97 protein-coding genes, 1 tRNA gene, 1 pseudogene and 2 riboswitches (2 of these 101 only partly in view) are annotated in these 114,503 nt (G+C 70.5%); of the genes and pseudogenes, 46 read left to right on the top strand and 53 right to left on the bottom strand.

Features of this window, described 5'->3' with window-relative positions; translation table 11 throughout:
* Window positions 1-400 carry the 5' portion of a methyltransferase domain-containing protein gene (locus ACFY9I_RS18075; RefSeq protein WP_391002647.1) on the bottom strand. The gene continues 365 nt to the left of window position 1, outside the view, so the window shows 400 of its 765 coding nt (coding positions 1-400); the start codon lies at window positions 398-400; the stop codon falls past the left edge of the window.
* The gene (locus tag ACFY9I_RS18070) at window positions 394-1,854 is read right to left on the bottom strand and encodes a glycosyltransferase (protein ID WP_391002645.1); all 1,461 of its coding nucleotides are present in this window, start codon (window positions 1,852-1,854) and stop codon (window positions 394-396) included. The genes ACFY9I_RS18075 and ACFY9I_RS18070 overlap by 7 nt, the downstream gene beginning before the upstream one ends.
* A 217-nt stretch (window positions 1,855-2,071) precedes the next feature.
* Between ACFY9I_RS18070 and ACFY9I_RS18065 the strand changes: the two genes are divergently transcribed.
* Complete coding sequence (locus ACFY9I_RS18065; protein WP_391002643.1) at window positions 2,072-2,803, top strand: TetR family transcriptional regulator; 732 nt, start codon at window positions 2,072-2,074, stop codon at window positions 2,801-2,803.
* A 20-nt stretch (window positions 2,804-2,823) separates the two neighbouring features.
* Window positions 2,824-2,998: riboswitch (TPP riboswitch) on the bottom strand.
* 144 nt (window positions 2,999-3,142) lie between these two features.
* On the opposite strand, the gene ACFY9I_RS18060 is transcribed toward ACFY9I_RS18065, so the two are convergent.
* Window positions 3,143-3,307 (bottom strand): hypothetical protein, encoded by a 165-nt coding sequence (locus tag ACFY9I_RS18060; protein WP_391002641.1) that lies wholly within the window; start codon window positions 3,305-3,307, stop codon window positions 3,143-3,145.
* Between the two features lie 559 nt (window positions 3,308-3,866).
* On the opposite strand from ACFY9I_RS18060, the gene ACFY9I_RS18055 reads away from it, so the two are divergent.
* Complete coding sequence (locus ACFY9I_RS18055) at window positions 3,867-7,307, top strand: NACHT domain-containing protein (protein ID WP_391002640.1); 3,441 nt, start codon at window positions 3,867-3,869, stop codon at window positions 7,305-7,307.
* A 4-nt stretch (window positions 7,308-7,311) separates the two neighbouring features.
* Here ACFY9I_RS18055 and ACFY9I_RS18050 read toward each other — a convergent pair whose 3' ends face one another.
* On the bottom strand, window positions 7,312-7,545 hold the full coding sequence (locus tag ACFY9I_RS18050) for a 4Fe-4S domain-containing protein (RefSeq protein ID WP_391002638.1): 234 nt from the start codon (window positions 7,543-7,545) through the stop codon (window positions 7,312-7,314).
* Window positions 7,545-9,041 (bottom strand): aldehyde dehydrogenase family protein, encoded by a 1,497-nt coding sequence (locus ACFY9I_RS18045; RefSeq protein ID WP_391002636.1) that lies wholly within the window; start codon window positions 9,039-9,041, stop codon window positions 7,545-7,547. Before ACFY9I_RS18045 ends, ACFY9I_RS18050 begins: the two co-directional genes overlap by 1 nt.
* Before the next feature lie 194 nt (window positions 9,042-9,235).
* On the opposite strand from ACFY9I_RS18045, the gene ACFY9I_RS18040 reads away from it, so the two are divergent.
* The 3 genes from ACFY9I_RS18040 to ACFY9I_RS18030 all read left to right on the top strand — a co-directional run bounded on the left by ACFY9I_RS18040 (window position 9,236) and on the right by ACFY9I_RS18030 (window position 11,199).
* Window positions 9,236-9,565, top strand: a complete 330-nt coding sequence (locus tag ACFY9I_RS18040; RefSeq protein ID WP_391002634.1) for a hypothetical protein — start codon at window positions 9,236-9,238, stop codon at window positions 9,563-9,565.
* Complete coding sequence (locus ACFY9I_RS18035) at window positions 9,553-10,059, top strand: hypothetical protein (protein ID WP_391002632.1); 507 nt, start codon at window positions 9,553-9,555, stop codon at window positions 10,057-10,059. Before ACFY9I_RS18040 ends, ACFY9I_RS18035 begins: the two co-directional genes overlap by 13 nt.
* A 111-nt stretch (window positions 10,060-10,170) precedes the next feature.
* A complete protein-coding gene (locus ACFY9I_RS18030) occupies window positions 10,171-11,199 on the top strand; it encodes an MBL fold metallo-hydrolase (RefSeq protein ID WP_391002630.1) in 1,029 nt (342 codons plus the stop codon).
* A gap of 6 nt (window positions 11,200-11,205) precedes the next feature.
* Here the strand turns inward: ACFY9I_RS18030 and ACFY9I_RS18025 are convergent, their stop codons facing one another.
* Window positions 11,206-12,357, bottom strand: a complete 1,152-nt coding sequence (locus ACFY9I_RS18025) for a phosphotransferase (RefSeq protein ID WP_391002628.1) — start codon at window positions 12,355-12,357, stop codon at window positions 11,206-11,208.
* 49 nt (window positions 12,358-12,406) lie between these two features.
* Window positions 12,407-12,541, top strand: a riboswitch (cobalamin riboswitch).
* Between the two features lie 115 nt (window positions 12,542-12,656).
* Here ACFY9I_RS18025 and ACFY9I_RS18020 point away from each other — a divergent pair.
* The 11 genes from ACFY9I_RS18020 (at window position 12,657) to ACFY9I_RS17970 (ending at window position 25,351) form a co-directional block, all read left to right on the top strand.
* On the top strand, window positions 12,657-14,024 hold the full coding sequence (locus ACFY9I_RS18020) for a prenyltransferase/squalene oxidase repeat-containing protein (RefSeq protein WP_391002627.1): 1,368 nt from the start codon (window positions 12,657-12,659) through the stop codon (window positions 14,022-14,024).
* Window positions 14,021-14,722 (top strand): SCO2322 family protein, encoded by a 702-nt coding sequence (locus tag ACFY9I_RS18015; RefSeq protein ID WP_391002625.1) that lies wholly within the window; start codon window positions 14,021-14,023, stop codon window positions 14,720-14,722. Before ACFY9I_RS18020 ends, ACFY9I_RS18015 begins: the two co-directional genes overlap by 4 nt.
* Window positions 14,715-15,953, top strand: a complete 1,239-nt coding sequence (locus ACFY9I_RS18010) for a CbiQ family ECF transporter T component (protein WP_391002624.1) — start codon at window positions 14,715-14,717, stop codon at window positions 15,951-15,953. Before ACFY9I_RS18015 ends, ACFY9I_RS18010 begins: the two co-directional genes overlap by 8 nt.
* Window positions 15,950-17,860, top strand: a complete 1,911-nt coding sequence (locus ACFY9I_RS18005; RefSeq protein ID WP_391002622.1) for an ATP-binding cassette domain-containing protein — start codon at window positions 15,950-15,952, stop codon at window positions 17,858-17,860. Before ACFY9I_RS18010 ends, ACFY9I_RS18005 begins: the two co-directional genes overlap by 4 nt.
* A complete protein-coding gene (locus ACFY9I_RS18000) occupies window positions 17,857-18,717 on the top strand; it encodes an ECF transporter S component (protein WP_391002621.1) in 861 nt (286 codons plus the stop codon). Before ACFY9I_RS18005 ends, ACFY9I_RS18000 begins: the two co-directional genes overlap by 4 nt.
* Window positions 18,718-18,992: 275 nt before the next feature.
* On the top strand, window positions 18,993-19,442 hold the full coding sequence (locus tag ACFY9I_RS17995) for a lytic transglycosylase domain-containing protein (RefSeq protein WP_391002619.1): 450 nt from the start codon (window positions 18,993-18,995) through the stop codon (window positions 19,440-19,442).
* Between the two features lie 170 nt (window positions 19,443-19,612).
* Window positions 19,613-21,511, top strand: coding sequence for a S8 family serine peptidase (locus ACFY9I_RS17990; protein ID WP_391002617.1), 1,899 nt, complete (start codon window positions 19,613-19,615; stop codon window positions 21,509-21,511).
* Complete coding sequence (locus ACFY9I_RS17985; protein ID WP_391002615.1) at window positions 21,508-22,722, top strand: ComEC/Rec2 family competence protein; 1,215 nt, start codon at window positions 21,508-21,510, stop codon at window positions 22,720-22,722. Before ACFY9I_RS17990 ends, ACFY9I_RS17985 begins: the two co-directional genes overlap by 4 nt.
* Entirely contained in the window at window positions 22,719-24,053 is a 1,335-nt protein-coding gene (locus tag ACFY9I_RS17980; protein WP_391002613.1) for a patatin-like phospholipase family protein, read from the top strand. The genes ACFY9I_RS17985 and ACFY9I_RS17980 overlap by 4 nt, the downstream gene beginning before the upstream one ends.
* Before the next feature lie 199 nt (window positions 24,054-24,252).
* Window positions 24,253-25,101, top strand: a complete 849-nt coding sequence (locus tag ACFY9I_RS17975) for a Scr1 family TA system antitoxin-like transcriptional regulator (protein WP_391002611.1) — start codon at window positions 24,253-24,255, stop codon at window positions 25,099-25,101.
* Window positions 25,061-25,351 carry a DUF397 domain-containing protein gene (locus ACFY9I_RS17970; RefSeq protein ID WP_391002609.1) on the top strand — a complete coding sequence of 97 codons (291 nt, stop codon included), beginning with the start codon at window positions 25,061-25,063 and terminating at the stop codon, window positions 25,349-25,351. Before ACFY9I_RS17975 ends, ACFY9I_RS17970 begins: the two co-directional genes overlap by 41 nt.
* On the opposite strand, the gene ACFY9I_RS17965 is transcribed toward ACFY9I_RS17970, so the two are convergent.
* Both ACFY9I_RS17965 and ACFY9I_RS17960 read right to left on the bottom strand, forming a co-directional pair.
* Window positions 25,334-29,215: a helix-turn-helix domain-containing protein gene (locus tag ACFY9I_RS17965; protein WP_391002723.1), complete on the bottom strand. Its 3,882-nt coding sequence runs from the start codon at window positions 29,213-29,215 to the stop codon at window positions 25,334-25,336. The genes ACFY9I_RS17970 and ACFY9I_RS17965 overlap by 18 nt on opposite strands.
* A gap of 456 nt (window positions 29,216-29,671) precedes the next feature.
* Complete coding sequence (locus ACFY9I_RS17960; protein WP_391002607.1) at window positions 29,672-30,841, bottom strand: steroid 3-ketoacyl-CoA thiolase; 1,170 nt, start codon at window positions 30,839-30,841, stop codon at window positions 29,672-29,674.
* A 224-nt stretch (window positions 30,842-31,065) separates the two neighbouring features.
* On the opposite strand from ACFY9I_RS17960, the gene ACFY9I_RS17955 reads away from it, so the two are divergent.
* Window positions 31,066-32,301, top strand: coding sequence for a cytochrome P450 (locus ACFY9I_RS17955; protein ID WP_391002605.1), 1,236 nt, complete (start codon window positions 31,066-31,068; stop codon window positions 32,299-32,301).
* A gap of 72 nt (window positions 32,302-32,373) precedes the next feature.
* Here ACFY9I_RS17955 and ACFY9I_RS17950 read toward each other — a convergent pair whose 3' ends face one another.
* The gene (locus ACFY9I_RS17950; RefSeq protein ID WP_391002603.1) at window positions 32,374-34,431 is read right to left on the bottom strand and encodes a phosphatase PAP2 family protein; all 2,058 of its coding nucleotides are present in this window, start codon (window positions 34,429-34,431) and stop codon (window positions 32,374-32,376) included.
* 308 nt (window positions 34,432-34,739) lie between these two features.
* Here ACFY9I_RS17950 and ACFY9I_RS17945 point away from each other — a divergent pair, with 308 nt between their 5' ends.
* Complete coding sequence (locus tag ACFY9I_RS17945) at window positions 34,740-36,218, top strand: DUF2330 domain-containing protein (protein ID WP_391002601.1); 1,479 nt, start codon at window positions 34,740-34,742, stop codon at window positions 36,216-36,218.
* Window positions 36,219-36,368: 150 nt separating this feature from the next.
* Here the strand turns inward: ACFY9I_RS17945 and ACFY9I_RS17940 are convergent, their stop codons facing one another.
* Complete coding sequence (locus tag ACFY9I_RS17940; protein ID WP_391002599.1) at window positions 36,369-37,565, bottom strand: RNA-guided endonuclease TnpB family protein; 1,197 nt, start codon at window positions 37,563-37,565, stop codon at window positions 36,369-36,371.
* A 159-nt stretch (window positions 37,566-37,724) separates the two neighbouring features.
* Here ACFY9I_RS17940 and ACFY9I_RS17935 point away from each other — a divergent pair, with 159 nt between their 5' ends.
* Window positions 37,725-38,396: a class I SAM-dependent methyltransferase gene (locus tag ACFY9I_RS17935; RefSeq protein ID WP_391002597.1), complete on the top strand. Its 672-nt coding sequence runs from the start codon at window positions 37,725-37,727 to the stop codon at window positions 38,394-38,396.
* 26 nt (window positions 38,397-38,422) lie between these two features.
* On the opposite strand, the gene ACFY9I_RS17930 is transcribed toward ACFY9I_RS17935, so the two are convergent.
* The gene (locus ACFY9I_RS17930) at window positions 38,423-38,818 is read right to left on the bottom strand and encodes a hypothetical protein (RefSeq protein WP_391002595.1); all 396 of its coding nucleotides are present in this window, start codon (window positions 38,816-38,818) and stop codon (window positions 38,423-38,425) included.
* A 117-nt stretch (window positions 38,819-38,935) separates the two neighbouring features.
* Between ACFY9I_RS17930 and ACFY9I_RS17925 the strand changes: the two genes are divergently transcribed.
* Entirely contained in the window at window positions 38,936-39,337 is a 402-nt protein-coding gene (locus tag ACFY9I_RS17925; RefSeq protein WP_391002593.1) for a DnaJ family domain-containing protein, read from the top strand.
* Between the two features lie 227 nt (window positions 39,338-39,564).
* Here ACFY9I_RS17925 and ACFY9I_RS17920 read toward each other — a convergent pair whose 3' ends face one another.
* The gene (locus tag ACFY9I_RS17920) at window positions 39,565-40,218 is read right to left on the bottom strand and encodes a hypothetical protein (protein ID WP_391002591.1); all 654 of its coding nucleotides are present in this window, start codon (window positions 40,216-40,218) and stop codon (window positions 39,565-39,567) included.
* Window positions 40,219-40,223: 5 nt separating this feature from the next.
* Complete coding sequence (locus tag ACFY9I_RS17915) at window positions 40,224-40,982, bottom strand: hypothetical protein (protein WP_391002589.1); 759 nt, start codon at window positions 40,980-40,982, stop codon at window positions 40,224-40,226.
* Window positions 40,983-41,164: 182 nt separating this feature from the next.
* Here ACFY9I_RS17915 and ACFY9I_RS17910 point away from each other — a divergent pair, with 182 nt between their 5' ends.
* Window positions 41,165-41,755 carry a GNAT family N-acetyltransferase gene (locus ACFY9I_RS17910; RefSeq protein ID WP_391002587.1) on the top strand — a complete coding sequence of 197 codons (591 nt, stop codon included), beginning with the start codon at window positions 41,165-41,167 and terminating at the stop codon, window positions 41,753-41,755.
* Here ACFY9I_RS17910 and ACFY9I_RS17905 read toward each other — a convergent pair.
* Both ACFY9I_RS17905 and ACFY9I_RS17900 read right to left on the bottom strand, forming a co-directional pair.
* Entirely contained in the window at window positions 41,736-44,000 is a 2,265-nt protein-coding gene (locus ACFY9I_RS17905) for a DHA2 family efflux MFS transporter permease subunit (protein ID WP_391002585.1), read from the bottom strand. The two genes, ACFY9I_RS17910 and ACFY9I_RS17905, sit on opposite strands and share 20 nt — an antisense overlap.
* A gap of 550 nt (window positions 44,001-44,550) precedes the next feature.
* Window positions 44,551-45,420: a hypothetical protein gene (locus ACFY9I_RS17900; protein ID WP_391002583.1), complete on the bottom strand. Its 870-nt coding sequence runs from the start codon at window positions 45,418-45,420 to the stop codon at window positions 44,551-44,553.
* On the opposite strand from ACFY9I_RS17900, the gene ACFY9I_RS17895 reads away from it, so the two are divergent.
* From ACFY9I_RS17895 to ACFY9I_RS17885, 3 genes are all read left to right on the top strand, one after another.
* On the top strand, window positions 45,410-45,646 hold the full coding sequence (locus ACFY9I_RS17895) for a peptidoglycan-binding protein (protein WP_391002581.1): 237 nt from the start codon (window positions 45,410-45,412) through the stop codon (window positions 45,644-45,646). The two genes, ACFY9I_RS17900 and ACFY9I_RS17895, sit on opposite strands and share 11 nt — an antisense overlap.
* A gap of 167 nt (window positions 45,647-45,813) precedes the next feature.
* Entirely contained in the window at window positions 45,814-46,530 is a 717-nt protein-coding gene (locus ACFY9I_RS17890) for an MOSC domain-containing protein (protein WP_391002580.1), read from the top strand.
* A gap of 427 nt (window positions 46,531-46,957) precedes the next feature.
* Window positions 46,958-47,284: an antibiotic biosynthesis monooxygenase gene (locus tag ACFY9I_RS17885; protein ID WP_391002578.1), complete on the top strand. Its 327-nt coding sequence runs from the start codon at window positions 46,958-46,960 to the stop codon at window positions 47,282-47,284.
* Between the two features lie 340 nt (window positions 47,285-47,624).
* On the opposite strand, the pseudogene ACFY9I_RS17880 reads toward ACFY9I_RS17885, so the two are convergent.
* Window positions 47,625-47,957, bottom strand: a pseudogene (locus tag ACFY9I_RS17880) (winged helix-turn-helix transcriptional regulator); the annotation flags it as partial.
* Between the two features lie 66 nt (window positions 47,958-48,023).
* Between ACFY9I_RS17880 and ACFY9I_RS17875 the strand changes: the two are divergent.
* The gene (locus ACFY9I_RS17875) at window positions 48,024-48,950 is read left to right on the top strand and encodes an NAD(P)-binding domain-containing protein (RefSeq protein WP_391002576.1); all 927 of its coding nucleotides are present in this window, start codon (window positions 48,024-48,026) and stop codon (window positions 48,948-48,950) included.
* A 145-nt stretch (window positions 48,951-49,095) separates the two neighbouring features.
* Here ACFY9I_RS17875 and ACFY9I_RS17870 read toward each other — a convergent pair whose 3' ends face one another.
* Both ACFY9I_RS17870 and ACFY9I_RS17865 read right to left on the bottom strand, forming a co-directional pair.
* Window positions 49,096-49,761, bottom strand: coding sequence for an HAD-IA family hydrolase (locus ACFY9I_RS17870; RefSeq protein ID WP_391002575.1), 666 nt, complete (start codon window positions 49,759-49,761; stop codon window positions 49,096-49,098).
* A 244-nt stretch (window positions 49,762-50,005) separates the two neighbouring features.
* A complete protein-coding gene (locus tag ACFY9I_RS17865) occupies window positions 50,006-50,593 on the bottom strand; it encodes a TMEM165/GDT1 family protein (protein WP_391002573.1) in 588 nt (195 codons plus the stop codon).
* A 637-nt stretch (window positions 50,594-51,230) separates the two neighbouring features.
* Here ACFY9I_RS17865 and ACFY9I_RS17860 point away from each other — a divergent pair.
* The 5 genes from ACFY9I_RS17860 to ACFY9I_RS17840 all read left to right on the top strand — a co-directional run bounded on the left by ACFY9I_RS17860 (window position 51,231) and on the right by ACFY9I_RS17840 (window position 57,501).
* Window positions 51,231-51,875: a DUF1524 domain-containing protein gene (locus ACFY9I_RS17860; RefSeq protein ID WP_391002571.1), complete on the top strand. Its 645-nt coding sequence runs from the start codon at window positions 51,231-51,233 to the stop codon at window positions 51,873-51,875.
* A gap of 145 nt (window positions 51,876-52,020) precedes the next feature.
* Window positions 52,021-53,712, top strand: coding sequence for an alkaline phosphatase D family protein (locus ACFY9I_RS17855; RefSeq protein ID WP_391002569.1), 1,692 nt, complete (start codon window positions 52,021-52,023; stop codon window positions 53,710-53,712).
* Between the two features lie 197 nt (window positions 53,713-53,909).
* Window positions 53,910-56,054, top strand: coding sequence for an FAD/NAD(P)-binding protein (locus ACFY9I_RS17850; protein ID WP_391002567.1), 2,145 nt, complete (start codon window positions 53,910-53,912; stop codon window positions 56,052-56,054).
* An 84-nt stretch (window positions 56,055-56,138) separates the two neighbouring features.
* The gene (locus ACFY9I_RS17845; protein ID WP_391002565.1) at window positions 56,139-56,594 is read left to right on the top strand and encodes a DoxX family membrane protein; all 456 of its coding nucleotides are present in this window, start codon (window positions 56,139-56,141) and stop codon (window positions 56,592-56,594) included.
* A 283-nt stretch (window positions 56,595-56,877) separates the two neighbouring features.
* The gene (locus tag ACFY9I_RS17840; protein WP_391002563.1) at window positions 56,878-57,501 is read left to right on the top strand and encodes a VTT domain-containing protein; all 624 of its coding nucleotides are present in this window, start codon (window positions 56,878-56,880) and stop codon (window positions 57,499-57,501) included.
* Between the two features lie 66 nt (window positions 57,502-57,567).
* Here ACFY9I_RS17840 and ACFY9I_RS17835 read toward each other — a convergent pair whose 3' ends face one another.
* Entirely contained in the window at window positions 57,568-57,801 is a 234-nt protein-coding gene (locus ACFY9I_RS17835; protein WP_391002562.1) for a DUF2277 family protein, read from the bottom strand.
* A gap of 97 nt (window positions 57,802-57,898) precedes the next feature.
* Between ACFY9I_RS17835 and ACFY9I_RS17830 the strand changes: the two genes are divergently transcribed.
* A complete protein-coding gene (locus tag ACFY9I_RS17830) occupies window positions 57,899-58,225 on the top strand; it encodes a hypothetical protein (RefSeq protein ID WP_391002560.1) in 327 nt (108 codons plus the stop codon).
* 57 nt (window positions 58,226-58,282) lie between these two features.
* Here ACFY9I_RS17830 and ACFY9I_RS17825 read toward each other — a convergent pair.
* Window positions 58,283-58,354: transfer RNA gene (locus ACFY9I_RS17825), tRNA-Val, on the bottom strand.
* A gap of 200 nt (window positions 58,355-58,554) precedes the next feature.
* Here ACFY9I_RS17825 and ACFY9I_RS17820 point away from each other — a divergent pair.
* The 3 genes from ACFY9I_RS17820 to ACFY9I_RS17810 all read left to right on the top strand — a co-directional run bounded on the left by ACFY9I_RS17820 (window position 58,555) and on the right by ACFY9I_RS17810 (window position 61,698).
* A complete protein-coding gene (locus ACFY9I_RS17820) occupies window positions 58,555-59,382 on the top strand; it encodes a DUF4097 family beta strand repeat-containing protein (protein WP_391002558.1) in 828 nt (275 codons plus the stop codon).
* Between the two features lie 100 nt (window positions 59,383-59,482).
* A complete protein-coding gene (locus ACFY9I_RS17815) occupies window positions 59,483-60,964 on the top strand; it encodes a hypothetical protein (RefSeq protein WP_391002556.1) in 1,482 nt (493 codons plus the stop codon).
* 98 nt (window positions 60,965-61,062) lie between these two features.
* The gene (locus tag ACFY9I_RS17810; RefSeq protein WP_391002555.1) at window positions 61,063-61,698 is read left to right on the top strand and encodes a DUF4383 domain-containing protein; all 636 of its coding nucleotides are present in this window, start codon (window positions 61,063-61,065) and stop codon (window positions 61,696-61,698) included.
* A 45-nt stretch (window positions 61,699-61,743) separates the two neighbouring features.
* On the opposite strand, the gene ACFY9I_RS17805 is transcribed toward ACFY9I_RS17810, so the two are convergent.
* The 3 genes from ACFY9I_RS17805 to ACFY9I_RS17795 all read right to left on the bottom strand — a co-directional run bounded on the left by ACFY9I_RS17805 (window position 61,744) and on the right by ACFY9I_RS17795 (window position 66,456).
* A complete protein-coding gene (locus ACFY9I_RS17805) occupies window positions 61,744-62,883 on the bottom strand; it encodes an amidase domain-containing protein (RefSeq protein WP_391002553.1) in 1,140 nt (379 codons plus the stop codon).
* 115 nt (window positions 62,884-62,998) lie between these two features.
* Complete coding sequence (locus ACFY9I_RS17800) at window positions 62,999-64,282, bottom strand: hypothetical protein (RefSeq protein WP_391002551.1); 1,284 nt, start codon at window positions 64,280-64,282, stop codon at window positions 62,999-63,001.
* A 47-nt stretch (window positions 64,283-64,329) separates the two neighbouring features.
* Entirely contained in the window at window positions 64,330-66,456 is a 2,127-nt protein-coding gene (locus ACFY9I_RS17795; protein WP_391002721.1) for a transglycosylase domain-containing protein, read from the bottom strand.
* Window positions 66,457-66,947: 491 nt separating this feature from the next.
* Between ACFY9I_RS17795 and ACFY9I_RS17790 the strand changes: the two genes are divergently transcribed.
* Together ACFY9I_RS17790 and ACFY9I_RS17785 are read left to right on the top strand one after the other, a co-directional pair.
* On the top strand, window positions 66,948-67,169 hold the full coding sequence (locus tag ACFY9I_RS17790) for an FmdB family zinc ribbon protein (protein ID WP_391002549.1): 222 nt from the start codon (window positions 66,948-66,950) through the stop codon (window positions 67,167-67,169).
* A 124-nt stretch (window positions 67,170-67,293) separates the two neighbouring features.
* Window positions 67,294-68,013, top strand: a complete 720-nt coding sequence (locus tag ACFY9I_RS17785; protein ID WP_391002719.1) for a VTT domain-containing protein — start codon at window positions 67,294-67,296, stop codon at window positions 68,011-68,013.
* An 18-nt stretch (window positions 68,014-68,031) separates the two neighbouring features.
* Here ACFY9I_RS17785 and ACFY9I_RS17780 read toward each other — a convergent pair whose 3' ends face one another.
* From ACFY9I_RS17780 to ACFY9I_RS17770, 3 genes are read right to left on the bottom strand one after another with little or no spacing between them, the layout of a single operon-like run.
* Window positions 68,032-68,850: an HAD family hydrolase gene (locus ACFY9I_RS17780; RefSeq protein ID WP_391002547.1), complete on the bottom strand. Its 819-nt coding sequence runs from the start codon at window positions 68,848-68,850 to the stop codon at window positions 68,032-68,034.
* Window positions 68,850-71,420: a phosphoribosyltransferase domain-containing protein gene (locus ACFY9I_RS17775; RefSeq protein ID WP_391002546.1), complete on the bottom strand. Its 2,571-nt coding sequence runs from the start codon at window positions 71,418-71,420 to the stop codon at window positions 68,850-68,852. The genes ACFY9I_RS17780 and ACFY9I_RS17775 overlap by 1 nt, the downstream gene beginning before the upstream one ends.
* Window positions 71,421-71,478: 58 nt before the next feature.
* Window positions 71,479-72,642: an HpcH/HpaI aldolase/citrate lyase family protein gene (locus ACFY9I_RS17770; RefSeq protein ID WP_391002544.1), complete on the bottom strand. Its 1,164-nt coding sequence runs from the start codon at window positions 72,640-72,642 to the stop codon at window positions 71,479-71,481.
* A 191-nt stretch (window positions 72,643-72,833) separates the two neighbouring features.
* Between ACFY9I_RS17770 and ACFY9I_RS17765 the strand changes: the two genes are divergently transcribed.
* Entirely contained in the window at window positions 72,834-73,658 is an 825-nt protein-coding gene (locus ACFY9I_RS17765) for a TerD family protein (protein WP_391002542.1), read from the top strand.
* A 12-nt stretch (window positions 73,659-73,670) separates the two neighbouring features.
* On the opposite strand, the gene ACFY9I_RS17760 is transcribed toward ACFY9I_RS17765, so the two are convergent.
* The 6 genes from ACFY9I_RS17760 to ACFY9I_RS17735 form a co-directional block, all read right to left on the bottom strand.
* On the bottom strand, window positions 73,671-74,408 hold the full coding sequence (locus ACFY9I_RS17760; protein WP_391002540.1) for a Tellurium resistance: 738 nt from the start codon (window positions 74,406-74,408) through the stop codon (window positions 73,671-73,673).
* 149 nt (window positions 74,409-74,557) lie between these two features.
* Entirely contained in the window at window positions 74,558-75,700 is a 1,143-nt protein-coding gene (locus ACFY9I_RS17755; protein WP_391002538.1) for a DUF475 domain-containing protein, read from the bottom strand.
* 125 nt (window positions 75,701-75,825) lie between these two features.
* The gene (locus ACFY9I_RS17750; RefSeq protein WP_391002536.1) at window positions 75,826-76,401 is read right to left on the bottom strand and encodes a TerD family protein; all 576 of its coding nucleotides are present in this window, start codon (window positions 76,399-76,401) and stop codon (window positions 75,826-75,828) included.
* 179 nt (window positions 76,402-76,580) lie between these two features.
* Entirely contained in the window at window positions 76,581-77,156 is a 576-nt protein-coding gene (locus tag ACFY9I_RS17745) for a calcium homeostasis/redox stress adaptation protein (protein WP_005478762.1), read from the bottom strand.
* Between the two features lie 112 nt (window positions 77,157-77,268).
* Window positions 77,269-77,727 carry a redoxin domain-containing protein gene (locus ACFY9I_RS17740; RefSeq protein ID WP_391002533.1) on the bottom strand — a complete coding sequence of 153 codons (459 nt, stop codon included), beginning with the start codon at window positions 77,725-77,727 and terminating at the stop codon, window positions 77,269-77,271.
* A gap of 203 nt (window positions 77,728-77,930) precedes the next feature.
* Window positions 77,931-78,371 carry a DUF3052 domain-containing protein gene (locus ACFY9I_RS17735; protein WP_033527287.1) on the bottom strand — a complete coding sequence of 147 codons (441 nt, stop codon included), beginning with the start codon at window positions 78,369-78,371 and terminating at the stop codon, window positions 77,931-77,933.
* Window positions 78,372-78,774: 403 nt separating this feature from the next.
* Here ACFY9I_RS17735 and aceE point away from each other — a divergent pair, with 403 nt between their 5' ends.
* Window positions 78,775-81,522, top strand: a complete 2,748-nt coding sequence (aceE, locus tag ACFY9I_RS17730; protein WP_391002531.1) for a pyruvate dehydrogenase (acetyl-transferring), homodimeric type — start codon at window positions 78,775-78,777, stop codon at window positions 81,520-81,522.
* A 151-nt stretch (window positions 81,523-81,673) separates the two neighbouring features.
* Here the strand turns inward: aceE and ACFY9I_RS17725 are convergent, their stop codons facing one another.
* Window positions 81,674-81,979, bottom strand: coding sequence for a small hydrophobic protein (locus ACFY9I_RS17725; protein ID WP_391002529.1), 306 nt, complete (start codon window positions 81,977-81,979; stop codon window positions 81,674-81,676).
* Window positions 81,980-82,263: 284 nt separating this feature from the next.
* Window positions 82,264-83,889, bottom strand: coding sequence for a DHA2 family efflux MFS transporter permease subunit (locus ACFY9I_RS17720; protein ID WP_391002527.1), 1,626 nt, complete (start codon window positions 83,887-83,889; stop codon window positions 82,264-82,266).
* A 99-nt stretch (window positions 83,890-83,988) separates the two neighbouring features.
* On the opposite strand from ACFY9I_RS17720, the gene ACFY9I_RS17715 reads away from it, so the two are divergent.
* The 3 genes from ACFY9I_RS17715 to ACFY9I_RS17705 all read left to right on the top strand — a co-directional run bounded on the left by ACFY9I_RS17715 (window position 83,989) and on the right by ACFY9I_RS17705 (window position 86,914).
* Window positions 83,989-84,654, top strand: coding sequence for a TetR family transcriptional regulator (locus ACFY9I_RS17715; protein ID WP_391002525.1), 666 nt, complete (start codon window positions 83,989-83,991; stop codon window positions 84,652-84,654).
* 124 nt (window positions 84,655-84,778) lie between these two features.
* A complete protein-coding gene (locus tag ACFY9I_RS17710; protein WP_391002523.1) occupies window positions 84,779-85,987 on the top strand; it encodes an alpha/beta hydrolase in 1,209 nt (402 codons plus the stop codon).
* 75 nt (window positions 85,988-86,062) lie between these two features.
* Window positions 86,063-86,914, top strand: a complete 852-nt coding sequence (locus ACFY9I_RS17705; protein WP_391002521.1) for a DUF4429 domain-containing protein — start codon at window positions 86,063-86,065, stop codon at window positions 86,912-86,914.
* 89 nt (window positions 86,915-87,003) lie between these two features.
* Here the strand turns inward: ACFY9I_RS17705 and ACFY9I_RS17700 are convergent, their stop codons facing one another.
* From ACFY9I_RS17700 to sigJ, 3 genes are all read right to left on the bottom strand, one after another.
* Entirely contained in the window at window positions 87,004-88,017 is a 1,014-nt protein-coding gene (locus ACFY9I_RS17700; RefSeq protein WP_391002519.1) for an aldo/keto reductase, read from the bottom strand.
* Window positions 88,014-88,481 carry a MerR family transcriptional regulator gene (locus tag ACFY9I_RS17695; RefSeq protein ID WP_391002517.1) on the bottom strand — a complete coding sequence of 156 codons (468 nt, stop codon included), beginning with the start codon at window positions 88,479-88,481 and terminating at the stop codon, window positions 88,014-88,016. The genes ACFY9I_RS17700 and ACFY9I_RS17695 overlap by 4 nt, the downstream gene beginning before the upstream one ends.
* Before the next feature lie 74 nt (window positions 88,482-88,555).
* Window positions 88,556-89,509, bottom strand: coding sequence for an RNA polymerase sigma factor SigJ (gene sigJ / locus ACFY9I_RS17690; RefSeq protein WP_391002515.1), 954 nt, complete (start codon window positions 89,507-89,509; stop codon window positions 88,556-88,558).
* 188 nt (window positions 89,510-89,697) lie between these two features.
* Between sigJ and ACFY9I_RS17685 the strand changes: the two genes are divergently transcribed.
* From ACFY9I_RS17685 to ACFY9I_RS17675, 3 genes are all read left to right on the top strand, one after another.
* Window positions 89,698-90,237, top strand: coding sequence for a YceI family protein (locus ACFY9I_RS17685; RefSeq protein WP_391002513.1), 540 nt, complete (start codon window positions 89,698-89,700; stop codon window positions 90,235-90,237).
* A 112-nt stretch (window positions 90,238-90,349) separates the two neighbouring features.
* A complete protein-coding gene (wrbA, locus tag ACFY9I_RS17680) occupies window positions 90,350-90,961 on the top strand; it encodes an NAD(P)H:quinone oxidoreductase (protein WP_391002511.1) in 612 nt (203 codons plus the stop codon).
* 956 nt (window positions 90,962-91,917) lie between these two features.
* Window positions 91,918-93,927 (top strand): BTAD domain-containing putative transcriptional regulator, encoded by a 2,010-nt coding sequence (locus ACFY9I_RS17675; protein WP_391002509.1) that lies wholly within the window; start codon window positions 91,918-91,920, stop codon window positions 93,925-93,927.
* A 9-nt stretch (window positions 93,928-93,936) separates the two neighbouring features.
* On the opposite strand, the gene ACFY9I_RS17670 is transcribed toward ACFY9I_RS17675, so the two are convergent.
* The 16 genes from ACFY9I_RS17670 to ACFY9I_RS17595 all read right to left on the bottom strand — a co-directional run bounded on the left by ACFY9I_RS17670 (window position 93,937) and on the right by ACFY9I_RS17595 (window position 111,626).
* The gene (locus ACFY9I_RS17670; RefSeq protein ID WP_391002507.1) at window positions 93,937-95,025 is read right to left on the bottom strand and encodes a polyprenyl synthetase family protein; all 1,089 of its coding nucleotides are present in this window, start codon (window positions 95,023-95,025) and stop codon (window positions 93,937-93,939) included.
* Window positions 95,026-95,058: 33 nt separating this feature from the next.
* The gene (locus tag ACFY9I_RS17665) at window positions 95,059-95,982 is read right to left on the bottom strand and encodes an aromatic prenyltransferase (protein WP_391002505.1); all 924 of its coding nucleotides are present in this window, start codon (window positions 95,980-95,982) and stop codon (window positions 95,059-95,061) included.
* Between the two features lie 152 nt (window positions 95,983-96,134).
* The gene (locus ACFY9I_RS17660; RefSeq protein WP_391002503.1) at window positions 96,135-97,310 is read right to left on the bottom strand and encodes a hydroxymethylglutaryl-CoA synthase; all 1,176 of its coding nucleotides are present in this window, start codon (window positions 97,308-97,310) and stop codon (window positions 96,135-96,137) included.
* Between the two features lie 3 nt (window positions 97,311-97,313).
* A complete protein-coding gene (locus ACFY9I_RS17655; RefSeq protein ID WP_391002501.1) occupies window positions 97,314-98,375 on the bottom strand; it encodes a hydroxymethylglutaryl-CoA reductase in 1,062 nt (353 codons plus the stop codon).
* Entirely contained in the window at window positions 98,372-99,463 is a 1,092-nt protein-coding gene (gene fni, locus ACFY9I_RS17650) for a type 2 isopentenyl-diphosphate Delta-isomerase (protein ID WP_391002499.1), read from the bottom strand. The genes ACFY9I_RS17655 and fni overlap by 4 nt, the downstream gene beginning before the upstream one ends.
* Complete coding sequence (locus ACFY9I_RS17645) at window positions 99,460-100,710, bottom strand: phosphomevalonate kinase (RefSeq protein WP_391002497.1); 1,251 nt, start codon at window positions 100,708-100,710, stop codon at window positions 99,460-99,462. Before ACFY9I_RS17645 ends, fni begins: the two co-directional genes overlap by 4 nt.
* A complete protein-coding gene (mvaD, locus tag ACFY9I_RS17640) occupies window positions 100,707-101,762 on the bottom strand; it encodes a diphosphomevalonate decarboxylase (protein ID WP_391002495.1) in 1,056 nt (351 codons plus the stop codon). Before mvaD ends, ACFY9I_RS17645 begins: the two co-directional genes overlap by 4 nt.
* A complete protein-coding gene (mvk, locus tag ACFY9I_RS17635; RefSeq protein ID WP_391002493.1) occupies window positions 101,752-102,756 on the bottom strand; it encodes a mevalonate kinase in 1,005 nt (334 codons plus the stop codon). The genes mvaD and mvk overlap by 11 nt, the downstream gene beginning before the upstream one ends.
* 140 nt (window positions 102,757-102,896) lie before the next feature.
* Window positions 102,897-103,967 (bottom strand): methyltransferase, encoded by a 1,071-nt coding sequence (locus tag ACFY9I_RS17630; protein ID WP_391002492.1) that lies wholly within the window; start codon window positions 103,965-103,967, stop codon window positions 102,897-102,899.
* 192 nt (window positions 103,968-104,159) lie between these two features.
* Window positions 104,160-105,746, bottom strand: coding sequence for an AMP-binding protein (locus ACFY9I_RS17625; protein WP_391002490.1), 1,587 nt, complete (start codon window positions 105,744-105,746; stop codon window positions 104,160-104,162).
* Window positions 105,747-105,859: 113 nt separating this feature from the next.
* Window positions 105,860-106,234: a DoxX family protein gene (locus ACFY9I_RS17620; protein ID WP_391002488.1), complete on the bottom strand. Its 375-nt coding sequence runs from the start codon at window positions 106,232-106,234 to the stop codon at window positions 105,860-105,862.
* 192 nt (window positions 106,235-106,426) lie between these two features.
* Window positions 106,427-107,422 carry a methyltransferase gene (locus ACFY9I_RS17615; protein WP_391002486.1) on the bottom strand — a complete coding sequence of 332 codons (996 nt, stop codon included), beginning with the start codon at window positions 107,420-107,422 and terminating at the stop codon, window positions 106,427-106,429.
* Complete coding sequence (locus ACFY9I_RS17610; RefSeq protein WP_391002484.1) at window positions 107,419-108,576, bottom strand: aminotransferase class I/II-fold pyridoxal phosphate-dependent enzyme; 1,158 nt, start codon at window positions 108,574-108,576, stop codon at window positions 107,419-107,421. The genes ACFY9I_RS17615 and ACFY9I_RS17610 overlap by 4 nt, the downstream gene beginning before the upstream one ends.
* Before the next feature lie 15 nt (window positions 108,577-108,591).
* A complete protein-coding gene (locus ACFY9I_RS17605) occupies window positions 108,592-109,149 on the bottom strand; it encodes a cupin domain-containing protein (RefSeq protein ID WP_391002482.1) in 558 nt (185 codons plus the stop codon).
* A 64-nt stretch (window positions 109,150-109,213) separates the two neighbouring features.
* Entirely contained in the window at window positions 109,214-110,281 is a 1,068-nt protein-coding gene (locus tag ACFY9I_RS17600) for a 3-oxoacyl-[acyl-carrier-protein] synthase III C-terminal domain-containing protein (RefSeq protein WP_391002480.1), read from the bottom strand.
* Window positions 110,282-110,552: 271 nt separating this feature from the next.
* Window positions 110,553-111,626: a methyltransferase gene (locus ACFY9I_RS17595; protein WP_391002478.1), complete on the bottom strand. Its 1,074-nt coding sequence runs from the start codon at window positions 111,624-111,626 to the stop codon at window positions 110,553-110,555.
* Window positions 111,627-111,993: 367 nt separating this feature from the next.
* Between ACFY9I_RS17595 and ACFY9I_RS17590 the strand changes: the two genes are divergently transcribed.
* Both ACFY9I_RS17590 and ACFY9I_RS17585 read left to right on the top strand, forming a co-directional pair.
* A complete protein-coding gene (locus ACFY9I_RS17590) occupies window positions 111,994-112,815 on the top strand; it encodes a serine hydrolase (RefSeq protein ID WP_391002477.1) in 822 nt (273 codons plus the stop codon).
* Window positions 112,816-112,907: 92 nt separating this feature from the next.
* Window positions 112,908-114,503: the 5' portion of a protein kinase gene (locus tag ACFY9I_RS17585; RefSeq protein ID WP_391002475.1), read on the top strand. The gene runs 195 nt beyond the window's last position; only the first 1,596 of its 1,791 coding nucleotides appear in the window; the start codon lies at window positions 112,908-112,910; its stop codon lies off the right edge, out of view.

The raw sequence follows: 114,503 nt of genomic DNA, 5'->3' as shown, positions 1-114,503 counted from the left end.
TCCAGCAGACCTTCTCGGGGCCGTAGCGGGGCACCGTGATGGCTATGCGTCCACCGGGCCTCAACACCCGAACCATTTCCGCCAGTACGCCCTTGTCATCGGGGATGTGCTCCATCACCTCGGAGATGATGACGACGTCGAAGGACTCGTCGGGGAAGGGCAGTGCGAGGGCGTCGCCCTCCATGGCCGTCGCGGTGGCGCCCTCGGGGGCCTCGCCCGCCTCCTTCATCGCCGCGAACCACTTGGCGACCTCGCGGATCTCCTCGCCGTTCTGGTCGAGGGCCACGACCTGGGCGCCGCGCCGGTAGCACTCGAAGGCGTGCCGGCCCGCTCCACAGCCGAGATCCAGGACACGGTCCCCCGGGGCGAGCGGGAACCGGGAGAAGTCGACGGTCAGCACGTGGCCCTGCTTTCGCGGTTGGCGCTTTCGCGGTTGGCTTCAACTACTTCGTTGGCTTCAACTACTTCTTCGGCGGCTGCTGCGGCGGCGGCTTCGACGGGCCGGGCCGCCGCCGGTACGGCGTGCGCGGCGGCTCCCGCCGGGCGCTCCTGCGCACGGGCGATCGCCTCGCGGTAGTGGGCCACCGTGCCCTCGGCGGCCTTGGCCCAGGTGAACCGCTGGAGGACGCGTTCACGTCCCGCCTGGCCGAGACGCTGCCGCAGCTCCGGGTCGCCGAGGAGCCGACCGAGCCCGACGGCCAGGGCGCCCGAGTCGCCCGGGGGAACCGCGAGGCAGGTCTCACCGTCGGGACCGGCGACCTCCGGTATGGCCCCGCCGGTGGTCGCGACCAGCGGCGTACCGGTGGCCATGGCCTCGGCGGCGGGCAGCGAGAACCCCTCGTACAGCGAGGGGACGCAGGCGACGTCGGCGGAGCGGACCAGGTCGACCAGTTCGGCGTCGGAGATGCCCTTGACGAACTCGACGGCGCCTTCGAGGCCGTACCGCTCCATCGCCTGGGCGACCGGGCCGTCCGTGGGGCGCTTGCCGACGACGACCAGATGGGCGGCGGGGTGCTCGGTGCGCACCTTCGCGAGCGCCTCGACGAGGTAGACGAGCCCCTTGAGCGGCACGTCCGCGCTGGAGGTGGTGACGATGCGGCCGGGCACACGGGCCACGGCCGGATTCGGCGAGAAGAGGTCGGTGTCGGCGCCGATGTGGACGACGTGGACCCGGTCGTCGCGTACGCCGAGGTGGTCGACGATCTCCTGGCGGGAGGTGCCGGAGACGGTGAGGACGGAGGGCAGCCGTCGTGCGACCCGCTTCTGCATGCGTGTGAAGGCGTACCAACGGCGCACGGACGCCCGCCGCCCCCATCCTTCGGCCGCGTCCAGTTCCAACTGCCGGTCGACGGTGATGGGGTGGTGGATGGTGGTGACCAGGGGCGCGCCCACGTCCCCCAACAGTCCGTAGCCGAGGGTCTGGTTGTCGTGGACGACGTCGAACTCGCCGCGCCGGGCGCGTAGATGGCGGCGGGCGCGCAGCGAGAAGGTCAGGGGCTCGGGGAAGCCGCCGGTCCACATCGTCGCCACTTCGAGGGCGTCGATCCAGTCGCGGTACTCGTCGCGCTTGGGGGTGCGGAAGGGGTCGGGCTGCCGGTAGAGGTCGAGGCTGGGCAGCTCGGTGAGGGAGAGCAGGCCGTCATGGCCCTCGTCGAGCACCGGGTACGGCTGGGAGCCGATCACCTCGACGCGGTGGCCGAGGCGGGCCAGCTCGCGGGATAGGTGCCGTACGTAGACGCCCTGGCCCCCGCAGAACGGGTTCCCTTTATAGGTGAGGAGCGCGATGGTGAGCGGTCGCCCGCCGTCGGCAGCTAGGTCATGCCGTGACCCCGCCTGACTGGCCTCAGCGGTCACTCCTGACCCCCTTCTCACTGCGATTTCCCGTGAGATTACGACGAGACGGTAATCTAGAACAAGTTTCAGAGTTGATCGTTCAAGAGGCTTTGAATCTACCGGCTGGTAGAACCGCCGTGAGAGCCGGATCGGGTGATTCACGCCACGGCACCCGCCCTGGCATGCTGTCTGATCGCACACCCTCACCGACCGTCACGACCGTCACGGAACGAGAACCATGTCTGCGGAAGTCAAGGTGGACGCCAGGAGCGCGAGCGGCGCACGACAGGACTCACAGCCGGACTCGGGGCCGGACTCACGGCAGGCCTCACGACAGGCCTCACGGCCGGACTCCCGACCGGACTCTCCGCCCCTCACGGAGCGGCAGGAGGCCCGCCGTCGCCGCATCCTGCACGCGAGCGCCCAGCTTGCCAGCCGGGGCGGTTTCGACGCCGTGCAGATGCGCGAGGTCGCCGAGTCCTCCCAGGTCGCCCTCGGCACGCTCTACCGTTACTTCCCCTCCAAGATCCATCTCCTGGTCGCCACCATGCAGGACCAGCTCGAGCACATGCACGGCACGCTCCGGAAGAAGCCCCCGAGCGGCGAGACGGCGGCGGAGCGCGTCGCCGAGACCCTGATGCGCGCCTTCCGCGCCCTCCAGCGCGAGCCGCACCTCGCCGACGCGATGGTCCGCGCGCTCACCTTCGCCGACCGCAGCGTCAGCCCCGAGGTCGACCAGGTCTCCCACCAGACCACGGCGATCATCCTCGACGCGATAGGGCTGGAGACCCCGACCCCGGAGCAGCTCTCGGCGGTCCGCGTCATCGAGCACACCTGGCACTCGGCGCTCATCACCTGGCTCTCCGGCCGCGCGTCGATCGCCCAGGTCAAGATCGACATCGAGACGGTGTGCCGGTTGATCGACCTGACGGCGCCGGACCAGCGACAGAGCGGTGCCCCGGCACGCTGAGCACGCCGGGGCACACAGAACGACCTACGAGACGGGTTCCCTGCGCCGGTATGACCCGGATCAGGTGCTGGGGGTCGTCATCAGGCCCTACTGCTGCCTTCTGACCTCTCAGCCCTACCGTCGACGTCGGCATCAGCGGAGATCCTGCCTCTCGCCACTGTCGGCTACTCCGGTCGGGCTCCCTCACTCGCCCCGTAGGCCTGTTTCCAGAATAGAACACCTGAATGCTGACGCAACCCCCCAAAGCGGATTTTTTATCCACGAGGCAAGGGGAGGGAGGCGTGGCGAACGGGTGCACTCGCAGCGGGCGGATCGAGAGCCGGCGGGCGGACCGAGAGCCTAACGGCCCCGCCGACGGCGCAGGGCCGTGAGCAGTTGGGTGAGGACTCGGAGCGCCGCGTTCCTGCGGGCCGGCTTGCGTGACCACACCGCGGGCAGGACGACGCCCGCGTAGACGGCGGTGAAGACGAGGGCGGCGAGCAGGACGGGCGGCTGGATGCTCATGTCGGTTTCCTCCGGGGCGACGATGGCCTGTGCGTAACCGACGTTCGTGCCTCCGGGCCGCGCCACCGGGGGTTCCCGATCTCCCCCGAACCCCCGGCGGAAGACGCAGGTCAGACCGTACGCTTCGGGGACGTTCACCGAACTTCGCCGAAGGAGGCAGGAGTTGTCCGTGCCATCTGGGGGTCCTGTCGCGGACTTCTGCGCGGAGCTGGGGCGTCTGGTGCGGGTGTGCCGCGTGAGTCAGGTGGAGATCGCCACAGCGCTCGACAGGAGTCCCGCGGCGGTGTCGGAGCTGCTGAGCGGACGGCGCCGAAGGCCTCCTGAGTGGGACGTCGTACGGTCCATCGTTCGGTTGTGTGCCGAGCGGAACGGGCCGGGGGTGGCGCCGCCCCCGGGGATGCGGCTCGACGTGGAGTGGTGGCGGGGGCGGTACGGGGAGTTGGAGCGGGCCGTCGAGACAGCGCGCACGCGGGCTCGCCGGGCGACGTCTGCCGAAGGAGGGCCGGCCGCAGAGGCGCCTGCCGCAGGGGCGGCTGCCCCAGGAGCGCCTCCCGAGGGCATGCCCGTCGACGGGGTGACCCCGTCATGCGATCAAGGGCTCGTCCTCACCGCGCATGACGTCGTCGGGATGAGCGTCGACGAGGCAGTCGTCCTGCTGGCGGCAGGGCGCGCGCGCCTCGCGAACGCCATGGACGGGCTCATCGGGCCCCTCTACGGGGAGCAGGGTTCGCCCGGCGTGCTGGAGGCCCTGCTGGAGGGTTTCCCGGAGCGGGTGCGGGCGGCGCACGGTGTGCAGCGTTGCGCGCTGCTGCAGGCGGCTCGGATTGCTCTGGTGGCGGCGACGATGGCCGAGTACCCGGCACTGGACGGGACCGTCAACAGCCGGTACTCGGCGTCCGCCCTGATCCAGGAAGTGGTCAACGGCACGACGCGAGCCGGTGGGCTGACGGCGGAGGATCCTCACCTCGCCGATCAACGGCTGCTGGAGGGCATTGGGAACACCCTCCCCCCGCACTCGCGGGAAGTGCTCCTCGACGAGTACCTCTCGCGGGCGTCGCCCCTCGCCGCCGCCTGCCCCGAGTTCGCACTGACGGCAGGTCTGTCCCCTGTCACCGAAGGCGACGCCGTCGACAGCAGGCCCGGAAGCGGGTTGTCCGGCCTGGGAGCGATGCTCGCGGGCTTCGCGGGCCGGGACGAACGCCCCGCTGCGGCTCGAACCCAGCTCAGCAGCCCCATCTCGTCGCTCGAACCGCGCGGCCCCCGGCTGCCGAGCCTGGCGGAGGGATACGTCAATCCCCGCTTCCGGTTGAACGAGGCGTACACGGTCGCCGGCACCGAGCATCACGTCGCCTCGGACAAGTGGTGGGCGGAGCAACCGCTGTACGACAGCGTCGAGGAGTTCTTCGCCGCCCATCTCCTCAGCGCCTCAGCCCTGCTGGCCCCGCTCGTCGTACTCGGCCACCCGGGCGCCGGCAAGTCGCTGCTCACCAGACTGCTGGCCGCGAGACTTCCGGCCGACGAGTTCCGTCCCCTACGGGTGGAGCTGCGGCACACTCCGGCGGAGGCCGACCTGGAGGAGCAACTGGAGCACGGGCTGCGGCAGGCCACGGGCCGGAAGCGGAGTTGGCCGGAGTGGTACGAGTCGCAGCCCGGGGCGATCCCGGTCGTGCTTCTGGACGGCTTCGACGAACTGCTCCAAGCGGGTGCCCAACGACTCGGCTCCCACCGTCAGTGGACGTATCTGAGTGACGTGGAGAGCTTCCAGCGCCGTGAGGCGGAGCAGGGCCGCCCGCTGGTCGTGGTGGTGACGAGCCGCACGGTGGTCGCCGACCGCGCCGCGATCCCCACGGAGAGCCAGGTCCTGCGTCTGGAGCCGTTCGCGGAGCCGGAGATCGACCGGTGGCTCTCGATCTGGAACAGGACGAACGGGACCTACCTGAAACAGCGCGGTCTCCGCCCACTGACCGCCGGACTGGTGACCCGACATCACCGGGAACTCTCGGCCCAGCCACTGCTGCTGCTCATGCTCGCGCTCCACGACGCGGTCGACAACGCGCTGCACCGGCTCGACGACGAGGACATCAGCCGCACTCAGCTCTACGACCGCCTGCTCACGGAGTTCGTCCAGCGCCAAGTCGTCAAGGACGGCCCCTGTCCTCCGTCCGAGCAGCGCGCCTCGGTCGATCGGGAGCTCCACCGCCTCTCGGTGATCGCCGTGGGCATGTTCCACCGCGGGGCACAGGCCATCAGCGGGGAGGAGGCGGACCGCGATCTGGCGGCCCTGAGAAACACAGAGGCGCACGGGTTGCGGGACCAGAAACCGCAGGAACCGCAGAAGCCACAGGACCGGCCCCGGGAGACCGGTCCTTCCCAGACGCTCTTCGGGCGGTTCTTCTTCATGCACGAGGCACAGGCTGTCGTCACCGAAGAACGGCTGCGCAGCTACGAGTTCATCCACGCGACGTTCGGCGAGCACCTCACCGCGCGGTTGATCGCACGAGCGCTGGACCGGCTGGTGAAGTCGTCCGGCTCGGGACAAGATCCCGTCGACGACGGTGAGTTGTATGCCCTGCTGTCCTTCGCGCCGCTCACTGACCGGGCGCAGCTCGTGCAGAACCTCCGGGAGATGCTGGCGGCCTGGCCGGAACCGGTGGCGCGGGACGACCTGCCGGACCTGCTGGCCGAGTTGTTCGAGGACGCCGCGTGGGAGACCCCGCACCGCACCGACCTCGGACACGTGCCGACACGCCTGACGAGGACGTACCGCGACACGGTCTACCACATCAACCTGCTGCTCATCGCGGTGTTGGCGGCCGGTGAAGTGCACGCCTCCGAGTTCCTGAGAACCGATGATGTGGCCGACACCTGGCGACGTCACAGCAAGCTGTGGCAGTCGCAGCTTTCCGCGAGCTCCTGGGAGCTGTTGTCGTCCACCCTCGGCCCGCACCGTCGGTGGCGGCCCGGGCCGTCGGACGAAGACGACCACCTGCCCGAGCTGGTGATCCGCGCCCACGGCGAGCCGCTCGGTCGGCATGAACTGAGCTGGCCCCTCGGTTACTACGTGTCGGCACCGAATGACCCGGCAGGGGCCGCGAGTCGCTACTGGTCCTCCGGCAAGCAGGATGCCCTGGACATGGTGTGGCAAGTGATGTTCACGGGAGACCGCGACGCCGAACTCCTCCTGCACCTGGCCGATCCGCTGATCGACAGTCTTCCCAGCACGCTGGGGACACTCCTGAGCGACGGCGACGGACATGTGCACTCGGCGGCACAGTCGCTCATCGCCCTGATGACCGCGAAGCGGAACCATGGCGAGAAACTGCACCCGCTCTACCTCAGGTGCTTGGATTTCGTCCATCAACTGTCAGACCGCGAGATGTCCCCGGTCCTGGAGCTCATCTGCCGTCAACTGGTTCAGGACGTCCCGCTGTTGTCCGACGCGGCGCTCGCCGCTGTACTACGTCGGCTCATCACACACCAATGGGCCCGCCGCAGCGCCTTGGTCCGGCAGTCCCTGCGCGCATGCATAAGTGGAGCCCTGGGGCGGGACGAAGCACTGGACGCCGTCCTCAGCAGGGTGTGCAGTGAGTTCGACCTCCACTCGTGGAGCTCGTCCGAGCCGGACGACCTGCTCAGGTTGGCGTGGACAGGCTCTTCCAGCAGTACGTGGAAGTGGTCCTCCCAGGCATTCCACCATGTCGCGGAGCGTGACTTCAACGAGATTCTCGCAGCACACGACCCCGGGGAAGCCGCTGCGAGCCGCCCCTCAGCCGTCATCGACCTCCTCCGTCTCGCCGCCGACCTCGGCCTCGACGACTGGCTGACAACCCACGCCCAGTCGTTCCTCCGCGCCCTCCCGCCCAACGCCTTCGGTCTCCTCCGCCCCTCGGACCTCATCCACCTCCGCAAGGCGCTGCCACCCGGCACCTACGCTGCCGAGTTCGCGGAGGTGGAGCGGATCTGGCGCGGGGACGGTACGGCGCGCGACGGCAGGGCATAAGCCCCTACTCCTCCGGTGGGAACACCGGCTCCCCCCTCCCGAGCAGGGTGATCGAGATCGCCTCCACGGGGCAGCCCTCCGCCGCCTTCAGGACGCGTTCGTGGGCGTCGGTCTGCGGTTCGGTGGGGTGGGACTGCATGGCGGAGTCGAGGCGGAAGGCGTCCGGGGCGAGGTGCGTGCACTGGGCGGAGCCGATGCAGAGGCCGCGGTCGACCTCCACGTGCCAGCGGTCGCCCATCACCCGACGCCCTTCCCGGCGGTGACGGTGACCTCGGTGGGCGGCTCGTATCCGGCCGGCAGGTGGATCATCTTGTGTTCCAGGTACTCGCCGTAGCCCTCGGGGCCGAACTCCCGGCCCAGGCCCGAGTTCTTGTAGCCGCCGAAGGGGCCGAGCATGTCGAGGCTGAAGGTGTTGACGGAGTATGTGCCGGTGCGGACCTGGCGGGCGATGTCGATGCCGCGCTCGTCGTCGGCGGTCCAGACGCTGCCGCTGAGGCCGTACTCGGAGTCGTTGGCGATCTTCACGGCCTCCGCCTCGTCGCCGTACGGGAGGAGGCAGATCACCGGGCCGAAGATCTCCTCGCGGGCGATGCGCATGGAGTTGTCGACGTCACCGAAGAGGGTGGGCTCGACGTACCAGCCGCGGTCGAGGCCCGCCGGGCGGCCGCCGCCGGTGAGGATCTTGGCACCCTCCTCCTGACCTATGCGTATGTAGTCCAGGCTGCGGCGCTGCTGGCGCTGGGCGACCAGGGGGCCGAGTTCCGTGGCCGGGTCGAGGGGGTCGCCGACCTTGAGCGCGGAGGCGGCGGCCGCGAAGGCCTCGGCGAACTCGTCGTAGCGGGAGCGGGGCACGAGGATGCGGGTCTGGGCGACGCAGGCCTGGCCGTTGATCATCCAGGCGAAGGGGGCGATGCCGCCCACGGCGGTCTGCGCGTCCGCGTCCGGGAGGATCACGGCCGCCGACTTGCCGCCCAGCTCCAGCGTGACACGGGTGAGGTTGCGGGCGGCGACCTCCATGACCCGCTTGCCTGCGGCGACGGAGCCGGTGAAGGAGACCTTGTCGACGCCCGGGTGTCCGACCAGGTACTCGCTGACCTCGCGGTCGGCGGGAAGGATGGAGAGGACACCCTCGGGGAGTCCGGCCTCGGCCGCGATCTCCGCCAACAGGTAGGCGTCCAGGGGGGTTTCGGGCGACACCTTCAGGATCGTCGGGCAGCCGGCCAGCAGTGCCGGGGCGAGTTTGGCGGCGGCGGTGAACTGCGGGACGTTCCAGGGGACGACCGCCGCGACGACCCCGACGGGCTCGCGCCGGACCAGAATCTTTCCGAGCACACCGTCCCGCCGCTCCTCGTACGTGAAGTCGCGCGCCGTCGTGATCGCGGCGTCCCACGCCATCAGCGAGGCGAGCGCCTGGACCATCACGCTGGAGGTGAACGGGGTGCCGTTCTCTGCGCTGATGAGGCGGGCGAACTCCTCGTGCCGTACGGCGAAGGCGTCCTTGATGCGACTGACGACCTCGATGCGTTCGGCCAGGGTCGTACGGGGCCAGGGGCCGTGGTCGAAGGCGTGGCGCGCGGCGGCCACGGCGCGGTCGACGTCCGCGCGGGAGGCGTGCGGTACGCGCCCGATGACCTCCTCCGTGTGCGGCGAGACCACCTCGATGACGTCTGTGCCCAGGGGGTCGGTCAGCGCCCCGCCGATGAACAGCTGTCCGTGTTCCACGAGTTCGGTCATGGCCGACTGCCTTCCGGTCAGGTGGTCTGCTGGGCATGCTTTCTGACGATGCATCAGGTAGGGATACAGGGAACTGATACCAGTTCCAGGGGGAGGAGTCCACGGTGGGATGGAAGAGGAGTCGTCTTCTCCCAAGGTGACCGCGTGGTGCACTCGCCCCGGGAAAGCACTCGAATTCGGCTACGGTCGGGCGCATGGATCGCCTGTCCGAGATCACGTTCCTCCTGCCCGACGCACCGCAGGCACGAGGTTTCCTCGATGAATTGCGTTCGCTGTTCGCCGAGGTGGCGTACGCCGACTTCACCGGGTCCGCGGGCAAGGCCAACAGGGTGGGTGACCGCCTGACCCTCACCCCGCCGCAGCCCGCCGGCGCTCGTCCCGTGACGACATTCGCGCTGGCCGACGTGCACACGCCCGAGCGCCCGAGGTCGCCCTCGGCGCAGGTCACTCCATCGGTACATGGGGTGGCGCTGACACGCACGAGACGCGGGCCCTGCCGGCGCATGTCGAGATGGCGGACCTGACCCGCCGCATCGCCGGACACGTTCGGCGCGTCGATCACACGGGCGTGAACCTGCCCGCCTGTGCGGCCTCACCCGAGCAGTGGCGCGACCTCACGACCGCACTCGCGTCGACAACCACCATGTACCGCTATCCCACGGGCGAGGACTGGCCGTTCGTCCTCCCATCGACAGCGGACGAGTTCCTCGATGGCATCAGTGACTTCGTCGTCGGCCGCGAGCCCAGATTCGAACTGGTCCACGACCAGTGGCTGACCCGGACCCAGTGGCAGTTCGCGCTCTGGACCGACCTGACCCGCGCAGAACTGGAGGAGATGTTTCCCGAGCCCGAAGGTATGACGTTTCCAGAACTTGCGGAGATCTTCCGCGTCGTACCAATCCTCAGCCCCTGGCCGGGTCTCGAGATCCGATTCGACCTCTGCTACCGGCTCCAGAACGGGCCCGCCGACTGGGAAACCGGCGAATGGCTGGTCACGGAAGGCGGCCGTATCCGCTGACACCGACATGGGCGGTCACCGTGGTGACCGGATCACACACACCCCCGATGAAACTTGTTCTAGTTATAGTGGGCCGAGCGTGGCGACGGCGTGTCGATGACAGGGGAGCCCATGACACACGTGACCGAGCACGGCGGAGGCGTACGGTCCATCGAGGTTCCCATCCCGGACAACCCGCTCGGCCACACCCTCGTGTACGTCGTGGACACCGACCGCGGCCCGGTCCTCGTGGACACCGGCTGGGACGACCCGGCCTCTTGGGACATGCTCGCGGCGGGACTGACGGCGTGCGGTACGTCCGTCGCGGATATCCACGGCGTCGTGATCACCCATCACCACCCCGACCACCACGGTCTCTCGGGCGCGGTACGCGAGGCCTCGGGCGCGTGGATCGCGATGCACGCGGCGGACACGGCGATCATACGGCGCACCCGGGGCACCGCCCCCGACCGCTGGTTCTCGTACATGACGGACAGGCTCACCGCCGCGGGCGCCCCCGAGGAACACCTGGCCGTCCTGCGCGCCCCGCGCCGCCCCCGCGCCCTGCCCGGCTTCTCCCCCGCGCTGCCCGACCGCGAGATCGTCCCCGGTGAACTCCTCGACCTCCCCGGCCGCCGCGTCCGCGCGATCTGGACCCCCGGTCACACCCCCGGCCATGTCTGCCTCCACCTGGAGGAGGCCCATCCGGCCCAACTCCCGGGCCAGGGGCGTCTGTTCTCCGGGGACCATCTCCTCCCCGAGATCAGTCCGCACATCGGCCTGTACGAGGATCCGGACGACGACACGGTCACCGATCCCCTGGGCGACTACCTCGACTCCCTGGAACGCGTCGGCCGCCTCGCCCCGGCCGAGGTCCTGCCCGCCCACCAGTACGCGTTCACGGACACCGCCGCCCGCGTACGGGAGTTGCTCGCACACCACGAGTCCCGCCTCACCGGCCTGCTCACGCTCCTCGCCGAGCCCCTCACTGCCTGGCAGCTCGCCGAACGCATGGAGTGGAACCGCCCCTGGCCCGACATCCCTTTCTCCTCCCGCAACATCGCCGTCTCCGAGGCGGAGGCCCATCTGCGGCGCCTGGTGAAGCTGGGACGAGCGGAGGCGGTACCGGGGAGCGATCCGGTGACGTACGTGGCGGTGTGAGGACCTTCAGTCAGTCGACGAACTCACGTCGCCGAGTGAGCGGACCAACCGCTCCGCGGCTCCGACGAGTTCGCTCTCCCGTGCGCTCATCGTCGCATCAGCCGCCCGGCGTTTCCTCGCTTCCACGAGGCCCTCGTCCGTCAGTGCGGAGGGGCCGTCGGACTGGTGGGTGAGGAGGGAGGCGAGGATGGCGTGGGCCATGTCCGCACGGGGGTCGGCGGTGTCGACGGCGACCTGGGCGAGGATCATCGCGGAGATACCCCAGTCCAGGCCGGGTGGGCCCTCCTCGCTGTTGCTCCAGTCGATGACCCGGGGGCCGTCGGGCGTGAGGATGACGTTCTCCGGGTGCAGGTCCAGGTGGAGGATGCGGGGCGCAGGGGAGCGGTGTGCCGGACCCGGGGGCGGGAGTGAGGCCGCGCGGTGCGTGCGGGGCGGGAGGGCGTGGAGGTCGCGCAGGAGGCGGGCCAGTACTACGCCGGACCGCGCGGGGTCGAGCCGGCCCGTGGCGATGGCCTCCAGCATGGTGGGGCCGGACAGCCGCTCCAGCACCATCTCCGCACGGGTCGCCGACCGTACGCACGGGACCGGGTAACCATGGCCTCGCACGTACTCCATGACCTCGGCCTCGGCAGCCGCGTCCCCCCAACCGTCCCGGTACCGCCGCAACACCCAGACCCCGGATGCGCCGCCGACACCGTCCGGACCGGCGGGTCGCCCGAACTCGTCGGCGCCCTCCCGGCGGACGGGACCGCCGGACCCACGGGACCCGCCGGACGCACGGGACCCGCCGGACGCACCACGGTCAACGGACCTGGCGGACCTGCCGACTTCGTCACGATCGGCCGACCCTGCGGCCCCGCCAGGATCTCCATGACCGGCCGACCCGGCCGACCCCGCCGACCCCGCCGACCCGGCCGGCCCGGCCGGCACGTCGGCGTCTCTACGACCGCCCAAGTCGCCAGGCCTGTCGGCCTCGTCGCGGACGGTAGGCCCGGCCGGTCTGTCGGATTCGTCACGGGCGAGGGGCCCCTCGGGGCCCTCGGGTAGGGCGGCGACGCCCAGGGTGGCGCGCCCGTCCGTTCCGGACTCGGCTTCGTCGTCGTGGAGTTCGTAGACGTCGGCCGTGCGCCCTGACCCCAGCAGTCTTCCCGTACGCATGGCCCGAACCTATCCCGGCGCGCAGACGGGCCCTCGGGCGTTCGGCTACCGGCAGGTAGAGTGGCCGGGTCGTCATCACACCCGTACGGGGGGAAGCCGGTGCAAATCCGGCGCTGACCCGCAACCGTGAGCCGACCCCGGTGAGGGGGCGGCGAGTCGGACTGCCCCGTGCGCATCGTGACCGGCTCGCGTCACCGGCGGCCCGCCGGTGTACGGCACCGTCGAGGAATACGGAGCCGAGCCGCCCGGCGCTTCGCCGTGCCGCCCGGCTCCCGCTCAGGGAGAGGCAGCCGCCGATCATGCATGTCCGCCGCAGTGCCCCGCTGGTCGCCGTACTGGCCGTCGCAGCCGGGCTGGGCACGGGACCCGGTACGGGTTCCGCGCCGGTCGCCTTCGCTGACGACGCGACCTCCGCCGATGACGCAACCTCCGTCGACGACGCGTCCTCCACCGCGCCCTCCGTCTCGCCGTCGCGGGCGATACCCACCGGCCTGTACGGCTCCAACGACCCCACGTACGACGGTGTCTGGCGGCAGTCCCTCGCCCTGCTCGCGCTGGACACGGTCGGGGAGAAGCCCGGTGCCGGGGCCGTGGACTGGCTCGTCGGCCAGCAGTGTGGGAGCGGGGCGTTCGCGGCGTACCGGGCGGACACGACGGCGGAGTGCGACGCCAAGACGGCCCTCGACACGAACAGCACGGCCGCGGCGGCACAGGCGCTCGCCGCCGTCGGCGGGCGTGATGCCGAGGCCGGGCGGGCGGTGCGGTGGTTGAAGGACAACCAGAACAAGGACGGGGGCTGGGGTTACACCCCCGGCGGGCCCAGCGACGCGAATTCGACGGCCGTCGTGATCGGCGCTCTGACGGCCGTGGGCGACGCACCCGAGAAGCAGGAGAAGAGCGGCAAGTCGCCCTACGACGCGCTCCGTGCCCTCGCCATCCCCTGCGGGGACGGCGACGACGACGGCGACGACGACGGGGAGAAGGACGGTGGCGCCTTCGCCTATCAGCCGGACAAGAAGGGCGGCCTCGCCGCGAACGCCGACGCCACGGCCGCGGCCGTGCTCGGCAGCCTGGGCGAGGGATTCGCACCCGACAGCGGGACCAAGACGGACAACGACAGCGGCGCCGACACGGAGTCCCTCGGGAAGTGCGTCGCGGGTGACGCCCCGAAGGACCTCGCCCACAACGGTGCCGTCCATCTCTCCCGCGCCATGACCTCCGACGGATACCTGAAGTCCGCGCTCGCGGGCGCCGAGGATCAGCCCGACCACGGCAACACGGCCGACGCGGTCGTCGCACTCGCCGCCGCCGGGGACACGAACGCGGTCGGGAAGCCGCTCGCCTGGCTGGAGAAGAACTACGGCGTTTGGGCGGCCAAGTCCGGCCCCGCCGCCTACGCCCAGCTCATCTTCGCCACGCACGCCTCCGGCGAGAACCCCCGCGACTTCGGCGGCGCCGACCTGGTCGCCCACCTGAAGGACACCGGCCCCGCACGCGACGTGGACGACTACTCCTCCGTACCGAACGAGGACACGGCCGCCGGAGAGGACAGCGGCGACGGCCTCGACACGGGCGTCTGGTGGGGGATCGGGCTCGGGCTCGTCGCCGTGGCCGTTCTCGTCGGGTTCGAGCTGGTGAGGGCCGTCAGGAAGCGGCGGCAGACATGATCTTCCACCGGAAGCCCTCTCGACCGAGGACCGTGTCGCTCCTGCTGGGCGGCACGCTGCTCGTCCTCGCCTGCGTGCTCGGGAGCGGGGCGCGGGCGGAGGCCGCCGCCTACCGCTACTGGTCGTTCTGGGAGCGGAACGGTTCGGCGTGGGCGTACGCCACCCAAGGGCCCTCCACCGCGCGGCCCTCCGACGGGGACGTACAGGGGTTCCGGTTCGCTGTCAGCCGGGACTCGGCCGATGCGGCGAAGCCGCGTGGGGCAGCCGACTTCGACGTCGTCTGCGGGGGCACGGCCGCGCGGGACGGGGAGAAGCGGGTCGCGCTGGTCATCGACTTCGGCACGGCGGCGGACGCGCCGGCCGGGGAGACACCGCCGGCCCCGCGTACGGCCTGCGCGCGGGTGCCGAACGACGCGACGACGGCCGAGGCGTTGGCGTCCGTCGCGAAGCCGCTGCGGTACGACACGAACGCGCTGCTCTGCGCCATCGCGGACTATCCGGGGAAGGGGTGCGGGGAGGCGGTCGACGCGGACCGGACCGCCGGTGCCGAGCCGACCTCGAACGCGTCGAGCGCGCCGCCCGGGTCCGCCTCGGGCGACGAAGGGGGCCCGTCCGTCGGGTTGTTCGTCGGCGCGGGAGTGGTCGCCGTGCTCGGCGCGGCAGCGGTGTGGCGGGCCCGGCGCCGCGACCATGCCTAGGCACGGACGGTCGACGCCTGGGGACGGGCGGTCGACCACGCCTGAGGACGGGCGGCCGACCACGCCTGAGGACGGGCGGTCCGCGCTGTCCAGGCGCGGGCGGCCGACCACGCCCGGTCGCGGGCGGTCGAACACCCCCGGGTACGGACCTTCGTGCCACCCCCTGGCCTGGTGGCTCTGGGCCCTCGGGTTGGCGACGGCCGCGTCCCGTACCACCAACCCCCTCCTCCTCGCCCTGCTCATCGCGGTGGCCGGATATGTCGTGGCCACCCATCGGACCGACGCCCCCTGGGCCCGGTCCTACACCGCGTTCGTGAAGCTCGGCCTGGCCGTGCTCATCGTCCGGCTGGCCTTCGCCGTCGTGCTGGGCTCGCCCGTCCCCGGAACGCACACGCTGTTCACGCTGCCCGAGGTGCCGCTCCCGGCCTGGGCGCAGGGAGTACGGCTCGGGGGCCGGGTGACGGCGGAGGGTTTTCTGTTCGCGCTGTACGACGGACTGCGGCTGGCGACCCTGCTGATCTGCGTCGGCGCGGCGAACGCGCTGGCCAACCCGGCCCGCCTCCTGAAGTCCCTCCCCGGCGCCCTGTACGAGGCGGGCGTGGCGGTGGTGGTGGCGATGACGTTCGCACCGCATCTGGTCGCGGACGTACAGCGGTTGCGGGCCGCGCGACGGCTGCGCGGACGGCCGGACCGGGGCATCCGGGGGTTGTTGCACGTCGGACTTCCGGTGCTGGAGGGCGCGTTGGAGCGGTCGGTCGCGCTGGCCGCCTCGATGGACGCGCGCGGATACGGCCGTACCGCCGAGGTCCCGGCCCCCGTCCGCCGTACGACCGCCGCGCTCACCCTCGGCGGCCTGCTCGGCGTCTGCGCCGGAACGTACGGCGTACTGACCGCCGAGGGCGGCTCCTACGGCCTCCCCGTACTGTCAACCGGGCTCGCCGCCGCACTGGCGGGTCTGCGGCTGGGCGGCCGGCGCTCGCCGCGCACCCGCTACCGGCCGGACGTGTGGGGCGTACGGGCGTGGCTGGTGGCCGGGTCCGGGGTGGCCGTCGCCATGCTGATGGTCGTCTGTGCTGCCGCGTACGACGCCACCGCCCTGCACCCCACCGTCATCCCCCTCACCGCCCCCGATCTCCCCCTCGGCCCCGCCGCCGCGCTCCTGCTGGGCCTGCTCCCGGCGTTCGCCGTACCGGCGCCGACCACCGCCGCACCTGAGAAGGAAACCCCGTGATCCGCTTCGAGGATGTCTCCGTGACGTACGACGGAGCGGCCGAACCCACCGTCCATGGGGTGGACTTCGAGGTCCCGGAAGGTGAACTGGTGCTCCTGGTCGGCCCGTCGGGTGTTGGCAAGTCCACCCTGCTCGGGGCGGTGAGCGGGCTGGTGCCGCACTTCACCGGGGGCACCCTGCGCGGGCGGGTCACGGTGGCCGGTCGGGACACCCGTACGCACAAGCCGCGCGAACTCGCCGATGTGGTGGGCACGGTGGGGCAGGACCCGCTGGCGCACTTCGTCACTGACACGGTCGAGGACGAACTCGCCTACGGGATGGAGTCGTTGGGGATCGCTCCGGATGTCATGCGGCGCCGGGTGGAGGAGACGCTCGATCTGCTGGGGCTCGCCGGGCTCCGGGACCGTCCGATCGCCACGCTCTCCGGTGGCCAGCGGCAGAGGGTCGCCATCGGGTCCGTCCTCACGCCGCACCCGCGCGTCCTGGTCCTCGACGAGCCGACGTCGGCGCTGGATCCGGCCGCCGCGGAGGAGGTTCTGGCGGTGCTCCAACGACTGGTCCACGACCTGGGCACGACGGTTTTCATGGCCGAACACCGCCTGGAACGCGTCGTCCAGTACGCCGACCGGATCGCCCTCCTCCCGTCCCCCGGCACCCCACCCGTCCTGGGCACCCCGGCCGCCATGATGGCCGTCTCCCCCGTCTACCCCCCGGTCGTCGACCTCGGCCGCCTGGCCGGCTGGTCCCCCCTCCCCCTGACCGTCCGGGACGCCCGCCGCCAAGCAGAACCCCTACGGCAACGCCTCACCACACAAACCTCGGACACCACCCACGCCCTGCGCCCGCACGGGCAGCCCCGGGAACGCTCCACCCCACAAACCCCGGACACCACCCACGCCCTGCGCCCGCACGGGCAGCCCCGGGAACGCTCCACCCCACAGACCCCGGACACCACCCACGCCCTGAAGGGGCGCGGGGAACTGCGCGATCAACCACAAACCACTCGCCCCCCGCAGAGCTCAGACACCCCCGAGCTCTCCTCGGCTCCCACACCCCCACGCCCACTCCTCCCACGTCTCTTCCGCAGACAGCCCGCCCGTGTCGGCCCCTCACCCGCGGCCACCCCAGCGAAGGCCGAGTCCCTCTCCGTCCGTCGAGGCCACGTCCGCGCCCTCCACCACGTCACCCTCACCGTCACCCCCGGCGAGACCATCGCCGTCATGGGCCGCAACGGCGCCGGCAAGTCCACCCTCCTCTCCGCACTGGTCGGCCTGGTGGAGCCGTCGGCCGGTTCCGTGCGCGTAGGCGACGCGGTCCCCCACCGCACGGCCCCCAGGGATCTCGTACGCCGCGTGGGCCTCGTACCGCAGGAGCCCCGCGACCTGCTGTACACGGACACGGTCGCGGCGGAGTGCGCGGCGGCCGACCGGGACGCCGGCGTCGAGCCGGGCACCTGCCGGGCGCTCACCTCCGACCTGCTGCCCGGGATCGCGGACGACACCCACCCCCGTGACCTGTCGGAGGGCCAACGGCTGGCCCTCGCCCTCGCGGTCGTCCTCACGGCCCGCCCGCCCCTGCTCCTCCTCGACGAGCCGACCCGGGGCCTCGACTACGCCGCCAAGTCCCGCCTGGTCACGACCCTGCGCGCCCTCGCCGCCGACGGTCACGCCATCGTCCTGGCCACCCATGACGTCGAACTCGCCGCCGACCTCGCCCACCGCGTCGTCATCCTCGCCGACGGCGAGGTCGTGGCCGACGGTCCGACCCCCGAGATCGTCGTCGGCTCCCCGTCCTTCGCCCCGCAGGTCACGAAGATCCTCGCCCCGCAGAAGTGGCTGACCACGGCCCAGGTACGACGTGCCCTGCGGGCGGCCGGGCCGAACGACGGCCCCGAGGGGCGACCGTGAGCCGCCCGACCCCCGTCCCCCTCCCCCTCCGCACCGTCGCCGCCCTCCTCCTCGTCAGCCTCGTCGGCGCCGCCGCCTTCACCTGGCCCTTCTTCGCGGACCCGGGTTCACAGGTGACCGCGCACGCGCAGGACGCCCCGTGGCTGTTCGCCGGCCTTCTCGTGCTGCTGGTGGGTGTGGTCGGCGCGACGATCTCCGAGGCGGGGCTGGGGGCGAAGGCGGTGGCGATGCTGGGTGTCCTCGCGGCGACCGGCGCGGCACTGCGCCCCATCGGCGCCGGTACCGCCGGGATCGAGCCGATGTTCTTCCTGATGGTGCTGAGCGGACGCGTCCTCGGCCCCGGCTTCGGCTTCACGCTCGGCGCGGTGACGATGTTCTCCTCGGCGCTGCTCACGGGAGGTGTGGGCCCGTGGATGCCGTTCCAGATGCTGTCGATGGGGTGGTTCGCGATGGGCGCGGGACTGCTGCCGGGCGGGCACCGCCTGCGCGGTCGTGCCGAACTCGCCCTGCTCGCCGTCTACGGCTTCGTCGCGGCCTTCGCGTACGGCACGGTCATGAACCTCTACGGCTGGCCCTTCATCGACACCCTCGCCTCGGACATCGCCTTCGACGAGAACGCCGACCCGGCCACGAACCTCGCCCGCTTCGTCGCGTACTGCCTGGCCACATCCCTCGGCTGGGACCTCGGCCGCGCGGTCGTCACCGTCGTGCTGACGTGCACGCTCGGCGCCCCGCTCCTGAAGGCGTTGCGCCGGGCCACCCGCAGGGCGGCCTTCGAGAGCGCGGTCACGTTCAGCCCACCCCCCACCATGAGCGATAGGTCACGACCCACCCACGGCCCGCCACAAGAGCCGTGAACCACCCCACGGGACCCAGGTCACATACGAACCGGGACCGTAGATCGAATCCCCTGGCATGGCCCCGCCATTACGGCCGCCGACCTGGGCTTTGAGAGCCACGTCACAGAAGGGAGCTCGGGCCCGCATACGGCCGCAACTAGCAAAAGGGGTCATTGCGGGCATTCGATACGGCTGTTTCTCTGGATGAGTCGCACGGCGCCGACGAGCCCGCATGGGCCTCGGCGCCGACGCACGCCCCCACCGCACCCCCGCGCACACCACGTGGTGGAGGCATGCCCGCGACGGCCACGTCCCCGAAGAAAAGGCTCCCTGTGACCCTCTCTGTTCTCCGCCGCATCGCCTCCCCGAAGAAGGCCCTCGCCGGTGCCACCCTGGCCGCTGCCGCGACCGGTGCCCTGTTCGCCGCCGCGCCCGCCCAGGCCGCGTCGGAGGCCTCTCAGGCTCAGGCGGTCGCGAAGAAGATGATCGGGAACTCGGCCCAGTACTCGTGCTTCTCCCACATCGTCGACCACGAGAGCGACTGGGACATCAAGGCCACGAACGCGTCCTCCGGCGCCTACGGGCTGGTCCAGGCGCTCCCCGGTTCGAAGATGGCCTCCGCCGGCTCCGACTGGAAGACCAACGCCGCCACACAGATCGAGTGGGGCCTGGACTACATGAAGGACCGTTACGGCAGCCCCTGCGGCGCGTGGAACTTCTGGCAGGCCAACAACTGGTACTGACGCGCCCCACCCGCTGAAGGCGGCGGCCCCCGATCCCCGGGGCCGCCGCCTTCGCCATTTCGGCGATCACCGCCCTGAGCTGACGACCCGTCTCCCAGATGCGGGGCTCCTTACCGGGGCGGAGAATGAAGGAGGCAGACCCTCCCACGCCGCGTGCATCGGGAGCCCTGATGGACCGTGCCGAACTCCTGGCGGTGTTCTACGGGGAGGGGCACGTCCCCGTCCTGTGGGCCACCGACTGCCCGGTGCACTTCGACGTGTGGCTGGCCTTCTCCGAGCCACCGCCACCGCCACCGCCACCGACTCAGCCGCACTCACCGGCTCGGTCCGGCCCGCCGCCCCCACCGCCCCCGTCGTCCCCGCCACCCCGGCCGCCGGTCTCGTCGTACCGGCAGGATCTGATCCTGGCCGTCCGTGAGGAGTACGGCGTCGAGCGGGCCCTCGACCGGTTGCAGCGGCTCGGGCTGACGGAGGCGTGCCGGCCCGTGGCGGCCGGCAGTTTCGTAGTGGTGCAGATGACCCTGGAGGAGCTGGTCACGGCCCTGCTGCCGCTGACCAGTCTCGCCGGGGTCGTCCGGGTCGCCCACGAACTCGCCGTCACCAGCGGCGCAGAGGGCATCGAGGCCGCGCTCGACGGACACGTCCGGGCCCCGGCGACCAGCGAGATCCACGACAACATGCAACGCCGCCAGGAGCGCGGCCGTCAGCTCACCTGGTTCCTGAACCTGCTGCGGCGGGTCATGGCGGACGCCCACCGGCACGACCGGGACATGACCGACGCGACCGACGCGACCGATATGCCCCCGACCGACGTGACCTGCACGACCGACGTGACCGACCGGCTCGTCCGCACTCTCGCCTCCGTCGTCCCCGACACCACCCCCGTACGCAGCGCGCACACCCCCGTCGGCCCCGTTGTCGACCGGCGGCAGAAGTACCCCGTCGTGTCCGTGACCACGAACCGCCGGGCGACCCGCGCGGTCGTACGGTCACGGCGGACGATCAAGGCGGACGCCGCCGAGCAGGTGTTCTCGGTGGACAGCGCCTCGATCGGCTGGGCCGTGGTCGACAGCGGCCTCGATGCGCGGCACTCGGCGTTCCACGAGTGGGACACCACCCTCTCGCCGCCGCGCCGGCTGGAGTCGCGTATCGCCCGCTCCTTCGACTTCACCTGCGTACGGGCGAGACTGCCCGACGACGCGCTGGTCAACGGGCTGGTGAACTGGACGGCCGCCCTGCCCTCCGTCGAGAACGGCCCGGCCCCCGCCCCACCCCCTCCCGGACAGCCGGATCCGTACGTACCGCCCGGCGACCAGCACGGCACGCACATCGCCGGGATCATCGGCGGGTGGTGGCCGGAGCTGGAGTTCCGGGGCATCTGCCCGCGCATCCGGCTGTACGACTTCCGGGTCCTCAACGACGAGGGGGAGGGCGACGAGTTCTCCATCGTCACCGCGCTCCAGGCGATCCGGCACATCAACGAGCAGGCCGGCCGGTTCGTGATCGCCGGGGTCAACCTCAGCCTGTCCGTGCCCCACGACGTCGCCACCCACTCCACCGGCTGGACCCCGGTGTGCGTCGAGTGCGACCGGCTGACCCGCTCGGGGGTGGTGGTCGTGACGGCGGCCGGGAACGCCGGGTTCACCGGGGCCGTACGCACCCTGGGCACCGGCTACCACGACATCAGCATCTCCGATCCCGGCAACGCGGAGTCGGTCATCACCGTCGGCTCCACCCACCGCAGCAATCCGCACCGCCACGGCGTCAGTTACTTCTCCAGCCGTGGCCCCACCGGCGACGGCCGGCCCAAGCCCGACCTGGTGGCGCCCGGGGAGGACATCGACGGACCGATCCCCGGCGAGGGCATCGCCGCCATGCACGGCACCAGCCAGGCGGCGGCGCATGTCAGCGGGGCGGCGGCCATGCTGCTGGCCCGCTACCGAGAGTTGCTCGGCCGCCCCGAGCGCGTGAAGCAGATCCTGTGCGCGACGGCGACCGACCTCGCCCGCGAACGGGACTTCCAGGGCCACGGACTCGTCGACGTGCTGCGCGCCATGCAGTCCGTGTGACGACCACCGCCCGGCCCGGTGAGGAGGCCGACATGCTCACCTTCGATTTCCTCGACGCCCGCCACGGCGACTGCTTCCTCGTCCGATGGGAGGCGGACGGAGACGGCCGCGGCGGCGGCAGTCGCGGCGGCGGCAGTCGCGGCGGCGAGCGCGTCATGCTCGTCGACGGCGGCCCCGCCGGCGTCTACAAGGCCTCCCTCCAGGGCCGACTGCGCCAACTGACCGGCCAGGACGGAAGCCGGGACGGAAGCCGGGGAGCAGGCCCCGCCGGCCGGGGAGGAGGCGAGGGCACCCCGCCCCACCTGGACGTCGTGTGCCTTTCCCACGTCGACGACGACCACGCCGGCGGACTCGTACGGCTCTTCAAGGACATGCGGCAGGCCCAGCAGGACGGCGAGGCCCTGCCGTACGCGGTGGACGCCCTGTGGTTCAACTCCGTCGAGGAGCTGGTCGACCAGCGGGCCCCCGGCCTGAGCGCCTCCGTCCACCCGCTCCTCGAACAGGCCGCCGCCACCGACACGGCGGTCACCGCCAGCTACAACCAGGGCCGGGACATCCGCAACGCGGCAGCCGCCCTGCGCCTGGACGGCAACACCCCGTTCGGCAGCCCCCTGGTCGAGGGCGCCGAGGCGACCCTGCACGACCTGGACATCACGGTGGTCGCACCGGACGAGGGCGCGCTGGCCGAGTTGGAGGAGAAGTGGCGCGAGGCGAAGCAGCGCGGCGACCCCGGGGTCATCTCGGCGGCCTACGCGGACGACTCGGTGCAGAACCTCTCCAGCATCGTCCTGCTCCTGCGCCACGAGGACGGCACCGCCCTGCTCACCGGCGACGCCCGGGGCGACCACGTCCTGGCCGGACTGCGCGCCCTCGACCTGCTCGACGACCCCGCCCCGCTCCACCTCGACCTGCTGAAGCTCCCGCACCACGGCAGCGACCGCAACGTGGAACCCGACTTCTTCGAACGGATCCAGGCCGACCACTACGTCATCTCCGCCGACGGTGTCCGCCACCACCACCCCGGCGAGGACACCCTGCGCTGGCTCGTCGAGTCCCGCGACCCCGACGACGAGTACGTCATCCACCTCACCAACCACATCCCCTTCGCCGAGGAGGCACTGGAGGAACTCCGGGCGGACCGTGCCTTCGAGGTCGACGTCCGAGGGCCCACCGACCAGACCCTCGTCATCACGATCGGAGACAGGCCATGACCAAGTCACGCCGTACGACAGACACGTTCACGCGCCCCGAGACCCCCACCGGCCCCTCGGCCCCGGGCGCCCCCGCCGGCCCGGCCACCAGGCCCACGGGCACCCCCACGGCCGGGCCGGCCTGGGCAGTGGACTCCCCCGCCGTCGGCACGGGCCTGACCACCCGCCCCTGCGGCGACCCCCTCCGCCCGGCCGAACCACCGCCTGCCAAGGGCATCCCGGTCGCCCTCGCCCTCTCCGGCGGCGGCTTCCGGGCCACGCTCTCCTCACTGGGCTTCATCCGCCTCCTGGCCGACACCGGAATGCTCCGACACCTGCGCTACTCCTCCTCCGTGTCGGGCGGTTCGATAGCCAACGGCTGCCTGGCCACCGCCTGGCCGAAGCTTCGCGACGGGAACTTCACCCCACAGGCGGTGGACGAACTGGTGATCGCACCAGTCGTCGAGCACGTCTCCTCCCAGTCCCTCAAGCGGACGCTCCTGCGCGACGTCTGGCGCACTCTGGGCCCCACCACCCGCACGGACCTGCTGGCCAGGCACCTCGACGACTGGTTCTTCGACGGGACCGAGCTGGAACACCTGGACCCCGAGGTCCGCTGGATCGTCAACGCCGCCAACCAGACCACGGGCGTCCGCTTCACCTTCGAACGCGACGTGTACGGCGACTACTCCATCGGCCTCGCCCCCACAGCCGGTTCGGGCCTGCGCCTGAGCCGCGCCGTCTCGGCCTCGGCGGCGGTCCCGGGCGCCTTCCCGCCCGTGATCCTCGACGCGTCCCCCTTCCCCTGCGCCACCCACCGCCCCGCCCTCCTCGACGGCGGCACCTACGACAACACCGGCCTGGAAGCCGTGGACAGCGACACCTACCGGCACACATTCCTGTGCGTCCTCAACTCCGGGGGCCTGCTCCGGCCCGGCGTGTACGGCCGTATGCCGGTCGTCCGGGACCTGGCGCGAGCCAACTCGCTCCTCTACCGCCAGAGCACCGCCCTGCGCACCCGCGCCACGGTCGAACGCTTCCAGCGCGGCGCTGCGTCCGGCCCCGTCGGGGAAGTCCCGCCCGGGGCCCGCCGGGGCATCCTGGTCCAGCTCGCCACCGACTTCCCGTACCCGGCCCAGGCGCTACGGGCGTGGCGTTCCGCCTTCCCCGAACACCGCACCCACAACGGCCGCGACCTCGCCCTGGTCCCCACCGTCTTCGACCGCCTCTCCCCCTCCCTGTGCCGGGCCCTCGTCCACCGAGGCTGGTGGCTCGGCGGCGCCGGCCTCGCGGCCTTCCACCCCGAACTGCTCCCGGCCGACCTGACGGCGATCACCCCGCCGGAGCGTTGACCCGCACGCCCCCGGATGTGATGCGCCGAGTGCTCACCCACAGTGAGGCTGATCCGGTACTGGGCGGGCGGAGCGCCCAGGAGGAAAGGGGGAAAGTGTGCGTTCACCCCACAAGGGCGACCCGGTACGGCTACTGTCAGCTACAGATCGGACACAACCTGTTGAAGAGTGGGTTGAAGCTCAGCAGAGGGGACCGCACGTGACCCAGATCCACACCCTCGATCCCGGCGCCTCACCACTGGACTACTACGGCTTCGAGTTGCGGCGCTGCCGCGAGGCCGCGGGCCTGACACAGAAGCAATTGGGGGACATCCTCGGCTATACCGCGTCGCTGGTTGGGCAGATCGAGACGGCGAGAAAGTGCCCGACGCTGGAGTTCAGCGAACGGGTGGATGTGGCCCTGGAAACAGGCGGGTTGCTGTCCCGGCTCGCGGTGCTGGTGATGAGGCATCAACTTCCGGCCTGGTTCCAGCAGGTGGCGGAGTTGGAGGTGCGGGCTGCCGAGATCCGCTCCTTCCAGACGCAGTTGATCCACGGTCTCCTGCAGACCGAGGACTACGTCCGCGCCGTGCTCAGCGCCCTGGACGACTCCGACCTCGACGACCGGACCGCCGTACGACTCGCTCGCCAGCGCATCTTCGACAAGGACGAGCCGCCGGTCCTGTGGGCCGTCATCAGTGAGGCCGCGCTGTACCAGAGGATCGGCGGTGCGAACGTCATGCGGGGCCAATTGCTGAAGCTGTTGGCCTTCGAGAAGAACCCCCGGATCAACATCCAGATCCTGCCGTTCGAGGCCGGGACACACGCAGGATTGACAGGCTCATTCACCCTCTTCCGCTCTCGGCGCGACCCGGACATCGTCTACACGGAGGGCTACGGAAGCGGGCATCCGACCGCCAACCCGGACACCGTCAAGGACTGCTCGCTCCGTTACGATCACCTTCAAGCCGCCGCCCTCTCCCTCCGGGACTCGGCTGAGCTGATCCGACGCGTGATGGAGGAGCGTTATGGAGAGCGACGCGATCCTGACAGGGACCCGGTGGCGTAAGTCGAGCTACAGCAGCGACCAGGGCGGCGAGTGCGTGGAGTGCGCGCCGCTCGGCTCCCTGACCTGGCGCAAGTCGTCGCACAGCGGCGACCAAAGCGGTGATTGCGTAGAGGTCGCCGAACCCCTCTCCCTCTCCTCCCCCACCATCGCCGTCCGAGACTCCAAGAACCCGGCGGGCCCCCACCTCACCCTGGGCCCCGCCGCGTTCAGCGCCTTCCTCGGCTGGGCGGTGTCAGCACACTCGGCCTGACTCCTCGTCCGGGAGGTACACGGCCCGTTCCTGCTGGGTGAGGTCGCGGTGGACGGCGCGGCAGAGGTGGGTGATCGCCTGCGCCGGGAGGGGCAGGGCCGCGTCCCACAGGCTCACGCGGCTCCGGTAGTCCCCGACCGCGAGGGTGCGGCCGTCGGAGCTGAACGCCAGCCTCCTGGCGTCCCGTCCGGGGAAGGTCGCGCGAGCGAATCTCGTGGTGGTGTCCCACAGCCGTACCTTGCCGCCGCCGATCGTGGCGAGGGTGCGGCCGTCCGGGCTGAACGCCAGCTCCACGGGGCCCTCCGTGAGGCTCACGGTGAGCGTGGCGTCGAGGTCTCCCGTGGCGGTGTCCCACAGCCGTACCATGCCGTCGGCGTTGGCGGAGGCGAGGGTGCGGCCGTCCGGGCTGAAGGACAGAGCGTCCACCTGCCGGAACATCATGGGGAATCGGGCGTCGGCCCCCTTGGGCGTGGCGGGGGCGGCGGGTTCGGTGAGCGTTGACCGGACGCGGCCGGTGGTGGCGTCGCGCAGCCGGATCTTCCCCTCCGGGCCTCCGGTGGTGGCGAAGACCTCGCCCGTGGGGCTGAACGCCAGCGCCGAACCCGACTCGTCCTCGGGGAACTTGACTCGGGGACGTACGGTCGCGGCGTCCCACAGCACAAGGCCGTCGCCCACCGTCACCAGCGTCCGGCCGTCGGGGCTGAACACCATCCCGTTGACGAACCGGCTGGCGAGAGTGGTCCGCAACCGGCGGGTGGCGACGTCCCAGAGCTGTGCCCCGGGCGCGTCGACGACGGCCAGGGTCTTGCCGTCGGGGCTGAACAGGACCGGCGCTCCGCCGCTCATCCTGCCGAGCTTCCCGTCGTCGAGGGTGCCTCTCGGACGGCGGGTGGTGGTGTCCCACAGCCGGACCACACCGGTGGTGGTCCAGTCCTTGTGGTTCGTCCGGACGCTGCTGGTGGCGATGGTGTCGCCGTCGGGGCTGAAGGCCATCGACTGCAGGTCTCCGCCGGGGATGCCCAGCGTGGCGCGGGGGCGGTTCGCGGTCACGTTCCACAGCCGGACACTGACGTCGCCGCCCCCGAAGGCGTCGGCCTCGTTGCTGGTCGCCAGGTCCTTCCCGTCGGGGCTGAACGCCACCGTCATCACGGGGTGGTTGTGTCCGGTGAGGGTGGTGTCGGCACGTCCGGTGGCGAGGTCCCAGAGCCGTACCGTGCCGTCGTAGCTGCCGGCGGCCATGGTCTTGCCGTTCGGGGCGAACGCCATGGCCTCGACCCGGCTGCTGGCGCTGGTGAAGGTGGTCCGCTGCTTGCCGTCGGCCACGTTCCACAGATGTACGGTGCCGTCCTCGGTGCCCGTGGCCAGGGTCTTCCCGTCGGCGGCGAAGGCCAGTGAACTGACCACGCCGGTACCGCTCTTGAGGGTGGACAGCACGCGGCCGGTGTCCAGGTCCCACAGCTGAGCGGTGTGGTCCCGGGTACTGGTGGCGAGGGTGCGACCGTCGGGGCTGAACGCCACGGCCATCTCCAGGCCCGTGGGGCCCTTGAGCGTGGTCACCTCGCGTCCGGTGGCCACGTCCAGCAACTGCCCGCCCTCGGCGACGGCCAGCGCCCGGCCGTCGCGGTCGAAGCCCACCGCGGCCATGTTGTCGTCGTCGGGATCGCGGAGGGCGACCGTGGCCGTTACGCGTCCGGTGTCCAGGTCCCACAGCCGTGCGTCGTCGCCGTGGCTGGTGGCGAGGGTCCTGCCGTCCGGACTGAAGGCCACGGTGCGCACGAGGTCGGGGTCGTCCTTGTCCTTACGGCCGCTGAGCACCTTCCGGGTACGGCCGGTCGCCGTGTCCCACAGCCGTACCGTGCCGTCGAAGCTGCCGGTGGCGAGGGTCTTCCCGTCGGGGCTGTGGGCCAGGGATGACACGGTGCCGGTGTGGCCGGTCAGCTTGCGTTCGAGCGGGACGGCCGCGGCGGCGTACAGGCTCCGGGTGGCCTCGCGGGTGGGGCTGGTCCGGTACGCCTTGATGGCCAGGAGCGAGGCGAGGTCGGTGTCGGTGTCCAGCAGGGCGGCGGACTGGGCGGCCAACTGCCGGGAGAGGCCGTCGCGTTGTGCGTCGAGGGCGGTCTGGCGCTGCCAGTAGGCGACCGCGGTGGCGGTCAGGGCGAGGGCGAGGAGGCAGGCCAGGGAGGTGACGAGGACACGCAGTCGGCGGGTGGTGCGGGCGCGGGCGCGTTCCTCCTGGTCGAGGGCGGCGAGACTCTCGGTGAGGAAGGCGGCTTCCAGGTCGGTCAGGTCGTCGGTGTGGCGCGGGCCGGCGAAGTACTCCCGCGCCGTGACGAGCCGGCTCCCCCGGTACAGCGCCCCCGCGTCACGGCCCAGCTCCTCCCAGGAGCGGGCCGCCTCGGTCATCTGCCGATGGGCGCGCAGCCGGTCGCGGTCCTCCTCGATCCAGCCGCGCAGCCGGGGCCAGGCGGTGATGAGCGCCTCGTGGGCGACCTCGACGGTCGGGCCGTCGAGGGTGAGGAGACGGGCCCGGGTGAGCGCCTCCAGAACCTGGGCGACCTCCTCCCGGCCGGTGCCGGTGGTCTCCAACTCGGCCCGCTCGGCGGGACGCCGGGTGTCGGGGGTGCCGTCACCCGGGGAGATCAGCCGCAGCAGCACCCGGCGGGCCGTGGCCGCCTCGCCGTCTGTGAACCCGCTGTAGACGTCCTCGGCGGTCTGCGCGATGGCCCCGTCCAGTCCGCCGGCCGCCTCATACCCGGCCAGGGTCAGCGTCTTGCCCCGGCGGCGACGCCAGGTCTCCAGCAGGACGTGCGACAGCAGCGGCAGGCCTCCGGGCGCGTCGGTGATCTCCTCGACCAGCCGGGTGGTCAGCGCCCGCTCGACGGTCAGCCCGGCGGCCGCGGCCGGCTTGACGACGACCTCCCGCAGCTCCGTCGCGCTCATCGGCCCGGCCAGCAGATTGGCGTCCCCCAGCGCCTCGGCCAGCTCCCGGTGCTCGGCACACCGGCCGTAGAAGTCCGCGCGCACGGCGATCAGTACGCGCAGCCGGTTCGCCGGATCGCGCGCGGTCAGCAGCAGATCGATGAACCGGGCGCGCTCGGCCGCGTCGTGGCAGAGCGTGAAGACCTCTTCGAACTGGTCGACGACCACGAGCCGGTCCCCGGCACCGCTCCCGGTTCCGGTGCCGGTTCCGGTTCCGGTTCCGGTGCCGGTGCCGGTGCTGGTGCTGGTTTCCGTGCTACCGCCATCGCCTTTGTCCTTTTCGCCCTCCCCCGCACGGGGACCGCTCACCTCGGCGAGGAGGTCGTACGTACGGGCCAGCTGATCGCCCGGTGTGAGGATCCGGATCGCGGAGGGCCGCAGACCCGGTTCCTCGGACTCCCGCAGGACCGGGATCAGACCGGCGCGCAGCAGCGAGGACTTGCCGATGCCGGAGGGGCCGAAGACCGCCGCGAACCGGCGGCGGCGCATGAGGTCCACGAGGTCGGCGGTGAGCCGGCCCCGGCCGAAGAAGAGGCCGCTGTCGTCGATCTCGAACCGGGCCAGCCCTCGGTACGGCGGCTCCGCGCCCGCTCCCTCGTCGTCCGTGCCGAAGGCTGCGGCCTCCTCGACCGCCTGATGCCAACGGATCTCCCACTCGGCGGGATCGCCCCCGCAGGCCCGTACGAAGGCCAGTGCCACCGGGAGCGTCGGCAACTGCTCGCCGCCCGCCGCCTGGGACAGCGTGGTGATCGAATAACCGGCCTGCGCGGCCATCGCCCGGTAGGTGAGCCCGCCCGCCTCGGTCCGCAGCTTCCGCAATTCGAACGCGAACCGTTGCACCGGCCCGGCCCCCGGATCGACCGGCACCTCACGACGACCCGCCACCGCGCTGTTCCCCTCCCACCACACCCACACCGTCTCGGACAGCCACCGTACGCATTCGGCCACTTAAGCGGAGAGATGGCGTCCGGCCATTGTTTGGCAGGCTCAACTCCCCTGCCTAACAATGCCCGACCCGGTGAAATCAGTGCTGTGGGCGGCACGGGGGTCCGCACACGACGGGGGACGGGCGGCACGGCCACGGGGGACTTGCCGCCCACCGGGGGAACAGAGCGGCACGGGGGACTTGCCGCTACGGGGAAAGGCCCTGCTGGCCCCAGGACGACCAACAGGGCCACACAGCGCCGGCCGACGGCCACCGACCACGGCCGCCGGCCGGCGACCCGCACCCTTAGGGGCGCGGGGAACTGCGCGACCAACCACGAACCACCCGCAGTCGCCCAATCACAGTCACCCCCGAGCCACTAGGCGCTCAACGGCACACCGCACACCGCACCCGTCCTACAACCGCTGAATGATCGTCCCCGTCGCCAACCCCCCACCCGCACACATCGTCACCAGCGCGAACTCCTTGTCCCCCCGCTCCAGTTCGTGCAACGCAGTCGTAATCAGCCGCGCTCCCGTCGCACCGACGGGGTGACCGAGGGCGATCGCCCCGCCGTTGACGTTGACCTTCGCCAGATCCTGGTCGAAGACCCGCGCCCAGCTCAGCACGACCGACGCGAACGCCTCGTTGATCTCGACGAGGTCGATGTCCTTGAGCGACATCCCGGCCTTGCCCAGCACGGCCTTGGTCGCGTCGATAGGCCCGTCGAGGTGGAAGTGCGGGTCGGAGCCGACCAGGGCCTGGGCGACGATCCGTGCCCTCGGCCGCAGCTTCAGCGCCCGCGCCATCCGCTTGGACGCCCACATGATCGCCGCCGCCCCGTCGCTGATCTGCGACGAGTTGCCCGCCGTGTGCACCGCCGTCGGCATGATCGGCTTCAGCCGGGCCAGCGCCTCCAGGGAGGTGTCCCGCAGCCCCTCGTCATGGTCGACGAGCCGCCACATGCCCTGCCCGGCCGCCTGCTCCGCCTCGGTCGTCGGCACCTGGACGGCGAACGTCTCCCTCTTGAACCGCTCCTCGGCCCAGGCCACGGCGGCCCGCTCCTGGGAGGCCAGCCCCAGCGCGTCCGTGTTCTCCCGCGTCAGCCCGCGGTGCCGGGCGATCCGCTCCGCCGCCTCGAACTGGTTCGGCAGATCGACGTTCCACTCCTCCGGGAACGGCTTCCCGGGCCCGTGCTTGGACCCCGACCCGAGCGGCACCCGGGACATCGCCTCGACCCCGCACGAGATCCCGACGTCGATGACGCCCGCCGCGACCATGTTGGCCACCATGTGCGACGCCTGCTGCGAGGAGCCGCACTGACAGTCGACGGTCGTCGCCGCCGTCTCGTACGGCAGGCCCATGGTCAGCCATGCCGTGCGGGCGGGGTTCATGGACTGTTCGCCGGCGTGGGTCACCGTGCCGCCGACGATCTGCTCGACGCAGTCGGCGGGGATGCCGGTGCGGCCGAGGAGTTCCCGGTAGGTCTCGCCCAGGAGGTAGGCGGGGTGCAGGTTGGCGAGCGCGCCACCGCGCTTGCCGATGGGGGTGCGTACGGCTTCGACGATCACGGGTTCCGCGGCCATGGGGGATCCTCTCAACGGTTACCCGCGCGGCGCGGGGCGTCCCGGCCCGGCCCGCCACGCAGAACTAGTACGCGTTCTAGTTCTCTCCAGCAGTCTGCTGAGCGTGACCGCACGACCGCAAGAGGTGTGCGGCAACTGAAAGGCCCCTACCCCTTGCTAGTTCTAGAACCCGTTACTACGGTCACCGCAATTCCCCGTATCTGATGCTCCGTCAGGAGTTGCCGATGCCCTGTCCAGCGCTGCCCGACGGGTTCGACTTCACCGACCCCGACCTGCTGCACCACCGTGTCCCCCTCCCGGAGTTCGCCGAACTGCGCCGTACGGAACCGGTCCACTGGATCCCTCAGGCGCCGGGCATCGCGGGCTTCGCGGACCAGGGCTACTGGGCCGTCACCCGGCACGCGGACGTCAAGTACGTCTCCACGCACCCGGAGTTGTTCTCCTCGACGGTCAACACGGCGATCATCCGCTTCAACGAACACATCGAGCGCGATGCCATCGACGCCCAACGCCTGATCCTGCTGAACATGGACCCGCCGGAACACACCCGGGTCCGCCAGATCGTGCAGCGCGTCTTCACCCCGAGGGCGATCCGCGCCCTGGAGGACAACCTGCGCCACCGCGCCCTCACCATCGCCCGTCAGGCCGGCGCCCACGCCGGCCCCTTCGACTTCGTCACCGAGGTCGCCTGCGAACTCCCCCTCCAGGCGATCGCCGAACTGATCGGCATCCCGCAGGAGGACCGCATCCGGATCTTCGAGTGGTCGAACCGGATGATCTCCTATGACGATCCGGAGTACGCCATCACCGAGGAGGTCGGCCAGCAGTCGGCGATGGAACTCATCGCCTACGCCATGAACATGGCCGCCGACCGCAAGCAGTGCCCGGCCAAGGACATCGTCACCACGCTGGTGGCCGCCGAGGACGAGGGCAACCTCACCTCCGACGAGTTCGGCTTCTTCGTGCTGATGCTGGCGGTCGCGGGCAACGAGACGACCCGCAACGCCATCACCCACGGCATGCACGCCTTCCTCACCCACCCCGACCAGTGGGACCTCTACAAGCGCGAACGCCCCGCGACGGCGGCCGAGGAGATCGTCCGCTGGGCCGCCCCGGTCAACGCCTTCCAGCGCACCGCCACCCAGGACGTCGAACTCGGCGGCAAGCTGATCAAGAAGGGCGACCGGGTCGGCGTCTTCTACGCCTCCGCCAACCACGACCCGGAGGTCTTCACCGACCCCGACACCTTCGACATCACCCGCGACCCCAACCCCCATCTCGGCTTCGGCGGCGGAGGGCCCCACTTCTGCCTCGGCAAGTCGTTGGCGGTCCTGGAGATCGACCTGATCTTCAACGCCATAGCCGACGCGATGCCCGGCCTCAGACTCGCCGGCGACCCGAGCCGACTGCGCTCGGCCTGGATCAACGGCGTCAAACACCTCCAGGTGACCACCACCTGACGCCCCCCACACACTCGGGCCGACGGCCTCCCGGCGCCGTCGGCCCGTTCTCGGAGGCCGGGGCACCCCCTCCTACACCGCGCCCCGGCCTCCGTCGTCTCCTCCGCCGTTGCGCTGGACGGCCGTCGCGAGTCTGTCCGTCGTCCCTGGTTCCTCGCGCGGTTCCCCGCGCCCGTTGCGGGGCGCCGTGGTGCGGGGTCCGGTCAGGAGGTAGGTCAAGGCGAAGCCCGCGCCCACCACCGCCGCGCCCCCCACCGCGTCCAGGACCCAGTGGTTGCCGGTCGCCACGATCGCCAGAACCGTGATGAAGGGGTGCAGCAGGCCCAGCACCTTCATCCACACCTTGGGGGCGACCAACGCGATCGTCAGGCCGCACCACAGGGACCAGCCGAAGTGCAGGGACGGCATCGCCGCGTACTGGTTGGTGAGTTCGGTGAGCTTGCCGTAGTCCGGCTGGGAGAAGTCCTGGACGCCGTAGATGGTGTCGATGATGCCGTGGCCGGGCATCAGGCGCGGCGGCGCCAGCGGGTAGAAGAAGAAGCCGATGAGGGCGACGACCGTGGTGAAGCCGATGGTCGTGCGGGCCCAGCGGTAGTCGGCGGGGCGGCGCCAGTAGAGGACGCCGAGGACGGTCAGGGGCACGACGAAGTGGAACGACGTGTAGTAGAAGTCGAAGAAGCTCCGCAGCCAGCCGACACCGACCACCGCGTGGTTGAACCAGTGCTCGATGTCGAGGAACAGGGCCTTCTCCACGGAGAGGATCTGCCGGGCGTGTTCCTCGGCGGTGGCCCTGCTGCCGGTGGCCTCCAGGCGGGTGCGCTGGTAGGCCGCGTAGGTGACGCGGATCAGCAGCAGTTCGAGCAGCAGGTTCGGACGGGTGGCGACCCGGCGCAGCAGGGGGGCCCAGCGGAAGCGGGTCTCGGCCTTCTGGGCGTACTCGGTGGGGATCGGCGCCCGGTAGTACTCCGAGGTACGGGAGAGGAACGGGACGGCCAGGGCGGCGGCAAGCGCGGCCAGCAGGACGACGTTGTCACGCAGCGGGTGCAGGGCGCCCATGTTCGGCACCATCATCTTCGCCGGCAACGTCATCACCAGGACGACGGCGATCGGCCACACGTACCGCGACGAGGCCTTCTTGCCGACCCGGCCGACCACCGCGAGCAGCACCCACAGCAGTTGGTGCTTCCAGGAGGTCGGTGAGACGGCGACCACGACACAGCCGGTGAGGGCGACGGCGAGGAGCAGTTGTCCGTCGCGGGCGTAGCGGATGGCGCGCTGCATGCCGAGGACGGCGACGGCGGCGCCCAGCGCGAGGAAGACGACGATCTCCAGCGGGCCCTCCAGGCCGAGCCGGAGCAGCGCGCCGTGCAGTGACTGATTGGCGAGGTCGTCCGCCGGGCCGCCGAGGCCGACGCCCGCGAGGTGGTGCACCCAGTAGGTGAACGAGTCGTGCGGCATCACGGCCCAGGCCAGCGCGGTGGCCCCGGCGAACGTGCTCCCGGTGCTCGCGGCGGCCCGCTTGCGGCCGGTGAACCACAGCAGCGGAACGAACAGCAGGACGGTCGGCTGGAAGGCCGCGGCGAGCCCGACGCAGACCCCGCTCCAGCGCTCGCCCCGGACCGCGAAGCAGCCCGCGAGAACGAGCAGGACGGGGAGGATGCTGGTCTGGCCCAGATACAGCGTGTTGCGCACCGGCAGCGACAGCATCAGCAGGGTGACGGCGACCGGCGCGGCCAGCAGGGCCGTACGACGGGTGACGGGTTGGGGGAGGGCGCGGGCGGCGACCAGGCCGAGGGCGACCACCAGCAACAGGGTGCCGAAGGTCCAGCCCCAGCCGAGCGCCTGTTCGGCCGTACGGGTGAGGGGCTTGAGGACGAGGCCGCCGAAGGGCGTGCCGGTGAACCGCGTGGAGTCGTACAGCGAGCCGTTCACCTGCAGCACGCCGCTGGGTCCGACCCAGGTCTCCAGGTCCGTCAGCCGCTCGCCCTTGGGCGTGTGCAGCACGACCGCGATCTGCCGCACCGCGAGGATCCCGGCGAACAGCCACAGCAGGGCTCGAATGGTTCCCAGTCTCGCCGCCGTCGAGTTCGTACCCACGACACCGCCCGGTCTGCTCTGCTCCGTCGCCACGCCCCGCTGCCCTCCCACCCCGTCGGTGTCCCGACGAGAAGGCTCGCACTGCCTTCGTCGTGAGACGCGGGCACCCCCCACTTCACCTGAGAGTCGCCCATGCTTTGTCCGGATGACGATAGTGCGCGGATGGTGGCCCATGCCCTCAAGGGCGCGACGCGGAGCGCGGCGGATCACGGATGCGCACCACGGGTGGGGTTGTGACAGGTCACTGACATTCACCTGGAAACATGGCCGCCGGCACGAAGAAACACAGGACGCGGACACGGACACACGGACACGCGGGCGCAGCAGGAGGGGCACGGGGGATGAGCGGTTTCGTACGGGGGCGCGCGCGTCCGGCGGGGTGGGCGCGCGGGAGGCGCGGACGGCTCTGGGTGGTCGTGCTGGCTCTGCTGGGCTTCCAGTTGGCCTCCCTGGTGGCACCGGCGTACGCCTGCGGCTGCGGGGCGATGGTGCCGGACGGCGAGCGGAGCGTATATGTGAACCGCGAGACGTCCGTCGTGCGCTGGGACGGCCGTGAGGAACAGATCGTGATGAGCCTGACGGTCGGCGGTGACGCCCGTACGGCCGCCTGGATCATGCCGGTGCCGAACAGGGCGACGGTGCGGCTCGATGACGCGGCCCTCTTCGACCAGCTCGGCGAGGAGACCGCGCCCGAGTACCAACGGCGTGAGTACTTCTGGCCACGCTCGCACGACTGGCCGTTCGACGTGTTCGAGAGCGACGGCCAGACGGGCGCCGCCGCGCCCCAGGACCCCCGGTCCTCGGTGGACGTCGTCGGCCGGGAACGCCTCGGTCCGTTCGACGTGGCCCGGCTGACCGCCACCGACTCCGGCGCCCTCGGTGACTGGCTCGACGAGAACGGCTTCGAGCTCCCGGACGCACTGGACGCGGCGCTGGAGCCGTACGTCCAGCAGGAGTGGGAGTACGTGGCGATCCGCCTGGCACCGGCGACCGAGGACGCCGAGACCCCTGACGGCTCCGACGGCTCCGACGGCTCCGACGGCTCCGACGGCTCCGACGGCTCCAACGGCTCCAACGGCTCCAACGGCTCCAACGGCTCCAACGGCTCCAACGGCTCCAACGGCTCCAACACGGGCATGCCCCTCTCCGGCACCCTCGACCCGCTCCACCTCACCTTCGCCAGCGACGAGCCGGTCTACCCGATGCGTCTGTCCCGCCTGGCCGACACCCCGCAGGCCCTCGACCTGTACGTCCTCGCCGAGCACCGTATGGAGCCCAGCTCCGCGATCGGCGGGGCCGAGCCGGAGGTGACGTTCGCCGGACGCCTCGGCGGTTCCGTCGGCACACTCGGCGATCTCACCGAGGGCGGTACGGACTTCCTCACCGCCGTCGAGCAGAGCTTCCCGCAGCCGGAGCGGATCTCCGGCGATCACACACTGCGGCGGGCCGCGGCCGACGACACCTATCGAAAGGTCATCCACGTGGACGAGATGTGGACCGTGTGGGGCATCCCCGGCTGGCTGCTGTCCTTCGGCATCGGCATCGCGGTGCTCGCCGTCAAGGCGGTGGCCGTCGCGATCGTCCTGCGACGCAACGCCCGCAAGCAGCCGCCGATGCCGCCGGCGGGAGCGGTGTTCATGCCACCGGGCGCCTACCAGCCGGGGGGACCGGTGCCGCCCGGAGCCCCGGTGCCGCCGGGAGCGCCGATGCCACCCGGCGCGCCGGGGGCGTACCCGCAGGGCGCGCCCGTACCCCTGGACACGTACGCGCCGGACGCGCCCACGTCGCCGGCCGAACCGAAGCCCGCCCCGAACGACTGAGACACACCGGAAATCCGCTGACAGAGGGGCCTGCCCGCGCCTATATTCATTAGGACACCTACTTAGCCGATCTAAGTAAGTACCCAGATGGAAGGCGCGCGCGGGAGGCACAGCTTCTTGACTTCCTCCCCCTCCTGAAGGAGGGGATTCCTACGGCTCGCGCTGTAGGGGTTTCTGCTTCATCGCCGACTGCCCGCCCGGAGTACTCCGTTGAGGTCTTACACCAGCTCCACAGACAGACGCCGTCAGCCCGACGGCCAGGATGTTCTTCGCCGTGTTCACGTCCCGGTCATGGGTCGTCCCGCAGTCGCACGCCCACTCACGGACGTTCAGCGGCATCTTGTCCTGCAAGCTGCCGCAGGTGGAGCACAGCTTGGAGGAGGGAAACCAGCGGTCGACCGCGATCACTTCGCGCCCGTACCACTGGGCCTTGTACTCCAGCATGCTCCGGAACTCGGCCCATGCCGCATCGCTGATGGCGCGGGCCAGGCTGCCGTTCTTCACCATGTTCCCGACGGCGAGGTCCTCGATCACGATCGTTTGGTTCTCACGAACGAGCCGAGTGGTGAGCTTGTGCAGCAGGTCGCGCCTGCGGTCGGCGATCCGGGCATAGACCTTGGCCACCTCCCGGCGCGCCTTGGCCCGGTTCGCTCCGTCACCCTTGGCCTTGCGGGCAAGCTGCCGCTGGGCTTTGGCCAGACGGGCGCGGTCACGCCGCTCATGGCGGGGGTTGGCGACCTTCTCCCCGGTGGAGAGGGTCAGCAGGTGGTCGAGCCCGACATCGACACCGACGGCCGCACTTGTGGCCGGGAGCGGCTGGACGGACGGGTCCTCGACCAGCAGGGACACAAACCAGCGTCCGGCCGTATCCTGCGACACCGTCACCGTCGAGGGCGAGGCACCCTCCGGGAGCGGACGGGACCACACGATGTCCAGCGGCTCCGCCATCTTCGCCAGCGTCAGCCTGCCGTCCCGGAACCGGAACGCGCTGGTGGTGTACTCCGCCGACTTCCGCGACTTCTTCCGCGACTTGAAACGCGGGTACTTCGCCCGCTTGCCGAAGAAGCCGGTGAACGCCGACTGCAGGTGACGCAGGGCCTGTTGGAGCGGGACGGAGGAGACCTCGTTGAGGTAGGCGAGTTCCTCGGTCTTCTTCCAGGCCGTCAGCATCGCCGACGTCTGGTTGTAGTTCACCCGCTCCTGCCGCGTCCACGCTTGCGTGCGCGCAGCAAGAGCCAGGTTGTAGACCTTCCGCACGCAGCCGAACGTGCGAGACAGCTCGGCTGCCTGCGCATCGGTCGGATAGAAGCGGTACTTGAACGCCCGCTTCACGTGGGCGGTCTTCACGGTTCACATGCTAGGCCATCAGTTTGTGACAGGCTGCCGATAGTTACGGGTGAACGCCGGGTCCGCCGCGGCGGCGGACCGGCTTTCCCTGCCCTGCTCCGCAGGAGCTTCGTTTCCTCCCCCGGCTGAAGCCGGGAGTATCCACAAAGGAGAGCACCGATGAGCGAGTCGCGGACGTGGGACGACGTCGACGACTATTTCACCACCCACCTCGCCCCGAACGACGAGGCCCTGACGGCGGCCCTGCGCGACAACGAGGCGGCCGGACTCCCCGCCATCGACGTCGCCGCCAACCAGGGCAAACTGCTGCAGCTCCTCGCCCAGATCCAGGGCGCCCGCCGCATCCTGGAGATCGGCACCCTCGGCGGCTACAGCACCATCTGGCTGGCCCGCGCGCTGCCCGCCGACGGGCGGCTGATCTCCCTGGAGTACAGCGCCCGGCACGCCGAGGTCGCCTGCCGCAACATCGCGCGCGCCGGGCTCGACGCTCTCGTCGAGGTGCGCGTGGGCCCGGCCCTGGAGTCGCTGCCCAAGCTGACCGACGAGAACCCGGAGCCGTTCGACCTGGTCTTCATCGACGCGGACAAGGTCAACAACCCGCACTACGTGGAGTGGGCCCTCAGACTCACCCGCGCCGGCAGCCTCATCGTCGTCGACAACGTCGTCCGGGGCGGCCGGGTCACCGACGCCGACAGCACCGAGCCGGACGTCCGCGGCACCCGGGCCGCCATCGAACTCATCGCCGCCCACCCCAAGTTGAGCGGCACGGCGATCCAGACGGTGGGCAGCAAGGGGTACGACGGGTTCGCGCTCGCCCGGGTGGTGGACTGAGGGCCGGGGGCCCAGCCCCCTGCCCGTCAGGGCTCGTGGTAGAAGCCCACGTTGACGCTGCGCGGAGCCGTACGGTCGAGGATGACGAGTTCGCCGGAACCACCGGCCGGGAGCTTCGCCGTGCCGCCGTAGGGAAGCGGCTGGGGCGGCTGGCCGAGCAGGATCAGCCGCACCTCGGACGAGGGGTCGGCGTGCGAGCCGCGCAGCCACGTGACCTGCCAGGTCTCGTCGGGGCCGCACAGGAACTCCAGGTGCACACGGGACACGAAGAGCCAGTCGTCCGGTGTCGCGAGCCGGCACACCGCCCGATCGCGTCCCACCCGGAGCACGGCCCCCGGCTCGCTGGGCGCGTCGGCCATCTGCATACCGGCCGTCGCCCCGGCGTCCGCCTCGGAGACCGAGGCCATGGTGAGTTCGAGCACGTACCGCTCCTAACGGTCAAACTCCGATTGTCGCTGCGCACGGCGCGTTTGCAGCGCCGCCGCCGCATGATAAATCGCCGGATCGTCCTGTTGTGCGGGCTCCGGCACAATGGAGGCATGACCGAGCGCAAGCCACCCGGTGTCAGCTTCGAGTCCTTCGTCGACAAACAGATCCGCGACGCGGAGGCGCGCGGCGACTTCGCGGCCCTTCCCGGGGCGGGGCGCCCCCTCCAGGGCGACGACACGACCTACGACGAACTCTGGTGGATCAAGCAGAAGATGGCCCGCGAGGGCATGTCCGTCCTGCCGCCCACCCTGGCGCTGCGCAAGGAGGCCGAGGACGCGCTCGCGTCCGCCGCGCAGGCCCCGTCCGAGCGCGTCGTCCGCACGATCGTCACCGAGATCAACGCCAAGATCCGCGACATGATGTTCAAGCCGCCACCGGGCCCTCCGCTGGGCCTGAAGCCGTACGACGTGGAAGAGGTCGTACGGCAGTGGCGGGAGCGCCGGGAGGGGTGAGCCGGGCGCCTGCCGCATGGCATCCGAGGGAGCCGACCCGGCCCGCCCGAGCGGCCGGTGGCGGCCGAGCGGCTGCCTGTGGCGCCCGAGCGGCCGGTGGCGGCCGACGAGGCGGAGGCCGTCCGACCGGCGCCGTCCGACCGGCGCCCCCATACGCCCCCCATGCGTGAGACCGCGCCCCGGTGCACGAATCGGGGCGCGGCCTCGTCGGGGTGCTGCTCGCGGTGTTACAGCCGGAGCAGCCGTTCGGTGAGTTCCCGGTAGTCGCGCAGAGCCAGGCGCAGTTGTTCGGTGTCGGTGGAGGCGGCGCGGTCGTCGGCGGTGGTGTGCCAGGAGGCGCGCAGGGTGCGGCGCCGCTGGGTCACCGCCTCGGCGAAGCGGGCGGCCACGTCCTCCAGGACATGGTCGGCCTCCTCCACGGCGGACCGCGGCTCGTCGACGAACCCGCCGACCGCGTCGTGCAGCCGCAGCGACAGTTTGTCGCACTCGTCATGGGGCAGCAGGGACGCCCCGGCCGTGGTGCCGCCGGTGGGGGCCTTGCCGTGCTCCCCGCGGCCCCGGCCTCCGCCGAGCCCCGGTGCCCTGCCGTCGGCACGGCCCTCGGCGTGGCCGTCCGCGGGGCCGGGCGTGCGGCCGGGCGCCGTGTCGTGGCCCGCCGCCACGGCCGCGTGGGTACCGGGCGCGCCGGTGGCCGTGTGCGTGCCGGGCGCGCCGGCAGACGTGTGCGTGTCGATCGTGCCCGCGGCGCCGGCGGTGTCCGTCGTACGGGTGCCGGAGGTCATCGCGCCTCCCCTCGCGCCGTCACGCCTCGGGTCGGTCTCCCGCGCCTCGCGCGGACCGCGTTCGCGGGTGCCCTCGCTCCTGGTCAAGTCGTCCTTCATCCCCCTCAACTCCCCTTCGCGTGGCGCCTGGTGAGCGCCCATGGCTGATGGGACCGGTGACGGCCGTCTGCGGCCGTACCGTCGCGCTGGTCGCGCCGTGCCCTGCCGTCACGGTGGGCCAGGCCCTCGCGCCCGGCGGTGCCGTGACGGTCCGCCCGTGTGTCCCGGCGGTCGGGCACCACCAGGTCCTCGAAGAGGGCGCGGGCCTCGATCATGGCCTCACGCATCTCCTCAGTACCGGAGACGGGGACGGTGCCGGTGCCGGTGCCGGGGACGGTGCCAGGGCCGGCGGAGTCGCCGTCGCTGTGCGCCGCGAGATGCACCCGGCGGTAACCGTGCACATGGTGGGCGTGGTGGACGGAGAGCGCCTCCAACTGGGTCTCGTAGCGGTCGCCGCTCGGGAAACCGCGAGCCCCGGCCACCTCGGCCAGCAGCCGGTCCGCGTCGGCGACCGCCTCACGGGGAGAGTCGACGAAGCGTTCCTGGGCCGCGGCCCAGCGGGACTCGTACTGTTCGCGCTCCGCGCCGGACAGCGGCCGCTTCTCCAGCGAACCGTGCCGCTTCACCCGCTCCGCGAGCTCCCGGGCGGCGGCCCGCTCGTCGCCGTCATGGCGGGTCACGGTCCGGTCGTACTCCGGTCCGAAACGCCGCTTCAGCGATCCTCCGCCTCCCGCACCCGCACGGGCGCGCTGGGTCAGGACGGCCGCCACGACGACCACGGCCGCCACAATCACGATCAAAGCGATGATCAAGCCTGTGGACATGAATGCCTTCCAGAGTCCTCGGCCCGGGTGTCTCGCCCCAACGGGCCGTTTCGCACCGGGTTGCCCGAACCCCTTCGTTCAAACGGCAAGCACGTAGCGACTGTTCGCGGGCGGGGCGGTTCGGGGACCGAAGCCGTAAATCGCTTGCGGGCCACCCGCACCCGCTCCCGACAATGACCGTCATGACCTCCACCACCCCCTTGGCTCCCACACCCCCCACGCACCCCGTCGTCCGAACCGCTGGGACCGCCTGGTCCGTGGCCCCCGAGCCCTACGACTCGCCCGTCGCCGCCGCCCTCTGGCGCGCGTACTACACGGAGGTCAGCGACCGCTGGTACCTGCTGCACGAGGGGCACGTCACGGACCCGGACGAACTGGAGCGCGAGGTCGCGGCCGACACCGGCGACTACCTCGCGCCGCCGAACGGGGTGTTGCTGGTGGCTCGGTACGAAGGGGCGCCGGTCGGCACGGCGGGAGTACGGCTGATGGGCCCCGCCTCCGACCCTCACCCTCCCCACGGCTCCGGCTCCGCCACGGCCGAGCTGAAGCGGGTGTTCCTGCTGGCGGAGGCGCGTGGCAGGGGCGGTGCCGCGCTGCTCGTGACGGCGGCCGAGGACGCGGCCCGTACGCTCGGCGCCGGCCGGATCGTTCTCGACACCCGGGGCGATCTGGTCGAGGCCCGCGCCCTGTACGCCCGGCTCGGTTACGAGGAGAGCGCCCCGCACAACGACCACGCCTACGCGGAGCACTGGTTCACGAAGACACTGGCGTAGAGGGCGGGGGCGGAGACGGGGGCGGGGGCTTGGGGGGCGTACCGGAACCGTACATCCGCGTCGTGGCCATCGGCCGTCGGTCGATCGCCCCTTCGTCGTGCGGGCGTTCCGCGTCCGAGCCGCAGAGTTCGGCGTTCAGTTCCTTCACGAGGCGGATGAGGTCGGTGGAACGGTCGGGGCCCCACCAGTCGCCGAGGAGTTCGGCGAGGGAGTCCTCGCGGGCCTCGGCGAGCCTCGTGGCCGCCTCGTGACCGGTGTCGGTGAGGACGAGGTCGAGGCCCTCCCGGCGGGCGAGGCGGCGCTCCTCGACCTGCCGGGTCGCGGCCATGATCACATCGAGCGGGACGGCGCTGCGCTCGGCGAGCACGGCGGGTTCGACCCAGCCGTACTTCCTGATCCGCAGCAGCAGCCAACTGGCGGCGGGCAACAGGTCGTAGCCCGCCCGTTCGGTGATCTTCCGGTAGACCTCGCGTCGGCCCTCCCGTGACCCGAGCGCAGACAGCGCCCGGCACACCTCGTCGTACGACGACCGCTCGACCGGGTTGCTGGCCAGCGTCTCGGTCGCGTCGGGCGCCGTCACGGACGCCCGCAGCCGGTCCTCGCGCAGGAACCAGGCGAGGACGAAGCCGAGGAGGGCGACGGGGGCCGCGTAGAGGAAGACGTCGGTGATGGCGGAGGAGTAGGCGTCGAGGACGGAGGGACGCAGCGCGGCCGGGAGTTCGGCGATCTCACGCGGGTCGGCCTGCAACCCGTCGACGCTCACGCCCGGCGGGAGACGTACTCCGTCGAGCGCGTCGGTGAGCTTCTCGCCGAGGTGCCCGGCGAAGACCGTACCGAAGACGGCCACCCCGAACGAGGCGCCGATGGACCGGAAGAAGGTCGCGCCGGAGGTGGCGACGCCCAGGTCCCCGTAGGAAACGGCGTTCTGCACGATGAGGACGAGGACCTGCATGACGAGGCCGAGCCCGAGGCCGAAGACGAAGAGGTAGGCGCTCAGCTCCCCGTCGCCGCTGTCGGCGTCGAGCTGGTGCAGGAGCAGCAGCCCGAGGGTGGTGACGGCCGTACCGGCGACGGGGAAGACCTTCCAGCGGCCCGTGCGGCTGACGAGCTGCCCGGAGACCGTCGAGGCCAGCAGCAGCCCGAACACCATCGGCAGCATGTGCACACCGGACATGGTCGGCGACACACCGCGCACCACCTGCAGAAACGTAGGCAGGTACGTCATCGCGCCGAACATCGCGAAGCCGACGACGAAACTGATCACCGCGGAGAGGGTGAAGGTGCGGACGCGGAACAGCTTGAGGGGGAGAACGGGTTCGGCTGCCCGGCGCTCGACGGCCACGAAGACGACGGTGAGCAGCACGGCCAGTACGGCGAGGCCGATGATCCGCGGCGAGTCCCAGGCCCAGGTGACGCCGCCGAGAGAGGCCACCAGGACCAGACAGGTGGCCACGGAGGCGATGAGGACGGTGCCGAGGTAGTCGATGACATGCCGCTCGGCCCGGCGCGGGACGCGCAGTACGGCGGCGATGACGACCAACGCCACGGCGCCGACGGGCAGGTTGACGTAGAACACCCAGCGCCAGCTCAGATGCTCGGTGAACAGCCCGCCCAGCAGCGGTCCGAGCACGCTCGTCGCGCCGAAGACCGCGCCGAACAGCCCTTGGTAGCGGCCGCGTTCACGGGGCGGTACGAGATCGCCGACGATCGCCATCGACAGCACCATCAGTCCGCCGCCGCCGAGCCCCTGAAGTGCCCGGAAACCGATCAGCTGCGGCATGTTCTGCGCCATGCCGCAGAGCGCCGACCCGATGAGAAAGATCACGATCGCCGTCTGGAACAGCCTCTTCCGGCCGTACTGGTCACCCAGCTTCCCCCACAGCGGGGTCGCCGCCGTCGCGGCCAGCATGTACGCCGTGACCACCCACGAGAGGTGCTCCAGGCCGCCGAGCTCGCTCACGATCGTCGGCAGCGCCGTCGACACGATCGTCTGGTCGAGCGCCGCAAGCAGCATCCCCAGCAGCAGGGCCCCGATGGAGACCAGCACTCCCCCGGACACACCCTCGGCGACGGGCGTGGCGCGCCCACGGGGGCGGCCGGGCGGGGGTGTTCCGCCAGGCGGGGGTGTGCCGCCGGGCGGGGCGGCGCCGCTTTCGGTGGCGCCTCCGGTGGTGCTGTCAGTCGTGTCGCCGGTCGTGCTGTCAGTCGTGCCGTCGGCGGGGCTTCCGGCGCTGTCGTCGGGCATGTAGACCTCCCGTGGGCCCGAGGGTCTCGTACAGCGCCCCTCGTTTTCCCCTTCATCCGCTCTTCAATCCATCCGAGCCATCTGATCCATTGCGAGCCATTGCGAGCCCATCCGAGCCATCCAGTCCATCGTGATCGGTGTGACCGGTTATGGCCTGTCGAGTAGTTCCGGAACCCCTGATTCCTTGGGCGTCCGGGAGATTCCGTGGCGACCGTTTGCTTAAACTCTGGAGACTTCGCGGGGAGGAACGACACGTGAGTGAAGCCAACAGCCACATATGCCCGGAGTGCTCCATCCCCCGGGCCCCGGACGGCACACCGTTCTGCGCATGCGGCCGCCGCGCGTCCGAGGCCCTGCTGCAGACCCGAACGGCCGAAGCAGCGGCCGCGGAGGATTTCGACCCCCTGCGCATTCGGCCGTATGTGGAACTGGAGGACGAGGCCGACGAGGGTTTCGGGAACGCCAGGAACGATGAAGCCTTAACGACGCAGCAGGAGTGGGTCACCCCGGGGACGAGCGGGGCGGCGGGACCGGACCCGTCCTGGCCCGATCACACTCCGACGATTGCCATGCCGGTGACCACGGCGGCGCCCATGCCTGACGCGGCGGACGTACGACTGTTCGACCGACAGTACGGCGAGCCGAGCAGCGCGGCGCGCGCTTCGAACGCCTCGTCGGGGCATGGCTTGTTCTCGACATCACCCTCGCCCCGGGTACCGCCGACGCCCCCGTCGCATCCGTCGGCCTCCTCTGCCTCCTCTGCCTCCTCTGCCTCCTCTGCATCTTCGGCCCGAACAGCCCCATCAGCCCCATCAGCCCCATCGAACCCGTCGAACCCGTCGGACTCGTCCGCCTGGTCGACCCAAGCAGGCCCATCGGCGTCAGAGTCATCGTCCCCGTCGTCCCTGTCGGCTCCGTCGCCCCCAGCGGACCGGTCGGCCGTCCGTCCGTCCCAGTCGGCCCACCCGGCCACCTCGGCCTCGGCGCGCCGCCCCGGGCGTCGCCGGCGGCGTACGGGTGTCATCGTGACCCTCGCGGGGACCGCCGCCGCAGGGGTGATGGCCGCCGCCGGCATCGCGAGCGGGCTGTTCTCGTACGACGCGCCGAAGCGGGATCGCGCGCTGCCGGACGACCTGCGGGCGAGCGCCCCGGACACGTCGCCCGACGGGGACGCCTCGCCGGTGGAGCCGCCCGGGGACGGCGGGGGCGGCGCCCCCGCACCCGCGCCGCCGGGCAACGCGCCGCCGCCGGCCCCCACGCGGAGCACGTCCCCGTCCCCTTCACCCTCACCGTCGTCCGGCTCACCGTCCCCGTCCCCCTCGGCCACTCCGACGCAGAGCGCGCCCAGCGCGAGCATCTCCGGCGGCTCGTCGGCCGCCGGCGCGGAGAACGCGGACGACAGTCGACTCGTGGCACCCAAGACGCTGCGCCCCGGCGACGACGACCCCGAGGTCACCGAACTCCAGCTCCGACTGCGCCAGTTGGGCATATACACCGGCGACATCGACCAGAGTTACGACAGCCAGGTCGAACAGGCCGTCCTCACCTACCAGAACAGCTGCGGCATCGGAAAGGAACAGGACGAGCCCGGCGTCTACGGTCCGGTGACCCGCGAACTCCTGGAATCCGAGACGAAGGAACCGTGACAGCGGCGGGGGACGGACGGCGGGACCACCCGCCTCGGCCCACCGACCCTCGACTGCCACACAGATACCGAATGCGGTGAGTGCCAGTTTTCGGCCTGCGCGTGGCCGCGGAACACAACTGAGTGTTCAGGACATGCCGAGCCGGCCGTCAGCCGAATGGGGGTGGGATGAGACTGGGCAGCATCGAGCGGATCTGGCGATACCCGATCAAGTCCATGGGAGGAGAACGGCTGGAGTCGGCCGACGTGGACGAGCGGGGTCTGATGGGTGACCGGCTGTATGCGGTGCGGGACGCCGAGGGCAGGTTCGGCTCGGGCAAGAACACCCGACGGTTCCGAAAGATGCCCGGCCTGCTGCGGCTGAGCTCCCGTTACCCGGAAGCGGAACGCCTGGCCGAGCCCGAGCTACTCGACCCCGATGGAGTGCCGGTGGCCGATGCCGCCGCCTACCTGCGCCACTACCTGCGGCGCCACGACGTCGAGGTTGCCCGTGAGGGGGCCGTCTCGCACTTCGACCAGCTTCCGCTGAGCGTGCTGAGCACCGCCACCCTCGACTGGATGCGCACCGCCCTTGCAGGCATTCCGGTGGACGAGCGCCGGTTCCGGCCCAACCTCCTCATCCGCACGCCACCGGGCACACCCACGTTCGTGGAGGACCAGTGGCTCGGCTCCGAGGTCCGCATCGGCACCACGGTGCGCGTCACGTTCGTACGCTCCAGCGAGCGCTGCCTCATGGTCAACGAGTCCCAGCAGGGTCTGCCGCACTCCCCGCTCGTGCTGAAGACCATCGCCCGGACGCACGCCATGCGTCTGGACGCACTGGGCACCGTGACCGCGCCGGGCACCATCGACGTCGGGGACCCCGTCGTCGTGATCCGACCCTGACACGCCGCCGGACGCACCGGCAAGACGAGAAGAACACAGACGCCCCATGGGAACCGTGACGGCCCTGCACCGGTACCCGGTGAAGTCCAGGCAGCGCCAAACACCCCCGCAAGTGGAGCCCGCTGCTCACCTGCCGCAGCACCATGGCCGCCGACCGGACGATCACCGTACAACTGCCCGGACGGAACCGCCCTTCCCGTCGGCAACCCTCGCCTGGATACGCGGCTGTCCGCACTGCTGAGCCGTCGCGTCACCTTGTCGGACACCCCGCCGGAACAAGGCGGCGTGCTGGAGCGGGCCGCGCTGGGCTTCGGGAACTCGCCCTGTTCTCGGCCTCGCGTCGCTTGCCTCGGCGGATATAGCAGACTGCTCACACGTCGTCCAGATCGGGGCGCCAGTCCGGCGCCCTCTTGCTCAGAGGTGTCATGTGCCTAGTGTTGTCAAGATCAATGTCCTCACTGTCCCAGCCGAGCAGCGCGAGGTGCTGGAGAAGCGGTTCGCTTCCCGTGCCGGGGTGGTCGAGAGCTCCGACGGCTTCGAGTGGTTCGAGCTGCTGCGTCCCGTCGACGGCACCGACAACTACCTCGTCTACACCCGCTGGCGCGACGAGGACGCCTTCCAGGCGTGGATGGAGGGCCCCATGAAGCAGGCCCACCAGGGCGGCGGCGGCGAACGCCCCAAGCCGGCCGCCTCCGACTCGACCGTCTGGACCTTCGAGGTCCTCCAGCAGACGGGCCCGAAGACCGAGGCCTGACACCAACCGACCACCCCGAGCACGTCATCGCCCCCGCCCGAGGCCACGCAACCACCGCCGGACGGGGGCGCATCGGTACTCGGCGCCACCGACCGGTCTCCGGCCCCGTAAGTACCCACCTTTTTGTGGGTACTTGGCGTCGGGCAGCCCTCGGGTGATCCTTGTGGTGACGGCGCGACCGAAGGGTCGCGAGGCATCGAGCAGGGACGGAAGACGAGAACGATGACGTGACGGATACGGATCAGGAGGCGGACCGGACCGCCGCCTCACTCCCAGCCGAGACCTCGGCCCCGGCGGCACCGGCACTCGCACTCGCACCGGCACCGGCACCGGCACCGGCACCGGCGAGCTTCTCCAGCCGTCGATAGCCCCAGTCCGCCAACGGCCCCAGCGAATCGGAGAGTTCGCGGCCGAACGGGGTCAGGGAGTACACGGTTTTCAGCGGCAGCACGTCGTACACCTCGCGGTGCACGAGCCCATCGGTCTCCATCTCACGGAGCGCCTGCGTCAGCACCTTCTCGCTGAGACCCGGCAGCGACCGCCGCAGCTCAGCCGGCCGGTGCGGACCGGACTCCAGCAGCCAGAGCAGCGACGTCTTCCACTTCCCCTCGATCACGGAGATCGCCGCGGTCACCCCGCAGACGTTCGGATCCTGAGCGCGACTGCGCCTCACCCTCGCCCCCTTCGCAACGCATCACCGAATCACCGAATCACCGATCGCAACAGGAGTCACTGAGTCATGCCCGCACACATCGAGCAGCCCGCCCCGCACCACGGAACGGCCGCGACCACAGCCACTCCCACCGTCACCGTACTCGGCCTGGGCCCGATGGGCCGAGCCCTCGCCGGCGCCTTCCTGGACGCGGGCCTGCGGACCACGGTCTGGAACCGCACGCCGGGCCGCGACGAGGAGTTGATCGCGCGGGGCGCGCTCAGCGCCGGGTCCGCGGAGGAGGCGGTGACCGCGAGCGCGCTGACCGTCGTATGCGTGGTGAACTACGACGCCTCGGACGCCGTGCTGCGCAGCCCGGCCGTCACCGACGCGCTCAAGGGCCGCACGGTGGTCAACCTGACCGCCGACACCCCCGGCCGGGCCCGGGACACCGCCGCCTGGGCGGCCGAGCACGGCATCGACTACCTCGACGGGGCGATCATGACGCCGACGCCGGTCATCGGCACCCCGGACGGCGTGTTCATCTACAGCGGCCCCGAGGCCCTCTATCAGGCCCACCGCCCCGTACTGGACGCGCTGAACGGGGCCCACACCCACCTCGGCGAGGAGATCGGCCGGGCGGCGACGTACGACATCGCCCTACTGGACCTCTTCTGGACCGCGATCGCCGGCTACACCCACGCCCTGGCGCTGGCCCGGGCGGAGGGCGTCACGGCGCGGGAGCTGACCCCGTTCGCCCAGGGGATCGCCGCGATCCTCCCGCCGCTCTTCGAGGAGGGCGCGGAGGAGACCGACAGCGGCCGGCACTCCGGCGAGGGCAACCCGCTGACCTCGGGGGTGTCGTCCATGGCCCACATCGTCGAGGTCTCCGAGTCCCACGGCATCGACGCGAGCGTCATGCGCTCCGCCGAGGGCGTGGCCCGCCGAGCCATCGGTCTGGGCCACGGCGCCGACGGTTTCACCAGGCTGGCCGAGGTCCTCGGCCGCCGCTAGGACACCACGCCGCCGCACCCGCCACCCGGACTGCCAAGCGCCGGCGGCCGGAGCGATCCACATCCCCCGCTGAAGTGGCGGAATCGACGGAATCAGCAGATCGGTGGAATCGGCGAAACCGGCGGAAGCGGCGGAAGCGGCGGAATCAGCCCACCCGCAGCCGGATGAACCCACCCCCGGCCGTCTCCACCCGTACCGCCGTCAGATCCGGCACCACCACGTCCGGCCCATGGGACCGCGCCCGCTCTCCGACTCCCACGACCCGCATCCCCGCGGCCCGCCCTGCCTCGATCCCCGCCCCGGAGTCCTCGAAGACGACGCACTCCTCGGGCGCGACGCCCAACTCGGCGGCCCCCTTCAGAAAGCCCTCGGGGTCCGGCTTGCTGGCGCCGACCGACTCGGCGGTGACCCGTACCTCCGGCAGCGCCAGCCCGGCCGCGGCCATCCGCGCCGTGGACAGCGGGACATCCGCCGAGGTCACCAGGGCGTGCGGCACACCGCCGGTGACGAGGGACGCGAGGAACTCGGGCGCACCGGATATCGGGACGACGCCGTCCACGTCGGCGGTCTCCTCGGCCAGCAGTTGGGCGTTGTCGGCGAGGTTCTGCTCCATGGGCCTGTCGGGCAGCAGGACGGCCATCGTGGCGTAGCCCTGGCGCCCGTGCGCCACCTTCATGATCTCGGCGCCGTCCAGTCCGTGCCGCTCGGCCCAGCGCCGCCAGACACGTTCGACGGCGGCGTCCGAGTTGACGAGGGTGCCGTCCATGTCGAGCAGGAGGGCGCGGGCGGTCAGAACGGTCGTGGCCGTCATCAGCAGCTCCAAGGCGCGGGGAGGGGCCGCGAGCGGCGGAACCCGACCAGGCGGCCCCGCGGGGGACGAACAGGCTCCGTGGGCACGGAGCGGGCGAGAAAAGGGCAGGAGTGCCCCGGAAGAGACAAAGGAGAAGAGGCAAGGAAGAGACAAGGCGGCCCCGCCCACCGGTCAGGGAATGCGGGCGGGAGCCACTTTGTTCCTCCACGGTACAAAACAAACCCGGCCCCCGCCACCCCCTCGCTCATCCCGTCACGGCTTCCCACAGACTCCACACACCGAGCCCCAGCATCAGGACGGCGGCGATCCGGGTGATGAGCTTCAGAGGCACCCGCTTCATCAGCGCCTTTCCGCCGAGGATGCCGAGCCCGGCCACGGCCCACAGAGCGAGGACCGCGCCGAGCCCGACGGAGAGCGGGTCGTCGTAGCGGGCCGCGAGGTTCGCCGTCATGATCTGCGTCAGATCCCCGAACTCGGCGACGAGGATGAGCATGAAGCCCGCCCCCGACACCTTCCAGAAGCTCTGGTTCTCGGGCTTGCGGATCTCCGCGTCGTCCTCGGCCCCGCCCTTGGTCAGCAGCAGCATCGCCGCCCCGCCCAGGAAGAGCACACCCGTCAGCGCGTGCACGATCTGCTGCGGCAGCAGTGTGAGCACGCTGCCCGCCGCCACCGCGAGGGTGACGTGCACGGCGAAGGCGGCGGCGACTCCGGCGAAGACGTACGAGGCGCGGTAGCGCGTACCGAGGACGAGGCCGGCGAGAGCGGTCTTGTCGGGGAGTTCGGCGAGAAAGACGACGCCGAAGACGAGCGCCGTGACACTGAAGCTGATCAATGTTCCTCAATCGGTCGGGCCGCCCCGCCGAGAGAAATCATCCGCTGACGCGACACCTCGGCACGGCAGCACACGTTCGGTCCGTGCCGGGCGGCACGGACGGTGCACTGCTTGCCGAAGGTCTCGCTGGCGCGGTCCCGGTCCTCGGGACCCGCCTCCGGGCGCCGGCTCAGACGAGCTGAGCAGTATGTCGACGGTCCGGCGAAGAGCTACTCCCCTTCTGCGGGGTCCATGGTACGCCGGGCGCGTCGCAGCTCGGGGGCGGGGTGCGCTGTCGGCTGCCGGCCCGGTGGGGCTTCTCGCGCAGTTCCCCGCGCCCCTGGAAAAGCCTCAAAGCAGGGCTGCGCCCCGTCCTTCTCAGCGGCGCGGGGACCTGGTCCTCCACGGACGCAGGGACCTGGTCCTCCAGACGCGGGGGGAGCTGCGCGAGCAACCACCAACCACCCGCACCCGCCGACCCAGCCCAGGCACCCCACTCCCCCCACTCCACAGGCGCCCGGCATCAATCACGCCCGCACCCCTTGTCGTGTCATGCGCACGTCATTAACTTCTCACCCGACGCACATCCGCCGGTAACACCACGCCGCGACCCTTCAATCGCCCGCCCCCCAAAGCCCCCTGGCCCCAAGGAGTTCACATGCGCAGGTTCTACGCGCGTCGACGAGTCAGCATACTCGCGGCGCTCAGCGGATTGACAGCTTCCGTAACGCTCTTCACCGCCCCCACCGCCTCCGCCGCTCTCCCCACCCCGGTCAGCGCCGCCACCGCACGCTCCTACCTCGCCACCCTGACCGTGGCGACCGAGGACCGCACCGGCTACAACCGGGACCTGTTCAACCACTGGATCACCATCAGCGGCACCTGCAACACCCGCGAGACGGTCCTCAAGCGCGACGGTACGAACGTCGTCACCAGCTCCGCCTGTGCCGCCACCAGCGGCAGTTGGTACTCCCCGTACGACGGCGCCACCTGGACCGCCGCCTCCGACCTGGACATCGACCACCTGGTCCCGCTGGCCGAGGCCTGGGACTCCGGCGCCGACAACTGGAGCAGCGCCACCCGCCAAGCCTTCGCCAACGACCTCACCCGCCCGCAGCTCATCGCCGTCACGGACAACGTGAACCAGGCGAAGGGCGACCAGGACCCCGCCACCTGGATGCCGTCGCGCACGGCCTACCGCTGCACCTACGTCCGCGCCTGGGTCCAGGTGAAGTACCACTACGACCTCTCCGTCGACTCCGCCGAGAAGAGCGCCCTCACCCGCTACCTGGCGAGCTGCTGACACCTGACGGATCGAGCCGCCCCCCGGACGAAGCGGACCGGCGCCGCTCGCGTCGAGCCGACACCAGCGGAATCAAGTGGCCCGAACCTCCCCATTGTGCTCCGTCGTTCCGTACCGTACGGGGCGACGGAGGAGGGTGATCGCCATGCCGGGACTGCGCCTGGGACCACTGCTGAGATATGTGGACGGCTCGTCCGCGACCGTCTGGGTCGAGGCGAGCCGCCCCTGTGTAGCCGAGGTGCGGTGCGCCGGCGGCGGGGGCGGCGAGGCCCGCACCTTCCAGATCGCCGGCCACCACTACGCGCTGGTCACGGTGACGGGACTCACGCCGGGCACGGCCTCGGCGTACGAGGTGCTGCTGGACGGCACGCCCGTGTGGCCCGAGCCCGACTCGGTCTTCCCGCCCTCCGAGATCCGCACCCCGGCCGAGGGCGACACCGTCCGGATCGCGTTCGGCTCCTGCCGCTGGGCCTCGCCACCGTCCGGCGAACCCGATCCGGTGGGCCCCGACGCCCTGGACACCCTCGCGGACCGCCTGGCCGCCGAACCGGGGGCCGAGCGCCCCGACGTCCTCCTGCTGCTCGGCGACCAGGTCTACGCGGACGAGACCTCCAAGGCCACCCGCCAGTGGCTCGCCGCCCGCCGGAACCTGTCGGACCCGCCGGGCGCCCAGGTGGCGGACTACGAGGAGTACACCCACCTCTACTACGAGTCCTGGCTCGACCCCGAGATCCGCTGGCTGCTGTCCACCGTGCCCAGTTGCATGATCTTCGACGACCACGACGTGATCGACGACTGGAACACCAGCGAGTCCTGGGTCGCCGACATGCGGGCCACCCCGTGGTGGCGCGAGCGGATCCTCAGCGGCCTGATGTCGTACTGGGTCTACCAGCACCTCGGCAACCTCTCCCCCACCGAGCTGGCCGCAGACCCCGTGCACACCGCCGTACGCGCCACCCCGGACGGTACGGACGCGCTGCGCGCCCACGCCGCCCGCGCCGAACAGGACGCCGCATCGGTGAGCTGGAGCTACCGGCGGGACTTCGGGCGGGTACGGGTCCTGATGCTCGACTCCCGGGCCGCACGCGTCCTGGACGAGCAGAACCGTTCGATGCTGGATCCCGGCGAGGCGGAGTGGCTGCGCACCCAGTCACTGGACACTCCCGGCTCGTACGACCACCTCCTCATCGGCACCTCCCTGCCCTGGCTCCTGCCCCATCTCGTGCACGACGCCGAGTCCTGGAGCGCCGCCCTGTGCCGGGGCGAGCGCGGGGACCGCTGGGCGCGGTTCGGGGAGAAGCTGCGCCGGGGTGCCGACCTGGAGCACTGGGCTGCCTTCCCCTCGTCCTTCGAGTCCCTGACCCGCCTGATCGCCGAGGCGGGCTCGGGGGCCGAGGCCCCGGCGTCCGTCCTCGTGCTCTCGGGCGACGTGCACCACGCCTACATCGCCGAACCGTCGTGGCCGGATGACCGCCCGGACCGATCCGCGGCCGGTTCGGACGGCTCCCCGGCCGGCGCCCCGGGCAAGCCGGACGCCCGCGTCCTCCAACTCACCTGCTCCCCCGTGCACAACTCCATCCCGCTGTCGATAAAGCTCGGCTTCCGCTTCGGCTGGAGCAGGACGGGCCGGGTGCTCGGCCGGTGGTTCGGGCGGCACGGGCATGGCGCGCGGCCCTCGATCGACTGGCGCCGAACGGACGGCCCCTGGTTCGGCAACCACCTCATGACGCTCACCCTGCACGGCCGTTCCGCACGGTTGCGGCTCGACCGCGCGCGAATGCGACGCGATGGGAAGGCGCGACTGGAAACGGCGACCGAGTCGGTACTCACCCCGTAATACGCCCATTGCGCACGGTTGTTGCCCCTGTTGTCCGAGATGCTCGTGAGGCATCCCACACCTGGTGTGCCCGAAGGGGCCCAGGACTCCGTTCCCGTGCAGTACGACGGCATGATGAGGCGGACCGTCCGCTCGTCGGCGGGCGGTCCGCCGCACCGCGCCCCACCATGCGCCCCACACGCACGGGAGTTACCCCTTTGTCTGATTTCCCAGGGATCAATGGCATCGGCATCGCTCTCGTGGGCGCCGGCCCTCGCGGCACCAGCGTCTTGGAGCGCCTCTGCGCCTCCGCCCCCGAACTCCTCGGCCCCGGCACCCACCTGACCGTCCACGTCATCGACCCCGCGCCGCCGGGCCCGGGCCAGGTGTGGCGCACCAGCCAGTCGCCCCACCTCCTGATGAACACCGTGGCCTCACAGGTCACTCTCTTCACCGACGAGAGCGTCGACTGTTCGGGACCGGTACGGCCGGGGCCCAGCCTGTACGAGTGGGCGACGGGAGGTCCTGGCTCCTCGGGCGGGCCGATCGGGCTGGGGCCCGACGACTATCCGACGCGGGCCCAGTACGGGCGCTACCTGGAGTGGGTCTTCGCCGAGGTGGTACGGGGCGCGCCGCCCCGGATCCGGGTCGAGGTGCACGGCACCCGCGCCGTCCGCCTCGACGACGCGCCCGACGGCAGCCAGCGGCTCACCCTCGCCACCGGCCACGTCCTCACCGGTCTCTCCGCCGTGGTCCTGACCCAGGGCCACCTCCCCACCCTCCCCGACCGGACGGAACGGGACCTCACCGCCCGCGCCGCCCGCCACGGCCTGCGCCACTTCCCGCCCGCCAATCCGGCCGACCTCGACCTCTCCCCAGTCGCCCCCGGCGAACCGGTCCTCCTGCGCGGCCTCGGCCTCAACTTCTTCGACCACATGGCCCTGCTGACGACGGGCCGGGGCGGCCGCTTCGTCCACGACGACGACCGGGACGACCCCGACCGGGACGACCCCTCCGGGGGCGGGCGGCGGCTGCGGTACGTCCCTTCCGGTCGCGAGCCCCGCCTGTACGCGGGCTCCCGACGCGGCGTCCCCTACCAGGCGCGCGGCGACAACGCCAAGGGCCCCTACGGCCGCCACACCCCGCTCGTCCTGACCCCCGAGGTCATCTCCGGCTTCCGCAAACGCGCGGACTCCGGGGAGGCCCCCGACTTCCTGACGGAGATATGGCCGTTGGTGGCGAAGGAAGTCGAGACGGTCTACTACGAAAGGCTGCTGGGGGTCACGGGAGCGACAAAAACGGCGGGGACGGCGGGAACGGCGGGGACACCAAGGACGCCAGAGGTGTCAGGGGCTTCCGGGGCTTCAGCGGCTTCCCCATCCGTCCCCGTCTCGCCCATCCCGTCGTGCGACCTCTTCGGCGGCGCCTCCCACGATCGTTTCGGCGACGCCCCCGGCAACTCGTCGACGGGCGGCCGCTTCCGTGACCGCTTCCTCGCCGTGCCCCACCGTTCGCGCCAAGAGGCCGCCGTACTCGACGAGTTCGGGGTGGCGGAGGCCGACCGGTGGTCGTGGGACCGCGTTTCGCGGCCGTACGCGGGGCGCACGTTCGCGGACCCGGAGGAGTGGCGGGGCTGGCTGCTGGGGTATCTGCGGGAGGACGCCGCGCAGGCCGCGCTCGGGAACGTCGAGGGGCCGCTGAAGGCGGCGCTGGACGTACTGCGGGATCTGCGGAACGAGTTGCGGCTCATCGTGGACCACCGCGGGCTGGCGGGCGCGTCACGCCGGGAGCATCTGGACCGCTGGTACACCCCGCTGAACGCGTTCCTGTCCATCGGCCCGCCCCGCAGCCGTATCGAGGAGATGTCCGCGCTGATCGAGGCGGGCGTACTGACGGTGCTCGGCCCCGGTCTGGACGTACGGCCGCAGGACGGGGCGTGGACGGCGCACTCGCCGGAGGTACCGGGGTCGGCGGTCCGGGTGACGACGGTCATCGAGGCCCGCCTCCCGGAGCCGGATTTGCGCAGGACGGCCGACGACCTGCTCGCCGGCCTGCTGAGGACGGGAGGGTGCCGCCCGCACCGAGTGGACGGATACGAGACAGGCGGACTGGACGTGACGCCTCGCCCATACCACCTGATTGACCGTCAGGGTACGGCGCATTCAAGGCGGTTCGCCTTCGGAGTGCCGACGGAGGGCGTGCACTGGGTGACCGCCGCCGGTGCCAGGCCAGGGGTGGATTCGGTCACACTCGCCGACGCGGACGCCGTGGCGCGAGCCGTTCTTCGCGCGACGACCTGCGCAAAGACTCCCCAAAAGCAGACAAAGAGCTGGCCAGATGTTGAACTTGCAAGCATCAATTAGGGCTGCCTAACGTGGATGACTCACCGGTAATAACCGTCCCCACCGGTCCCACGAGGGCCGGGTCACTACCGAAGGAGTCCCCACATGACCGGACGCCTCAACAGCGCCCAGCCATACGCCCTCGGTCTCTTCCGCATCGTCGTCGGCCTGCTCTTCGCCTGCCACGGCGCCCAGACCCTCTTCGGTGTCCTGGGCGGCGCGGACGGACAGGGCGGCACCGTCCCCGCCGGCACCTGGCCCGGCGGGTACGCGGCTGTCATCCAACTCGTCGGCGGCACCCTGGTACTGCTCGGTCTCGGCACCCGCTTCGCGGCGTTCGTCGCCTCGGGCTCCATGGCCTACGCCTACTTCAAGGTCCACCAGCCGGAGGCCCTGTGGCCGGTCCAGAACGGCGGCGAGGCCGCGGCCTTCTTCTGCTGGGCCATGTTACTGCTGATCTTCACCGGCTCCGGCGCGCTCGGCCTCGACCAGCTCTTCACCAAGCGTCAGGCCGCGTCCGCCGGCAGGTCCGCGACGAAGAAGGCGCCCGTGGCGGCGTGAACCGACCGACCGCGCGAAGGGCCGCCGGGGTTTCGCTCGCCCCGGCGGCCCTTCCGCGTCGGCAGCCCTTTCGCGTCGGCGGCCCTTCCGCGCCCCCGGTCACGATCCGAGAATCAGACCGACCCGGCACGACGATCAACTCGTGACCCGTGAACGGCGTCTGACCATGAAGCAGCGTCCGACAGCCACGTGTGCCCCTGTCGGCGGTCTGTCTTACCCGGGGCGTACGCTGTTCGGCTGTCACGGGTCGCCGTGTCGTCGGGGGACAACAGGAGAGTGCTCGGTGCTGGAGAGTCTGGGTTGGCTGGCCGCCGGCCCATGGATCTACGCGGTCGTGGGCGTGTCCATCGTGCTGGACGTGTTCCTGCCGGTCCTGCCGAGCGGGGTCCTGGTCGTCGCGGTGGCCACGGCCGCCGCGGCCGAGACCGCGGCGGGCGCGATGCCCCGTGAGGTCCCCGACATCCTGGTGCTGATGCTCTCCGCGGCGACCGCGTCCGTGCTCGGTGATCTGGTGGCGTACCGGCTGGCCTGGCGGGGCAGCGCCCGCCTCGACCGTGTCATCGCCCGCTCGCGGCGTCTGAGGACCGCGCAGGAACGTCTCGGCGCGGCGCTCGCGCGGGGCGGTGGGCTGCTGGTCGTCGTCGCGCGCTTCGCCCCGGCCGGCCGTTCCGTGGTCTCCCTCGGCGCGGGCGCCGCCCGTCACCGCGCCCGCGACTTCCTCCCCTGGTCAGCGCTCGCGGGCCTGGCCTGGGCCACGTACAGCGTCGCCCTCGGCTACCTCGGTGCCCAGTGGCTCGGCCCGACGTGGCTCGCGACGGCCGTCTCCCTGGCGGCACTCTTCGGCGCGGGAGCGGCAGCGGCGTACTTCATGCGCCGCCCGGTCCCCTCCGCAGGCGCCGGCGCCTGACGGCCCGAGGAAAGCAAGGGGCGCAGCCCCTGGGATGGGACGGGCAGGGGCGGCGGGGGCGGGAAACTATCCGGCCCGGCGGCCGGCGGCGGCCCCCCGCACCTCCAGCCCCGCCAGCAACTCCGCCGTGGCCTCGGCGACCGCGTCCACCGCCCGGTCGAAGACCTCGCGATTGTGAGCGGCGGGCGCGCGGAAACCGGAGACCTTGCGCACGTACTGAAGCGCGGCGGCCCGGATGTCGTCCTCCGTGGCCTCTTCGGGAAGGACGGGCGGTCGAAGAGTCTTGATACTGCGGCACATGCCCCCAGTCTCGCGCCTCCATCCGTCCGGATGAAGCCGCCCTCGACGTGACAGAAGAAACTCGCAACACAAAATCGAACAGGCGTAGCATTGTCGTGTGGCTAAGACCTATGACTTCCCCAGTGACCTCCTCGCCGGTCAGGAGGAGCTGCATCAGGTCCGGGCCGAGCTCCTGGCGCTGCTCAAGCGGCTGCCCTGGTCGGTCGAGCCCCTGGACGGTTTCAGCGACGACAACGGCTGGCGGAAGGTCGAGCGCCCCGCGTCACCGGGCTGGACGCCCGACGAGCAGGCCGAGGTGGAGAAACTGCGGCAGCGCGAGCGCGAGCTGGCGGTGTTCGTGAGCTGCCACCGGTTCTGGGGCGAGGTCGCCACCGAGGAGAGGGTCGAGGCCCGGACCCGGCTGAAGCACGCCCACGACGCCTGACAGGCCGATGACGAAGACCCCCGGCCGCGATCGGCCGGGGGTCTTCGTCGTCCTCGGTGGGCGCGGACGGTTTCGAACCGCCGACATCCTGCTTGTAAGGCAGGCGCTCTACCCCTGAGCTACGCACCCGAGTACGAGCCGACAGCCTACATTGCCCCAGGGCATGCCCGGCAAACCGGTGACCGGGGGTTATCCCCACCCTCGATCCGGGAGTGGCCCGGATCCCCCCGAGCGCTCCCGCTCCGTACGGTCGAGGCACAGCGCCGGGCGGCGCTGGACGGCGACAACAGTCCGGGACGACGGAAGACCGGCCCCAGGGGGAGATCGTCATGACACGCACAGCTCGTACGGCTCGTGCGCCTCGTACGGCAGCGCGTACCGCTCGGCGCACCGCTCACAGGTCCCGCACGGGAGCGGTGGCCGTGGCCGGCCTCGCCCTCGCGCTCACGGCGTCCGTCGCCGCGTGCGGGGCGGACGCCGGGGAGGACCGGGACCCGGAACGGCGGAGCTTCGCCCTGGCGGGCCGTACGCTCACCGTCGACTCGGACGACTCCGCGCTCGAACTGGTCTCGGCGGACGTGGACGAGGTCGAGGTGACCCGGTGGTTCGAGGGACGGGTCGTGGTCGGCGGGAACCCACGGGTGACCTGGGAGATGAAGGACGACCGGCTGAAGCTGCGGCTGAAGTGCTCCGGCTTCGTCGCCGACTGCTCGGCCAAGCACCGTATCGAGGTGCCGCGCGGGGTCGCGGTCACCGTGGAGGACGGGGACGGCAGCGTGCACGCGAAGGGCTTCGCCGAGCGGCTGAGGATCCGGACCGCCGACGGTTCGGTGCGGGTCAGCGACTCCACCGGGCCGCTGGAGCTGCACAGCGACGACGGTTCGGTGCGCGCGCTCGGTGTGGAGTCGCGAAACGTCAAGGCGAGCACCAAGGACGGCTCGGTCAAGCTCGAACTCGGTGTCGTGCCGGACCTGGTGGAGTCCCGCAGCGACGACGGCTCGATCACCATCGGGCTGCCGCGTGACACGTCGTACCGGGTGAAGGCCGACAGTGACGACGGTTCCGTGGACGTGTCCGTGGCGCGTGACGAGGGCAGCTCGCACCTGGTGAGCGCCCACACCCAGGACGGGTCGGTCACCGTACGGAACATGGGCTGAGAGCCGCGCGGGAACGGCGAACCGATCAGCCCCGTGTTTTCGTCCTCCACCGGTGGGAGAATGGCACCGGTCAGGGTGGATGACAGCACGGGAGAGGGATGTGACGGCGACACCTGCAGAGCCGTACACGCCGATGGTGCCGAGCGCACGACAACCCCAAGCGAGCGCACAGCAACCCCACAGCCGTGCACCACGCCAACCGGCCGACGCCCGTGCCCCGCACCGGCCCACCGTTCCCCGCACCCGGCGTTCCCACCGCTCGGCCGGACGCGACCTGGCCGTTCTCCTGGCGGTCCCCCTCCTCACCGCCCTGGTGCTGCCCGTCGCCTTCGCCGGGGGCGGCACGCGGCGGTGGTTCGGCGGTCGGGCGGAGAGTCAGCGGGCGGAGGCGCAGGCGGCGAAGGACGCGGCGGCGGCCGCGTTCTACGAGCTGGACACCGCCCAGCGGGATCTGCGGATCTCGATAGAGACGATCACCGCGGTGGACGAGTCCCCCGCCGCCCGCCAGGCGGTCTCCGCCTTCGAGGCGCTGGGACGGCGGATCGACGAGGTCAGCCACCAGTACATCGACGCCGTCGACGCCCACGACCTTGACCGGGACGACCTGGAGGCCGCCGCGGCCTCCCGGGCCCGGACCGAGCTGACGAAAGCCAAGGACGAGCTGGGCCGGGTCAAGCAGGAGCTGGACCGTTTCGCCCAGGGGCTCGGGCCGCTGCTCGGTACGGCGGAGACCCAGCTCGCCCGGCTGGTCCCCGCGGTGGAGCGCGCCCGACAGGGTCTGCTCGCCGCCTCCAACGCCCTGGACGCCGTACGGGGTTCGGGGTTGAAGGCCGACGACCTCGCCGCCCGGCTGGCGGCCCTCGCGCCCGAGCTGACCAAGCTGAACCAGGGGGCGGGGCAGCACGGCGTGCGGGAGACGCTGGAGCGGGCCGACCGGGTCGTGCGGGAGGCGGAGGTGGTACGCGCGGAGGCCGAGCGGCTGCCGGAGAAGGCCGCCGAGATAGACCACCGGCTGGTGTCGCTGCGGACGCGCGCGGAGGCGCTGGGCACCCGGGCGGAGCAGGTGCCGCAGGTGCTGAGCGAGCTGCGACGACGGTTCGTGGCGGCCTGCTGGCAGGATCTGCAGCAGGTGCCGGACCAGGCGGCGCGGGACGTGGAGCAGGCCCAGCAGAAGCTGCGCGAGGCGCGGGCCGCCCGGGACGCCCAGCGCTGGCCGGACGCGACCTCTCTGCTGTCGACCGTACGGGCGCTGCTGAACCACACCGACGAGGCGGTGTCCGCGGCGGGTGACCGGCTGCGGCGGCTGAACGCCGTGCAGAAGGACTCCTCGGAGGAGATCGACCGGACCCGGTTCGCGATCCGGGACGCCCAGCGCCTCGCCATGGCGGGCCGTTCCACACCCGACCCCCGGCACGCCCGCCCGCTGGACGACTCCGTGGCCCGGCTGGAGCGGGCGATCGCCACGTTGGAGGGCCGCCACCCCGACTACTGGCACTTCCTGACGGAGACGGAGGCCGTACGGCAGAACGTGGCCCGTGTGGTGGACCAGATCCGCAAGGAGCGGGGCGCGGGCGCCGTCTGAGGCGTCCGGGCCAAGGGCCACTGGGTTGCCCGGTGGAGCCCCCCGGCGGATGCTGAAAGGGTATGCAGGCCTCCGCTCACACCCGATGGGAGGCGGACATGGCCACGCACGCCACGCACACCGAGCGTACGAAGGCCCGGCACGCGGGTCCCCGGCGGCGGATCAGGATCGACGAGCACCTTCCCGTCGACCACCACCTCAGCAGGGTGTACCGGTTCGGGGCGGGCCTGATGGGTCTGTTCCTGGTCGTCTTCGGCATCCTGGGCCTCACCGGCAACGTGGGCTGGTTCGACACCGCCGGTGACGAGGTCGTGGGGCTGAGCACCAACGGCACTCTGAGCGTGCTGTCGATCGCCGTGGGACTGCTGCTGCTCGTCGGCATGGTCATCGGCGGCAACTTCGCCTCCACGCTGAACATGACGCTGGGGGTCCTGTTCATCCTCAGCGGCTTCGGCAACATGGCCCTGCTGGACACCGACTCCAACTTCCTGGCGTTCCACATCGAGAACGTGCTGTTCAGCTTTGTCGTCGGCATCCTGCTGATGACGTTCGGGATGTACGGCAGGGTCGGTACGGCGCTGCCGCACGACAGCCCGTACTGGCGGGCCCGCCATCCGGAGGCGTTCGAGCGGGAGACGGAACGCGAGGCCGGTGTGGAGACGGCGAAGCGAAAGCGGGCCGGCGCCCTCCCCGAGGGATCCGAAGCGGAGTCCGGGGGGAAGGGCGCCGGGTGAGCGTCGACGGCCCCGCCCACGTGCGGTGGGCGGCGCGGCCGGGGCTCAGGTGCGGTACGCGTAGTAGTTCGCGCTCGGGTACGAGGCGATGATGCTCGCGACCGAGCGGCGGTAGGTGTCCGCGTCGTGGTAGGTCAGGTAGGGGACGCCGCTGGAGCTGCGGTAGGTCGTCATCATGGAGTGGTCCTTGGACCCGTCCTTGTCGAAGTCGACCTGCAGTACGTCACCGACGTGCATCTGGTAGACGTTGGCGAGTGCGGTGGTCCGCTTGGCGGTCTGGGTGAACCAGGACCACTCGTTGACGCCGATCCAGGCGTCGGCCGTGCCGTTCGAGGCGTAGTACCAGGTGTCGTACTCCTCGGGCGTGACCGTGGAGATCTGCTTCCAGCCGCCCGCCAGGAGGCCCTGGCTGAGGAAGTTGGTGCAGTCGCCGCCGGCCGCGTTGTACTTGCGGTACGCCGGGTTGTAGTTCTTCCAGTACTTCTCGGTGTACGTCGCCATCGCCTTGTAGTCGTAGGCGCCGCCGGTGAGCGTCTTCGGCTTGGCCACCGGGTTGCGCGTGGTGGCCGCCTTGGGCGCCTGGATGACGGCCATGGGCGTACGGCTGAGCTTGGCGTCCGCGGGCGCGGCGACGGGCTCGTTGATGCGCGGTGCGCCACCGTCGGTGGAGCGCATGGCGGTCAGTTGCCAGGTGCCGTCCGTCTGGAAGGCGAAGGTCAGCACGTGGTGCGCGTCGAAGCCCGTGGAGGCGGGCTCGTCGCCACGTATCTTCTTGTACTTCAGGGTGGTGGTCTCGGTGACCTGGACCGTCGCCTTCTTGCCCTTGACCTTGGCGCTGTCGACGGTGACCTTGGTGTCGGCCGAGGTGTATGCCTCCCCGAGGTCGGCGAGGCGGGACCTGGTGCCCTTCAGGGCGGACAGCTTGGCGTCCTCGGCCTTCTTCTGGGCGGAGGACAGCCTGACGCCACCGGTGGGCTTCAGCGACTTGCGCGCGGCCTTGCTGCCGAGCAGGACAGCCGTGCGGTCGGTGAGCACATTGTCCGCGACACGGCCGAACGCGTCCTTGGTCGCCTTGGTGACCTTGGGCGTCGGCGCGGCGTGCGCGGCGGCGACGGGCAGCAGCGCGGAGGCCACCACGGCCGCCGCGAGGGTCGAGCCTGCGAGGCTCAACGTCCTTGATCTCACTGGGAATCTCCTTGACCCCGAGTTGGTCGTACCCGGGAGCAAATCTTTACATGACCGCCTCAAGAGGAGTGAGGTCGGGGGGTGTAACAAGTGAGCAACATGGGTATCTGTGCGGCTATTTCACGACCGATGCCCAATCGGCCGGGGCCTGGGCGGGGTCCAGTCCGCGCAGGTTCGCCAGGGTCTGCGGCGTCTGTACGTCCATCCAGTCGGCCAGTTCGTCGAAGGACACGCACTTCACGTCCTTCTTCACGCAGACGGTCTTGATGACCTCGTCGACGGCGTTCATGTAGATGCCGCCGTTCCACTGCTCGAAGTGGTTGCCGATGAGCAGGGGCGCCCGGCTGCCGTGGTACACGCGGTTGAAGCCGGCCATGTAGGTGTCGATGGTCTGCTGCTGCCACGTCGGGTGCATGGCCGGATCGCCGTCGGTCTGGCCGTTGGACTGGTTGTAGAGGAAGTTGAAGTCCATCGACAGCGCCTGGTACTCGTCGTCGAACGGGAGCATCTGGAGGGGGAAGTCCCAGATGCCGTTCTTCTTGCTCGGCCAGACCTGGAAGGCGCCCGGGGAGCTGGCGTCGTAGCGGTAGCCGAAGTCCTTGACGGCCTTCAGCAGGTTCTCCTGGCCCTCCAGGCAGGGGGCGCGGCCGCCCTTGACGGCCTTGACGTCGAAGGGCAGCGGGTCCATGTCGGTGTAGCCGGTGTTGGTCTTCCACTTCTCCAGGAAGGAGTTGAACTCCTCGATCTCCTGCTTCCACTCCGCGACGCTCCAGTCGCCGCCGCCCTTCGCGCCGCAGAAGTGGCCGTTGAAGTGGGTGCCTATCTCGTTGCCCTCCTTCCACGCCTTGCCGAGCTGTTCGAGGGTGGTGCGGACGTGTTCGTCGGTGGGGTAGCTGATCGCGGCGGCGCCCTTGTCGTGCTGCGGCGGGTCGTAGAGGTTCCGCTTGTCCTTGGGGAGCAGGTAGATGCCCGTGAGGAAGAACGTCATGTGGGCGTCGTACTTCTTCGCCATCTCCCGGTAGTGCTGGAAGAGTTCGTCGTCGCCGGCCAGCGCGCCGTCCCAGGAGAAGACGACGAACTGCGGAGGCTTCTCGCCCTTCTTGAGCGGTACCGCCTTCAGCCGGCCCTTCTGCGGGCCGGTGTAGGACGTGGAGCCGTCGCCGATGACCTTGGTCCTGCCGTCCCACTGGGGCTCCGCCGCGGCCTTGGATCTGCTGTCGCCGCCGGCCGACGAGGCGGTCGGCGCGGTGTCGGCCGTACGGTTCAGCACGAGATAGCCGCCGACCAGCGAGGCGAGAACGAGGAGTGCGGCCACGGTCAGGAACTGCGGGCGGGTGGTACGGCGCGGCGGGCGCGCCTTGCGGCGGCGACCCCGGTGCGATGTGCTGCCAGGCTTCATGTACGGCTCATTCTGCGAGGGTGGCGGGTGCGGGGGCTCATCGGGGTTCAGCCGATACTCATCGCACGGGACCAGATGTCGTAGGGGATCCCGGAGTTGGGTGTTCCGGCGATCCCGGCGAGCCGCAGCGGCTCCAGGCTCTTGGTGAGGTCGAGGCGGTAGACGACGACGGCGGTCGAGACCTTCTCGGCCGTTCCGACGTACCAGGCGGCCTTGTCGTCCTGAGTGGTGCCGCCCTTTCCGGCCACCTCGTAGGAGGCGGCGCCGGAGGCGGTGGGGTGGTCGGCGCGGAAGGCGTCCGTGAGCGCCGAGGTGACCTGGGCGGCCACCTTGACGCCCACCGCGCGCTTCGGCTTCGGGGTGTTCAAGGCGACCTTGGACCCGTTGTGGGTCATCTTCCGCACCGAGTACGGCTCGGTGTGCCGGCCCAGGGCGGCGAAGGTGCTGTAGCCGCTGGCCATGCGGATGGCGCTGGGGGTGGCGCTGCCCACGGACATCGCGGGCACCTGCGCCCCGAAGCTGGACGCGAGCAGTCCGGCCGCCTCGGCGGTCTTCCGCACCTTCTCCAGGCCGGTGTCCATGCCCAGCTGCATGAACGGTGTGTTCACCGACCTGGCGAGCGCGTCGTGCAGGGTGATCGGCCCGTAGGACCTCTTGCCGTCGTTGTGGGCCGCGACCTTCTTGCCGCCGCGGTCCCAGTACGGCCCCTCGGGCGTGGTCACCGGGACACCGTCGTTGCCGTCGTAGACCGTCTCCGGGTTGACAGGTGTAGCCGCGCCGCCGCGTTCCTTGACGACACCGTGTTCCAGACCGGCGGCGTAGACGAACGGCAGGAAGGCCGAACCGGCCGGGACGGTGGTCGCGTTCGACTCGTTGTAGCCCTGTCTGCGGTGGTCGGGCCCTCCGTAGACGGCGAGGATCCGTCCGTCGGAGGCGACGGACGAGGCCCCGAAGTGGGCGGTCCTGGCCTTCTTCGGGTCCTCCTCGCGCACCTTCTTGCGTGCCTCGGTGACGGCGTCGGTCAGCTCGGTCTGCCGTTCGCGGTCGAAGGTCGTGTAGATCTGGTAGCCGCCCCGGTCGAATTCCTGGTCGGTGAGGTTCGCGGCCTTCTTGGCGTACTGGGCGGACAGCTCCACGAGATAGTCGCTCTGCTTGCCGGTGTCGTACTGGCTGGACTGCTTGAGCGGCTCGGGGAACTTCGTGTACTTGGCGCGCTCGGACGCGGAGAGCTTCCCGAGGGACACCATCCGGTCCAGGATCCAGTCCCAGCGCACCACGGCCCGCTCGCGGTTGGCCTTGTTCAGGGTGGGGTCGTAGAGGCCCGCGCCCTTGAGGAGGGAGGCGAGGAGCGCGGCCTCGCTGACGTTCAGCTCGCTGACGTCCTTGCCGTAGTACGCCTGGGAGGCGCGCTGGATGCCGTAGGTGCCGCGGCCGAACCAGCTGGTGTTGAGGTAGCCCTCCAGGATCTCGTCCTTGCTCATCTGGTTGTCGAGCTTGAGGGCGAGCATCGCCTCGTCGAACTTGCGGCCGAGCGAGCGGTCCTGGGTGAGGTACACGTTCTTGACGTACTGCTGGGTGATCGTCGAGCCGCCCTGGGTGTCGCCCTCGCCGACGGTGCGCACCAGGGCGCGGGTGATGCCGCTGACGGAGATGCCGGGGTCCGAGTAGAAGCTGGCGTTCTCCGCCGCGAGGACCGCCCAGCGCACGCCCTCGGGGACGTCCTTCAGCGGCATCGCCTGGCGGCGCACCCAGCCCGTGCGGGCCATGGGGGTGCCGTCGGACCAGAAGTACACGTTGTCCTGCTGGGTGGCGAAGGTGTTGAGGTCGTCCGGTATGTCCGTGGCGGCGTAGGCGGCGGTGAGCAGCATGCCGCTGACGCCCACGGCGAGGCCGGCCGCACCGAGCGACTGCCGCCAGGACGGCACCCAGCGACGCCAGTCGGCACGGTCCGGGCGCGGGTACCGCGGACGCAGACGGCGGGCGAAAGGCGCGAAGGGGGCCAGACGCGCGCCGGCGACGGCGGAGAACCTGGCCGGAACAGACGCTTTCGGCGCCTTGCGCCGACCCCGCTTCCCCGGTTGCGGCTCCTCCTTCACGTCGCCGAAGGCACCCGGCTCCAGCACCCGTAGCTGCATGGTCTCGTCGGCCGGCGGGACGGGAAGCTTGAGTTGCATGGTGAGGTCGGACTCCCTGGGCTCCTCCCTGGGCTCGCCCCTGGACTCCTCCTGCCGCCCCTCGGCCGCCCGTCGGCGTCGTGTGCGACCTTCACCCTCGGAGCCGGTCACGCCCTCCGGGCTAGTCACGGCGGCCTCCCTGACATCGCCGGTCCGGGCGCCGCGCGGCAACGATTCTGCAGTGCGCGGCAACCTTTCGCCCACGCACGGCGACTATCCGACCGGGACACGTGCCTCCCGCTCGCCCAAGGACAGCAGTCACGCCTGTCCCCCCTCCCCACTTGGCATCGCCCGTGTGGACAGCCACAGCCGCAACACCCGCGGCTGCGAGCCCCCTCTTCCCCCGGCCTTTCGGCCTCCACACAGCGACCACAAATTATCAGTCACTTTCACAAACACTTCAGTCGGCAGCGTGAAATTTTCGCCACACGGGCCGACCGGCCTGCCCCGAGGCCTCCTGACACCGCTCGGACGCCGGTTAGCCTGTGCCCATGCCTCGCTATGAGTACCGCTGCCGGACCTGCGGCGACACCTTCGAACTGAGCCGGCCGATGGCCGACTCCTCGGCCCCCGCGGACTGCCCCGTGGGCCACTCCGACACGGTCAAACTGCTGTCGACGGTCGCGGTCGGCGGCTCGTCCGCCGCGTCCGCGCCCGCGCCCCGGGCCGGCGGCGGCGGGGGCGGATGCTGCGGTGGCGGCTGCTGCGGTTGATCACACTTCGTTCAACGGCCCCGGGACCGTGAGCGTTCAGCCCCCTCCCCGGCCCGAGGTGAGTGTTCACCACCGTCTCAGGCTCCCTTCAGGTTCGACGGCCTAGCCTGCCGCCATGACAGCCATGCAAGCGGAGTCGACGAGCGGCGCGCCCCTGTGGATCATCAGTCTGATGGATCTGCTGGGAGCGCCGGGCGCGGGTCTCGCCGTCGCGCTGGAGAACCTCTTCCCGCCGATCCCCAGCGAGGTCATCCTCCCCCTCGCCGGCTTCGCCGCGAGCACCGGCCAGATGAACCTCCTGGCCGCCCTGGTGTGGACCACCGTCGGCTCCGTGGTGGGCGCCCTCGCCCTCTACGGCGTCGGAGCCCTCCTCGGCCGCGAACGCACGGTCGCCATCGCCGCCCGGCTGCCCCTCGTCAAGGTCTCGGACATCGAGAAGACGGAGGCCTGGTTCCTCCGGCACGGCACCAAGGCGATCTTCTTCGGCCGGATGATCCCCGTCTTCCGCAGCCTGATCTCCGTACCGGCCGGCGTGGAACGCATGCCCCTGCCCGTCTTCACCCTCCTCACCACCCTGGGCAGCGCCCTGTGGAACACGGCCTTCGTCCTGGCCGGCTACTTCCTGGGCGCCAACTGGACGGAGGTGACGGCGATCGTCTCGACGTACTCGAAGATCGTCCTGGCGGGGGCGGCGCTGGCGGTCCTGGCGTTCATCCTGGCCCGCTTCCTGAGAAGGGGGAGCTCCGCAGGGGCGCGGGGCCGTGTCGATATGCGGCTCCGCCGCGGGGCGCGACAAGCCACGACGAACCCGCAGCCCGAAACGCACAGCACCCCCACCCCCTGACCGGCCCCCGAACCCCGCTCAACGTTCCCGCACGGCCCGCAGGAACTCCCGCAGAATGCGCTCCCCGGCCAGCACACCCCGCTCCGGCAGCGCGGTGACCGTCGGCCCCGACCACCCCGCGTCGGCCAACTCCCCGTGCCCCGGCCGCCAGGCCCGATCCGCCGCGAGCAACAGATCCGCGTCGAGCAGGGAGTCACCCGCGGCGAGCGTCAGCTCGACCCCGGTCCTGCGGGCCACTTCCCTCATCGCCGCGCTCTTGGTCAACGGCTTCGGCACGGCGTACAGCTTGCGCCCCTGCAGGGAGACGGTCCACCCCCTGTTCTCGGCCCACACCGCGAGTTCCTTCACCCACTCCTCGGGCAGCAGCTCACGCTCGACGACGAGGTAGACGAACAGATCCTCCGCCACCCGGTGCTTGCGCACCCACGCGGGATCCGTGGTGGCCGCCATGTGCTCGCGCACCTCGGCGAGCGGCGCGCACTCGTCCGCGAGGCGGGCCGTGACCCGCTGGTGCCAGGCGGTGTCCGTGACACCGTCGACCAGCAGATGCCCGCCGTTGGCACAGATCGCGTACGCGGGCTCCGGCCCCGGGAGGTTGATCCGCTGGTACTGCTTGCGCGTACGGGTCGTCGTCGGCACGAACACCGCCGCGTCCCCCAGCTCGGCCAGCAGCCGCGAGGCCGTCTCGGTCATGTACGACAGCGGTCTGCTCTCGTGCACCTCGACGGTGAGCAGCCGGGGCGCCCGCGCGTCCGGCATGGTCAGCGCGAGCGCGGCGGACGAGTAGATGAGCGTACGGTCCAGATCGCTCGCGACGAGAACCCGAGGCCCCGGCATCAGACCGCCACCGCCTTGCCGTCGGCGCCGGTCGCGCCCCGCGTGTACTTCGGGTGGATCAACCCCACGCATGTGTAGGGCAGTTCGGCCACCTCTTCCACCGGTACCCCTCTCTGTTCGGCGAGCAGGCGTACGTGGTCGAGGTCCGCGCCCGCCCCAGCCCGCGCGAGGATCTTCCACGGTACCCGGCGCAACAGAACCCGAGTGGTCTCCCCGACACCCGGCTTGACCAGGTTGACGTCGTGGATCCCGTACTCCTCGCTGATCCGCTCGACGGCCGCCCACCCCTCCCAGCTCGGTGTGCGATCGGCGCCGAGCAGCTCCTTCGTACGGGCGTCGACGGCGTCCGCGACAGCACCGAACCGCTCGGAGACGGCGTCCAGGAACGCCACCGAGACATCCACGCCGGCCAGTTCCCGGTAGAACTTCGCCCCGTGGAAGTCATCGGGTCCAACCAGGTCCGAGCGCAGCACGGTCCGCGATATCAGTCCGGAGACGGTGGAGTTGAGGCAGGCGGACGGGATGAGGAAGTCCTCCCGCGTGCCGTACGTCCGCACGCATGACCCGGGGTCGGCTAGCACGGCGATCTCCGGGTCGAAGCCGGTGATCCCGTCGGACTCCTCGAACTCCACGAGTGCGGCGGCGAGTTCGCGGGTGATGGCGCCCTTGCCGGTCCAGCCGTCGACGAACACGACGTCGGCGGGGTCGTGACGGGCCGCCAGCCACCGCAGCGCGTTGGCGTCGATGCCCCGTCCCCGCACGATGGACACGGCGTAGTGCGGCACCTCGATCCCGTGCCGGTGCCGCGCCCAGCGCCGCATCAGCACGCCGACGGGCGTCCCGGCCCGTGCCAGCGACACGATGACGGGCCGCGACGACCGCTCCGCCAGCACGGTCTCGGTGACGACCCCCACGGCCGACGCGATCCGCTCGGCCGACGCCTCCAGAGCGCTGTGGAAGAGCGCCTGGTACTGCTCACTGGGCTGGTACTCGACCGGCAGCGACTCCGCGTAGTGCGCGCCCCCGCTCTGGATGGCCTCCTCCCGCTCCTCAGTGGGCGCCTCCAGCGTCACCTCCGACAGGTCCTGCAACAGCCACCCCACCTCGTCGGCCGCGTAGGAGGAGAAGTCGGGGCCGCGTAGGGGCTCGGGGAGCATGGATGACCTTTCGGGCGAGTGCGGGCTCTCGGATGTCGGCGCGGACGGTTCGGCGCGGGCTTCCTGCGCCGCGGCGGCGCTCGGTCCACACGGTGTGTTCCGGTGGTGCCCGGTCGGCGGGACGTACGACGGCACCACCGCGAGGAGCACGGTCGGCGTGTGGGCGGCGAGGGTGGCGAGCAGGCCGTCGTCGGCGTGCAGGGCGGGCGTGTCGGCTGCCGAGTCGACGACGGCCACCACCGCGTCGAAGTCGCCGCCGGCCACGTTGTAGGCGTACCGCTCCCCCGGCCCGTCCGCGGGCTCGTCGTGCGCGGGGAAGACGATGCGGCTGCGTATCGCGTAGCCGGGGTCGTCGACGGCGAGGACGGGTGACCGGGTGGTGGTGGAGAACCGTATCTCCACCGCCCCGTCCGCAAGCCGCTCCAGCTCCCGCGCGAGGGCCAGCGGCGCGTACATCAGCTCCTCGAAGCCGAGCACGAGCACCCGGCGGGCCCCCGGTGGCAGGGCGTCGGCGATACGCGTGGCCATACCGGGCAGCGCGCCCTCCAGCCGCTCACGGTGCGCCGGGGTGAACCCGTGCCGCCCCCCGTCGGGCAGCCCCTCCGGCCAGCCCAGCTCGACCCGGGTGACCCGGCCCGCCGGAGGCACGGCCGCGGTGGCGGGCACCGCGGCCCCCTCGTGCTCGGCGACCAGTGCCTGCCCCTTCTCCAGCACGCCCTCCGGCAGCCGCACGGTCCCCTTCGCCGCGGTCACGAGATCCACCCGCGCCCCGATCTCCCGGGCGAACTCGGACAGCCGCCCCTGGTCCGACGGCGAGCGCATGTCGACCAGCGCCACGACGACGTACCGCTGCCGCGGATACCGCTCGTGCAGCGCGCGGATGGTGTTGAGGACGGTGTTCCCGGTGGAGAACTCGTCGTCGACGAGCACCAGCGGCCCCCGCCCCGCGAGCAGTGCCGGGTCCTCGGGCAGCAGCAGGTGCGACGTCGCGTGGGAGTGGGACTCCTCGAAACCGCCGGCCTGGTCGACTCCTTCGACGGGGCGCCGGGTGGAGTGGAGGTAGGGCGCCTCGCCCACCCCGTCCGCGACGGAGTGGCCGAGCCCGGTGGCCGTCTCGGCGTACCCGAGGACGACCGCGGTCCGCACCCCGTCCGCGCCCAGCAGCTCCCGTACCCGACGGCCGAGCGCGAACCCGTACCCGTGCACGACGGCCGGTGACTGCGGCACATGCTTGCCCAGGACGTTCGAGACCAGCAGATGCGCCCGCTTGGGGTTGCGCCGCAGCGCGAGCCCCAGCAGACCGCTCAGCCGCTCGTCCCCGACCAGTTCGACCCCGAGCCGCCGGGCGACCCAGTCCCCGGACCAGACCATGCCGCCGTCGGCCCCGGTCGTGTCGTTCGCTGCGTTAATCATCAATTCCTTAGTACTACGAGATGAACATGGACGTCGCTGTGGAGACGAGGGCAGCGGCTCAGTCGGGCAACCCGGCCGCCAGCAGATCCACGAACCCGATGTCCTCGTTGGCCACACCGAACACCTCGGCCCGCTGCAGAACCCTTTCTGCCCAGGCGCGATGCGGCTTGACCTCGTTCATCTTGTTCCGGGAGGCGGAGCGCAGAACGCCTCCGTTGCGGTCCGGCCGCAGGATGTCCTGCGCGTCGCCGAACTCCTCATGGCTGACCACCGACAGCGCGTGCACCGGCAGGACGTGCGAGGGATGGATGCAGGTCTTGCCGAGCAGCCCGTTGGCGTGGTCGAGGGAGATCTCCCGGAGCAGCCCGTCCAGCGCGTGCTCGATCAGCGACTCCCGCAGGTCCACCGCCCGGTTCGCCAGGAAGGGACTGGTACGCAGTTGCGGCTTGAACATGCGTTCCTGAACCCGGAAGTACTCCCACACGGGCCCGGTCACCGTGAACCCGGTGCCGTCGGCGCGCCCCAGCACGTTCACCACGTCAGCGATCACGGAGGCGACGATCTGGACGTCGTAGGCGGTCATGTCGGGCGCCCGGCGCAGCGCGTAGGAGGAGCAGAAGTCGGTGACGCCGAGACGCAGCGCGAGGACGCGGTCGCGGTACTTGTCGACGGTGTGGGCGATGCCCTGGAGCGCCTCCACCCGCGTCTCCCGGTACATCAGCTCGGGCGACTCCAGCACCGGCATCCCGAACAGCCGCCGCCCGCTCGCGGCCTCGGCGGCGGTCAGCGCCTCCAGGAAGCCGACGCCGCGCTCCTCGGTGAACTTCGGGAACACGAATCCGGACAGCAGCCGCACGGCCGGTCCGAAACGGCTCACGAGGTCCGGTATCTGCTCGGGGAAGCGGACCCGGATGAACAGCAGCGGAAGCTCGACGTCCGCCCGTCCGACGAGGTCGGCGAACTGCCGGACCAGGTTCTCCTCGGCGCCCACGACCTCCGCGTCGTCGATCGAATCCTCCAGGCAGAGCACCATGGAGACCACGCCACGCCCGGCCTGCTTGACGATGTCGTCGGCCAGCCGCTCCCGGGTGGCCGGACTGTAGAGCGTGGCGCCGAGCGCGGCGGCCAGCACCCGGGCCGGGGAGTCGGCGTCGAAGACACCCGGCTGCCGGAAGAAGAGGCGCTGGCGCTCCTCAGGGGCGATGTGCCCGAAATGACGCATATGGTTCCCCCGTGGCTGCTGGGCGTCCGGTCACGATCGTGGCCGGTAATAGTACGTACGAATATGTGACACCAGTTCCCACCGGGCGTGAAGTTCTGGTAACCCGGCCGTGTCGGGTGGCGGACGCTTCCAACCGACGGTTGCCGCCCCCCGCGTTGTCGTGATCAGGACCGAGAGGGCAGGATGACCGCATGACGCACGCGATGCTGAAGGGGTCGAACGTCCCGATCGAAGCCACGGCGGTCCGCGCCGTGCTGCGCTGGGCGCCGGGACAGGGCACCCCGGTGGTCGACGCCTCGGCGCTGCTCCTCGGCCCCGACGGCCGCGTACGGTCCGACGAGGACTTCGTCTTCTACAACCAGCCGCGCCATCCCTCGGGCAAGGTGTGGCGGCTCGGCCAGAAGCGCGTGGCCGAAGGCCTCACCGACACGATCCAGACCGACCTGGCCGGTGTCGAGTCCGCCATCAGCCAGATTCTCCTCGTGGCTTCGGCGGAGGGCATCTCCTTCGACCGCGTGCGCTCCCTGCGCATCCTGCTGTACGACGCCACCGTCGCCGACGCCGAACCGCTGGCGTACTTCGACATCAAGCCCGAGACGGGCGAGGAGACGGCCCTGATCTGCGGCGAGCTCTACCGTCGGGGCGGTGGCTGGAAGTTCCGCGCCCTGGGCGAGGGCTACGCCAACGGCCTCCAGGGTCTCGCCACGAACTACGGCATCTCGGTCGACGAGTCGGAGGCGGCCGACGACCAGAGCGCCACCACCCAGACCCCCTCCCCGGAGATCTCGGGCCCGCTGCCCCCGGAGCAGCCCCCGACGGGCGTCCCGTCGCAGCCCTCGTACGGCTACCCCCCGGCGGCCCCGACACACCATCCGGCCCAGCCGGCCTACGGCTACCCCCAGCCGACCCCCGCCACCGCCAACGGCCCGGCCTACGGCTACCCGCAGCCCACAGCGGCGGCCCTGGACCCCGACTTCCGCCTGCCGCCCCAGGGCCCCCAGTTCATCGGCCGCTGAGGGACCCGCGCGTCAGCGCTCCGCCTTGGTCTTGTAGCCCCGTCCCCACTGCAATCCCCACCCGTACAACCGGTCGAGCTCCGCCTGGAACCCGTAGACGAACTTCACTTCCCGGCGGACGACGATCTCCCCCTTGACGTTCTCGATCATCACCACGGCGCACGACCGCGCCTGCGGGTGCCTCTCGTCCAGGCCTATCTCGATGCGCGGTCCGTTGCTCGGATAGAGCGTCACGATCGCGTGCGTACGGTCGAAGGCCGGGGTCTGGTCGTAGATGTAGACGAAGACCAGCATCCGCTTGAAGTTGTCCCGGTGGTCCAGGTTGATGTACATCGTCTCGCCCGACCCCGACCCGAAGCGGTCGTCGCCGCTGAGCCGCATGTACGGCGCCTCGTTGATGTCCCCGAGGAAGCCCCCCAGCGGCTGCACGACCCCCTTCGTGCCGTCGGCCAGTTCATAGAGGCAGCCGAGGTCGAGGTCGACGTTCACCATGCTCTGGCTGTGCGCCTGCACCGCCTCCGGCCGGAGGGCCTTGAAGGGGTGCCGCAGCACGCTCTGCCGCTTCATGCCGCCGATGTCGGAGGTCCGCATCCGCCAGGACAGGTTGACGCGCAGATGCCCCGCCGCGGCGTTCTGCTTGGACAGCGACACCTTCTGGTGCCGCTTGGTCAGTTCGATCGCGTTGGTCGCCGCGTTGCCCGCGTCGAACTCCGAGGCCCGCCCGCGCCAGAGGTTGTCCAGGAAACCCATGCCCGCCCCACAACTGCCGTGTCGTCGCGTCAACCACCAGCGGGGCGGCCGACGAGGACGAGTCCTCGTCGGCCGCCCCGCTCAGAGCGTTCCCTCACGCGGAGGGCCGTCACACTCCGGAACCGGTCACACCGCCCCGGAGCGCCGGCTCAGACCCCGGAGGACACCTCCTCCTTGGAGGTGTCAGCTTTTCCCTCCGCGGCCGCCAGCGCCTTGTTGCGGCGGACGGAGGACCAGAAGGACCAGCCGATCAGGATGACACCGATCGAACCGGTGATGAACTCGTTGATCTCGTACTGGATGGTGATGAGGAGGATCGCGGCGAGGGCGCCGATCGCGTAGTGCGCGCCGTGCTCCAGGTACACGTAGTCGTCGAGGGTGCCCTGGCGGACCAGGTACACGGTCAGCGACCGGACGTACATCGCGCCGACACCGAGGCCCAGCGCCATCAGGACGATGTCGTTGGTGATGGCGAAGGCGCCGATCACACCGTCGAAGGAGAAGGACGCGTCCAGGACCTCCAGGTAGAGGAACATGAAGAAGGCGGCCTTGCCCGCGAGGGCCACGGCCGAACGCGGCTTGCCCGCGCGCTCCGCCGCTTCCTCCTGCTCGTGCTCGCGCTCCTCCTCCTCTTCGAGCTTGTTCTCGAAGAAGCCGGAGAGACCGCCGACGACGAGGTACGTGATGAGGCCGGCGAGACCGGAGATCAGGACGGTCTGCGCCTTGTCGACGTGTGTGCCGCCGTGCTGGTGGGCGTGGGTCGCGAAGGTCATCGAGGTGATCAGCAGGACGATCATCGCGATGCAGGCCGACAGCATGTCGATCTTGCCGAGCTTGGACAGCGGGCGCTCCAGCCAGCCCAGCCACTTGATGTCCCGGTCCTCGAAGATGAAGTCGAGGAAGATCATCAGCAGGAACATACCGCCGAAGGCCGCGATCGACGGGTGGGCGTCGGTCACGTACTGCTGGTACTGGTCCTTGTCGGTGAGCGCGAGGTCGACGGCCTCGATCGGGCCCATCTGGGCACTGATCGCGACGATCACGACGGGGAACACCAGACGCATGCCGAACACGGCGATGAGGATGCCGATGGTGAGGAAGATCTTCTGCCAGAAGGCATTCATCTTCTTCAGGATCCCGGCGTTGACCACCGCGTTGTCGAAGGACAGCGAGATCTCCAGGACGGACAGGATCGCGACGATACCGAACGCGGCCCATCCGCCGTAGAGAACCGCTGCGACCAAGCCGAGCGCGGTGACCGCGAACGACCAGCCGAAGGTTTTCAGAACCACTGGCTACCCAATCGTGTGTGTACGGGGTTCCCCCGCGCCGCGCGCGGCTTTACGAAACTTTGAACCCGAAGTCTAGTCGGGTACCCCTCGCACCCCACACGGCCCCGGCTTTTGCGCATATAGCGCTACGAGACATTCACTCCGAAGTCGAGCGCGATGCCTCGCAGACCGGACGCGTACCCCTGTCCCACCGCGCGGAACTTCCACTCCCCGCCATAGCGGTAGACCTCGCCGAAGATCATCGCGGTCTCGGTCGAGGCGTCCTCGGAGAGGTCGTAACGGGCGAGTTCCTGCCCGTCCGCCTGGTTGACGACACGGATGAAGGCGTTGCTGACCTGGCCGAAGGCCTGGCCCCGGTTCTCCGCGTCATGGATGGAGACCGGAAAGACGATCTTGTCGACGGAGGCCGGCACCTTGGAGAGGTCGACGATGAGCGACTCGTCGTCGCCGTCGCCCTCGCCGGTGAGGTTGTCACCGGTGTGCTCGACCGAGCCGTCGGGGCTCCTGAGGTTGTTGTAGAAGACGAACCACTCGTCCCCCAGCACCCGGCCGCCCTGGCACAGCAGTGCGCTGGCGTCGAGGTCGAAGGGGGCTCCGGTGGTGGTCCGGACGTCCCAGCCGAGCCCGACCATCACCTGCGTGAGGTTCGGCGCGGCCTTGGAGAGGGAGACATTGCCTCCCTTGGCGAGCGTGACGCCCATGGTGCTGGTCCTCCCCGATTGCGAGCTTCGGTTGCTCGGCTGTTCAGTTGTCGTCTGTTCAGTTGTCGTCTGTTCAGTTGTCGGCTGTTCAGCCGTCGTCGTACGAGCGCGTCCGGCGCCGCGGTCGATGACGACTGCGGCGCCGGACGTGGTGAGTCCTGTGGGTCTTCCCCCGTGACTCAGACGTTCACACCGAAGTCCTGCGCGATACCGCGCAGGCCCGAGGCGTAGCCCTGGCCGATGGCACGGAACTTCCACTCGGCGCCGTGCCGGTACAGCTCACCGAAGACCATGGCGGTCTCGGTGGAGGCGTCCTCGGAGAGGTCGTAACGGGCGATCTCCGCCTCGCCCGCCTGGTTCACCACGCGGATGAACGCGTTGCGGACCTGGCCGAAGGACTGCTGACGGTTCTCGGCGTCGTAGATCGAGACCGGGAAGACGATCTTCTCGATCTCGGCCGGGACGGTCGCGAGGTTGACCTTGATCTGCTCGTCGTCGCCCTCGCCCTCACCCGTGAGGTTGTCACCGGTGTGCTCGACCGAGCCGTCGGGGCTCTTCAGGTTGTTGAAGAAAATGAAGTTGGCGTCGCTGCTGACCTTGCCCGACGCGTCCAGCAGCAGGGCGCTGGCGTCGAGGTCGAAGTCGGTGCCGGTCGTGGTGCGGATGTCCCACCCGAGGCCGATGATGACCGCGGTCAGGCCCGGTGCCTCCTTGGTCAGCGATACGTTGCCGCCCTTGCTGAGGCTGACTCCCACGAGTCCTCCCTTTGTTGTCAGGGGCGGGGAGCCCCGTCGTGCGTTGCTATCGGATCAACGTGTCGATCCTAGTGAGGGGTTCCCGTTCACCGCAGGCCCTGGAGCCGAAGAATCACAGGGTGTCGAGGGCGGCGACGTACTCGTTCAGGTCTCGGGCGTCCGGCAGGGCGTTGACGACCGACCAGCGGACGACGCCCTCCTTGTCGATGATGAACGTGCCGCGCACCGCACAGCCCTTGTCCGCGTCGAAGACGCCGTAGGCGCGGCTTACCTCGCCGTGCGGCCAGAAGTCCGACAGCAGCGGGTACGGCAGGTCCTCCTGCTCGCCGAAGACCCGCAGCGTGTGGATCGAGTCGTTCGACACCGCCAGCAGCTGCACCTCGTCGTTGACGAACTTCGGCAGGTTGTCCCGCAGCTCGCACAGCTCACCCGTGCACACCCCGGTGAACGCGAACGGGTAGAAGAGCACCACCACGTTCTTCTCGCCACGGAAGTCCGACAGCCTCACCGTGGCGCCGTGGTTGTCCCTGAGCTCGAAGTCGGGGGCCTTGTCGCCGAGCTGGATCGCCATGATTTTCCTGCGTCCCTTCATGGACTGTTCGGGTGACCCAGCCTACGCAGGGGACACGAAACCCCTGGAGGCAGGCCCCTAAGGGGCTGCTCTCCAGGGGCGCGGGGAACTGCGCGACAAGCCACGACCGGCCCGCGGTCGCCGACGCGCAGAACCCACCGAGCTCTCAGGCGAACCTGCCGAGCCAAAGCGGCAGCGTCATGTCACCTCTTGCCGGACTTCGCCGCCTTCGGCGTGACCAGACGACTGCCGCTCCAGTCCTTGCCCACGCTGACACTCTTCGACGCGGACAACCCCGCAGTCGTCGCGGCCTCCGAAATGTCGCTGGGCTCCACATAGCCGTCCCGCCCGGTCTTGGGCGTCAGCAGCAGGATCGAGCCACCTTCCTCGATGTACGTGGTGGCGTCCACCAGCACGTCGGTCAGGTCGCCGTCGTCGTCGCGGAACCACAGCACGACGGCATCGGCCACGTCGTCGTAGTCCTCGTCGACGAGCTCACTGCCTACGACTTCCTCGATGGACTCGCGGAGCTCCTGGTCGACATCGTCGTCGTAGCCGATCTCCTGGACCACCTGCTCGGGCTGGAACCCCAGCCTCGCGGCAGGGTTCGTCCGCTCCTCCGCGTGGTCCGCGGTCGCGCTCACGGGTTGCCTCCTGATCATGTTCGGGTGGGGTCGCCCCCTGGGGAATCAGCCACGCGCGTGCGCGAAGCATTGGCCGTAGTCCACACGGGCGGGACGGATCGCGCAAGTACCCAGCGTTCCAGACCGCCGAAACGGTGACGATCCGGGCCGTGTCACCGCAACTCCCTGCGCGGATTCACAGCTTCACGTGACGCACGCCACACCGTTCTGCCCGCTTTGTGCATTTGGCAACCATCCGGGAGTACGAGGATCGAATACCTTTACCACCTTTACCAGGCATGGCGCCTCGTGGGTTACCTCTCAGTAGAGATGACGTACGCGTTCCCGAGGTACACGATGGGGGACGGTGCAGGCACCCGTAGAACACCCATGAAGAGCGGCCCTCTGACAGCTAAGGAACAGCGTGGCTTCCGGATCCGATCGCAATCCGATCATCATTGGCGGCCTCCCGAGTCAGGTCCCTGACTTCGACCCCGAGGAGACCCAGGAGTGGCTGGACTCGCTCGACGCCGCCGTGGACGAGCGCGGCCGTGAGCGCGCGCGCTACCTGATGCTCCGGCTCATCGAGCGGGCCCGCGAGAAGCGCGTGGCCGTGCCCGAGATGCGCAGCACGGACTACGTCAACACCATCCCCACCAAGAGCGAGCCGTTCTTCCCGGGCAACGAGGAGATCGAGCGGAAGATCCTCAACGCCACCCGGTGGAACGCCGCCGTGATGGTCTCGCGCGCCCAGCGGCCCGGCATCGGCGTAGGCGGTCACATCGCGACCTTCGCGTCGTCCGCGTCCCTCTACGACGTGGGCTTCAACCACTTCTTCCGGGGCAAGGACGGGGGTGACGGCGGCGACCAGATCTTCTTCCAGGGGCACGCGTCCCCGGGCATCTACGCCCGCGCGTTCCTCCTCGACCGGCTCGACGAGCAGCAGCTCGACGCCTTCCGCCAGGAGAAGTCGAAGGCGCCGTACGGCCTGTCCAGCTACCCGCACCCCCGGCTGATGCCGGACTTCTGGGAGTTCCCGACCGTGTCCATGGGCCTCGGCCCGCTGGGCGCGATCTTCCAGGCGCGGATGAACCGGTACATGGAGGCGCGCGGCATCGCCGACACCTCCAAGTCCCATGTCTGGGCGTTCCTCGGCGACGGCGAGATGGACGAGCCGGAGTCGCTCGGCCAGCTCACGATCGCCGCCCGTGAGGGCCTCGACAACCTGACCTTCGTGGTCAACTGCAACCTGCAGCGCCTCGACGGCCCGGTGCGCGGCAACGGCAAGGTCATCCAGGAGCTGGAGTCGGTCTTCCGGGGCGCCGGCTGGAACGTGATCAAGCTGGTCTGGGACCGCACCTGGGACCCGCTGCTCGCGCAGGACCGCGACGGCGTGCTGGTCAACAAGATGAACACCACGCCCGACGGCCAGTACCAGACGTACGCCACCGAGACCGGCGCCTACATCCGCGACCACTTCTTCGGCGACGACCACCGGCTGCGCGCGATGGTCGAGAACATGACCGACGACCAGATCCTGCACCTGGGCCGGGGCGGTCACGACCACCGCAAGATCTTCGCGGCGTACAAGGCGGCCTACGAGCACAAGGGCCAGCCGACGGTCATCCTGGCCAAGACGATCAAGGGCTGGACGCTGGGTCCGAACTTCGAGGGCCGCAACGCCACGCACCAGATGAAGAAGCTGACGGTCGCCGACCTCAAGGGCTTCCGCGACCGCCTCCATCTGCCGATCTCCGACAAGGAGCTGGAGAACGGGCTTCCGCCGTACTACCACCCCGGGCGGAACTCCGAGGAGATCCAGTACATGCACGACCGCCGCAAGGGGCTCGGCGGGTACGTCCCCACACGCGTCGTGCGCGCCAAGCCGCTGTCGCTGCCCGAGGAGAAGACGTACGCGAGTGTGAAGAAGGGCTCCGGTCAGCAGTCGATCGCCACCACCATGGCGTTCGTTCGACTGCTGAAGGACCTCATGCGGGACAAGGAGATCGGCAAGCGGTTCGTGCTGATCGCGCCCGACGAGTACCGCACCTTCGGTATGGACTCCTTCTTCCCAAGCGCGAAGATCTACAACCCGCTCGGCCAGCAGTACGAGGCGGTCGACCGGGATCTGCTGCTCGCCTACAAGGAGTCGCCGACGGGGCAGATGCTGCACGACGGCATCTCCGAAGCGGGCTGCACGGCCTCGCTGATCGCGGCCGGTTCGGCGTACGCGACGCACGGCGAACCGCTCATCCCGGTCTACGTCTTCTACTCGATGTTCGGTTTCCAGCGCACCGGTGACCAGTTCTGGCAGATGTCCGACCAGCTTGCGCGCGGCTTCGTCCTGGGCGCGACCGCCGGCCGTACGACACTGACCGGTGAGGGGCTGCAGCACGCGGACGGACACTCTCAGCTCCTGGCGTCCACCAACCCCGGCTGTGTCGCGTACGACCCCGCGTTCGGGTTCGAGATCGCCCACATCGTGAAGGACGGTCTGCGCCGGATGTACGGCGAGACCGCGGACGGCAAACCCGGCGAGGACGTCTTCTACTACCTGACCGTCTACAACGAGCCGATCCAGCACCCGGCCGAGCCGGAGAACGTCGACGTCGAGGGCATCCTCAAGGGCGTCTACCGCTTCAAGGCCGGTGAGTCGGGCTCCGTCCCGGCGCAGATCATCGCCTCCGGTGTGGCGGTGCCGTGGGCGGTCGAGGCACAGCGGATGCTGGCCGCCGACTGGAACGTCAGGGCGGACGTCTGGTCGGCCACCTCCTGGAACGAGCTGCGCCGTGAGGCGGTCGAGGTGGAGCGGCACAACCTGCTGCACCCCGAGGAGGAGCAGCAGGTCCCGTACGTGACGAAGAAGCTGAGCGGCGCCGAGGGGCCGTTCGTGGCCGTCTCCGACTGGATGCGGTCGGTGCCGGACCAGATCTCGCGCTGGGTGCCGGGCACGTACCAGTCGCTGGGCGCGGACGGCTTCGGCTTCGCGGACACGCGGGGCGCGGCCCGGCGCTTCTTCCACATCGACGCCGAGTCGATCGTGGTGGCGGTGCTGACCGAGCTGGCGCGTGAGGGCAAGGTCGACCGGTCGGTGCTGAAGCAGGCGATCGACCGGTACCAGCTGCTCGACGTGGCCGCGGCGGACCCGGGGGCCGCCGGCGGGGACGCGTAGCGTCGGCTGACGCGCCCGCCCGCGCCCGCGCGCTGGAGCCGCCGTCGAGACGGCCCCCGCGTTCCGGCTCCTCCGCGCCTCGGGTACGTGGAAAGGGGGTCCTCGGCTTGCCGCCGAGGGCCCCCGGCCCTTTTCCCTCACTCCGTGCGGATCAGAAGAGTCCGGTCCCCGGAGTGGCTGTGCCCGCGAGCCAGATGATGGCCAGGACGGTGTCGATGGCACCCAGAACGACCGCGATGATCGCGGGGACGGGGCGGGCGCCGGACCAGGTGCGGTTCATGGCCAGCCAGCCGCAGAGGATCGCGATGGGGCCCAGGACGATGCCCAGGACGAAGAAGCCCGCGATCGCGCAGATGACTCCGATGATTCCGAGGGTCGCGCGATCCGGCCCGGTCCGTGACCACGTCCGGCCACGTGACCGAGGGTGCCTGCGCGAACTGGTTCCGAAACCCGCCATCGTCAACAACTCCCTGAACCTCGCGGTCAGTTCGAGTACAGAACGGCGAGTACCCCTCCGGTGTGGTTGAAACCGGGGGAAGTCGTGGACCTGTCTGCGCGCGCTGCCCCCCTCCGGCAGCGCGCCGCAGATCCCCGAGTCGCTCCGCGTTGGACCACCATGTCCTGCGGAGGACTTGACCCACTGTCACCTGCGGCGCGTGCCGGGCGGAAGGGGTCTTCGGACTTGTCACCCTGATAGGCGAACGCGGGCGGAAACCCGCGCGGGGAGCGGAGCGGTGGCTGTCAGATGTGCGCCGCTCCGGCGCCCGCCTCCGTGTTCTCTCCCCGCTTGGTGAGGAACGCCACGAGGACGGCGACGGCGGCCACTCCGGCGGCGACCAGGGACGCCAGGCTCATACCGGAGAGGAACGTGTCGTGCGCGACCGTGGTGATCTTCGCGGCGATCTCCGCCGGGGTGCCCTCGGCGACCGGCGCGGCGCCCTGCTGGACGGCCTGCTTGGCCTGGGCGAGCTGGGCCTCGTCGAGCGGCGGGAGTCCCGCGTCCTTCCAGTTGCCCGCGAAGTCGCTGTCCACCTTGGACGTCATCACGGCGCCCAGGACGGCCGTACCGAGGCTGCCGCCGATCTGCATCGCGGCCTGCTGGAGACCACCGGCGACACCGGACAGCTCCAGGGGCGCGTTGCCGACGATGACCTCGGTGGCGCCGACCATCACGGGGGCGAGGCCGAGGCCGAGGAGGGCGAACCAGAGGGACATCACGGCGCTGCCGGTGTCCGTCTCCAGCGTCGACATGCCGTACATCGCGATCGCGGTGAGGGCCATGCCACCGGCCAGCGGGATGCGCGGCCCGGCCTTGGTGATCAGCGCGCCGGCGAGCGGCGAGCCGACGATCATCATGCCGGTGAGCGGGAGCAGGTGCAGACCCGCGTCGATGGGGCTCATCCCGTGCACGTTCTGGAGGTAGAACGTCACGAAGAACAGGCCGCCCATGAAGGCGATGGCCATCAGGACCATCAGCACGACACCCGCCGACAGCGGTACGGAACGGAAGAGGCCCAGCGGGATGAGCGGCTCCTTCACCTTCGTCTCCCAGAAGGCGAAGAGGGCGAAGCCGACGACGGAGACGGCCAGGAAGGTCCAGGTCTGGGCGTCGCCCCAGCCCCACTCCGGGGCCTTGATGAGCGCCCACACCAGGCAGAACATGGCGCCGGACAGCAGGGCGATGCCCAGGACGTCGAAGGAGCGCGGGGCGTTCTCGGCGCGGTGGTCCAGCAGGATCCAGGCGCCCAGGGCCACGGCGAGGACGCCGACCGGGACGTTGATCCAGAACACCGACTGCCAGCTCACGTTCTCCACGAGGAAGCCGCCGAGGATCGGGCCGCCCGCTGTGGAGGCGCCGATGACCATGCCCCAGATGCCGATGGCCATGTTCAGCTTCTCGGCGGGGAAGGTGGCGCGCAGCAGGCCGAGTGCGGCCGGCATCAGCAGCGCGCCGAACAGGCCCTGGAAGACACGGAAGGTCACCACGAAGGCGACCGAGTTCGACAGGCCGATGGCCCCGGAGGCGGCGGCGAAGCCGACCACGCCTATGAGGAAGGTCTGCCGGTGGCCGAAGCGGTCGCCCAGCTTGCCCGCGGTGATCAGCGTGACGGCGAGGGCGAGGAAGTACGCGTTGGTGATCCACTGGACATCGGCCCAGGTGGCACCCAGATCTTTCGCGATGGCCGGGTTGGCGATCGCCACGATGGTGCCGTCGAGGGCGACCATCATGACGCCGACGGCCACGGTGAGGAGGGTGAACCAGGGATGGCCGCGCAGGCCCCGGCCCTGGTTCGTCGTCGGGTCCGACGGGACGCCTGGCGCCTTGTCCCCGGGTCCTGTCTTGTCGACAGTGGTCTGACTAGTCATGCCGCGAGGCTAATGTCAGTCACTGACAGTTGACAAACCGTTTCACAAGTCGGTAACTGTCACGGCACTCGCCGCAGGCGCGGGTGGAAACGAGGGTTCATGGAAACGGCGGCCACGGCGGTCACACCGGCGGAGGAACCGCCCGGGCTGCGCGAGCGGAAGAAGCGGCGCACCCATGACGCGCTGTTGCGCGCGGCCCTGGAGCTGTTCACGACCCGGGGGTACGAGGCGACGACCGTCGACGAGATCGCCGGAGCCGTCGACGTCTCGCAGCGCACCTTCTTCCGTTACTTCGCGGGCAAGGAGGAGGCGGCCCTCGCGGTCATCGGCCTCACCCAGGAGCACTTCCTGGCGGCCGTACGCGCCCGGCCGGCGCACGAGGCCCCGCTGGAGGCTCTGCGCAACGCCGTCCTGGACGGCTGGGACGCCCTCGGTGAGGCCGTCGCGCGGATCATCCCCGTCGACCTCTACCTGCGCGCGTACGGCATGGTGGAGTCGACGCCCGCGCTGCTGGCCGCGCATCTGCGTCGCGCGGACGAGGTGGCACGGGAGGTGGAACGGATCATCGCCGAGCGCGAGGGGCTCGACGTGGACACCGACCCCCGGCCGCGGGTGGCGGTCGCCCTCTTCGGCGGGGTGATGCGTGTGACCGAGCGCATGTGGGCCCTGGGCGGCGACCTCAGCATGGAGGCGATGCGCGATCTGACCGCCGCACACCTGGACGCCGTACGGCCGTCATTGGCCGAAAAGTGGCGCACTGACTGAAACACTGAGGGAACGGCATCAACGGGACCTTCTCTGCGCATTGCACGGAACGGGCGTGATCGAAACGTGATCCCCCTCACTTGGTTAACGCGAGACCCTTCCGTTCTCTTAGTGTGTCCTTTCAGTGACTTCCTTCGACTCCTCCCCGCAACTGAACGTCTGGCGCGCACTGCTTGCGCTGGCCGTGGTTTTCGTGATGCTGGCGACCACCGGCTGGACCGCGATCCGCAGCCATCGAGAGGAGTCGCCACTGAAGGCGTCGCTCTCCGCATGGCAGCGCGGACATCTCGACGGCCGTGAACTGCCGGACGCCACATCGTCCCCGCAGCGCCTGGCCGCCTTCTTCGCCTCGCTCACCGCACCGCAGCGCGCCCGGCTCGCCCACCGCTACCCGCTCGCGGTCGGCAACATGAACGGCGCCCCCGTAGAACTCCGCTACCGCGCGAACCGCATCGCGCTCCGGCAGCAGAGCGAGAAGGAACGGGAGCGCACGCGCGACGAGCGGCTCTCCCGGACCGGCCAGCACGAGGCCGGCCGCCGGATGCACCGCTTCGACATGCTGGCCGTGAAGCAGCGGAAGATCCTCGCCTTCGACCCCCAGGGCACCGGCCGGGTCGCCGAGGTCTTCGGCAGCCTCGACAAGGCCGAACGCGTCTCGGTCGTCGTCCCCGGCGTCGACACCGACGTCCTCAACTTCCAGCGCACCAACCGCCGCTACTCCGCACCCGTCGGCATGGCCAAGGCGCTCTACAAGGCCGAGCGCGCGGCGAGCCCCGGGACGCGTACGGCCGTGATCGCCTGGGCCGACTACACCGCGCCCGACGGGCTCGGCCTCGACTCGGCCACCTCGCTCCGCGCCGAACAGGGCGCGGTCCGGCTGAACACGCTGGTGCGGGCCCTGCCCGGCAGTTCCACGGTCGCGCTGGTGTGCCACAGCTACGGCTCCGTGGTGTGCGGGGTCGCCGCGCACTCGCTGCCGTCGCGGGTCACCGACATCGCGGTCGCGGGCAGCCCCGGTATGCGGGCCGACACGGTCGGACAGCTGCGTACGTCGGCCCGGGTGTGGGCCATGAGGGACGCCGACGACTGGGTCCAGGACGTGCCCTACCTGGAGGTCGGCGGGCTCGGTCACGGCACCGACCCGGTCTCGGCGGAGTTCGGGGCCCGGATCCTTTCGGCGGCCGACGCCCACGGGCACAGCGGCTATTTCGAGCCGGGCACGGAAAGCCTGTACAACTTCGCCGAGATCGGCATCGGCGCTTACGACTCGGTGCGCTGCGCGCGGGAGGACGACGCCTGTCTGGCGGGTCTGTCCGACAGCGCTGCGGCCTGACGCGCGTAGAGGAGCGGAAAAGTGCGGTTCGCCTCGGTCGGGACTTCGCCGCGTCGCACGCATACGATGAGCCGCATGGGTGACGTACTGGCCGGATTTCATGCCGCCTGGGAGTTCGAGTCCGACTCCGTGCTCATCCGCTTCGAACGGGGGATCCGTACGCCGAAACTCTTCGCCGCGCTCGGCGAGCGGCGCATCCCCCTGGAAGCGATCGCGGACGTGACGCTGACGCCGGGGAAGCGGGGCACCGTCGTTCTACGTGCCGTGCCCAGACCCGGCGCCGATCCACTGATGGAGGTCGCCGCGGACCAGCTGAAGGAGAGCTCCGACCCGTACCGGCTGGTGCTGCCGGCCGAACGGGAGACGCTCGCGGAGTACTACGCCGACGAGCTGCGGGCGCGGTTGACCGGGTCCGGGCCGGCGGAGCGGTTCCTGGTGGACGCTCCCGAGGTGCCGTTGCAGTTCAAGGCGTACGACGGGAAGGCGTCCTTCGACGGGCGGTCCGTGTCGTTCCGGTGGTCCTGGACGGGCGCCTCCTCCGCGAAGTGGAAGGCCGGGGACCAGAGTTTTCCGGTGAGTTCGCTGAGCGGGGTCGAGTGGCGGTCGCCGGAGGCCTTCGAGGGACATCTGCGGCTGCTGCGACGCGACACGCAGGTGCGTGCGCAGCCCGACCAGGATCCCGCGACCGTGGTGTTCGGGCTGGGGTACGGGCCGGTGCACGAGTCGTTGCCGTTCGCCGCGGCCGTGTTGGCGGCGGTGCGGTCCGGCTCCGCCGGGCCCGCGGAGGTGGCGGTCGCCGCCGGACCGCGGCGGGATCCGGCCGACATCGCCGACCGGATCCGGCATCTCGGGGAGTTGCATCAGGCGGGGCTGGTCACGGACGAGGAGTTCAGTGTGAAGAAGGCGGAACTCCTGGCGGAGCTTTAGCGGAAGCGCCGTTGAGGCTCGCTGCCCGGCCGACCGCGGATGCGTTGTGGTTGCTCGCGCAGTTCCCCAAGGCCCCTTGGGGCGCTGTCCTACTCCCTGCCCGCGGAAGCGAAGCGCATGTCCGGGTAGCGGTCGCCCGCCACCCTTGCCGCGATGGGTTCGAGGAGGGCCATGTCGTCCTCGCGGAGGACGATCCTCGTGGCCGCCGCGTTCTCCTCGACCCTGGTCGGCCTGCGGGTTCCCGGGATCGGGACGACCGGGAGGCCGTGCGTCGCCGACTGCTGGTGGACCCAGGCCAGGGCTATCTGGCCGGGGGTGGCACCGTGCGCCTCGGCGACCTGGCGGATCGGGGCCAGGAGCGCCGCGTTCGCCTCCGCGTTGTCGCCCGTGAAGCGGGGCTGCTGACGGCGGAAGTCGTCCGGGGTGAGGTCCTCGGCCCTGGCGAAGGAGCCGGTGAGGAAGCCTCGGCCGAGCGGGGAGTAGGCGACGAGGGTGACGCCGAGGTCACGGGCGGCGGGCACGACGTTCGCCTCGATGTCCCGGCTGAAGAGGGACCACTCGGACTGGAGGGCGGCGACGGGGTGCACGGCGTGGGCGGCGCGCAGTTCGGCGGCCGTGACCTCGCTGAGGCCCAGGTGCTTGACCTTGCCCTCGCGGACGAGGTCGGCCATGACGCCGACGGTCTCCTCGATCGGCACGTCCACATCACGGCGGTGCATGTAGTAGAGGTCGATCACCTCGACGCCGAGGTGGCGCAGGCTCGACTCGACGGCCTCGCGGATGTGCGGTTCGTCGTTGCGGATGATCCGCTTCGTCGGGTCGTCCGGGTCGACGGCCAGACCGAACTTGGTGGCGATGACGAGGTCTTCGCGGTGCGCCGTGACGAAGGGCGAGAGGAACCTCTCGTTCTCGCCGGCGCCGTACGCCTGGGCCGTGTCGTACAGCGTGACGCCCAGCTCCAGCGCGCGTTCCAGGGTGGCCCGGGACTCCCGCGCGTCCGAGGGGCCGTAGGCGAAGCTCATGCCCATGCAGCCGAGGCCCTGTACGCCGACCTCGGGGCCTTCCGCCCCCAGCCGTGTCTTCGCGATGGTGCCGTCCGTCATGAGGCCCTCTCCGACGCCAGGGCCTGCCCGGCGTCCGCATAGAAGCTGATCTTTCGGTCGAGCACGTCCAGGGTGTCCTGGAGCTCGGCGATCCGGGACAGGACGTCCTGCCTGGTCTGCTTGAGCAGGTCGAAGCGCTCGCTGTAGGTGTGGTCACCCTCGCGTACCAGCTCCGCGTAGCGGACCATGTCGGCGACGGGCATGCCGGTGAGCCGGAGCTTGCCGACGAGGTCGAGCCAGTCGAGGTCGCGGTTGCGGTAGCGGCGCTGGCCGGTGTGCGAGCGGTCGATGTGCGGCATCAGCCCGATCCGCTCGTACCAGCGCAGGGTGTGGGCCGTCAGGCCGGTGAGGACGACGACCTCGCTGATCGTGTACCGGTCCTGTCCGTCCGGGCGCCTGGGCTGCCGCGGTGGACCGGCGCAACTGTCGGTACGGGCAGTGCTCGTGGTCTCCATCACCGTCATGACCTCCACGCTAAGACCTTGGAGTGCGCTCCAAGCAAGCGAATACGGGTTCGACCATGATGGAGTGTGGGCGGTCAGTCGTCCGACGGGGGGTCAGTTCCCTTCCACAGGCGGAGCTTGTCGGGGTTGAGCACCCCCCAGATGCGCTTGATCCGGTCACCCACGACATCGAACGCCAGCACCGAGACGGTGACACCGTCCCGCTGAGCCGCCAGACCGGGCTGGCCGTTGACCGTGCACTGCAGGATCGTCATGTCACGGACCGCGTCGGCCCGGTCGGCGAAGAAGCGCGCGACCTGCTCCGCGCCTTCGATCGGGCGGAGCTGCGCGCTGACGAATCCGCCGCCGTCGCCGGTCGCCGTGGCGTCGGGGGCCAGCAGGCCGATGAGGGCGTCGATGTCCTTCGCCTCCCAGGCCTGCTTGAAGGCCCTGACGGTGTCGGCCCGCCCGGACGCCGGGCTCGCGGGTGGCCGCGAGGAGCGAATACGACGGCGGGCCGACGAAGCCAACTGGCGGCATGCCGCGGGCGTACGGCCGACGATCTCGGCCACTTCCGCGAAGGAGTAGCGGAAGACGTCGTGCAGGACGAAGGCGACACGCTCGGCCGGGGTCATCGCCTCCAGCACGACGAGGAAGGCCATGTTGACCGACTCGTCGAGGGTGACCCGGTCCGCCGGGTCGGCCGTGGTGCCCGCCCCCCGCCCGCTGCTCCACTCCGCGCGGTCGGGCAGGGGTTCCGGTATCCACTCGCCCACGTAACGCTCCCGCCTGGCCCGTGCCGAGCCGAGCAGGTCGAGACAGATACGACTGGCGACGGTCGTGAGCCAGCCACCGGGGGACGCGATGCCGTCCCGCTGCTGCTCGGACATGGCGTACCAGCGGGCGTAGGTCTCCTGGACGACGTCCTCGGCTTCGGCCAGGGAGCCGAGCAGCCGGTAGGCGACATTGATGAGCTGGTGCCGCTCGCTGACGATCGCGCGTATGCCCTCGTCGGGTCGGCCGTCTCCCGGCTCGGACGGATCGGTCACGGTCTCGACGACTCCCTCGGTCTCACAACTGCCTCACCCGGTACGACGAGACACCACCCCGAAGTGTGAGGTCGGCGGGTCGCCTCACATTTCGAGGGGCTGTGTCGTCGGAGTGCTGGGACCACCCACCATGCCTCAGGCCGCGGCGGCCCGCATCCACGCAGTCTTCCCTCCAGGAGCGATCAAGCATGACGACCACGACACCCATCGGCGAACTGACCGGCGACTACGTCTTCGACAGCGCGCGGACGCGCGTCGGCTTCGTCGCCAAGGCCATGTTGGTCACCAAGGTGCGCGGGCAGTTCGACGAGTTCGAGGGCAGCGCGCACCTGGACGGCGGCGACCCGTCGAAGTCGACCGCCCAGTTCTCCATCCGGGCGCGGAGCATCCAGACCCGCAACCAGAAGCGCGACGACCACCTGCGCAGCGGCGACTTCCTTGACGTGGACAACCACCCGGCCCTCACCTTCACGTCGACCCGGGTGCGGCAGGTCCACCAGGCCGGCTTCCAGGTCACCGGTGATCTGACCATACGTGGCGTGACCAAGCCGGTCACCGTGGACTTCGAGCTGACCGGCGCCGAGAACGACCCGCAGGGCTCCGCCCATGTCCGTTTCGCGGGCAGCACGACCATCAACCGCAACGACTGGGCCGTCAGCGGGGGCAAGGGCATGGTCGGCCCGAAGGTGACGCTGGAGATCGAGGTCGTCGCGGTCAGGCAGCCCTGACCCAAGCCCGACGAGGGGAGAACCCCTCATCGGTCGTCCCCGGCCCTGACGCGGTGGCATCCGTCCACCCGGGCCGGACACGTGTCCCGTATACGAAAGAAGGAAATCGATCATGGTGTCCGTGAACGCGGCGGTCATTTACTACAGTTCCACCGGCAACGTGCACGCCCTGGCGCGGGCCGTGGTGGAGGGCGCGGAGAAGGCCGGTGCGCAGGTGCGGCTGCGCAAGGTCGCGGAGACGGCCCCGCCGGAGGCGATCGGTGCCAGGCCGGAGTGGGCCCAGCATCTGAAGGACACCGCCGATGTGGGCGTGGCCGGGCATGAGGACCTGGAGTGGGCCGACGTGGTGCTGTTCGGCACGCCCACCCGCTTCGGCAGCCCGGCCAGCCAGCTCAGGGCGTTCATCGACACCACCGGTCCGCTGTGGTTCCAGGGCAAGCTCGCGGACAAGGTGTACTCGGCGTTCACCGTGTCCAACACCGCCCACGGCGGGCAGGAGTCCACCCTCCTCGCGCTGGGGAACACCTTCCACCACTGGGGCGGCATCATCGTGCCGCCCGGCTACACCGATCCGGTCCAGTTCCAGTCGGGCAACCCCTACGGCACCTCCCATGTCGCCGGCGGCAACACACCTCCCGGCGAGGTGGCCCTGCAGGCGGCCCGCCACCAGGCGCGCCGCGCCGTCGAGACCGCCGCCGCGCTCAAAGCCGGCCGCACCGCCTGACCCCACAGGCGACACTGCGGGCGCCTCGCCCTGCCGAAGCCGACGCCAACGCCGACGCCGACGCCAATGCCGACGCCGACGCCGACGCCGACGGAACACCGTGAACGCGCGTTGAACCGCTGAGACGCACCCTGGTCGCCGCCGAGCTCGTGAAGTGCCCGAGCTCGGCGGACGGGGTGACCGGGGACGCCGGCTGCGCACGGGTTCTTCGCCCCGCCGCCCCCACCGCCCCGCCCGTCCCCTCACCGCTGCCGCCCAGTCGCTCGCCGCTCTCACGCCCGAGAGTTTGGCCGGTTCCGAACTGGTTGCAGGCGACACCTTGTTTCCGATTCCCGCAGGCTGCCCGCGCGCACGGCAGAGCGACGTTCGAGAAACCGAAAACGCGGGCTCAACGAATTTCGGCGGGTCGAGAAGAAACCCGACGGCACAGCCAGATCACGCCAAAATTTCCCCGCAACCTTTGAGCCGATCAAGTAGTAGATATCCGGACGAGCCGGATTGCCCCTTTTCCGGTGCCCGCCTCCGCGCGGTCGACCGCACACACCGTCACCATGAAATCTGCGGCACCACCACAGAACACAACCGGCCTTGACAAGCCATCTGTTCGAAAAACATACTCATTCCCGTGTGTGGTGGCGCCCACCGGGGGGATTCGCAGCCACCCCCACACCGGCAAGGGGGAATGTTGGTGAAGTGACATCCGTCGGCGCTCGAGGGCGTGCCGCACTCCGCTCCGCCGGCCTCGTATCTCTGCTCTCCGTCGCTGACCTCGCTGTCCGACGGACCGGCATCTTGATTACTGACACGAATGACCAGTACATCTTTCCTGCCGTCGGCTCACCCAGAACCAGAGAAAACTAACGGGGAATCCATTGCGACAACATCTCGCGGCACCGTCGGACACCGAAATCGAAAAATATTCGGCGGAATTACAGGACATTACAATTCCAACGAGCATGGTGGAGTTCCGTGCGTTGGGCCCGGTGGAGGCAGTGGTCGCCGGTCGGCCGGTACGGCTCGGAGCGCCCAAACAACGTATGTTGCTCACCTTGCTGGTGAGCCGAGTCGGCCGGCCGGTACCGGTGGACGTGATGCTGGAGGTGTTGTGGCCGGAAGGCCCGCCGCCATCGGCGATGACCTCGCTGCAGGCCTATGTGGCCAATCTCCGCAGGGCACTGGAACCCGGCCGGGCCCCACGCACACCGACGAAGGTGCTGCGCACGGGCGGTCGGAGCTATCTCCTCGACGGCAACGTTGTCGACGTGGACGTCCATCGTTTCGAGAGACGCGCCAGAGCCGGATGGGAGGCGTGGAACCGAAGTGATCCGCACCGGGCACTGAGCGAGTTCGAGGCCGGATTGGCGTTGTGGCGGGGCGAGGCCTATACGGAGGTGTCCCACGCCGTCCATGTGGCAGCGGAGGCGGCACGGCTGAGGGAACTGCGGCTGTCGGTGGTCGAGGGACGCTGCGCGGCGCTGCTGGCCGCCGGTGCCCACGAGGTGGCGGTCGCCGAGTTGGAGGCCTTCACCAAGGCCCACCCACTGCGCGAGTACGGCTGTGAGCTGCTGAGCCGGGCCTTGTACCGGGCCGGACGGCAAGCCGACGCCCTGGCGGTGCTGCGGGCCAACCAGCGGCGGCTGGGAGAGGAACTGGGCATCGATCCCAGACCGGCGCTGCGCGATCTCGAGCGTGAGATCCTGAGCCACGCGCCCGCTCTGGACTGGCGCCCGCCCCCGGCCGGGCGCGCCGTGCCGACGCCGAGCGGGCCGCCGCACGCACCGCGGGCCCGTACCAATGTCCTCCCGCGGTCCGAGCCGGCCGCCGTGGACGAGGAGATCTTCGTCGGCCGTCAGGGAGCGCTCCGGCAATTGGCCGCGGCGGCGTCCGCGGCGGCGGCGGGCCGGGGGCGGGTGGTGACGGTCTCCGGTGAGCCGGGGATCGGCAGAACCAGCCTGCTGCGACGTTTCGCCGAGACGGCGGATGCGCCGGTGCTCTGGGGGGCCTGTCCCGAACATGTCGCCACACCGTCGCTGTGGCCCTGGCGGCAGGTGCTGCGGATGGCGGGCACCCACTGCCCGGGACATCCGGTGTCAGGACCGGTGTCCGAACTGCTCGACGGGGAGACGCACCGGTCGGTGGACGACGCGTACACGGACGCCATGCGGCTACGGCAGTTCGAGGCGATCGTCGACTACCTGACCGGCGCGGCCGACGCCGGACCGCTGATCATCGTGCTCGACCACCTGCATCAGGCGGACCGGAGCTCGCTGCGGCTGCTGGCCCACCTGGCCGAGTCGGTGCCGGAGAGCCGTTTGCTGGTGGCCGTGTCCTACCGCTCGGACGAGGCGGCGGCCCTGGCCGGGACGTCGGCCGCACTGGCCCGCGCCGAGTTGACGCGCGTAAAACTGGACGGCCTGAACGTCACGGAGACCCAGGCCCTGGCGAGCGCGATGCTCCACCGGGAGGTGAGTGATGCCACGGCGGGGGAACTCCGGTCCCGCGCCGGAGGCAACCCGTTCTACCTGCGGGAGCTGATCAAGACGTTGGACGGCGAGGAACGTCCGGACCGGCCCCGTACGGCACCGGTTCCCGTACCGGTGCGCGAAGTGGTGCTGGGCCGCGTCGCCGAACTGCCGCCGCCCGCGGCCAGGTTGCTGTCCGCGGCCGCCGTCGCCGGCCGCCGCTTCGCCATCGACGCCGTCGCCGAGGCCTCCTCGGTCGAGATCGAGAAGGCCCTGGAGGCCGTGGACACCATGGTCGCGGCGGACCTGATGACGGAAGACCCACAGCGGCTGGGCTGGTACTCCTTCACCCACGGTCTGACCGCCGAAGTGCTCTACGAGACCATGGGACGGCTGCGCCGGGCCCATCTGCATCGACGGATCCACGCGGCGGCCACACGGACCCGGCCGGAACACCTCCTCAAGGGGGTCGAGTGCACCCGCCCCTGGTCGCTGGACGAGTGAACGCGCGGGTCACGTGGTCCGCTGTGTCGCGCTGACGGCCATGGCGGCGAGCCGCTCCTTGGCACAGCCGGTCGCGCCGCTCGCCTCCAGCGCGGCGACGGCCCGATCGGTGCGGCGGACGATGTCCTCCTCGACATGGTCCACCGCACCGGTGTCGGTGATCACGGCACGGATCGCGTCGAGTTCGTCGTCGGTGAGATCGGTGCCGATCTTCGCCCTGAGGAAGTCTGCCGCGTCCGGATGACGTTCGTCCGCGCGCTTCAGCGCCACCGCGAGCAGCACGGTGCGCTTGCCCTGACGCAGATCGCCCCCCGACGGCTTGCCCGTGGCCGCCGGGTCTCCGAACACTCCCAGCAGATCGTCGCGCAACTGGAACGCGATGCCGATGTCGACACCGAACGCCCGGTACGCGGCGACGAGCTCGGGGTCCGCGCCGGCGATCGCGGCGCCGAGGTGCAGCGGGCGTTCCACCGTGTACGACGCGGTCTTGTACCGGTCGACGCGCAGCGCGGTGTCGATGTCCTCGTCACGGCCGACCTCGGCCGTCAGGTCGAGCAGTTGACCGCACAGGACCTCGGTGCGCATGGCCGACCACACCGGTCCGACGCGGGCCTGCGCGTCCATCGGGAGCCCGGACATCCGGATCATGTCATCGGCCCAGCCCTGGGCCAGGTCCCCGATCAGGATCGCGGCGCCCGTGCCGTACAGCTCCGGATCACCGGACCAGCGCCGTGCCCGGTGGCGCTGGGCGAACGTCACGTGCGCGGCGGGAAAGCCACGGCGGGTCGGGGACGCGTCGATGACGTCGTCATGGATCAAGGCCGACGCATGGAGCAGTTCGAGCGCGGCGCATGTACGGAGCACCGCCTCCCCGGTCGAGCCGGTCTCGTCGCCGCCGGCGCCGATCCAGCCGAGCCACGCGAAGGTCGGTCGCACGCGTTTGCCGCCGCGCAGCACATGGGTCTCCAGCTCGGCGACCGCGTCCGCGGCACTCCGGCCGATCACCTCGGCCTCGGCCCGGCGATCGGCGAAGAACGCCCGGAGTGCGGCGTCGACGGCGTCCGTGCTCAGGACGGCCTCGGGATGTCCGGCGGTCACGACCTCACCGCCCGCCGTCGCGGGATGAGACGTTCATCGGCTACCCCTGCTTTCGTCCGAGTCGGACAGCAGCATCTGGTCCTGCATCCGATCCTGCCACTTGTAGTACGACTGGAGTTTGAAGTTCTCCTCGCCGGTCGACGAGACGCCGGCGTAGTAGATGAACCGGCCGTCGGCGGCGCTGTACGGGACGCTGCTCAGGAACTTCTCGATTTTCGGCTCGATCGGAATCGGAAGCGCCGTCATGTTCGGGGCCATCACCGAGAAACAGAACCGTTCGATCTTCGGGGAGTCCCAGCTCAGTGTGGTGTAGATACCGAATGCCTGCTGGCCGAGCTTGAGCATCCGCTCGCTCGGATCCGGCATTTCCACTTCCTTGAGCATCGACACGATGGTCTGCGGTTCGAGGCATTCGGCAGGCAGTCCACCGAAGTACAGGTTCACCGTTCTGTTCCGGTAATCGATTCCGAAGACGTTCACCTTGTCGCCGTCCAGGCCATGACGGGCGAAGAAATCGAGGTTCTCGGACAGGCTGCTCGGCATGGACGGGAGGTCGAGAAGGCCCGGCAGGCTCTGCATGCCGTCCGGGGGGAAGAAGGCGTAGATCTTCTTGAAGCCGCCGACGGCTCCGAAGTCGACGCCGTAACTGTCGACGGGGCATCGTTCCCTGATCTCCGAGAGCAGGGTGCCGACGGGATGGTCGGTCTCCGCGGTGAGGCCGTGCGCCAGGGCGACGGCATGGGGATCAACGTCTTTGGGAACCGTGAAGCGCCAGTCGATGTCTCCCGTGTAACGCTCCCCGGTCCCCACCCGGAAGGCGATGACGGCCTGCGCGAGTGCGTCCTCGTACGCGGACAGAACGGACCGGATCCTGTCACGCGAATAGGGCACCTCCAGGAGCCGAGATGATTCCTCGATGGCCGAGTAGATTTCTGCCGACTCAGCGGTCTCGGACATTCATCCTCCGTTTGGTCGATCCGGAACGGCCGGTGTGCTCCGTATGCCGTCGATTGTTCTCCATGGAACTTGACCGGGACTGTTGAACGACTTGGCGTCGACTTGGCTCGGAAATTCCGTACGGGACCGACGGCTCCGGGGCCGGTCGACGCTCAGCGCCTTTCGTAGACGCGCTTGTGCCCGCGCAGCGCCGCCAGGCGGAAGGGCCCGGTGGTCTGCTCCGGGGTCGGGTGGTCGCCGCCGTCGGCCGGGAAGGACCGCGCGTGCAGAGCGCGGTAGGCGGCGTGGTCGAGCGGCCGGCGCCGGTCGACCGCCTCGCGATGCGCCCCGGTGCGCAGGTGCTCCCGGTAGCCGGGTACGACGGTCCCGGCGAAGAACTCGGCGACGCTGCCGGATCCGTAGCTCAGGAAGCCGACGGACCGGCCGCCCAGATCGTCGGCCTGGTCGAGCAGTGCGGCGAGAGCGAGGTACACCGACGCGGTGTAGCTGTTGCCGACGACCTCGTTGTACGCCGTGGTCTGCCCGACGGCACGCGTGATCCTCTCCTCGTCGGTGTCGTACCCACACGTGTTCAGCAGGTGGCGGTGGGCCTTGCGGGCCATCTTCGTGAACGGCTGGTGGTAGCAGAACGCCGCGAACTCCTCCAGCGGATGGCCGCCCCGCTCCGTGTAGTCCTTCCAGGTGCCCGCCACCGCCTGCAGATACGCGGTGACGGACTCCTGTCCGTCGACCAGTGCCGCGTCACGGTAGTTGGGGCGCCAGAAGTCCATGACGTCGGCGGTGAACAGGCCCGACGGTTCCTCGACGCGCATCAGCGCGGGGTCCGAACCGATCAGCATGGCCACGGCCGCCGCGCCCTGGGTCGCCTCACCCGGACTGTCCGCCTCGTACTTCGAGATGTCGCTCGCGATCACCAGGACCTGTTGCGCGGGATCACGGTGGACGAGGCCCAGGGCGAACTGCAGGCCCGCCGTCGCCGCGTAGCAGGCCTGCTTCAGTTCGACGACCCTGGTGGCCGTCGGCAGCCCGAGCAGCGAATGGACGTACACACCGGCCGACTTCGCCTGGTCGACCGACGACTCCGTGGCGAACACGACGGTCCGGATCCGGTCGGCGCCGTGGCGGGCGATGACGGGCGCGGCGGCTGCCGCGCCCAGGGTCACGATGTCCTCGTCGGCGGCGGCCACGCTCATCGACCGCTGCCCGATGCCCACGTGGTACTTGGCGATGTCGGTGCCGTTGTGCTCGGCGAGCACCGTGTGCGGCAGGACGAACTCGGTCGTCGCGAACGACAGATCGTGCATTCCCGCGGCGAGATCCCTGGGCATGCTCTACACACCGACCTTCGCCGTCTTGTCGTCGCGTTCCCATTGCACGTGCGCGCGCATCAGTTCACCCGGGTTCGTCTGTGCCGCGAGGAGCGAGAGTTCACCGCACAACACCGTCGCCGCCGCGATGACGGCGAGGCGGCGCGCATTCTCCCCGGGTTCCCGGTCGGCCCTGCAGCCGAGCCGTTCCAGGTTGGCCTCCACGAAGTCGAGCCCCTTGCCGTTGCCCACCGTGCCGACGATCAGGTTCGGCAGCGTGCAGGAGAAGTAGAGGTCGCCGTCCCGGTCCTCGGCCATGGTGACGCCCTGGGAGCCCTCGACGATGTTCGCCGCGTCCTGGCCCGTCGCCAGATAGAAGCCGAGCAGCATGTTCGCGAAGTGCGCGTTCGCCGAGCGGATGCCGCCGGCGAGCAGGGTGCCGAGCAGGTTCTTGCGTATGTTCAGCTCGACCAGTTTCGCGGCCGACGTGTGCAGTACGCCGTCGACCACGGCGCGCGGCACGAGCAGCTCGGTGACCACGTTCTTGCCGCGTCCGAGGATGCCGTTGATCGCGGTCGCCTTCTTGTCCGTGCAGTAGTTCCCCGAGATCGAGCCGTAGGAGATCCCCGGAACGGTCTTCAACAGATGCTGCAGAAGGGCGTCCGAGGCCAGGGTCGCCATGTTGTGCCCGGAGGCGTCGCCGGTGGAGAACTCGAACCGGATGAACAGCAGGTTGGCCGTGATCTCGTGCCGGACGCCGATCAGTTCGGCGAACCTGCTGCAGCTGCGCACCACGTCGCGGAGCTCGTCGATCCGCGCGTCGATGGTCCGTGCGGCCGAGTGCGCGGTCCGCGCGTCCACCGCCTCGACGAGTACGGAACGTGTCATCCGCTCGTCGACGAGGGTGGCGACGATGCCGTGCTCGGCCAGCATGGAGACCTTCGCCCCGCGGCCCACGGAGGGCCACAGCGGCGACTCGTAGGTGGCGAGCGGAACGTGGGTCTCGGTGGTGGCGACGTTTCCCGAGATACGAAGGGGACCCACCCACTTCATCGGGACCCCTGCCGTCGTGTGCGTGTCGGTCATCGTGTGCTTCCCGTCAGCTCGTGGAGGGCCTCTGCGGAGCGGGATCGCCGGGCGAACGGCCGCGTGTCGATGCCCCGGTCGGCGCAGAAGGCGCGAAGTTCGCCGTGGATCAGCAGATCGCAGTGCGTCAGCTCGGTGGGCGTACGCGCGCCGAGCATGGTCTGCAGCGCCGCCAGATGGTCGAGCCACGTCGAGATCTGCTCGATCAGCCCCGGGACACCGCTGTCCATGAGCGTGCGGAGGAAGCCCCCGGACGCTCCGACGGCGCGGGCGCCGAGCGCCAGTGCGCGGGCGACGTCGAGGGGATCACGGACACCGCCGGAGGCGAGTACGGGGATACCGGCGTCCTGTGTGTCCAAGAGAGAGGCGGGAGTGGACAGTCCCCAGCCGCGGAGATACGCATAGTCGGCGAACTCGCGACGACCGTTCTCGATGGCGGCGAAGTTCGTGCCGCCCCGGCCACCGAGATCCGCGGCCCGCACGCCCAGGTCCCGCAGCGTCAGGACGGTCTCACGGCTCATCCCGAAGCCGACCTCCTTGACGATCACGGGGACTTCGACACCGGCCGCGATCTTCTCGATCTGCGGGACCCAGGACGAGAACGACCGGTCCCCCTCCGGCATCACCGTTTCCTGCACCGTGTTGATATGGATCTGCAGGGCGTCGGCCCGCAACAGGTCGACGGCCCGCCGCGCCTGCTCCACCGAGGCCGTCGCGTTGACGTTCGCCAGGACGAACCCGTCCGGATTCTCCGTACGCAGCACGCTGAACGTGTCCGCGCACGACGGGTCCTTGAAGTAGGCACTCATGGATCCCGACGCGAGGGGCACTCCGGTCTCCCGGGCGGCGACCGCCAGGTCCCGGTTGATGACGCCGGTCCTCGCGCTGCCGCCGGTCATCGCGTTGATGTACAGCGGCACCTGCCAGGAGATGCCGGCGAAGGTGGTGGCCGTCGAGACGTCCGGCCGGTCGATGCCGGCCAGGGCGTGGTGGACGAACGACACCTCGTCGAACTGATTGCGTCCGCTGTGGTCGCGTTGCTGCTCAACGGCGAGCCGGACGTGGTCGTCCTTGCGTTGCCCGATCATTCCTCGCTCCTTTCCATCGTGGGGCGGATCGGCAGGTGCCGCACGCCCGCCGCGGCCCATCGTTCGCGCAAGCCGGCGATGGCCGGCGCGGCTTCGGCGTCCAGCAGGGCGATACCGCAGTCGCCTCCCCCTGCCCCCGAGGGCTTGGCCGCGCCACCGACGGCTTCCGCGGTGTCGCACAGCGCCGTCAGCCCGGTGGTGAAGATTCCGAGACCGACCTCGTCGTCAAGCCGCGCCAACTCCTGCCGGGCGCGTCTGATCCGGCGCAGCAGGTCCGGGCCGTCCCCTCGCTCGAGCGCGGCGGTCGACGCGTCCACGCAGTCGGTGGTGGTCGCCACGAACCGCAGGTGGGACGCGCTGCCCCGCCAGGCCCGCCGCCGGTCCAGGCCGGCCACGAGTGCCGCGGTGGAGGCGGGCTTTCCGGTCCAGCCGACCTCCAGTACGAGGCCCTGTGGCGGCGGCAGTCGGCGCACCGAGAAACCCGGCCAGGGCTCGCGCAGCGCCGCCTCCACGCCCCGGCGTCCGGCCAGGTCGAGCACGGCGGCCCGGTCGGGCGCCCGGTACCGGATCCAGCCGCCCCACGTACTGGCGGCGAGATCACCGCCGGAGGCTCTGGCGTCGATTCCCGCCGTGGCGAGCAGGGCCAGGCGGAACCGGGCCTCGGGGGACAGGTCCAGGCCGCAGAAGGACGTCACGGCGTCGACGGTCGCCACGGTCACCGCGCCGCTCGAACCCAGCCCGAACTTCGTGCCGCCCTCGTGCAGTCGGCTGCTGACCGACACACTCAGCGAGGGCACGGCAAGGCCGCGTTCGACCAGCAGCCGGCCCACGATCTCGATCGCCGACACCACGTGGGCCAGGGCGCCGCGCGCACGGTGCCCGTCATCCGCGTCGCCGGTACCGAGCCGGTCGCCCCGCCACTGCCATCGCGCCCGGTACGGAGCGAGGTCGGAGGTGATCACGACGCCGCCCTCGCCGGACAGGGCCCCGGAGCCGGGGCCGGAGCCGTGGCCGGGGTCGTGGCCGTGGCCGGAGCCGGAGCCGGGGCCGGAGCCGGGGCCGGGGCCGGAGTCGGGGTCGTGGCCGTGGCCGGAGCCGGGGCCGGGGCCGGAGTCGGACACGGTGACGGTGACATGCCGGTCGACCGCCACCAGGATCGCCGGGGTACCGGGCTCCACCACCGCGTACTCCCCCGCGATGAACAGCTTGCCCGGCGCGTGCCGGACCACGGTTCGCCGATGGGTCATCGCCGCTCCCCGCACAGCAGGCGGGCGCCCGGTCCGGGCCCCGCGACGAGAACCTGGCCGTCCGGGACGGCGCCACGCAGGGCCCCGGCCACCCGGTCCGCGTCCCCGCGCCGGCAGAGCACCTTGACGTTGGGCCCGGCGTCCATGGTCGCGTAGGCCGCCACTCCGTCCCGTCTGAGCTGGAGCACGCTGTCGAGCACCGTGAGGGTGGCGGGCGCCAGGTAGCGCACCGCCGGGCGCGCCGCGAGCATGGTCGCGTGCATCCCGAGGGCGTTGCGCTCCGCGATCTCCCCCACCGCGTCGAGGTCGCCCCGGTGCAGCGCCACGCGCATGTCGGCCAGGTCGTCCTTGCTGGAGACGGCCCACGGCTCGTACAGCGGCGAGGTGTCGACGGTCCGCCGCATGGCCTCACGACTCGACACGGCCTTGGGCCCCGCGTGCACCACGGCGATGACCAGTGCGGGGTCGAGCTCTCCCACGGGCACCGGCTCTGCGTAGGAACCGAGGTCCGCTTCCTCGTCCGTCCCGGTGTCCGGGCCCGCGTGCCACAGGGCGAAGCCGCCGAAGACCGAGCGCGAGGCCGACCCGGATCCGCGCCGGGCCAGACGCGACAGCGCGGCCGCGTCGAGGCCGAGGCCGTACGCTGCCGCCGCGGCGACGGCGAGCGCGGCGAACCCACTCGCGGAGGACGCCAGGCCCGCCCCGGTGGGGACGGTGTTCTCGGTGTCGACGACGGCTCGTCGGGCGAGCCCGGCCCGCTGCCGCACCAGGTCCAGGAAGGCGGTGACGCGTCGCCGCGCCTCGCCCCGGAGGGGCACGCCGTCGAGCGTCACCGCGTCATGCTCCCTGTCGGGGGCGAGCCGGACGCGGGTGGTCGTCGGGAAGATGTCCAGGGTCATCGAGAGGCTGTCGGTCCGCGGCAGGACGAGCCGCTCGTCGCGCTTGCCCCAGTACTTGATCAGCGCGATGTTCGGGTGCGCGACGGCGGTGGCGGTCCCCGCGGTGGCCGGCTCCCGGAGACCGGTCGGCGTGTTCCGGTGTTCAGCGCGCATGGCCGGCGGGCTCCTTCAGTGGTACGACCCATGTCTGCACGGCGCCGGCCTCGTGCAGCTGCCGGGTGACCACCTTCGCCTGCTCGGCCCGGGTCAACGCGATCACACAGCCGCCCAGGCCACCTCCGGTGATCTTGGCTCCGAGGCTGCCTGCCGCGAGCGCGGCCTCGACCAGGGTCTCGATCCGGTCGGTGCTGAGGCCGGCCGCGCGCAGCAGTTCGTGGTAGTCCGTCAGGCGGGCGCCGAGTTCCTCCGGTTCGCCCTCGGCGAGGGCGTGCCTGGCCTCGTCGGTCATCTTCGAGGCACGGCTGACGAATGCCTCCCGCGCCCCGGATCTCCTCCCGAGTGCCGCGCGCAGGAGTTCCACCGCGTCCTTGGTCCTGCCCGTCTCTCCGCTGTCGGCGATGACGAACGAACCGTCGCAGCCGATGGGCAGTTCGCGCGCCTCCCCCTGCTGGAACAGCAGCGGGGCCGAAGCGGCGACGGTCCGGGCGTCGACACCGCTGGCCCTGCCGTGGACCACGTTCTCGGCCGTCTGCACCAAGTCGAACACCGTGCTCTCCGTCACCGCGCGGCCGAAGAGATCGGCGAGGGCGAGGACCATCGCGCGCGCACATGCCGCACTGGAGCCGAGCCCTCGGCCGGGCGGGATCGCGCACCGGATGATCACGTCGAGGTACGGGGCGTCGGGCATCCCCATGGCCGCCCTGCACGCGACGGCCAGTCGGCGCATACCGTCTGAGGCCGCCACCGTGGGCCCCGGTGCGGAACCGGTCGTCGTGAAGGCGACGCCGCACCGGTCTTCGGTGGCGTGGGCAGCCCACTTGGCTCTTGCCACGGCCTTGAGTCGCGGAACGGGGAGAGCGAGCGCCGGAGCCCCGTACACCACGGCGTGCTCCCCCAGCAGAATGGCTTTCGCGTGGGCGGCGCCGATCCCGACCGTACGAGCCCGGTGGTTCTCCGATCCGCCCTCCGCCGAGGTCGGTAAGGTCAACGCGCTCAACTCCCCTTGTCGCTTCTGCGTGGAGGTCGCCCCCTCGGTCGCGGATTCCGAGGTGAACAGGCGGCGGGACATGACACTCCGGAACGGTCGTGGGTGGGTTTCGTCCGGGCCCGAAGCGATCGACGCAGCGGTCAGGCGACCTTCGTCGCGCACAGGATGGCCTGGACGGGGATGACGTCCGGCGGGATGTCGGCGGGGGCCTTGGTGATGGCCTTCGTCACCTTGAACCCGTTCTCCTCCAGCCAGCGCTGGTAGGTGGACAGCTTCTGCGGCCCGCCCTGCCCCATGGTGGCGCCGATGAAGAAGGCCGGGAAGAAGTCGACGTTGTAGTTGTCGGTGTCCTTGATGTCCTCGGGGTACACCGGCACCAGGATGTTGACCTGCCCGCCCGTCTCCAGCGTCTGGTTGACGCCTTCGAGGATCCGGAACACGTCGTCCTTGTCGAACATGTCCAGGAAGTGCTTGATCAGCACGACGTCGTAGCCCTTGGGTATCTCGTCGAAGACGTTGCCGCCGATGAAGGAGAGGTGCTCTTCCAGGCCGTGGGACCGGAAGTTCTCCAGTGCCTCGTTCTCCTTCTCCGGCAGGTCGAAGGTGGTCACCCGAAGCCCGGGGGAGGCCTTGTGCTCGTAGGTGTGGATCGCCCCGAGACCCGTGTTGCCGGCGAGGTCGAGCACCCGGGCGCCGGACGGGATGTCGATGTTGCCGAAGAACCAGGGGTCGATGTTCGCGGTGACCCGGTCCATCAGCGTCGACCAGGCCTCGCGCAGGTCCCTGTGCTCGGCGACGGCGTCGTACAGGGTGCCTTCGGCCCCGTAGAGCTCCTTCAGGCCGACGACCGTGCCGGTCCGCGCGCTCTCGGTGAGATGGAAGAGCTGCCGGAGCGCCGTGACCTTGATCAGGTTCATATAGGCGAGTGCCCGCCGCAGGTCGCTCTCGGCGACGTCCGCGAGCGCGTCGAGGGAGTAGCCCCCGGACTCCTCGTCGTAGGCGATGAAGCTCTCCTTGACCATCAGGAAGAGGAGCTGCTCCACGGCGTCCGGCTTGGCGCCGACGGCATCGCCGAGGTCGGCCGCGGTCAGACCCGGGGTGTCCCGCAGCCTGTCGACGATGCCGAGTTCGAAGACGGACAGCAGGCTCATGAACCTCGATGGCCCCACCATGTATTCGCGGAACCGCGCGAGTACGGCGTCTGACGTCATTTCAGTGATTCCTTTCCAGGTTGCGCCACGCCCGCGCACGACCTGGTGCGCGAGGGGACGTGGGCCGGGCGGTGGACTGGTCGGGTCGGGTGCGACGCGTCGCAGCCGGTACCTGCCGGGAGCTTCGGGCAGGCGGGAGGCCGCGACGGGCCCCCGGCGGTGAGCAGTGAGCAGTGAGCGGTGAGCGGTGGGTCAGGACCGCTGTCCGCGCCGGTCCTTGAACCGGTGGGACAGTTCGTTGCGCTGAACCTTCAGCGTGGCGGTCCGGGGCAGTTCGGCCTGCGGGATCTGGATCGGGTCGGCGAGCTGGGGGAAGTCGGCCACGGCCGCGCGCCAGCGGTCCCGGTCCAGCGGCTGGTCGTCGTGGGTGCAGATCACCGGGATCGGCTCGGAGTCGGGGCCCTGCACCACGACCAGCTCGCTGAGCTCGTCCAGCCGGCTCAGCACGGTGTCCTCGACCTCCAGGGAACTGCGCACCCCGGGAATCATGTCGACCTCACGGTCGAGCATGTGCAGGCAGCCGAACCGGGTGCGGTAGCCGACGTCGCCGGTACGCCACCAGTCGCCGTGCCGGTTGGTGGCGTACCGCTCCCCCTCGGCGAAGTAGGTCTTCGCCAGGCCGTCCCACGCGACCTCGATGAAACCCGGGTTCTTCTCGGACGGCCTCTCACCGTCCCTGCTCACCACGCGGACCTTGGCGGCTCCCATCGGCATCGCCCAGCCGACGCAGCGTCCGTTCGCCTTGTGGGCGGAGTCCCGGAAGTAGGCGCGGCCGACAGCCGGGCCGACTTCGCTCTGTCCGTAGATCTGGAAGAAGAAGGCACCGCGCCGGCGAGACGACTTGAGCAACTGGCTCATCGTCCTCGGGTGGATCGCGTCGAACGTACTGCTGAAGATCCTCACCGAGGAGAACGGCCGGCGCGGATCCTCGGTGAGCTTCTCCCACTCCATCAGCGAGTTGGGAAGCGCCTCGACGAATCCCGGCCGGTGCTCCAGGAACTGCTCGGCGACAGCCTCGGGATCCGACTCGTTGAGGAGCAGGGTCGGCATCTCCTTGATCAGTGCCAGGGTCATCGCCGCGACCATCCGCGAGTGCACGAAGGGGATGTGGATCGCGATGGTCTCCTTCTTCCGCATCAGGGAGAGGAGCCGCCACTGCGGTACGAGGCGGATTCCCTGGGTGCGGGGCGTGTGCACGACGAGTTTGGGGATTCCGGTGGTGCCGGAGGTGTGGGTGATCACGGCGGCCTCGTCGATCGGCCGGACCACCGGCTTGACCCGGGGTGCCCCGGCGAGCGCGGCGAGCGACCGCGCCCCCGGCCGCTCGCCGGCCACGATGATCACCCGCTTGGTGAGGTCCGCGAGCGGCACCTCGGCCAGTCCGTCGAGCTTGCGCTCGTCGGTGAGCAGGTTCGGCTGGTCCACCCGCTCGATCAGGGCGCCCACGGTCGCGGCGTCCAGGGCGGGCGACAGCAGCACGGGGACCGCTCCGATGCGGGACGCCGCGGCGGCGAGCATCCAGATGTCGGCGTTGGCGGTCTTGTGGACCACGATGTGCTCGTCGGGCCGTACGCCGGCCGCCCACAACCGGGCCGCCAGGTCGGCCACGGCCTCGGCGTACCGGGTCACCGTCAGGCGCCTTCCCATCTCGGGGAGGACGTCCAGGTCGTGATCGAGCATGAGCGGCGTCGACCCGTTGACGGCTGCGGCCATCTCCGGCAGCAAGCCGATGTGGAGACCGCGTTTCTGTATCGATTGGTAGACCGTGGAGCCCTTCATCGGGCTGTCTCCTTTGGGGTGTCGAGGGACATGGTGCCGTCGCGGGTGCGGGCACGAGAGGACTCGCCGGTCGGCGTCGGCCGGGGCCGTCGACGCGGGTGCGTCGCGCCGGGTCAGAAGGAGTACGGGCCGAAGCGTCCCCATGCCAAGGCGCCCGCCGTCACGGCCACGACCACGGCCCCCGCCGCGGCCCGTGTCTCGTGACGGCGGAGGTGCATGGCGGCCGCGCCGGACATCGTCAGCACCAGTGCCGTGGCGGCCGACGGCACCAGGACCGGGGCGATGTCCAGCACCGCCGGCAGGATCAGGCCCAGCCCGGCCAGCGCCTGCACGGCGCCGAAGGTTCTGACGGCGCCGGAGTCGAAGTCCTCCACCCAGTCGAAGCCCGAGGCGGCCAGCTTCTCCATGGGCTGGATCAGGATCTTGACGCCGCCGCCCAGGCAGATCACGCCCAGCACCGCCGCCACGATCCACAGTGCGATGTTCACGAGGGTTCTCCTTGCCGGGTGTCTACGGGGCTTCGCCGCACCAGGGCCACGGCGTCGCCGGCGCCGGGGACGGGCCGGCACCGTGCGGACGGCCCGCCTGGTCCCACCGCGGTGCCGCTGCGACGGCGGCCGACGGATCGACGGATCGACGGATCGCCTGTGAACGGATCGACGGCCGACGAGCGGCTTCCCCTACCGGGCGACGACGAGCGTGGCAGGAGGGGCGGAGTGGAAGGAGACGTCCTCGAAGCCGGCCTTGAGGAGCCAGTCGTGGTAGTCGCACCGCCGCCAGGTGCCGCCCTGCTTGCTCTTGAGCAGCATCTCCGCGGCGAAGATCAGCGGGAAGGCCGGACCACCGCGGTCGTCGTCGACGACGTAGTCGCAGATCACCAGAGCCCCACCGGGCCTGAGCGCCTGCCGGAGCCGGGCGAGGACCGCGATGTTGTTCTCCGGCCCTTCCTGGTGGGCGATGTGCGAGTACAGCGCGACGTCGTACTGCGCGGTGCCGAAGTCGGTGGTGTGGAAGTCCCCGTCGACGCTGGTGAACCGGTCGGCCACGCCCCGCTCCACCAACAGTCGGCGGGCGATCGCGTTGATCGGCGCCCAGTCCAGCTGGGTGGCGCGGGCCTGCGGGTTGGCCTCCAGCCAGACGGCCGAGTAGATGCCCGAACCGCCTCCCACGTCGAGGATGGAGATCGGCCCCGCGCCGGCCAGACCGAGCACCTCGGCGGCGAGCGTCGCGGCGGGGACCGACTGTGCGGCGATCGCCGGGACGACCTCCTCCCAGTGCGGGTTGTCGGCCACCTCGGTCGTCGGGTCCGTCACCGGTCCGCCGGCCCGGACCACGTCCGGCAGGGCGACCAGGCCGCCCATGTGCTTCAGCTTGAGCTGGGCGAAACTGGTCAGGGAGGCGGGCTTGCCCTCCACCAGGTAGGCGGACGCCTCGGGACCGTTGCGGTACCGGCCCTCGTGCAGCTGGACCAGGCCCACACCGACGAGCCCGTCGAGAAGGGTCTGCGTGCCCCGCTCGGAGATCTCGGCGCGGGCGGCCAGCTTCGCGGCCGTGTCCGCCCCGTTCTCGAGGTGGGTGAACAGCGAGTGGGCGGACGCGGCGCCGATGACGCCGGTGGCCCAGTAGCCGTTGATCAGCCGCAGGACCCCGTCCGGTGCCGGCTGGTTGTTCGTCATGCGGCCCCTCCCAGGGTCCGGGTGGAGGTCGAGTGGGACCGGACCGCCCCGCGCAGAGCGTCCACGACCCGCTCGACCTGGTTCGTGGTGAGTTCCGCGTGCATGGGTACGGCGAGATTCCGTTGGAACAGGTCCGCTGAAACCGGGCAGGTGTGCTCCGACTTGAACACGGGTTGGACGTGCGTGGCCCAGGTGCCGTGTCCGCAGCCGATGCCCTGGCCGCGCAGCTCGGCGGCGACCGCCGCGCGGTCCACGCTCCGGTCCAGCGTCACCACGTAGGACTGCCAGGCGTGGGTACGGTCCTCCGGTACGAACGGCACGGTCAGGAGTTCCTCGTCGGCGAGCAGTCCGGTGTAGTGCGCGGCGACGGTGTTCCGGCGTGCCAGCAGCTCGTCGATCCGGCCGAGCTGCACCTGGAGGATCGCCGCGGCGATGTCGGACAGCTTGAAGTTGTAGCCGACCTCGGTGAACTCCGGGATCGGCAGGCCGACGACCTTCGACTGGTCGAAGATGCTCCCGATCCCGAAGGACGAACGGAGCCTCGCGTCCGCCGCGATCGCCGGGTCGGCGGCCAGGAGGGCCCCGCCCTCACCGCTCGTGGCGCCCTTGCGCCCGTGGAAGGACAGACAGGCCACCTCCGCCAGCGAGCCCGCCTCACGTCCCTGGTAGGTGGCGCCCACCGCGCAGGCGGCGTCCTCGATCAGGAACAGACCATGGCGGTCGGCGATCGCCTGCAACTGCGTGTAGTCCGCGGGCAGGCCGACCGTGTCGACCGCGATCACCCCCACGGTCCGCGGGCCGACCAGGTCCGCGACCGCCTGCGGGTCCACGGTGCCGGTGTCGGGGCGCACGTCGGCGAAGACGGGGACCGCGTCGACGTATCGCACCGCGTGGGCGGGCGCGGGGAACGTGTAGTCGGCGACGATCACCTCGTCACCCGGCTTGACGCCGAGCGCCAGCAGGGCCAGATGGAGGGCTGCGCCGCAGTTGCTCACCGCGACCGCGCCGTCCACCCCGTAACGCCGGGCCAGTTGGGCCTCCAGCGCCTTGCCCCGCGGACCCTGACCCGCGGGCCAGCCGGAGGCGAACACCTCGGCGACGGCCGCCAGTTCCCGCTCACCCAGGCTCGCGTGCACCAGGGGAATCGATTCCATCGTGGTCACCTCCTGTCAGACCGCGGGTTCGGTGGTCGACTCGGCGTCGAGGAGGGTGGGCGGCGCGTAGATCAGCGGCGTGATCTGGCTGACGTCGTAGCGCCGGCGCATCCGCTCGACGGCCTCCGGGTCCACCGAGGTGCCGGCCGACCAGATCTCCGCTATCTCCTCGAAGTAGAGCTCGTGATCGGGCGACGGGGAGCTGTGGAACAGCATCCGGGCCGGCTTGTCCGTCGCGTTCCGGAACGCGTGCGGCGTCCCCGGGGGTACGAACATGCAGGCGCCCTCGCCCGCCCGGACCACGCGGTCTCCGCCGGGGGACTCCCAGTCGTGCCAGCTCTCCCGGGTGCGCGTGGTCGGCTCGAACGCCAGAAGATCGAGCTCGCCCTCCAGTACGTAGAAGAACTCCTCGGAATGGCTGTGCACATGCGCCCCGACGTCGAAGCCGGGCGGCACGACCACTTCGAAGACCGATACGGAGGAGCCCTGCGCGGCGGTGGCCTTGAAGGTCACTTCCTGTGCCTTGGTGATCAGCTTTCGCCCCTGGCCGGGCGGAAGGATGAGGCCGGTCATGTGATGCGTTTCCTTTGTCCGTACGAGAGCCGACTCAGGGGGTGCGCACTGCGCCCGGTGGGCCTCAACCGAGGTTCCCCGGTGTGGCGCCGCCCCATCTGCCCAGTGCCATCTCGGCGGTGATGCCCGGACCGAAACCCGCGATCAGACCGGTCGCGCCGGGCATCGGGGTCTCTTCCTCGAACAGCCTCATCGCCGCGTCGAGTACGACGGCGCTGGCGATGTTGCCGTATTCGGTCAGGGTCGCCCAGCTGTGCCGGAACACCTTGCGGTCGACGTCGAGGAATTTGGCGAGATCGTTCAGGATCCGGGGACCGCCGGCGTGGACGATGTAGAAGTCGAGGTTGCCGGCGTCCCAGCCGTGATCGGCGGCGAACGCGCGCAGCACGGGGGCCAGCGGTTCCATCGTCCCCGGCACCCGGCGGTCGAGCTGGAAGTGGAAGCCGGTGTCTCGGACGGCGTAGGAGATCCAGTCCTCGGTGTCCGGGATGAGATAGGAGGAGTTGCGCTCCAGTTCGATACCCGTTCCACCGTTGCCCCGCACCACGGCGGCGGCCACCGCGTCACCGAACAGCCCGTCGGACAACAACGAACCGATGTCGTCCTCGTCGGGCTGATAGCACAGGGAGCACAGCTCGCACGAGACGATCAGGACGTTGCTCCCGGGGTGCGCCACACAGAAGTCATGGGCTCGATTGATCGCCGCCCCGCCCGCCGCGCACCCGAGCTGGGCGATGGGTATCTGCCGGGTGTCCGACCGGAATCCCATGCGGTTGATCAGCCACGCGGTCAGCGACGGCATCAGGAACCCGGTGCACGACACATAGATGATGGCGTCGATGTCCCGTACCGTCACCTCGGCGTTCGCCAGGGCCTGTTCGATGACCGGGGGGCACCGCTTCTTCGATTCGAGCTCGTAGATGCGGTTGCGTTCCGTCAGACCCGGGTGGAGGAGGGTCTTCTCGATGGGCTGAACGATGTGGCGCTTTCGCACCCCCGTGTTCCGGATCAGGCGCAACGCCAAGGGAAGCTGCGGTTTTCCCGCGTGGACCCTCGTAGCGAATTCAAGAGTCTCTTCCGCTGTGATGACATACTCCGGCACACTCACCGAGGGCTTGCATAGCCTTGGCATATCGGAATCCGCTTTCTCTAGGTCTTCCTGCCCGGTCAGGCGACGGCAAGGGCAGCCGCGACGGCGCGCGTGCGCACGTGGTGGTCGGCGCCGGTACGGGGCGGCGGCCCCCGGCGGGGTTACGGCGCGGTACCGCGGTGATGGTGCGGTACCGCGGTGATGGTGCGGTCGACGGCCGCCCGTGGATGGCTCTTCCGACGATGGGCACGGCGTGTACCGGGCCGGGCCGGGAGCGGGTCGTTCCGAGCGGTGCCGGCGGGAGCTCAGCCGGTCAGCCCGTCTTCGTCGCGCACAGGACGGCCCGCGTGATGATGGCGTCCGCCGGTACGTCGGAGGGATCCTTGGTGATCACCTCTGTGAGCTCGAACCCGCGCTCCTCCAGCCAGCTTCCGTACGTGGAAACCTTCTGGGCCCCGCCCTTTCCGACGGCGCAACCGAGGATGAAGGACGGGAAGAAGTCGGCCTGGTAGTCGTCAGGGTCCTTGATGTCCTCGGGGTACACGGGGGCCAGGATGATGAGTTTTCCACCGACGTCCAGCGCCCTGTTGGCACCGTCGAGGATCTTGAGCACCTCGTCCTTGTCGAAGATGTCCAAGAAGTGCTTGATCATCACCACGTCGAAACCCTTGGGAACGTCTTCGAGGACGTCACCGCCGATGAACGAGCAGCGATCCTCCATGCCGTGCGCCCTGAAGGTCTGCAGGCACTGCTCTTCCATCTCGGGCCTGTCGAAGGTCGTCACATGAAGCCCCGGTGACGCCTTCAGCTGGTGCGTCATGACCGCCCCGAGGCCGTTGCCCCCGAGAACGTCGAGCACCCGCGCGCCGGACGGTATGTCGATGTTCCCGAAGAACCAGGGATACACACTGGCCGTCTCGATTCCCGCCAACCTCAGCCAGGACTCACGCAGCTCCGCGCGCTCGGCCAAGGCGCGGAAAAGGGTTCCCTCGAAGTCGTAGAACTTCTGCAGACCGACGACCGTCCCGGCCCGCACGCTGTCGGTGAGATGGAACATCTGCCTCAACATGACCACTTTGATCATGTCCATGAAAGCGAGCATCCGCTGGAGGTCAGCCTCGGCGACACCCGCGAGCGCGTCGAGGGAGTAGACACCGGAACCCTCGTCGTACGCGACGAAGCCCTCCTTGACGAGCAGTTGCAGGAGTTGTTCGACGGCATCCGCCTTCACACCGACAGCGTCGCCGAGCCGGGACGCGGTCAGGCCGGGCGCGTTCTCCCGCAACTCATCGATGATGCCGAGCTCGAAACAGGACAGCAGGTTCATAAAACGCGTGGGGCCCACCATGTACTCGCGAAATCGGGCGAGGGTGGCGTCTGATGTCATTGCACTGATCCCTTCGAGTCACTTCTCCGCACCGCCGCGACGCACCAGGTGGCAAATACACCTACCTTCGCGCGGGGGAATTCGACACCCTTTACGGCGGTCAACAGGAATTCGGGCCGACGGGGCAGGGAAAACCCCGACCGACTTGGCGATCAGTTATGGTGGCGCCCCTTTCCCGTATTCCGTGTGACCCGAGTATCGTCCAAGGGGCTTGACTAAGACTGTTCATCGGCTTGGCACCGGCTTGGCGACTGCCTGTCGCCCACTCCCCAGTCCACCGCCGAGCCGCCGTACGCGTCGACGGGCTTCCGGCGCCGGGCAGACCCACCTATGCGGTTCGGCCTCTGAGCCGCATAGGCTCGTACACATGTCCCTGCAGAGCCTCGCCCTGATCGAGAACTGGCCGGTCCCCACCGCCGCCGCGGCCGTCGTACGGGCCGACGGCACCGTCCTCGGTGCCCGCGGCCCGCTCGGGCACCGGTTCCCGCTGGCCTCGGTGACCAAGCCGCTCGCCGCGTACGCCGTGCTCGTCGCGTACGAGGAGGGGGCGGTCGAGCTGGACGAGCCGGCGGGGCCCACGGGGTCGACCGTGCGGCATCTGCTGGCGCACACCTCCGGGCTGGCCTTCGACGAGCACCGGGTGACGGCGGCCCCCGGGGAGCGGCGGCTGTACTCCAACGCCGGGTTCGAGGCGCTCGGGGACCATGTGGCCAAGGCGACGGACATCCCGTTCGCGGAGTACCTGCGGCAGGCGGTCCTCGAACCGTTGGGGATGACCGCCACCACCCTCGACGGCTCCCCGGCCAAGGACGGCGTCTCGACCGTCGACGACCTCGCGCGGTTCGCCGCCGAGGTGCAGGCGCCCCGGCTCCTCGATCCACGTACGGTCGCGGAGGCGATGACCGTGCAGTACCCGGGCACCAAGGGTGTGCTGCCGGGCTACGGGCACCAGAACCCCAACGACTGGGGGCTCGGTTTCGAGATCCGGGACTCCAAGTCACCGCACTGGACGGGCACTTCGTCGTCGTCGAGGACCTTCGGGCACTTCGGGCAGTCGGGGACCTTCCTGTGGATCGACCCCGTCGCCGGTGTGGCCTGCGCGGCACTGACCGATCGGGCGTTCGGGCCGTGGGCGATCGAGGCGTGGACGCCGTTCACGGATGCGGTACTCGCCGAACTCGGACGGTGACAGCGCCCTCTTGAAGGGCGGTTGATCCGTTCGGATACCCTCCCCCTGCACACACGCCACAGCAGAACAGAAGCAGGGCCTCGGGGGAGACGATGGGCGAGGTACGACCGGGCGGGCAGTTCCGTCCGCTGGACGACAGCGACCCGAAGACGGTGGCGAGTTACCGGCTCGCGGCCCGGCTCGGCTCGGGCGGCATGGGCACCGTGTATCTGTCGTACACGCCCGGCGGGCACCCCATCGCCCTCAAGACGATCCGGACGGAATTGAGCGAGGACCCCGAGTTCCGCCGCAGGTTCCGCCAGGAGGTGCAGGCCGCCCAGCGCGTACAGGGTTTGTACACGGCGCCGGTCATCGACTACGACACCGAGGGCGACCAGCCGTGGCTGGCCACCGCCTACGTACCGGGTCCGTCGCTGCACACGGCGGTCGCCGAACACGGCTCGCTGCCGGCCTCCTCGGTCCTGCTGCTGCTCGCGGGCGTGGCCGAGGCGCTGAAGGTGATCCACACGGCGGGCATCGTCCACCGCGACCTGAAGCCCTCCAACGTGCTGCTCGCCACCGACGGCCCCCGTGTCATCGACTTCGGCATCGCCCGCGCCGCCGACGCCACCGCCCTGACCGGCACCGGTGTCTCCATCGGCACCCCGGCGTTCATGTCGCCGGAGCAGGCGGCCGGGAAGCCGATCACGCCCGCGTCGGACGTGTTCGCGCTGGGTCAGGTGGCGGCGTACGCGGGGCGCGGAAGCGGCGCGTACGGCGACGGGCCCTCGCACGCCGTGCTGTACCGGATCGTCCACGAGGAGCCGGATCTGACCGGCCTCCCGGACCGACTCGCCTTCATCGCGCGCTGCCTGGCCAAGGCCCCCGAGGACCGGCCCTCGCCCGAAGAGGTCATCGCCCTGTGCCAGGAGGCCTCGCCCACCCCGCTGTTGCAGTCCGGCTCCTGGCTGCCGGACGCGATCGGCGCCGACATCACCCGGCGGGTCTCGGCGTCGGCGGAGCTGCTGGCCGCGCGGAACAAGGCGGCGGAGGCACCGACCGCGGCACCCGCGCCCGTCCCGCCCACCGCCCCGGTGACCCGACCGGACGTCCAGGCCGCCGCCGTACCGCCGGTGCACGCGGCCCCGACCATGTTCTCCGGGCACGCCGGTCCGGCGACCCCGCCCGCACCTCAGCCCACCCCGTACGTCGCACAGCCGAACATGACGTACCACCCGCAGTTGGGCCCGCACCCCGTGCCGGCCGGCTACCAGGCGCCCTACCCCCAACCGCCGCACACCTTGCACCCGCAGCACCAGCCGCGCCCGCTTCCCGTCAAGCCGCGCAGAAGCGTGGGCAGTTGGATCGGGATCGGCATCGCAGTGGTGATGTGCCTGGTGTGGCTCAGCAGCTGCGCGTCCTTCCTCAAGGAGTTCGGAGACTCCTCAGACAGCTCCTCCGGCGGCGGTTCCAGCAGTTCCTCACCGCGGCCGGACCCGAAGCCGGTGACGTACAAGGGCATCAGCATCCCGCTCGACTACTACGTCCGGTTCGCGGACTCGCCTCCGAAACCGATCCACGACTACACCCCGTATGACAACAGCGACGCCGACTTCTACTACGACAGCCTCCACGGAAACGCGGTAGCCAGCCAGAGCGACAAGGTCGTCCTGCTGAACAACGCCCAACAGGGCTCGCTGAAGACCTGC

The organism is Streptomyces sp. NPDC012510, from assembly GCF_042955065.1.
Classification (GTDB): Bacteria; Actinomycetota; Actinomycetes; order Streptomycetales; family Streptomycetaceae; genus Streptomyces.
This window is presented reverse-complemented; position numbering and strand designations above follow the sequence as displayed.

What these genes read in the sequence shown, in the direction of transcription:
- ACFY9I_RS17870 (WP_391002575.1), bottom strand. Translation starts at nt 49,761, where the DNA reads ATGACGGCCACGACCGTTCTGACCGCCCGCGCCCTCCTGCTCGACATG.
- ACFY9I_RS17720 (WP_391002527.1), bottom strand. Translation starts at nt 83,889, where the DNA reads ATGACTAGTCAGACCACTGTCGACAAGACAGGACCCGGGGACAAGGCG.
- ACFY9I_RS17645 (WP_391002497.1), bottom strand. Translation starts at nt 100,710, where the DNA reads ATGACCCATCGGCGAACCGTGGTCCGGCACGCGCCGGGCAAGCTGTTC.
- ACFY9I_RS17715 (WP_391002525.1), top strand. Translation starts at nt 83,989, where the DNA reads ATGGAAACGGCGGCCACGGCGGTCACACCGGCGGAGGAACCGCCCGGG.
- ACFY9I_RS17765 (WP_391002542.1), top strand. Translation starts at nt 72,834, where the DNA reads ATGACGCACGCGATGCTGAAGGGGTCGAACGTCCCGATCGAAGCCACG.
- ACFY9I_RS17595 (WP_391002478.1), bottom strand. Translation starts at nt 111,626, where the DNA reads ATGACATCAGACGCCACCCTCGCCCGATTTCGCGAGTACATGGTGGGC.
- ACFY9I_RS17920 (WP_391002591.1), bottom strand. Translation starts at nt 40,218, where the DNA reads ATGAAGGACGACTTGACCAGGAGCGAGGGCACCCGCGAACGCGGTCCG.
- ACFY9I_RS17705 (WP_391002521.1), top strand. Translation starts at nt 86,063, where the DNA reads ATGGGTGACGTACTGGCCGGATTTCATGCCGCCTGGGAGTTCGAGTCC.
- ACFY9I_RS18050 (WP_391002638.1), bottom strand. Translation starts at nt 7,545, where the DNA reads ATGGGCGACCGCTGGCACGTGGAGGTCGACCGCGGCCTCTGCATCGGC.
- ACFY9I_RS17855 (WP_391002569.1), top strand. Translation starts at nt 52,021, where the DNA reads ATGCCGGGACTGCGCCTGGGACCACTGCTGAGATATGTGGACGGCTCG.
- ACFY9I_RS17960 (WP_391002607.1), bottom strand. Translation starts at nt 30,841, where the DNA reads ATGGCCGCGGAACCCGTGATCGTCGAAGCCGTACGCACCCCCATCGGC.
- ACFY9I_RS17660 (WP_391002503.1), bottom strand. Translation starts at nt 97,310, where the DNA reads ATGCCCAGGGATCTCGCCGCGGGAATGCACGATCTGTCGTTCGCGACG.
- ACFY9I_RS18040 (WP_391002634.1), top strand. Translation starts at nt 9,236, where the DNA reads ATGGATCGCCTGTCCGAGATCACGTTCCTCCTGCCCGACGCACCGCAG.
- ACFY9I_RS17740 (WP_391002533.1), bottom strand. Translation starts at nt 77,727, where the DNA reads ATGGCGATCCAGCTCGGCGACAAGGCCCCCGACTTCGAGCTCAGGGAC.
- ACFY9I_RS17970 (WP_391002609.1), top strand. Translation starts at nt 25,061, where the DNA reads ATGGAGAGCGACGCGATCCTGACAGGGACCCGGTGGCGTAAGTCGAGC.
- ACFY9I_RS18060 (WP_391002641.1), bottom strand. Translation starts at nt 3,307, where the DNA reads ATGAGCATCCAGCCGCCCGTCCTGCTCGCCGCCCTCGTCTTCACCGCC.
- ACFY9I_RS17785 (WP_391002719.1), top strand. Translation starts at nt 67,294, where the DNA reads ATGCAAGCGGAGTCGACGAGCGGCGCGCCCCTGTGGATCATCAGTCTG.
- ACFY9I_RS17925 (WP_391002593.1), top strand. Translation starts at nt 38,936, where the DNA reads ATGACCGAGCGCAAGCCACCCGGTGTCAGCTTCGAGTCCTTCGTCGAC.
- ACFY9I_RS18055 (WP_391002640.1), top strand. Translation starts at nt 3,867, where the DNA reads ATGCCCGTCGACGGGGTGACCCCGTCATGCGATCAAGGGCTCGTCCTC.
- ACFY9I_RS17700 (WP_391002519.1), bottom strand. Translation starts at nt 88,017, where the DNA reads ATGACGGACGGCACCATCGCGAAGACACGGCTGGGGGCGGAAGGCCCC.
- ACFY9I_RS17610 (WP_391002484.1), bottom strand. Translation starts at nt 108,576, where the DNA reads ATGGAATCGATTCCCCTGGTGCACGCGAGCCTGGGTGAGCGGGAACTG.
- ACFY9I_RS18025 (WP_391002628.1), bottom strand. Translation starts at nt 12,357, where the DNA reads ATGCGTACGGGAAGACTGCTGGGGTCAGGGCGCACGGCCGACGTCTAC.
- ACFY9I_RS17835 (WP_391002562.1), bottom strand. Translation starts at nt 57,801, where the DNA reads ATGTGCCGCAGTATCAAGACTCTTCGACCGCCCGTCCTTCCCGAAGAG.
- ACFY9I_RS17990 (WP_391002617.1), top strand. Translation starts at nt 19,613, where the DNA reads ATGGACCGTGCCGAACTCCTGGCGGTGTTCTACGGGGAGGGGCACGTC.
- ACFY9I_RS17665 (WP_391002505.1), bottom strand. Translation starts at nt 95,982, where the DNA reads ATGTCCGAGACCGCTGAGTCGGCAGAAATCTACTCGGCCATCGAGGAA.
- ACFY9I_RS17875 (WP_391002576.1), top strand. Translation starts at nt 48,024, where the DNA reads ATGCCCGCACACATCGAGCAGCCCGCCCCGCACCACGGAACGGCCGCG.
- ACFY9I_RS17980 (WP_391002613.1), top strand. Translation starts at nt 22,719, where the DNA reads ATGACCAAGTCACGCCGTACGACAGACACGTTCACGCGCCCCGAGACC.
- ACFY9I_RS17910 (WP_391002587.1), top strand. Translation starts at nt 41,165, where the DNA reads ATGACCTCCACCACCCCCTTGGCTCCCACACCCCCCACGCACCCCGTC.
- ACFY9I_RS17600 (WP_391002480.1), bottom strand. Translation starts at nt 110,281, where the DNA reads ATGCCAAGGCTATGCAAGCCCTCGGTGAGTGTGCCGGAGTATGTCATC.
- ACFY9I_RS17780 (WP_391002547.1), bottom strand. Translation starts at nt 68,850, where the DNA reads ATGCCGGGGCCTCGGGTTCTCGTCGCGAGCGATCTGGACCGTACGCTC.
- ACFY9I_RS17630 (WP_391002492.1), bottom strand. Translation starts at nt 103,967, where the DNA reads ATGACGTCAGACGCCGTACTCGCGCGGTTCCGCGAATACATGGTGGGG.
- ACFY9I_RS17935 (WP_391002597.1), top strand. Translation starts at nt 37,725, where the DNA reads ATGAGCGAGTCGCGGACGTGGGACGACGTCGACGACTATTTCACCACC.
- ACFY9I_RS17800 (WP_391002551.1), bottom strand. Translation starts at nt 64,282, where the DNA reads ATGAAGCCTGGCAGCACATCGCACCGGGGTCGCCGCCGCAAGGCGCGC.
- ACFY9I_RS17915 (WP_391002589.1), bottom strand. Translation starts at nt 40,982, where the DNA reads ATGTCCACAGGCTTGATCATCGCTTTGATCGTGATTGTGGCGGCCGTG.
- ACFY9I_RS17820 (WP_391002558.1), top strand. Translation starts at nt 58,555, where the DNA reads ATGACACGCACAGCTCGTACGGCTCGTGCGCCTCGTACGGCAGCGCGT.
- wrbA (WP_391002511.1), top strand. Translation starts at nt 90,350, where the DNA reads ATGGTGTCCGTGAACGCGGCGGTCATTTACTACAGTTCCACCGGCAAC.
- ACFY9I_RS17760 (WP_391002540.1), bottom strand. Translation starts at nt 74,408, where the DNA reads ATGGGTTTCCTGGACAACCTCTGGCGCGGGCGGGCCTCGGAGTTCGAC.
- ACFY9I_RS18035 (WP_391002632.1), top strand. Translation starts at nt 9,553, where the DNA reads ATGGCGGACCTGACCCGCCGCATCGCCGGACACGTTCGGCGCGTCGAT.
- ACFY9I_RS17750 (WP_391002536.1), bottom strand. Translation starts at nt 76,401, where the DNA reads ATGGGCGTCACGCTCGCCAAGGGAGGCAATGTCTCCCTCTCCAAGGCC.
- ACFY9I_RS17685 (WP_391002513.1), top strand. Translation starts at nt 89,698, where the DNA reads ATGACGACCACGACACCCATCGGCGAACTGACCGGCGACTACGTCTTC.
- ACFY9I_RS17615 (WP_391002486.1), bottom strand. Translation starts at nt 107,422, where the DNA reads ATGACGAACAACCAGCCGGCACCGGACGGGGTCCTGCGGCTGATCAAC.
- ACFY9I_RS17590 (WP_391002477.1), top strand. Translation starts at nt 111,994, where the DNA reads ATGTCCCTGCAGAGCCTCGCCCTGATCGAGAACTGGCCGGTCCCCACC.
- ACFY9I_RS17890 (WP_391002580.1), top strand. Translation starts at nt 45,814, where the DNA reads ATGAGACTGGGCAGCATCGAGCGGATCTGGCGATACCCGATCAAGTCC.
- ACFY9I_RS17795 (WP_391002721.1), bottom strand. Translation starts at nt 66,456, where the DNA reads ATGCAACTCAAGCTTCCCGTCCCGCCGGCCGACGAGACCATGCAGCTA.
- ACFY9I_RS17725 (WP_391002529.1), bottom strand. Translation starts at nt 81,979, where the DNA reads ATGGCGGGTTTCGGAACCAGTTCGCGCAGGCACCCTCGGTCACGTGGC.
- ACFY9I_RS18015 (WP_391002625.1), top strand. Translation starts at nt 14,021, where the DNA reads ATGATCTTCCACCGGAAGCCCTCTCGACCGAGGACCGTGTCGCTCCTG.
- ACFY9I_RS18020 (WP_391002627.1), top strand. Translation starts at nt 12,657, where the DNA reads ATGCATGTCCGCCGCAGTGCCCCGCTGGTCGCCGTACTGGCCGTCGCA.
- ACFY9I_RS17955 (WP_391002605.1), top strand. Translation starts at nt 31,066, where the DNA reads ATGCCCTGTCCAGCGCTGCCCGACGGGTTCGACTTCACCGACCCCGAC.
- ACFY9I_RS17845 (WP_391002565.1), top strand. Translation starts at nt 56,139, where the DNA reads ATGACCGGACGCCTCAACAGCGCCCAGCCATACGCCCTCGGTCTCTTC.
- ACFY9I_RS17775 (WP_391002546.1), bottom strand. Translation starts at nt 71,420, where the DNA reads ATGATTAACGCAGCGAACGACACGACCGGGGCCGACGGCGGCATGGTC.
- ACFY9I_RS17860 (WP_391002571.1), top strand. Translation starts at nt 51,231, where the DNA reads ATGCGCAGGTTCTACGCGCGTCGACGAGTCAGCATACTCGCGGCGCTC.
- ACFY9I_RS17945 (WP_391002601.1), top strand. Translation starts at nt 34,740, where the DNA reads ATGAGCGGTTTCGTACGGGGGCGCGCGCGTCCGGCGGGGTGGGCGCGC.
- ACFY9I_RS17790 (WP_391002549.1), top strand. Translation starts at nt 66,948, where the DNA reads ATGCCTCGCTATGAGTACCGCTGCCGGACCTGCGGCGACACCTTCGAA.
- ACFY9I_RS17770 (WP_391002544.1), bottom strand. Translation starts at nt 72,642, where the DNA reads ATGCGTCATTTCGGGCACATCGCCCCTGAGGAGCGCCAGCGCCTCTTC.
- ACFY9I_RS17695 (WP_391002517.1), bottom strand. Translation starts at nt 88,481, where the DNA reads ATGACGGTGATGGAGACCACGAGCACTGCCCGTACCGACAGTTGCGCC.
- mvaD (WP_391002495.1), bottom strand. Translation starts at nt 101,762, where the DNA reads ATGCGCGCTGAACACCGGAACACGCCGACCGGTCTCCGGGAGCCGGCC.
- ACFY9I_RS18030 (WP_391002630.1), top strand. Translation starts at nt 10,171, where the DNA reads ATGACACACGTGACCGAGCACGGCGGAGGCGTACGGTCCATCGAGGTT.
- ACFY9I_RS18010 (WP_391002624.1), top strand. Translation starts at nt 14,715, where the DNA reads ATGCCTAGGCACGGACGGTCGACGCCTGGGGACGGGCGGTCGACCACG.
- ACFY9I_RS17905 (WP_391002585.1), bottom strand. Translation starts at nt 44,000, where the DNA reads ATGCCCGACGACAGCGCCGGAAGCCCCGCCGACGGCACGACTGACAGC.
- ACFY9I_RS17675 (WP_391002509.1), top strand. Translation starts at nt 91,918, where the DNA reads ATGGTGGAGTTCCGTGCGTTGGGCCCGGTGGAGGCAGTGGTCGCCGGT.
- ACFY9I_RS17655 (WP_391002501.1), bottom strand. Translation starts at nt 98,375, where the DNA reads ATGACCGACACGCACACGACGGCAGGGGTCCCGATGAAGTGGGTGGGT.
- ACFY9I_RS17605 (WP_391002482.1), bottom strand. Translation starts at nt 109,149, where the DNA reads ATGACCGGCCTCATCCTTCCGCCCGGCCAGGGGCGAAAGCTGATCACC.
- ACFY9I_RS17625 (WP_391002490.1), bottom strand. Translation starts at nt 105,746, where the DNA reads ATGAAGGGCTCCACGGTCTACCAATCGATACAGAAACGCGGTCTCCAC.
- ACFY9I_RS18065 (WP_391002643.1), top strand. Translation starts at nt 2,072, where the DNA reads ATGTCTGCGGAAGTCAAGGTGGACGCCAGGAGCGCGAGCGGCGCACGA.
- ACFY9I_RS17810 (WP_391002555.1), top strand. Translation starts at nt 61,063, where the DNA reads ATGGCCACGCACGCCACGCACACCGAGCGTACGAAGGCCCGGCACGCG.
- fni (WP_391002499.1), bottom strand. Translation starts at nt 99,463, where the DNA reads ATGATCGGGCAACGCAAGGACGACCACGTCCGGCTCGCCGTTGAGCAG.
- ACFY9I_RS17995 (WP_391002619.1), top strand. Translation starts at nt 18,993, where the DNA reads ATGCCCGCGACGGCCACGTCCCCGAAGAAAAGGCTCCCTGTGACCCTC.
- ACFY9I_RS18045 (WP_391002636.1), bottom strand. Translation starts at nt 9,041, where the DNA reads ATGACCGAACTCGTGGAACACGGACAGCTGTTCATCGGCGGGGCGCTG.